Annotated in this window: 102 protein-coding genes and 2 pseudogenes (1 of these 104 only partly in view); 51 read left to right on the top strand and 53 right to left on the bottom strand. The window is 72.5% G+C overall.

What is annotated here, in order from left to right:
- The 4 genes from ACGFSH_RS30490 to ACGFSH_RS30475 form a co-directional block, all read left to right on the top strand.
- Positions 1-149 carry the 3' end of a hypothetical protein gene (locus tag ACGFSH_RS30490; protein ID WP_393354107.1) on the top strand. Its footprint begins 271 nt before the window's first position, so the window shows 149 of its 420 coding nt (coding positions 272-420); the start codon falls outside the window, past its left edge; the stop codon is at positions 147-149.
- Positions 150-346: 197 nt separating this feature from the next.
- Positions 347-1,621, top strand: coding sequence for a lycopene cyclase family protein (locus ACGFSH_RS30485; protein ID WP_393354105.1), 1,275 nt, complete (start codon positions 347-349; stop codon positions 1,619-1,621).
- Positions 1,618-2,349 carry a class I SAM-dependent methyltransferase gene (locus ACGFSH_RS30480; protein ID WP_393354102.1) on the top strand — a complete coding sequence of 244 codons (732 nt, stop codon included), beginning with the start codon at positions 1,618-1,620 and terminating at the stop codon, positions 2,347-2,349. Before ACGFSH_RS30485 ends, ACGFSH_RS30480 begins: the two co-directional genes overlap by 4 nt.
- Positions 2,346-3,899 carry an FAD-dependent oxidoreductase gene (locus ACGFSH_RS30475; protein WP_393354100.1) on the top strand — a complete coding sequence of 518 codons (1,554 nt, stop codon included), beginning with the start codon at positions 2,346-2,348 and terminating at the stop codon, positions 3,897-3,899. Before ACGFSH_RS30480 ends, ACGFSH_RS30475 begins: the two co-directional genes overlap by 4 nt.
- Positions 3,900-4,013: 114 nt before the next feature.
- On the opposite strand, the gene ACGFSH_RS30470 is transcribed toward ACGFSH_RS30475, so the two are convergent.
- The 4 genes from ACGFSH_RS30470 to ACGFSH_RS30455 form a co-directional block, all read right to left on the bottom strand.
- Positions 4,014-4,784, bottom strand: a complete 771-nt coding sequence (locus tag ACGFSH_RS30470) for a phosphatase PAP2 family protein (RefSeq protein ID WP_393354098.1) — start codon at positions 4,782-4,784, stop codon at positions 4,014-4,016.
- Position 4,785: 1 nt separating this feature from the next.
- Positions 4,786-5,739, bottom strand: a complete 954-nt coding sequence (locus tag ACGFSH_RS30465; RefSeq protein WP_393354096.1) for a YihY/virulence factor BrkB family protein — start codon at positions 5,737-5,739, stop codon at positions 4,786-4,788.
- Position 5,740: 1 nt separating this feature from the next.
- Complete coding sequence (locus ACGFSH_RS30460) at positions 5,741-7,507, bottom strand: diacylglycerol kinase family protein (protein WP_393354094.1); 1,767 nt, start codon at positions 7,505-7,507, stop codon at positions 5,741-5,743.
- A 165-nt stretch (positions 7,508-7,672) separates the two neighbouring features.
- Positions 7,673-7,987: an N-acetyltransferase gene (locus ACGFSH_RS30455; RefSeq protein WP_393354092.1), complete on the bottom strand. Its 315-nt coding sequence runs from the start codon at positions 7,985-7,987 to the stop codon at positions 7,673-7,675.
- Positions 7,988-8,398: 411 nt separating this feature from the next.
- Here ACGFSH_RS30455 and ACGFSH_RS30450 point away from each other — a divergent pair, with 411 nt between their 5' ends.
- Positions 8,399-8,677, top strand: a complete 279-nt coding sequence (locus tag ACGFSH_RS30450) for a DUF5302 domain-containing protein (protein ID WP_393354090.1) — start codon at positions 8,399-8,401, stop codon at positions 8,675-8,677.
- A 121-nt stretch (positions 8,678-8,798) separates the two neighbouring features.
- On the opposite strand, the gene ACGFSH_RS30445 is transcribed toward ACGFSH_RS30450, so the two are convergent.
- Complete coding sequence (locus ACGFSH_RS30445) at positions 8,799-9,431, bottom strand: sugar O-acetyltransferase (RefSeq protein ID WP_393354088.1); 633 nt, start codon at positions 9,429-9,431, stop codon at positions 8,799-8,801.
- A 187-nt stretch (positions 9,432-9,618) separates the two neighbouring features.
- Positions 9,619-10,965, bottom strand: coding sequence for a helix-turn-helix domain-containing protein (locus ACGFSH_RS30440; protein WP_393354086.1), 1,347 nt, complete (start codon positions 10,963-10,965; stop codon positions 9,619-9,621).
- 344 nt (positions 10,966-11,309) lie between these two features.
- Between ACGFSH_RS30440 and ACGFSH_RS30435 the strand changes: the two genes are divergently transcribed.
- Both ACGFSH_RS30435 and ACGFSH_RS30430 read left to right on the top strand, forming a co-directional pair.
- Positions 11,310-11,687, top strand: a complete 378-nt coding sequence (locus ACGFSH_RS30435; RefSeq protein WP_393354084.1) for a hypothetical protein — start codon at positions 11,310-11,312, stop codon at positions 11,685-11,687.
- A gap of 185 nt (positions 11,688-11,872) precedes the next feature.
- Positions 11,873-13,084 (top strand): serine hydrolase domain-containing protein, encoded by a 1,212-nt coding sequence (locus ACGFSH_RS30430; protein WP_393354082.1) that lies wholly within the window; start codon positions 11,873-11,875, stop codon positions 13,082-13,084.
- A 78-nt stretch (positions 13,085-13,162) separates the two neighbouring features.
- Here the strand turns inward: ACGFSH_RS30430 and ACGFSH_RS30425 are convergent, their stop codons facing one another.
- Entirely contained in the window at positions 13,163-13,549 is a 387-nt protein-coding gene (locus ACGFSH_RS30425; RefSeq protein WP_393354080.1) for a VOC family protein, read from the bottom strand.
- Positions 13,550-13,612: 63 nt separating this feature from the next.
- On the opposite strand from ACGFSH_RS30425, the gene ACGFSH_RS30420 reads away from it, so the two are divergent.
- From ACGFSH_RS30420 to ACGFSH_RS30410, 3 genes are all read left to right on the top strand, one after another.
- Complete coding sequence (locus ACGFSH_RS30420; RefSeq protein WP_393354078.1) at positions 13,613-14,584, top strand: helix-turn-helix transcriptional regulator; 972 nt, start codon at positions 13,613-13,615, stop codon at positions 14,582-14,584.
- 286 nt (positions 14,585-14,870) lie between these two features.
- Positions 14,871-15,824, top strand: a complete 954-nt coding sequence (locus ACGFSH_RS30415; protein WP_393354076.1) for an aldo/keto reductase — start codon at positions 14,871-14,873, stop codon at positions 15,822-15,824.
- Between the two features lie 51 nt (positions 15,825-15,875).
- Complete coding sequence (locus ACGFSH_RS30410) at positions 15,876-16,703, top strand: MarR family transcriptional regulator (protein ID WP_393354074.1); 828 nt, start codon at positions 15,876-15,878, stop codon at positions 16,701-16,703.
- 75 nt (positions 16,704-16,778) lie between these two features.
- Here ACGFSH_RS30410 and ACGFSH_RS30405 read toward each other — a convergent pair whose 3' ends face one another.
- Positions 16,779-17,168: a VOC family protein gene (locus tag ACGFSH_RS30405; protein ID WP_393354072.1), complete on the bottom strand. Its 390-nt coding sequence runs from the start codon at positions 17,166-17,168 to the stop codon at positions 16,779-16,781.
- A gap of 361 nt (positions 17,169-17,529) precedes the next feature.
- Here ACGFSH_RS30405 and ACGFSH_RS30400 point away from each other — a divergent pair, with 361 nt between their 5' ends.
- Positions 17,530-17,721, top strand: coding sequence for a hypothetical protein (locus ACGFSH_RS30400; protein ID WP_393354070.1), 192 nt, complete (start codon positions 17,530-17,532; stop codon positions 17,719-17,721).
- A 63-nt stretch (positions 17,722-17,784) separates the two neighbouring features.
- Entirely contained in the window at positions 17,785-18,078 is a 294-nt protein-coding gene (locus ACGFSH_RS30395) for a hypothetical protein (protein WP_393354068.1), read from the top strand.
- A gap of 63 nt (positions 18,079-18,141) precedes the next feature.
- On the opposite strand, the gene ACGFSH_RS30390 is transcribed toward ACGFSH_RS30395, so the two are convergent.
- Together ACGFSH_RS30390 and ACGFSH_RS30385 are read right to left on the bottom strand one after the other, a co-directional pair.
- Positions 18,142-18,990: a hypothetical protein gene (locus ACGFSH_RS30390; protein ID WP_393354066.1), complete on the bottom strand. Its 849-nt coding sequence runs from the start codon at positions 18,988-18,990 to the stop codon at positions 18,142-18,144.
- Positions 18,987-20,648, bottom strand: a complete 1,662-nt coding sequence (locus ACGFSH_RS30385) for a serine/threonine-protein kinase (RefSeq protein WP_393354064.1) — start codon at positions 20,646-20,648, stop codon at positions 18,987-18,989. The genes ACGFSH_RS30390 and ACGFSH_RS30385 overlap by 4 nt, the downstream gene beginning before the upstream one ends.
- A 176-nt stretch (positions 20,649-20,824) precedes the next feature.
- On the opposite strand from ACGFSH_RS30385, the gene ACGFSH_RS30380 reads away from it, so the two are divergent.
- Positions 20,825-21,223, top strand: a complete 399-nt coding sequence (locus ACGFSH_RS30380) for a YybH family protein (RefSeq protein ID WP_393354062.1) — start codon at positions 20,825-20,827, stop codon at positions 21,221-21,223.
- Between the two features lie 259 nt (positions 21,224-21,482).
- Positions 21,483-22,220, top strand: coding sequence for a flavodoxin family protein (locus tag ACGFSH_RS30375; RefSeq protein ID WP_393354060.1), 738 nt, complete (start codon positions 21,483-21,485; stop codon positions 22,218-22,220).
- A gap of 16 nt (positions 22,221-22,236) precedes the next feature.
- Here ACGFSH_RS30375 and ACGFSH_RS30370 read toward each other — a convergent pair whose 3' ends face one another.
- The 4 genes from ACGFSH_RS30370 to ACGFSH_RS30355 form a co-directional block, all read right to left on the bottom strand.
- Positions 22,237-23,376, bottom strand: coding sequence for a S8 family peptidase (locus ACGFSH_RS30370; RefSeq protein ID WP_393354058.1), 1,140 nt, complete (start codon positions 23,374-23,376; stop codon positions 22,237-22,239).
- Between the two features lie 177 nt (positions 23,377-23,553).
- Positions 23,554-24,363 (bottom strand): IclR family transcriptional regulator C-terminal domain-containing protein, encoded by an 810-nt coding sequence (locus ACGFSH_RS30365; RefSeq protein WP_393354056.1) that lies wholly within the window; start codon positions 24,361-24,363, stop codon positions 23,554-23,556.
- A 111-nt stretch (positions 24,364-24,474) separates the two neighbouring features.
- The gene (locus tag ACGFSH_RS30360) at positions 24,475-25,266 is read right to left on the bottom strand and encodes a cyclase family protein (RefSeq protein WP_393354054.1); all 792 of its coding nucleotides are present in this window, start codon (positions 25,264-25,266) and stop codon (positions 24,475-24,477) included.
- 113 nt (positions 25,267-25,379) lie between these two features.
- Positions 25,380-25,853 carry a hypothetical protein gene (locus ACGFSH_RS30355; RefSeq protein WP_393354052.1) on the bottom strand — a complete coding sequence of 158 codons (474 nt, stop codon included), beginning with the start codon at positions 25,851-25,853 and terminating at the stop codon, positions 25,380-25,382.
- 453 nt (positions 25,854-26,306) lie between these two features.
- Between ACGFSH_RS30355 and ACGFSH_RS30350 the strand changes: the two genes are divergently transcribed.
- On the top strand, positions 26,307-27,071 hold the full coding sequence (locus ACGFSH_RS30350; protein ID WP_393354050.1) for an IclR family transcriptional regulator: 765 nt from the start codon (positions 26,307-26,309) through the stop codon (positions 27,069-27,071).
- Between the two features lie 363 nt (positions 27,072-27,434).
- A complete protein-coding gene (locus ACGFSH_RS30345; protein ID WP_393354048.1) occupies positions 27,435-28,760 on the top strand; it encodes a glycoside hydrolase family 30 beta sandwich domain-containing protein in 1,326 nt (441 codons plus the stop codon).
- A 73-nt stretch (positions 28,761-28,833) separates the two neighbouring features.
- On the opposite strand, the gene ACGFSH_RS30340 is transcribed toward ACGFSH_RS30345, so the two are convergent.
- From ACGFSH_RS30340 to ACGFSH_RS30330, 3 genes are all read right to left on the bottom strand, one after another.
- Positions 28,834-29,508 (bottom strand): hypothetical protein, encoded by a 675-nt coding sequence (locus ACGFSH_RS30340; protein ID WP_393354046.1) that lies wholly within the window; start codon positions 29,506-29,508, stop codon positions 28,834-28,836.
- Between the two features lie 682 nt (positions 29,509-30,190).
- A complete protein-coding gene (locus tag ACGFSH_RS30335; protein WP_393354044.1) occupies positions 30,191-30,571 on the bottom strand; it encodes a nuclear transport factor 2 family protein in 381 nt (126 codons plus the stop codon).
- 259 nt (positions 30,572-30,830) lie between these two features.
- A complete protein-coding gene (locus ACGFSH_RS30330; protein ID WP_393354288.1) occupies positions 30,831-31,598 on the bottom strand; it encodes a class I SAM-dependent methyltransferase in 768 nt (255 codons plus the stop codon).
- Between the two features lie 156 nt (positions 31,599-31,754).
- On the opposite strand from ACGFSH_RS30330, the gene ACGFSH_RS30325 reads away from it, so the two are divergent.
- On the top strand, positions 31,755-32,027 hold the full coding sequence (locus ACGFSH_RS30325; protein WP_393354042.1) for a DUF3253 domain-containing protein: 273 nt from the start codon (positions 31,755-31,757) through the stop codon (positions 32,025-32,027).
- 63 nt (positions 32,028-32,090) lie between these two features.
- Here the strand turns inward: ACGFSH_RS30325 and ACGFSH_RS30320 are convergent, their stop codons facing one another.
- The 5 genes from ACGFSH_RS30320 to ACGFSH_RS30300 form a co-directional block, all read right to left on the bottom strand.
- Positions 32,091-32,807, bottom strand: a complete 717-nt coding sequence (locus ACGFSH_RS30320) for a hypothetical protein (RefSeq protein WP_393354040.1) — start codon at positions 32,805-32,807, stop codon at positions 32,091-32,093.
- 317 nt (positions 32,808-33,124) lie between these two features.
- Entirely contained in the window at positions 33,125-34,246 is a 1,122-nt protein-coding gene (locus ACGFSH_RS30315) for an XdhC family protein (RefSeq protein WP_393354038.1), read from the bottom strand.
- Complete coding sequence (locus ACGFSH_RS30310) at positions 34,239-36,362, bottom strand: xanthine dehydrogenase family protein molybdopterin-binding subunit (protein WP_393354036.1); 2,124 nt, start codon at positions 36,360-36,362, stop codon at positions 34,239-34,241. Before ACGFSH_RS30310 ends, ACGFSH_RS30315 begins: the two co-directional genes overlap by 8 nt.
- Positions 36,359-37,351, bottom strand: a complete 993-nt coding sequence (locus tag ACGFSH_RS30305; RefSeq protein ID WP_393354034.1) for an FAD binding domain-containing protein — start codon at positions 37,349-37,351, stop codon at positions 36,359-36,361. The genes ACGFSH_RS30310 and ACGFSH_RS30305 overlap by 4 nt, the downstream gene beginning before the upstream one ends.
- Complete coding sequence (locus tag ACGFSH_RS30300) at positions 37,348-37,926, bottom strand: 2Fe-2S iron-sulfur cluster-binding protein (protein WP_393354032.1); 579 nt, start codon at positions 37,924-37,926, stop codon at positions 37,348-37,350. The genes ACGFSH_RS30305 and ACGFSH_RS30300 overlap by 4 nt, the downstream gene beginning before the upstream one ends.
- A gap of 248 nt (positions 37,927-38,174) precedes the next feature.
- Between ACGFSH_RS30300 and ACGFSH_RS30295 the strand changes: the two genes are divergently transcribed.
- Positions 38,175-38,768, top strand: a complete 594-nt coding sequence (locus ACGFSH_RS30295) for a TetR/AcrR family transcriptional regulator (protein ID WP_393354030.1) — start codon at positions 38,175-38,177, stop codon at positions 38,766-38,768.
- 47 nt (positions 38,769-38,815) lie between these two features.
- Here the strand turns inward: ACGFSH_RS30295 and ACGFSH_RS30290 are convergent, their stop codons facing one another.
- The 6 genes from ACGFSH_RS30290 to ACGFSH_RS30265 all read right to left on the bottom strand — a co-directional run bounded on the left by ACGFSH_RS30290 (position 38,816) and on the right by ACGFSH_RS30265 (position 44,788).
- Positions 38,816-39,658, bottom strand: a complete 843-nt coding sequence (locus tag ACGFSH_RS30290) for a hypothetical protein (protein ID WP_393354028.1) — start codon at positions 39,656-39,658, stop codon at positions 38,816-38,818.
- Between the two features lie 240 nt (positions 39,659-39,898).
- Positions 39,899-41,095, bottom strand: a complete 1,197-nt coding sequence (locus tag ACGFSH_RS30285) for an SPFH domain-containing protein (RefSeq protein WP_393354026.1) — start codon at positions 41,093-41,095, stop codon at positions 39,899-39,901.
- 11 nt (positions 41,096-41,106) lie between these two features.
- Complete coding sequence (locus ACGFSH_RS30280; protein WP_393354024.1) at positions 41,107-41,358, bottom strand: hypothetical protein; 252 nt, start codon at positions 41,356-41,358, stop codon at positions 41,107-41,109.
- An 84-nt stretch (positions 41,359-41,442) separates the two neighbouring features.
- A complete protein-coding gene (locus ACGFSH_RS30275; protein WP_393354022.1) occupies positions 41,443-42,897 on the bottom strand; it encodes a nitrilase-related carbon-nitrogen hydrolase in 1,455 nt (484 codons plus the stop codon).
- A gap of 122 nt (positions 42,898-43,019) precedes the next feature.
- Positions 43,020-43,682, bottom strand: coding sequence for a response regulator (locus ACGFSH_RS30270; RefSeq protein WP_393354020.1), 663 nt, complete (start codon positions 43,680-43,682; stop codon positions 43,020-43,022).
- The gene (locus tag ACGFSH_RS30265; RefSeq protein WP_393354018.1) at positions 43,676-44,788 is read right to left on the bottom strand and encodes a sensor histidine kinase; all 1,113 of its coding nucleotides are present in this window, start codon (positions 44,786-44,788) and stop codon (positions 43,676-43,678) included. Before ACGFSH_RS30265 ends, ACGFSH_RS30270 begins: the two co-directional genes overlap by 7 nt.
- A 386-nt stretch (positions 44,789-45,174) precedes the next feature.
- Between ACGFSH_RS30265 and ACGFSH_RS30260 the strand changes: the two genes are divergently transcribed.
- Both ACGFSH_RS30260 and leuE read left to right on the top strand, forming a co-directional pair.
- Positions 45,175-46,263: a hypothetical protein gene (locus ACGFSH_RS30260; protein WP_393354016.1), complete on the top strand. Its 1,089-nt coding sequence runs from the start codon at positions 45,175-45,177 to the stop codon at positions 46,261-46,263.
- Between the two features lie 190 nt (positions 46,264-46,453).
- Entirely contained in the window at positions 46,454-47,107 is a 654-nt protein-coding gene (leuE, locus tag ACGFSH_RS30255) for a leucine efflux protein LeuE (protein ID WP_393354014.1), read from the top strand.
- Positions 47,108-47,260: 153 nt separating this feature from the next.
- Here the strand turns inward: leuE and ACGFSH_RS30250 are convergent, their stop codons facing one another.
- The 3 genes from ACGFSH_RS30250 to ACGFSH_RS30240 all read right to left on the bottom strand — a co-directional run bounded on the left by ACGFSH_RS30250 (position 47,261) and on the right by ACGFSH_RS30240 (position 51,686).
- Positions 47,261-48,985, bottom strand: coding sequence for an acyl-CoA dehydrogenase family protein (locus tag ACGFSH_RS30250; RefSeq protein WP_393354012.1), 1,725 nt, complete (start codon positions 48,983-48,985; stop codon positions 47,261-47,263).
- Between the two features lie 116 nt (positions 48,986-49,101).
- Complete coding sequence (locus ACGFSH_RS30245; protein ID WP_393354010.1) at positions 49,102-49,662, bottom strand: PadR family transcriptional regulator; 561 nt, start codon at positions 49,660-49,662, stop codon at positions 49,102-49,104.
- Positions 49,663-49,820: 158 nt separating this feature from the next.
- On the bottom strand, positions 49,821-51,686 hold the full coding sequence (locus ACGFSH_RS30240) for a ricin-type beta-trefoil lectin domain protein (protein ID WP_393354008.1): 1,866 nt from the start codon (positions 51,684-51,686) through the stop codon (positions 49,821-49,823).
- A gap of 116 nt (positions 51,687-51,802) precedes the next feature.
- Here ACGFSH_RS30240 and ACGFSH_RS30235 point away from each other — a divergent pair, with 116 nt between their 5' ends.
- The gene (locus tag ACGFSH_RS30235) at positions 51,803-54,811 is read left to right on the top strand and encodes a glycoside hydrolase family 3 N-terminal domain-containing protein (RefSeq protein ID WP_393354006.1); all 3,009 of its coding nucleotides are present in this window, start codon (positions 51,803-51,805) and stop codon (positions 54,809-54,811) included.
- A 25-nt stretch (positions 54,812-54,836) separates the two neighbouring features.
- Here the strand turns inward: ACGFSH_RS30235 and ACGFSH_RS30230 are convergent, their stop codons facing one another.
- Both ACGFSH_RS30230 and ACGFSH_RS30225 read right to left on the bottom strand, forming a co-directional pair.
- Positions 54,837-55,673 carry an SGNH/GDSL hydrolase family protein gene (locus ACGFSH_RS30230; RefSeq protein WP_393354004.1) on the bottom strand — a complete coding sequence of 279 codons (837 nt, stop codon included), beginning with the start codon at positions 55,671-55,673 and terminating at the stop codon, positions 54,837-54,839.
- Between the two features lie 150 nt (positions 55,674-55,823).
- On the bottom strand, positions 55,824-56,246 hold the full coding sequence (locus ACGFSH_RS30225) for a hypothetical protein (RefSeq protein WP_393354002.1): 423 nt from the start codon (positions 56,244-56,246) through the stop codon (positions 55,824-55,826).
- A gap of 185 nt (positions 56,247-56,431) precedes the next feature.
- On the opposite strand from ACGFSH_RS30225, the gene ACGFSH_RS30220 reads away from it, so the two are divergent.
- The 3 genes from ACGFSH_RS30220 to ACGFSH_RS30210 all read left to right on the top strand — a co-directional run bounded on the left by ACGFSH_RS30220 (position 56,432) and on the right by ACGFSH_RS30210 (position 59,346).
- Positions 56,432-57,082 carry a hypothetical protein gene (locus ACGFSH_RS30220; RefSeq protein ID WP_393354000.1) on the top strand — a complete coding sequence of 217 codons (651 nt, stop codon included), beginning with the start codon at positions 56,432-56,434 and terminating at the stop codon, positions 57,080-57,082.
- A gap of 133 nt (positions 57,083-57,215) precedes the next feature.
- Positions 57,216-58,808 carry a DUF4157 domain-containing protein gene (locus ACGFSH_RS30215; protein WP_393353999.1) on the top strand — a complete coding sequence of 531 codons (1,593 nt, stop codon included), beginning with the start codon at positions 57,216-57,218 and terminating at the stop codon, positions 58,806-58,808.
- Positions 58,809-58,863: 55 nt separating this feature from the next.
- A complete protein-coding gene (locus ACGFSH_RS30210) occupies positions 58,864-59,346 on the top strand; it encodes a hypothetical protein (protein WP_393353997.1) in 483 nt (160 codons plus the stop codon).
- A gap of 282 nt (positions 59,347-59,628) precedes the next feature.
- Here the strand turns inward: ACGFSH_RS30210 and ACGFSH_RS30205 are convergent, their stop codons facing one another.
- The gene (locus tag ACGFSH_RS30205; RefSeq protein WP_393353995.1) at positions 59,629-60,447 is read right to left on the bottom strand and encodes an SAM-dependent methyltransferase; all 819 of its coding nucleotides are present in this window, start codon (positions 60,445-60,447) and stop codon (positions 59,629-59,631) included.
- Between the two features lie 392 nt (positions 60,448-60,839).
- On the opposite strand from ACGFSH_RS30205, the gene ACGFSH_RS30200 reads away from it, so the two are divergent.
- The 5 genes from ACGFSH_RS30200 to ACGFSH_RS30180 all read left to right on the top strand — a co-directional run bounded on the left by ACGFSH_RS30200 (position 60,840) and on the right by ACGFSH_RS30180 (position 63,889).
- Positions 60,840-61,250 (top strand): hypothetical protein, encoded by a 411-nt coding sequence (locus ACGFSH_RS30200; RefSeq protein ID WP_393353993.1) that lies wholly within the window; start codon positions 60,840-60,842, stop codon positions 61,248-61,250.
- Between the two features lie 19 nt (positions 61,251-61,269).
- Positions 61,270-61,434, top strand: a complete 165-nt coding sequence (locus ACGFSH_RS30195) for a hypothetical protein (protein ID WP_393353991.1) — start codon at positions 61,270-61,272, stop codon at positions 61,432-61,434.
- 174 nt (positions 61,435-61,608) lie between these two features.
- Positions 61,609-62,046, top strand: coding sequence for a VOC family protein (locus ACGFSH_RS30190; RefSeq protein ID WP_393353989.1), 438 nt, complete (start codon positions 61,609-61,611; stop codon positions 62,044-62,046).
- 211 nt (positions 62,047-62,257) lie between these two features.
- Entirely contained in the window at positions 62,258-62,569 is a 312-nt protein-coding gene (locus ACGFSH_RS30185) for a putative quinol monooxygenase (RefSeq protein ID WP_393353987.1), read from the top strand.
- Between the two features lie 66 nt (positions 62,570-62,635).
- Positions 62,636-63,889 (top strand): HEAT repeat domain-containing protein, encoded by a 1,254-nt coding sequence (locus tag ACGFSH_RS30180; protein WP_393353985.1) that lies wholly within the window; start codon positions 62,636-62,638, stop codon positions 63,887-63,889.
- Between the two features lie 114 nt (positions 63,890-64,003).
- On the opposite strand, the gene ACGFSH_RS30175 is transcribed toward ACGFSH_RS30180, so the two are convergent.
- The 3 genes from ACGFSH_RS30175 to ACGFSH_RS30165 form a co-directional block, all read right to left on the bottom strand.
- Complete coding sequence (locus tag ACGFSH_RS30175; protein WP_393353983.1) at positions 64,004-64,564, bottom strand: hypothetical protein; 561 nt, start codon at positions 64,562-64,564, stop codon at positions 64,004-64,006.
- Between the two features lie 157 nt (positions 64,565-64,721).
- Positions 64,722-64,943: a hypothetical protein gene (locus ACGFSH_RS30170; RefSeq protein ID WP_393353981.1), complete on the bottom strand. Its 222-nt coding sequence runs from the start codon at positions 64,941-64,943 to the stop codon at positions 64,722-64,724.
- A gap of 127 nt (positions 64,944-65,070) precedes the next feature.
- Positions 65,071-66,579, bottom strand: coding sequence for a DUF4246 domain-containing protein (locus ACGFSH_RS30165; protein ID WP_393353978.1), 1,509 nt, complete (start codon positions 66,577-66,579; stop codon positions 65,071-65,073).
- A 257-nt stretch (positions 66,580-66,836) separates the two neighbouring features.
- On the opposite strand from ACGFSH_RS30165, the gene ACGFSH_RS30160 reads away from it, so the two are divergent.
- Positions 66,837-67,301, top strand: coding sequence for a hypothetical protein (locus ACGFSH_RS30160; protein WP_393353975.1), 465 nt, complete (start codon positions 66,837-66,839; stop codon positions 67,299-67,301).
- Positions 67,302-67,573: 272 nt separating this feature from the next.
- Here ACGFSH_RS30160 and ACGFSH_RS30155 read toward each other — a convergent pair whose 3' ends face one another.
- Positions 67,574-67,699 (bottom strand): hypothetical protein, encoded by a 126-nt coding sequence (locus tag ACGFSH_RS30155; RefSeq protein ID WP_393353972.1) that lies wholly within the window; start codon positions 67,697-67,699, stop codon positions 67,574-67,576.
- 296 nt (positions 67,700-67,995) lie between these two features.
- Complete coding sequence (locus ACGFSH_RS30150; protein WP_393353970.1) at positions 67,996-68,724, bottom strand: hypothetical protein; 729 nt, start codon at positions 68,722-68,724, stop codon at positions 67,996-67,998.
- Positions 68,725-68,803: 79 nt separating this feature from the next.
- On the opposite strand from ACGFSH_RS30150, the gene ACGFSH_RS30145 reads away from it, so the two are divergent.
- Complete coding sequence (locus tag ACGFSH_RS30145) at positions 68,804-69,691, top strand: LysR substrate-binding domain-containing protein (RefSeq protein ID WP_393353968.1); 888 nt, start codon at positions 68,804-68,806, stop codon at positions 69,689-69,691.
- Between the two features lie 139 nt (positions 69,692-69,830).
- The gene (locus tag ACGFSH_RS30140) at positions 69,831-70,394 is read left to right on the top strand and encodes a dihydrofolate reductase family protein (RefSeq protein ID WP_393353967.1); all 564 of its coding nucleotides are present in this window, start codon (positions 69,831-69,833) and stop codon (positions 70,392-70,394) included.
- A gap of 33 nt (positions 70,395-70,427) precedes the next feature.
- On the opposite strand, the gene ACGFSH_RS30135 is transcribed toward ACGFSH_RS30140, so the two are convergent.
- The gene (locus ACGFSH_RS30135) at positions 70,428-70,754 is read right to left on the bottom strand and encodes an NIPSNAP family protein (RefSeq protein ID WP_393353964.1); all 327 of its coding nucleotides are present in this window, start codon (positions 70,752-70,754) and stop codon (positions 70,428-70,430) included.
- A gap of 279 nt (positions 70,755-71,033) precedes the next feature.
- Here ACGFSH_RS30135 and ACGFSH_RS30130 point away from each other — a divergent pair, with 279 nt between their 5' ends.
- Positions 71,034-72,236, top strand: coding sequence for an alpha/beta hydrolase family protein (locus tag ACGFSH_RS30130; RefSeq protein WP_393353961.1), 1,203 nt, complete (start codon positions 71,034-71,036; stop codon positions 72,234-72,236).
- A gap of 185 nt (positions 72,237-72,421) precedes the next feature.
- Positions 72,422-73,066, top strand: a complete 645-nt coding sequence (locus tag ACGFSH_RS30125) for a hypothetical protein (RefSeq protein WP_393353959.1) — start codon at positions 72,422-72,424, stop codon at positions 73,064-73,066.
- Positions 73,067-73,118: 52 nt separating this feature from the next.
- On the opposite strand, the gene ACGFSH_RS30120 is transcribed toward ACGFSH_RS30125, so the two are convergent.
- Genes ACGFSH_RS30120 through ACGFSH_RS30110 form a run of 3 tightly spaced genes read right to left on the bottom strand, consistent with a single transcriptional unit; the run spans position 73,119 to position 77,946 of the window.
- Entirely contained in the window at positions 73,119-74,573 is a 1,455-nt protein-coding gene (locus ACGFSH_RS30120) for an MFS transporter (protein WP_393353957.1), read from the bottom strand.
- On the bottom strand, positions 74,570-76,576 hold the full coding sequence (locus tag ACGFSH_RS30115) for a PEP/pyruvate-binding domain-containing protein (protein WP_393353955.1): 2,007 nt from the start codon (positions 76,574-76,576) through the stop codon (positions 74,570-74,572). Before ACGFSH_RS30115 ends, ACGFSH_RS30120 begins: the two co-directional genes overlap by 4 nt.
- Positions 76,573-77,946 carry an acetyl-CoA carboxylase biotin carboxylase subunit family protein gene (locus ACGFSH_RS30110; RefSeq protein WP_393353953.1) on the bottom strand — a complete coding sequence of 458 codons (1,374 nt, stop codon included), beginning with the start codon at positions 77,944-77,946 and terminating at the stop codon, positions 76,573-76,575. The genes ACGFSH_RS30115 and ACGFSH_RS30110 overlap by 4 nt, the downstream gene beginning before the upstream one ends.
- Before the next feature lie 360 nt (positions 77,947-78,306).
- Between ACGFSH_RS30110 and ACGFSH_RS30105 the strand changes: the two genes are divergently transcribed.
- Positions 78,307-79,512: a PAS domain-containing protein gene (locus tag ACGFSH_RS30105; protein WP_393353951.1), complete on the top strand. Its 1,206-nt coding sequence runs from the start codon at positions 78,307-78,309 to the stop codon at positions 79,510-79,512.
- A 39-nt stretch (positions 79,513-79,551) separates the two neighbouring features.
- On the opposite strand, the gene ACGFSH_RS30100 is transcribed toward ACGFSH_RS30105, so the two are convergent.
- The 4 genes from ACGFSH_RS30100 to ACGFSH_RS30085 all read right to left on the bottom strand — a co-directional run bounded on the left by ACGFSH_RS30100 (position 79,552) and on the right by ACGFSH_RS30085 (position 85,810).
- On the bottom strand, positions 79,552-83,943 hold the full coding sequence (locus tag ACGFSH_RS30100) for a trypsin-like peptidase domain-containing protein (protein ID WP_393353949.1): 4,392 nt from the start codon (positions 83,941-83,943) through the stop codon (positions 79,552-79,554).
- Positions 83,944-83,977: 34 nt separating this feature from the next.
- Positions 83,978-84,325 carry a CU044_2847 family protein gene (locus ACGFSH_RS30095; protein WP_393353947.1) on the bottom strand — a complete coding sequence of 116 codons (348 nt, stop codon included), beginning with the start codon at positions 84,323-84,325 and terminating at the stop codon, positions 83,978-83,980.
- 86 nt (positions 84,326-84,411) lie between these two features.
- Positions 84,412-85,035, bottom strand: a complete 624-nt coding sequence (locus tag ACGFSH_RS30090) for a hypothetical protein (protein WP_393353945.1) — start codon at positions 85,033-85,035, stop codon at positions 84,412-84,414.
- 175 nt (positions 85,036-85,210) lie between these two features.
- The gene (locus ACGFSH_RS30085) at positions 85,211-85,810 is read right to left on the bottom strand and encodes a TetR/AcrR family transcriptional regulator (protein WP_393353943.1); all 600 of its coding nucleotides are present in this window, start codon (positions 85,808-85,810) and stop codon (positions 85,211-85,213) included.
- 167 nt (positions 85,811-85,977) lie between these two features.
- Between ACGFSH_RS30085 and ACGFSH_RS30080 the strand changes: the two genes are divergently transcribed.
- The 3 genes and pseudogenes from ACGFSH_RS30080 (at position 85,978) to ACGFSH_RS30070 (ending at position 89,699) form a co-directional block, all read left to right on the top strand.
- Entirely contained in the window at positions 85,978-87,522 is a 1,545-nt protein-coding gene (locus ACGFSH_RS30080; protein WP_393353941.1) for an MFS transporter, read from the top strand.
- A 333-nt stretch (positions 87,523-87,855) separates the two neighbouring features.
- Positions 87,856-88,992, top strand: coding sequence for an FAD-dependent oxidoreductase (locus ACGFSH_RS30075; protein ID WP_393353939.1), 1,137 nt, complete (start codon positions 87,856-87,858; stop codon positions 88,990-88,992).
- A gap of 83 nt (positions 88,993-89,075) precedes the next feature.
- Positions 89,076-89,699: pseudogene (locus ACGFSH_RS30070) on the top strand (helix-turn-helix domain-containing protein).
- Here ACGFSH_RS30070 and ACGFSH_RS30065 read toward each other — a convergent pair.
- Positions 89,652-90,428 (bottom strand): hypothetical protein, encoded by a 777-nt coding sequence (locus ACGFSH_RS30065; protein WP_393353937.1) that lies wholly within the window; start codon positions 90,426-90,428, stop codon positions 89,652-89,654. The pseudogene ACGFSH_RS30070 and the gene ACGFSH_RS30065 overlap by 48 nt on opposite strands.
- A gap of 262 nt (positions 90,429-90,690) precedes the next feature.
- On the opposite strand from ACGFSH_RS30065, the gene ACGFSH_RS30060 reads away from it, so the two are divergent.
- Positions 90,691-91,161: a hypothetical protein gene (locus ACGFSH_RS30060; protein ID WP_393353935.1), complete on the top strand. Its 471-nt coding sequence runs from the start codon at positions 90,691-90,693 to the stop codon at positions 91,159-91,161.
- 7 nt (positions 91,162-91,168) lie between these two features.
- On the opposite strand, the gene ACGFSH_RS30055 is transcribed toward ACGFSH_RS30060, so the two are convergent.
- The 3 genes from ACGFSH_RS30055 to ACGFSH_RS30045 form a co-directional block, all read right to left on the bottom strand.
- Complete coding sequence (locus ACGFSH_RS30055; RefSeq protein WP_393353934.1) at positions 91,169-92,143, bottom strand: C45 family autoproteolytic acyltransferase/hydolase; 975 nt, start codon at positions 92,141-92,143, stop codon at positions 91,169-91,171.
- Positions 92,144-92,212: 69 nt separating this feature from the next.
- The gene (locus ACGFSH_RS30050; RefSeq protein ID WP_393353933.1) at positions 92,213-92,905 is read right to left on the bottom strand and encodes a M23 family metallopeptidase; all 693 of its coding nucleotides are present in this window, start codon (positions 92,903-92,905) and stop codon (positions 92,213-92,215) included.
- A 9-nt stretch (positions 92,906-92,914) separates the two neighbouring features.
- Positions 92,915-93,604, bottom strand: coding sequence for a peptidoglycan-binding protein (locus tag ACGFSH_RS30045; RefSeq protein WP_393353932.1), 690 nt, complete (start codon positions 93,602-93,604; stop codon positions 92,915-92,917).
- A gap of 350 nt (positions 93,605-93,954) precedes the next feature.
- Here ACGFSH_RS30045 and ACGFSH_RS30040 point away from each other — a divergent pair, with 350 nt between their 5' ends.
- Positions 93,955-94,461 (top strand): DinB family protein, encoded by a 507-nt coding sequence (locus ACGFSH_RS30040; protein ID WP_393353931.1) that lies wholly within the window; start codon positions 93,955-93,957, stop codon positions 94,459-94,461.
- 105 nt (positions 94,462-94,566) lie between these two features.
- Here ACGFSH_RS30040 and purU read toward each other — a convergent pair whose 3' ends face one another.
- A complete protein-coding gene (purU, locus tag ACGFSH_RS30035) occupies positions 94,567-95,439 on the bottom strand; it encodes a formyltetrahydrofolate deformylase (RefSeq protein WP_393353929.1) in 873 nt (290 codons plus the stop codon).
- A gap of 218 nt (positions 95,440-95,657) precedes the next feature.
- On the opposite strand from purU, the gene ACGFSH_RS30030 reads away from it, so the two are divergent.
- The 9 genes from ACGFSH_RS30030 (at position 95,658) to ACGFSH_RS29990 (ending at position 109,410) form a co-directional block, all read left to right on the top strand.
- On the top strand, positions 95,658-97,127 hold the full coding sequence (locus ACGFSH_RS30030) for an aldehyde dehydrogenase family protein (protein ID WP_393353927.1): 1,470 nt from the start codon (positions 95,658-95,660) through the stop codon (positions 97,125-97,127).
- 20 nt (positions 97,128-97,147) lie between these two features.
- The gene (locus ACGFSH_RS30025) at positions 97,148-98,236 is read left to right on the top strand and encodes a glycine betaine/L-proline ABC transporter ATP-binding protein (RefSeq protein WP_393353925.1); all 1,089 of its coding nucleotides are present in this window, start codon (positions 97,148-97,150) and stop codon (positions 98,234-98,236) included.
- Positions 98,233-100,251: an ABC transporter permease gene (locus tag ACGFSH_RS30020; RefSeq protein ID WP_393353924.1), complete on the top strand. Its 2,019-nt coding sequence runs from the start codon at positions 98,233-98,235 to the stop codon at positions 100,249-100,251. Before ACGFSH_RS30025 ends, ACGFSH_RS30020 begins: the two co-directional genes overlap by 4 nt.
- 13 nt (positions 100,252-100,264) lie before the next feature.
- Positions 100,265-101,245 carry an ABC transporter substrate-binding protein gene (locus ACGFSH_RS30015; RefSeq protein WP_393353922.1) on the top strand — a complete coding sequence of 327 codons (981 nt, stop codon included), beginning with the start codon at positions 100,265-100,267 and terminating at the stop codon, positions 101,243-101,245.
- A 271-nt stretch (positions 101,246-101,516) separates the two neighbouring features.
- Positions 101,517-103,955 (top strand): FAD-dependent oxidoreductase, encoded by a 2,439-nt coding sequence (locus tag ACGFSH_RS30010; RefSeq protein WP_393353920.1) that lies wholly within the window; start codon positions 101,517-101,519, stop codon positions 103,953-103,955.
- Between the two features lie 36 nt (positions 103,956-103,991).
- Positions 103,992-104,249 (top strand): tetrahydrofolate dehydrogenase/cyclohydrolase catalytic domain-containing protein, encoded by a 258-nt coding sequence (locus ACGFSH_RS30005; RefSeq protein ID WP_393353918.1) that lies wholly within the window; start codon positions 103,992-103,994, stop codon positions 104,247-104,249.
- Positions 104,250-104,337: 88 nt separating this feature from the next.
- Positions 104,338-105,570: a sarcosine oxidase subunit beta family protein gene (locus ACGFSH_RS30000; protein ID WP_393353916.1), complete on the top strand. Its 1,233-nt coding sequence runs from the start codon at positions 104,338-104,340 to the stop codon at positions 105,568-105,570.
- Between the two features lie 11 nt (positions 105,571-105,581).
- Positions 105,582-108,815 (top strand): sarcosine oxidase subunit delta family protein, encoded by a 3,234-nt coding sequence (locus ACGFSH_RS29995; protein ID WP_393353914.1) that lies wholly within the window; start codon positions 105,582-105,584, stop codon positions 108,813-108,815.
- The gene (locus tag ACGFSH_RS29990) at positions 108,808-109,410 is read left to right on the top strand and encodes a sarcosine oxidase subunit gamma (RefSeq protein WP_393353912.1); all 603 of its coding nucleotides are present in this window, start codon (positions 108,808-108,810) and stop codon (positions 109,408-109,410) included. The genes ACGFSH_RS29995 and ACGFSH_RS29990 overlap by 8 nt, the downstream gene beginning before the upstream one ends.
- A 261-nt stretch (positions 109,411-109,671) precedes the next feature.
- Here the strand turns inward: ACGFSH_RS29990 and ACGFSH_RS29985 are convergent, their stop codons facing one another.
- Positions 109,672-110,475 (bottom strand): IclR family transcriptional regulator, encoded by an 804-nt coding sequence (locus tag ACGFSH_RS29985; protein ID WP_393353910.1) that lies wholly within the window; start codon positions 110,473-110,475, stop codon positions 109,672-109,674.
- 396 nt (positions 110,476-110,871) lie between these two features.
- On the opposite strand from ACGFSH_RS29985, the gene ACGFSH_RS29980 reads away from it, so the two are divergent.
- Entirely contained in the window at positions 110,872-111,957 is a 1,086-nt protein-coding gene (locus ACGFSH_RS29980; RefSeq protein ID WP_393353909.1) for an S-(hydroxymethyl)mycothiol dehydrogenase, read from the top strand.
- A pseudogene (locus ACGFSH_RS29975) lies at positions 111,954-112,583 on the top strand (MBL fold metallo-hydrolase); the annotation flags it as partial. The gene ACGFSH_RS29980 and the pseudogene ACGFSH_RS29975, both read left to right, overlap by 4 nt.
- Positions 112,584-112,764 lie beyond the last annotated feature (181 nt).

Raw genomic sequence — 112,764 nt, 5'->3', positions numbered from 1 at the left:
ATCCGGCCGACCACTTCGCCCACCCCGCGCGCAGCCCCGGGGTCCGCGCGCCGCACGGCTGGAGCGAGGCGCTCCGGGCCGTCGTCCGCCGCCTCGCCCGCGTACCGGCCCGCCTGCGGCACGGCCGGCCCCGCCGGACGGACCACTGAAGCCCCCCCCGCCGTCGGTCCTACGCAGTTCCCCGCGCCCTTCCCCCTTCGCGCAGGCTCCCCTTGCGGCCGGTCCCCCGGACGGCCGACCGGACCGGCGGAGCCTGCATCCGCGGAGGGCTTCCAGGGGGAATGCTTCCCACAGGCCACCGGCAGCCCGCACCACCGGTGGGACGCGTACGAGGAGGGAGCGGTCCGTGCTGCACACCGAGGTGGCCGTCCTGGGCGCCGGAGCGGCGGGACTCTCCCTCGTCCACCGGCTCACCCGGGCCGCCCCCGCGTCACGGCCCGTGTCCGTCGTCCTGGTGGACGCACCGCCAGGTCCGCTCCGCCCACCGAGCCGGACCTGGTGCTTCTGGGAGCGGGGCGCGGGCCCGTACGACACCGCGCTGACCGCCGAATGGCGCAGGCTCCGCGTGCACGGCCCCACCGGGCGGCGCACCGAGGACGACATCGACCCGCTGCGCTACAAGATGCTGCGCTCCGACGACTTCGAGCGCTTCGTCGACCGCGACCTGGCCCGGAGCGACGGCGTCACACGGCTGGAGGCGACCGTCGAGACGGTGGACGGCGACGCCGGCGGAGCCGACGTCCACGCCCGTGCCGCCGACGGCCGGCCGGTGACGGTGCGCGCCCGCTGGGTCTTCGACTCCCGGCCCCCGGCCCGTCCGCCCGCGGCCCGCACCACCCTGTTGCAGCACTTCCGCGGCTGGTTCGTGCACACCGAGCGGCCGGCCTTCGAGCCCGGCACGGTGGACCTCATGGACTTCAGGGTGCCGCAGCCGGCCCACGGCCTCGCCTTCGGCTACGTCCTGCCCACCGGACCGCACGAGGCGCTCGTCGAGTACACCCGGTTCTCCGGCGCCGTCCTGTCCCGCGAGGCGTACGAGGACGAACTGCGCCGCTACACCCGTGACGTGCTGCGCCTCGGCCCCTTCGAGGTCACCGCGACCGAGACCGGCGTGATCCCCATGACCGACGCCCGGTTCGACACCCGCCCGGCCCCCTCCGTGTTCCGCATCGGCGCCGCGGGAGGCGCCACCCGGCCGTCCACCGGCTACACCTTCTCCGCCGTCCAGCGCCAGACCCGCGCCGTCGCCGACGCCCTCCACGCGAACCGCCACCCCCAGCCCCCGCCCGCCCACTCGGCGCGCTCGCTCGCCATGGACGCGGTCATGCTGCGAGCACTGGACACCGGCCGCGTCGACGGCGCCGCCTTCTTCGAGCGGCTCTTCGCACAGGTGCCGGCGGAACGGCTGCTGCGTTTCCTCGACGGCGGGACCCGCCTGCACGAGGACCTCTCCGTCGGGATGCGCACCCCCGTCCTGCCGATGCTGCGCAGCGCGGCGGAACTGCCCTGGCTCGCCCGCGACCGCCCGACCGCGCGGCGGAGTCCTCCGCCGCGCCCGCCCCGCCCCGGCAGCCCGGCCGCACCCCCGGCGGCCGCACGCCCACCCGAGGAGACCGTATGACCCTGCTGCGCGACGAGGACCTGGCCGCCGCGTTCGACCACGCTTCTCGCAGCTACGACACCCTGGTCGCCGTCAACCCCGGCTACCACGGCCAGCTCCGCCGCTCCGCGCGCCGCCTCGGCCTGCCCGACGGCGGCGCCGGACTGCGGGTGCTGGACCTCGGATGCGGCACGGGCGCCTCGACGGCCGCCCTCGCGGCGGTCCTGCCCCACGCCGAGATCACCGCCGTCGACGCCTCCGCCGGCATGCTGGAGCGCGCCGCGCGCAAACCGTGGCGGGACGGCGTGACCTTCGTCCGGGCCCCCGCCGAAGGGCTGGAAGAGGCGGGCGTGCGTGGCCCGTTCGACGCGGTCTTCGCCGCCTACCTCTTCCGCAACGTCACCGATCCCGACGCCGTGCTCCGTGCGGTGCGCGACGTCCTCGCCCCGCACGGACGGCTCGCGGTGCACGAGTACACCCTCAGCGGCCGGGGCGTCCACCGCGCCGTGTGGACGGGGGTGTGCCGCGGACTCGTCCTGCCCGTCGCCACCCTCCTCGGCGACGGCGGCCTGTACCGCCATCTGTGGCGCAGCGTCGTCGACTTCGACACGGCCGACCGCTTCGCCGCACGGCTGACGGCCGCCGGCTTCCGGGACGTCAGGGCGCTGCCCCTGCCCGGATGGCAGACGGGCATCACCCACACTCTCGTCGCCCGCCGCCCCGGCGTGAGCGCTCAGGACGGCCGATGACCCGCACCCGGCGGCCGGACGCCGCCCGCCGAGGCCGCGACCGGCGCGCCCGCACCCTCCTGCCCGCCCCGGGCGCACCGCGCGCCGACGCGGACCGCCCCCCGACGGCGGCGGTCGTGGGCGGCGGCATCGCCGGGCTCGCCGCCGCCACGGGCCTGGCCGAGAGGGGCGTGCGGGTCACGCTCTACGAACGCGAACCCGCCCTGGGCGGACGCCTGTCCGGCCGGCCGACCGTCCTCGCCGACGGCAGCCCCGTCACCATGAGCCGCGGCTTCCACGCCTTCTTCCGCCAGTACTACAACCTGCGCGGACTGCTGCGGCGCACCGATCCGGGGCTCGACCGCCTCCGTGCGCTCCCCGACTACCCGCTGCGGCACGGCAGCGGCCTGCACGACGGTTTCCGGCACGTCCCGCGCACCCCGCCCTGGAGCGCCCTCGGCTTCGTGGCCCTGAGCCCCACCTTCACCCCGCGCGACCTGCTGCGCATGAACCCGGTCGCCGCCCTGCCCCTGCTGGACGTCCGCGTCCCCGAGGTCTACGAGCGGCTCGACGACGTCAGCGCACACGACTTCCTGCACGCGATCCGCTTCCCGCAGGCCGCGCACCATCTCGCGTTCGAAGTGTTCTCCCGGAGCTTCTTCGCCGACCCGCGCCGGCTGTCCGCGGCCGAGATGGTGCTGATGTTCCACATCTACTTCCTCGGCTCCGCGGAGGGCCTGCTCTTCGACGTGCCCGACGAGCCCTTCCCGACCGCCCTGTGGAACCCCCTCGCCGACTACCTGGGGGGCCACGGGGCCGAGCTGCGCACCGGCGTCCGCGTCGAGACCGTCGAGCCCACCGCGGACGGCGGCTTCATCGTCGCCACCGACACGGCCGAGCAGCGCCACGACACCGTCGTCCTCGCCCTCGACACGAACGGCCTCGGCTCCCTCGTCGCACGCTCCCCGCGCCTGGCGGACCCCGCCTGGCGGGAGCGGATCTCCCGGCTGCGCACCGCTCCGCCGTTCCTCGTCTCCCGCCTGTGGCTGGACCGCCCGGTCGCCGCCGACCGGCCCGGCTTCCTGGGCACCAGCGGCTACGGCACCCTCGACAACGTCAGCGTGCTGGAGCGCTGGGAGGGCGAGTCGGCACGCTGGGCCGCGCGCACCGGAGGATCCGTCGTCGAACTGCACGCCTACGCGCTGCCCGAGGACGCGGTTCACGACGTCGAGCAGAAACGCCTGATGGAGCAATTGCACCGGGTGTACCCCGAGACGAGGGCGGCGACGGTGGTGGACGAACGGCACGAATGGCGGGCCGACTGCCCGCTGTTCCCGGTCGGGGGCTACCGCGACCGGCCGACCGTGCGCACGTCCCACCCCGGACTGGTGGTGGCCGGCGACCTGGTGCGCACGGAGCTGCCCGTGGCCCTCATGGAACGCGCGGCCACGAGCGGCTTCCTCGCGGGCAACGCGCTCCTGGAGCGCTGGGGCGTCAGGGGCCAGACCCTGTGGACCGTCCCCGACCGCGGCCGCAGCCCGGCCCTGCGCGGCCTCGCCCGACTCGGCTGACCGTCGACCGGCGACCCGCCGGTGACGGTTCGGGGCGGGCGTCCGTCACGGTCCGGGGCGGGCGTCGGTCAGGGTCCGGGGCGGGCGTCGGTCAGGGTCCGGGGCGGGCGTCGGTCAGGGTTCGGGGTGGGCGTCGACGAGTTCGGGCTCCAGACCCTCGCTCACCTCGGCGCGGCCCCGGCCGGCCTCGGCGCGCCACGCCTCGAAGGCCCACGCGGTGAGGGTGACGACGGCCAGGCCGAGCAGCCAGCCGCCCACCACGTCGCTGAACCAGTGCACGCCGAGCGCGACCCGCGTGAAGCCGACCCCGAGCACCGACACCACCGCGACGCCCCAGCACGCGGGCCGCCAGGCGCGGGGCGCCAACGGCAGCAGCACCAGCAGCAGAATCGCGAACGACGTCGTCGCCGTCATCGCGTGACCCGAGGGGAAGGAGAAGCCCGGCGCATGCGCCACCGGGTCCTCCAGGGACGGACGGGCCCGCTCGACCACCGTCTTGACCAGAAGCCCGATCAGCCCGCCCGCGACCGCCGTCACCGCCGACCAGGCGGCCAGCCGCCACGCCCGGCGGTACAGCAGCCAGAGCGTCAGCAGCGCCACGACCGTACGCAGGACGGCCGGGTCCCAGACCCAGTCCGAGAGGAAGCGCAAGGCGCGGGTCCACGCCGGGTGGGTCACGGCCGTGTGGTGCAGTCGCTCGGCCGCGCCCGCGTCCAGCCGGCGCAGCGGCCGCCACCGGCCCTCGACGAGGACGAGCAGCAGCCCGAAGGGCACGGCGGCGACGGCGGCCACCACGGCCGCGCCCAGCAGCCGGGCGCCGAACCTGCGGTCGGCCGTCCGGCGACGATGGTCTCGAAGACGCCGCACCGCGGCTCGCACAACCATGTCAGACTCCAGGATCGGGTTCGATCGGCTCGGACCGCTGGGCCCGCGCGGCCTCCAGCTGCGCGGCGAAGGCCAGCCCGAGGAAGAGGGCGATGGAGGTCAGATAGGCCCACAGCAGCAACGACATGAAGGCGCTGAGCGGCCCGTAGACCGTGTCGAAGGAGCCGCTGATCCCCAGGTAGAGACTCAGCAGCCACGTCAGCGCCGTCCACAGCACGAGATACACGGCGGCGCCGAAGGCCAGCCACGTGTAGCCGGGCTGCTTGCGGCGCGGCGAGCGGCGGAAGATCACGCTGGCGGAGATGAGCGCGAGCAGCAGCCCGGAGGGCCAGCGCAGTATCTCCCAGGCCGTGCGGGCCCCGTCGCCGAGCTGATAGACGCTCACCGCCGCGGAGGCCAGGTCGCCGCCGGCCACCATGACGATGAACCCGAGTCCCAGCGGAAGTCCCGCGCTCACGGACATCACCAGGCCGCGCAGGTACTTCTGCCCGAAGGGGCGGTCGCGTTCGTTGCCGTAGATCCGGTTGGCGCCGCGCTCCACCTGGCACATCGCCGTGGTGGTGTTGACCAGGGAGAAGAGCAGACCGAACCAGAGGGCGACCTGCGCGCCGTCGCCCGCCGAGCGCCGGCTGCGGTCGAGGGCGTCGTCGACCACGTCGGCGCTGGGCCCCTCGGCCATCCGGTGGATCGTCAGTTCGGCGATCCGTCCGATGTTCTCGGTGTGCAGTGTGGTGGACAGTCCGACGAACGCGATGGCCAGCGGTATCACCGACAGCACCGTCTGGAGGGCGAGCGCCCGGGAGTGGGTGAAGCCGTCGGCGTACCGGAAACGGACGAAGGAGTCGCGCAGCAGCGCCCAGCTGCCGTACCGGCGCAGCGACACCAGCGCCTCGTCGGCGGACAGCTCGTCGCCCGTCATGTCCCGCGTCTCCGGGACCTTGGTCGCGGTACCCATGTCACGCACCCCCGGACGGCAGCAGCACGGTCAGCGCGCCCGGCCTGACCTCGGCCGTCAGCAGGCGGCCGGGCGTCACCGGATCGCCGTCGAGCTCGCGGGACTGCGGGTCGTCGCCGAAGGCCAGTTCGGCCCGCCGGAACGTGAAGAACTCCACGGGCACGCCCACCCCGTCACCGGCGCCGTCACCATCCGGCGCCGTCACCGTGTCCACCGCCGACGGCCGGGGTGGCTTCGCGCCGCCGCGCAGCAGCGTCGCCAGCGCACGCATCCAGCCGCCGACGCCGCGCGGATCGAGGATCAGCAGGTCGAGCAGACCGTCGTCGGGGCGGGCGGCGGGCAGCAGCGTCGTCCCGCCCTGCACGGTGCCGACGTTGCCGATGAGCACCATGCGGGCGGTGCGGTGCAGGGCGGGCGCGTCGTCGAGCCGGACGGTCAGCCGCATCCTCGGTGTGCGCAGGGCGCCCACGCCGGCCAGCACATAGGCGGGCCAGCCCAGGACGGACTTGGCGCGGTCGTCGGTGCGCTCCATGATCGCGGCGTCCAGTCCGGCGCCGGACATGGCGGCGAAGTGGGTGGCGGCGAGACCGTCGCCCGAGATGCGGCCGAGGTCGATACGGCGCGGGGCCCCGCGCAGGGCAGCGTCGAGCGCGGCCGTGGGGGAGAGGGGCAGACCGAGGTTGCGGGCCAGCAGGTTGCCGGTGCCGCAGGGCACCAGGGCCAGCGGCACATCGCTGCCGGCCAGCGCGTCGGCGGCCGCCCGCAGCGTGCCGTCGCCACCGCAGACCACGACCAGCCGGGCGCCGTCGCGCACCGCGGCCGCCGTCTGACCCGTGCCCGGGTCCTCCGCCGTGGTCTCGATGAACTCCGGAGCGCGGTGGCCGTGGCGTTCCAGGACCTCCCGCAGCGCCTCACGGTCGGCCTCACCGGTCACCGTGGGGTTGAAGACCACCGCGGTGCGGCCCCGCTCCGGCACGCCCGCGGCCGCCCCCGCGCGGTCGGCGGACGGCGCGTCCGCCTCGACCGGAGCGGTCACGGTGCCGTCGGCGAACAGCGCACGGCCCACGATCAGCAGGGACAGACTGCCGTTGGCCAGTCCGCCCATGACGTCCGTGGGATGGTGCATGCCCCGGTAGAGGCGGGAGACGGCCACCATCAGCGGCACGAGCAGCAGCAGCCCGCCCACGATCCGCCGCCACGGCCCGCGCAGCCGCGTCAGCGCGAGCACCGCGAGCCCGCCGTAGAGCGCGGTGGCCGCCCCGGTGTGACCGGACGTGTAGCTGGAGGTGGGCGGAGAGGCGTCGAGGCGGTCCACGTCGGGGCGATGACGGTCCACCGCCTCGGTGATGACCAGGAACACCAGCGACTGGAGCGACACGGCGACGGCGAGGAAGGACGCCTGACGCCACATCGGCAGACGGGGGACCAGGATCAGGCCCGCGCACACCAGAACGGTGACGGTGATCACCGTGAGCGTGTCACCGAACTCCGACCCGACGTACGACAGGCTCGTGAGAGTGCCGGTCCGCGCCCGCTCGAAGCCCACGTTGACGTCGTCCTCGACCGTCATCGGCCACCACCCGCGGGCGGGTCCGGTGATCAGCAGTCCGAGGCCCACCATCAGCGCGCCCTGGCAGACCGTCAGCGCCCCGATGCGGGCGGCGGTCCGGCCCACGCCCCTCGGCAGCGCGAACGAACGGCTCGTACGGGCGGATCCCGGTCTCTCGCCGGGCAGTTCGGCCCGTCTCTCCGGTGCGGCGGTCGGCATCATGTCTCCCACGGGTCGGCGCCGGTACGGCGGTGTGGGCCGCGGACGTTGCGGCCGATCCACCGTCTGCCCCTGATGTCCCCGTGCAGACCTGCCGCTTCGGGACGCCGAGCAGCGCACCGCACCCGAACGCACCGCACCTCGTCCGAGCGACGCGCCCTCCCCTCAGGAGGGGGCGGAGGTTCGGGAGTCGGACGGAGCAGCGGCACGGGCGGACGAGGCGGGCGGGACGGTTCGCAGGTGCGAGCAGGCGCCCTCCGCCGCCGCACCGGGGCTGTGCGGGACGCGCGGGATGCGCATGCGGCGCAGCAGACCGCGGGTGAGCCGGGATTCCATCGTGGTCCGCCAGGTGACACCGGGATGCCGGGACCGCAGATGCGACAGCGCGCGGGTGCCGAGCCCACAGTCGCGGAACGGCTCGTCGAGGACGACGTCCGTGATCACGCCCTGCGCGCACTCGTCGCAGGCTCGGTAGGTCACCTGCCCGACCACCTTGCGGATGTGAACCAGCAGCAGGCACTCCTCACCGGCCCCCACCGGAGCCGACGAGGGCAGCAGCTCGACCTCCCGGTAGGCCAGAACCCTCCGATGCCACCGGCCCCCCCGTCGTCCGGTGCGCCGGTGCCTTCCCTCGGGCCGTTCTGGTGCGGAGCCTTCGCCTACAGGCCGACCGTGTGCGGTGCTCGTGGCATACGTCTGGTTTCCCTGCATCCTTCGCGGCTGCCCCCGAATCGCGTACGTCATTCGTGGCATGCTCCGCCCGCAGGCCTCGCGCGCCGGCCGCCACACGCGCGTGCCGCCTCCGCCCGCCGGTGACGGCGGACGTCGGCGCTCGCGCGGCGCCCGGCATGACAAGCTGTGCTCTCCACTGCCCAGTGCCAGGAGGTCACCATGGCCGCAGAGTCTGCATCACCCGAAGGCACGGAGCCGGTCGACGGCGAGAGCGGTCCCCTCTCGTCCGACGTCGACGGCCAGAACGATCAGAGCGACACGAACGACCCGGGCGACCCGAACGACATGAAGCGCAAGTTCCGCGAGGCTCTGGCGCGCAAGCGCGGCGCCCAGGCGGAGGCGGGCGACGCCGCCGCCAACGCCTCCACGTCGAAGATCCACGGAGCGCACGGTCCGGCGGCGAGCCAGCGGTCGTTCCGTCGCAAGAGCGGCGGCTGAGCCCCGAAGGCCCCGCCGTCCCCGTCCGGGCTGCCTCCCGCCACCGGGCGGCCCGGTGAGGGGGGCCGGGGGGCGGGAAGTGTCCCGCGCCCGCCCCGTGTACGAGGTCACGGGTCACGGGTCACGGGTCACGACGAATCCTTGAGGAACCGGGCGTGCGCGTCGTGAGGTCCTCGTCCGTGATCGCGCGGATCACCCGGCACGGTGCACCGAGGGCGACGCTCATCGGGGGAATGCTCCGGCTGACGACGCTGCCCGCGCCGATGACCGACCCGTAGCCGATCCGGACGCCGGGCAGGACCACCGCGTTGCTGCCGATCCACACCTTGTCCTCGATCACGATCGGTTCCGAGAACCGTCCGAAGTCCTCGCGGCGCGAGGGGTGGACGGGGTGCCCCGTGGTGGTGAGCGTGACGCTGGGGGCGATCATGACGCCGTCGCCTATGCGGATGTCCACGTCGTCGACGAACGTCAGGTTCACGTTGCCGAAGAAGTCGTCGCCGATGTGGACGTTGCTGCCGAACCCGGCGTGGAACGGCGGCAGCAGCACCGTGCGTTCACCGACCGAGCCCAGGATCGCGACGAGCAGCGCACGGCGCTTGTCCGCGTCGCCCGGCGGGGTCCGGTTGTACGCGAAGATCTCGTCCGCGCGGCGGCGAGGAGCCTGGAAGGCGGCTTCCGACTCGGTGTAGACGAGCCCCGCGGCGATCCGGGCCAGGACTTCTTCCTCGTGCGCGCCGTACGCGTCCGTCACAGCCGCATGCTCCCTCGGTCGGATGTCCCGGGCGCCGGCCCGGCGCGCCCCGGTCCGGCCGCGCGCCGAAAGCCTACGTGCACATCCCACCCGGACCGGATCACGGGACGGAAGGGGTGGATGAGGGGACGAACGAAACGAGGTGCAGGGGAGAGGGGCGCGGGGTGCGGGGCGCGCGGCGGAGAGGCTAGTCGTCCAAGGGCACCCACGCTCGCGCGCCGGCGTCGTCCGTGCCGAACCAGTAGTGCGGCAGCCCCTTGATGCTGCTGGTGCGGAACGGGCGGCCGTGGTCGTCGATGCGGATCGTGCCGGTGCGGCCCTGCGACGACCAGTCGAGTTCGAGGTACCAGCGGGCGTCGTAGGTCTGCGTCGTCGCGTCCACGAGCAGCACCTCCGGGTCCTCGGCCGAGACGCGGTAGGGGAAGTGGACGGCGGGGATGCTCTCTCCCTTGTCCGAGCCGTCCCGCGGACGGGTGATGGGACGGTCGGCGTCCAGATTCACGGTGAAGTTGCGGGGCGTGAGGTCGCCGCCGCAGCCCTGCCCCATGGAGTAGGCGATCCCCGTCGACGGACTGTCCCGGCTCACGATGCGGACGTGCAGGGCCTCCAGGACCACGGCGGTCGACGAGCGCCCCTGCACCGAGATCCGCACCCTCGTCTCCCGCCCGTGCACCGCGCCCTGCGACACCGCCCAGGCCCCGGCGTCCTGCTCCACCGGCGGCGGGGGCACTTGCGCGGTCGGCTTGTCGACTACGTAGTCCTGGCCGCAGCCCATGTCCCAGATCAGGGAGGTGCTCCAGGCCAGGGGGAGCCCGGAGGCCGGTCGCGCGGACGGGCCGCCGCCCACCGCCTTCGCGACGGGATCCGTGTGCCGGGGACCGGGTGACGTGGGGCCGCGGGAAGAGGTCGGGGAGGCGCTCGCCGACGGCTTCACCGACTGGTGGGGTGCGCTGGAGGCGGCCGCGCGGGGCCCCCCGGACCGTGCGGCACTCGCCTGCGGGGAACGGCCGTCCGGCGGATCGGTCGTGCCGCGCAGAGTGGCGAGCACCGCGCAGACCACGGCGGTCGCCGCCCAGATCCGGCGTCGCCGGTACCAGGGCCGGGGGCGAGGGGGAGGGGGAGGGGAGCCGGCCGGCAGCGCCCCCGATGCCGAGGAGTCAGGCGACGCAGGAGGAGGAGCCGACGCCGAGGGCGACGACGGCTGCGCGGGTGAGGACGGGGGCAGCTGCGAGAGTGATGCGGGAGCCGCCGCCGGTTCGCTGGACGAGGGGCTGCGGACCCGCTGCCGGGCCGCCACCGCCGCCAGCCACAGCCGATGCAGTTCCAACCGCTCCTGCGGTGTCGCCTCGCAGAAGGCCGCGAGCCGCTCCACCGGCGCGAAGTCCTGCGGCACCGCCTCGCCCGCGCAGTAGCGGTGCAGCGTGGAGGTGTTCATGTTGACCCGGCGGGCCAGGGAGCCGTAGCTCCGGTCCGTGCGGTCCTTCAGCCGGCGCAACAGTGCGGCGAACTCCTCCACTTCGTCCCGACCCGACACCGTTCCTCCGTCGTCCGCCTGTGATCCCGCATCCCAGGCACCCATGTAAGTGCACGTCAGATGGGCTGGGATGGTTCCATTGTCCCAAGAGCACGACCGGAGTTGCCCCGAACAGCGGTGCCCGCCGATGCTTTTGGCGTCGCGCCGGCCTTGCCGGGCGGCTGCACCGTGACCGCGACCGCAACCGCATCCGCGACCGCGAGAGCAACCGGCCGCACCGAGCAGCCGTCATACGGGCCGACCCACTCCCTTGCCCACGTGCCCACGTGCTCACGCCGTGCGCGCCGTGAGCGTGACGCGTGGCGTAGGCACACCGTACCGATCCCTTACTTCCTGGAGGTCCGATGAAGTCCCTCGTCCGAAAGGCGGCCGCTCTCGCGGGCGCGAGCATGGCCGTCGCCACCCTGTCCGTGGCCAACGCCTCGGCAGCCCACGCGGAAGGTTCCACCAACGGCTGTCCGTATCCCTACGTCTGCTTCTACGTGGACGAGCACGCCTGGAACGCGGGCACGCCGATCACCAAGTACCGCGACGTCACCAGTTCTTACCAGACGGTCAGGTCCCGCCCGCACTACCACGTCCTCAACACCCGCAACGACGACGTGGCGTATCTGCGGCTCCAGGACGGAAGCTCCATCTGTCTCGCGCCGAACACCGAGACCGTGTTCTCGAACGCCTACAGCGTCACCGGCATAAGGATCTCCAGCAGTTCCACCTGCTGAACGCTGAACGGCTGAACGCCTGAAGATGTGAACGTCTGAGCGGCAAGATCAAGCGCAGCCGGAGGTCTCGGCGCGGGCGGCACGCGGGGGCGACTGGGCTGTTTGCAGCAACGGGAAGCGCGCCGGTCTTCACGGCCGGTGACGCTTGAGCTGCAACTGCCCGTCGTCCATCCTCAGGAGCCTGAATGCCCCAGTGCCTCGCGCGCTCACTCCGTGGCGTGCTGCGATCACGTCTCGGGTCCGTGCTCGTCCTCGCGGTCGCCTCGTCGGCGGTCCTGGCGCCGGCGACCGCGGGCGCCGCCACCGGGCCGGCGCAGGACCGCACGCTTCAGGAACAGATCGACCGGTTCGTGAGCGAGCCGGGCGGTCCGCCCGGAGTCATCGCACTGCTGCGCGACGGCCGCAGGACCCGCGTGTTCCGGGCCGGCGTCGCGGACCTCGCGACGGGCCGGCGGCCGCAGCCGACGGACCACATGCGGATCGCGAGCACGGCCAAGGCCTTCAGCGGGGCGGTGGCCCTGTCCCTCGTCGACCGCGGCGCACTGGGCCTCGACGACACCTTGCGGCAGCGCCTCCCGCAGCTTCCCGCAGCCTGGGGCCAGGTGACGCTGCGGCAACTGCTCCAGCACACCAGCGGTCTGCCGGACTATTCGCAGGACCTCGAGTTCGCCGCGACGGTCAGTGCCGACCCGCGCCACCACTTCGACTCCCGTCACCTCCTCGACTACGTGGCCGACGAGCCGTTGCGGTTCCGTCCGGGCAGCCGTTACGCGTACTCCAACTCCGACAACATCGCCGTCGCCCTGATGGCCGAAGCGGTCACCGGCACCCCCTACGAACAACTGCTGCGGCGACTGGTCTACCGGCCGCTGCGTCTGCGCGACACCAGCCTCCCGCAGGGCTACCGCCTGCCCGAGCCCTATCTGCACGGGTACGACGTGAGCGACCCCGCGTCACCGCAGGACGTCAGCGAACTCCTCAGCGCCTCCGGCGCATGGGCCTCCGGCGGGATCGTCTCCACCCCGGCCGACCTGACCCGCTTCATCCGCGGATACGCCTCCGGCGCGCTCTACGGCCAGGACGTCGTGCGGGAGCAGCGCCGCTGGATCCCGGGCGCGTCCGAGCCCGCCGGACCGGGCCGCAACAGCGCCGGCCTGGCCATCTACCGCTACGAGACCCGGTGCGGCGTCGTGCTGGGCCACACCGGCAACTTCCCCGGATACACCCAGCTGATGGCCGCCACCCCCGACGGGCGGCGTTCGCTGACGTTCTCGATCACGACCCAGATCAGCGCCACCAGCGACCCCACCCTGCTGAACCAGCTGCGCACCATCGAGGAGAACTTCGTCTGCGCCCTGCTCCGCGACGGACGCACGGACGGCCCGCACGCGCTGTAGGCAGGGCGCCCCGGCTCCCCTCCCGGTCGCTGACGGGGGGAGCCGGGGCGCGCTGCCGTGCTCTCTCGCCCGGCCCCCTCAGACCAGGGTGGAGATGCAGAACGGATGACCGGCCGGGTCCAGCAGCACCCGCCAGCGGTCCGGCTGCGGCTGGGAAGCGGGTTCGACCGCGCCCAGGGCCAGCAGCCGGGCCTGGGCGGCGTCGAGGTCGTCGACGCCGAGATCGAGGTGGGCCCGCTTCTCCTGGGACGGGTCCGGCCAGGTGGGCCGCCGGTAGCCGGCCAGCCGGCTGAAGCCCAGCCCGGCCGAGCCCTCCTGCCCGAGCATGATGAAGTCGTCGCTGGAATAGACGACCGGCAGGCCGAGGGCCTCGCCGTAGAAGCGGGCCAGCTCTGCCGGATCCGGGCAGTCGAACGTGACGGCCGCGTAGCGGATCGTGGACGGGGATGCGGTCGGGGTGCTCATGGGGGAGACGCTATGCCGTGACCCGGACAGTTCCGGTCCTGGTCGTGAGGCAGACTTCGGGACGTGATCAGCACATCCGCCCGCCTGCTGCGCCTGGTCTCGCTGCTGTCCGCCCGGCCGTCCTGGACCTGCGGCGAGCTGGCCGACCGGATGGACGTCACCGACCGCACCGTCCGCCGGGACATCGCCAGGCTTCGCGAACTCGGCTACGGCGTCGAGTCCGATCCCGGCCCCTGGGGCGGCTACCGGCTCCGGGGCGGCAGCCAGGCGCCACCGCTCATCCTCGACGAGGAGGAGGCGCTCGCCGTGGCCGTCGCCCTGCGCGAGGCCGCGCTGAGCGGTGTCCTCGGCAGCGACCAGGCCGCCCTGTCGGCGCTGCTGAAACTCCGGCAGTCCCTTCCGTCCCGGGTCGCGGACCGGCTCGCCGGCATGGACGCCGCGTTCGTCCACACCCCGAGGTCCGACGCGCCGCAGATACCGTCCGGCATGCTGCTGGACCTGGCCACCGCCTGCCGCCTGGGAGAACGCGCCCGCCTTTCGTACCGCGACCGCGAAGGCAAGGCCACCGTCAGGGAGGTCGACCCGCATCGCCTCGTGCACACCGGGCGACGCTGGTATTTCGTGGCCCGGGACGTGGCGCGCGACGAGTGGCGGACGTTCCGCGCCGACCGGGTCACGCAGGTCCGGTCGACCGGACGTCCCGCGGAACTCCACGACCCGCCCGACCCGGCGCTCCTCGTCTCACGGGGCATCGCGACCGGCGCGTACCCGCTGTACGTGACGGCCCGTCTCCTCGTCCCCATGAGCCGGGCGCTGAAGCTCGTACCGCCCACCGTCGGCACCCACCGCCCGGACGGCCCGGACGCCACCGTCGTGGAGGTCGGCGGCCCCGACGCGGACGGCCTCGCCGCCTACCTGCTCAGCCTGGCCACGCCCCTCCAGGTGCTGTCCCCCGACGAGGTGAGACACGCCCTGCTACGCCGCACCCGCCACCTGCTCGAATCCAACGAGGACGGCCGACCCGCGCCGGAGTGACACCGCACCGCCCGGCCGAGCCACCCCTGCCCTGCCCTGCCCTGCCCTGCCCTGCCCTGCCCTGCCCTGCCCTGCCCTGCCCTGCCCTGCCCTGCCCTGCTAGAATCCTGGCTGTCACGTGAGCCTTCTCGGGGCGGGTTGCGATCCGCTCGGGGAGGCTTTTTTCATGCCGGGGACTGCGTCGCCCGGTGCTCGGCGGCCCGTTTCGGGGTCCTCGACCCGTTGCGTCACCCGACGGCGGCGCGACCTCGTCGCTCTCGCGTTCCCAGCCATCCGGAGGAGATCCATGTCCTTGCGCCCACCTGCCAGCACCGCCGCCGCAGCCGGTACTTGGCGACTCGGCGATCTGACCGTCAACCGCGTCGGACTCGGCGCCATGCGTCTGACAGGAACCGAGGCGTTCAGCGGTGGCGTGCCGCGTGACCGCGAGCAGGCGATCGCCCTGCTCCGCCGCGCGGTCGAACTCGGCGTCGACCACATCGACACCGCCGCCTACTACTTCTCCTCGACCCGCTCCGCCAACGAGCTGATCAACCGGGCTCTGGCCCCGTATCCGGATGACCTCGTCATCGCCACCAAGGTCTGGCCGAGCCGCGACCCGTCGGGCGCGTGGTGGTGGGCGACGCCGGAGCAGTTGCGCGGCCAGGTCGAGGAGAACCTCCGCCAACTCGGACGCGATCACCTGGACGTGGTGAACCTGCGCGTCCCCCCGAACCGGCGGTCGGGTTCGATCGCCGAGCACTTCGGCGCGCTGGCCGAGCTGCGCGACGCCGGACTGATCCGCCACCTCGGCGTCTCCAACGTGACGTCGGAGCAGCTGACCGAGGCCCTGACCATCGCCCCCGTCGTCTGCGTGCAGAACCCCTACGGGATCGGCGCACCGAGCGAGGACCAGGCGCTCCTGCGACGCTGCGGCGAACTGGACATCGCCTTCGTCCCGTTCTTCGCGATCGCCGGTCCCGGTCGCGAGGCGGGTCCGGCCGCCGCCGAGGACGGCGATGCGGTGCGCGACATCGCCCGCGCGCACGGCGTCTCCGTCGCGCAGGTCCGGCTGGCATGGACCCTGCGGCAGGGACCGCACGTACTGGCGATCCCCGGAACCGGCGATCCAGTCCATCTCGAGCAGAACATCGCCGCCGGCGCGATACGCCTCTCGCCGGAGGAGTCGGCACTCCTCACCTCGTCGGGCGGAGAAGACCGAGGGTCCGTCGCCAACTCCGAAAAGAAAACAAAGAACTGACGGCACGTTTCGTCCGACGGGTAGGAGGTGGTCGCGAGCATGATGTGGGCCATGACGCACACCGCACGCCGCATGTTCGAGCTCCTGGAGCCGATCTGCCTGGTCACCTTCTTCGCCGACGAGTGCAACGACGCGCTGGCCGCCCTCGGCCACCGCACTTATTGGGACGGCTACTTCGCCAGTCGTGCCGCCCCGCTGGGGCGCGTGCCGGCACAGGTCGTGCACGCGGCCTTCTACAACTTCGCCGACGGGGAGGCCGCCCGGCACATCCCGAGCGCGTGGGAGACGATCCCGCCGCAAGAGTCCCTCGCCGCGCGGGAACGGGGCAGTGCGGCCTCCCTGCGGCGGATCCTCGGCGGCGAACTGGCCGGCTCCCCGGGCCTCGTGCGCGCGGCCGACCTGACGACCAAGGCCGCGACCGGCGCACCCACGGAGGGCAGGGTGATGTACGCCGGGATGCGCACCGTGCCCGTGCCGAGTGATCCGGTCGCCCGGCTGTGGCATTCGGCGACGATGCTGCGCGAGCACCGCGGCGACGGGCACATCGCCGCCCTCGTCGGCGCCGGCATCGGCGGCACGGAGGCGCATATCCTTTCCGCGCTGGAGCTCGGCATCCATCCCCCGGAGTCGTTCGGACGGGTCCACCACCTGCCGAAGGAGCGGCTGGCCGCGGTCATGGACGGTCTGCGCGAGCGCGGACTCGTCGACGCGGAGGGCAGGTTCACCGACGCCGGCCGGGAGACGAAGGAGCGCGTCGAAGCTCTGACCGACGAGCTGGCCGCCCCACCGTACGAGGCCCTGTCACCCGCCGAGCTGGACGAACTGGTCGCCGAACTGGAGCCCGTCACGGCGAAAGTGGTGGCCGCCGGGTCACAGTGACGGCCGCCGGTGAGTGACGTGGGCGGGGAGTCCGCCTGCGGCGGGGCGAACTCCCGGCCCGGCAAGCCGCGTTCCTCAAGCCTCCTGCGGATACCAGCGCAGTTCCACGGTGTTGCCGTCCGGGTCCTCCACGTAGAGGGAGACCGCGGTGCCCCGCGCGCCGAAGCGCTCGCCGGGGCCGTCCAGCACCGTGAACTCCCCGGAGTCGACGACCTGTTGCCAGTCGAGCGGCTCGACCACCAGGCAGATGTGGTCGACATTGGAGTGCCGCGGTCGCTCGGCGGGACCCTGCACGAGGTCGATGATGGTGGTCGCGCTCACCCGCACGGACGGGAAGGGCGCCTTGCCCGCCCGCCATTCCTCGACCCGCACCGGTTGCAGGCCCAGCGGGCCGGTGTAGAAGGCCAGCGACCGCTCGATGTCGGCGACGCTGAGGACGAGATGGTCGAAGTCGATCACGCGCATGGTGTCTCCTCGGGGTCGGGGCGCCCGGGGGCGCCGGTGGCGGTGCGAGGGGGCGGGCGACAGCGCCTGCGGGCGTCACCCGCACAATGGCCGATCGGCAGCCGGTCGGCCGTCGGTCTGCGGACTGCGGAGTCGTGCCCCCGTCGTGATCATCGCCGAGCGGGTGTCGGCGTGACAACGGCGTTCTTTCGGGCGACTCGGTCTTCCCGGGGGGCGTGCCGGAACGCGGCGGCACCCGCGAACGGCCCCGGAGCATCAACACATGCGCCACGGGTACTCCGACCGCGCATCGATACCGTCCATCACCATCCATCACCGCCACCCACCACCGTCCATCCCATTCAACGCGCCGGAGAGAGCCATGACGACACGACCGAGTGAGACCGACCAGGGCAACCGCTTCTGCAAGGCGTGCGGCACGCCGGCCGAGGACGGAAGGCTGTGCAGCCACTGCGGCGCAGTCCTCGAACTCCCCGAAGAAGCGGGTCTCGTCGAGGACGAGGGGGCAGCAATACGGCGCGACTTGGAAGGCCGTACGGATCAGCGGCGGTAGAGGTGCGCGAACGCCGGACGGAACTCCCCGGCTTAACCGCGTGCGCGGGGGTACACGGTCGCCATGGCACCGAAGACTGATCACCCGGTTTCCCTGCGGGCCGTGCGGCAGCTGCGCCGGATCCGCGCCTTCTACGCCGCCGGCGTCCTGTTGTGGACGGTCGCGGCGGTCTGGACGAGCCGGACTCATCCCGCCAGCCGGCAGATGTGGGTCTCCGTCCTCCTCGTCGCGGTCTTCGCGGGTCTGCTGGCGACGGCCTCCCTGTGGCTGCAACGTCTCCGGGCCGCCGTGGCGGACAGGCCGGCGCACCGCGGCACGCGGCGGCACGCGGTCGCCCCGCGCCACGCCAACGCCTGAGCCCCGCCCCGAGTCCGAGCCCCGTCCCGAGCCCGATGGGCGGGGCGCGGGCTCGGCTGTCCGTCAGGGGCAGTCGTAGGTAACGCCGGTGACCACCGTGCGGTCGACGGGGGACAGCAGGTGCAGTTCGGCCCGGGCCGCGTAACGGCCCTTCCCCTGGAAGGTCCACAGCAGGTGCAGGCGCGCCTGCTTCCGGCCGCGGACCAGCACTTCCCGCAGGACGCCCGAGGCCGTGCCGTCGCTGCGGGTCCAGCGGTACGACAGCGTGCCCGGACGGCCGTTCGTCGTGACGAGTCCGACGATGTCCGCGGTGCCGTCGCATCGCAGAACCGCGGGACCGGCGGTGACCCGTATCGTGCCCACGGTGAGCGGCGGTCCGAGTCGCTGCCAGGCGAGCAGCGCGATGACGCAGATCAGGACGACGGCGGGCAGGGTGTGTCTGCGCAGACGCCGCGTCCGACGCGGGGGCGCGGGCGTCGGCGGCGGCGCGTGCAGGGTCCGGTCGGTCCGCCGGGCGACGGCCGCGGTCACGCCCGGGCCGAACCGCAGGAGGGTGCCGTCGGCCCGATCGGGTGCGTCGGCCGGCGCGGCGGTCGTGGCGTCCGTCGGACGCGTGCTCGCCGGCGTCCAAGACGGTGCCTTTTCCAGTTCCCGCGTCTGTGTCTGTGTCGGTGTCGAGGTCTGTGCAGGTGTCGTCGGTCCCGGGGGCTGCGTGGCGGGCGGTTCCACGAGGGTGGCGTCCGGTTCGCATGGCCGCTGGATCCAGTGACTGGCGAGCACGGTGGCGCTGTACTCGGCGTCGTCGGGGCCGGGTTCGGCGTGTCGGGCCGTCTGCACGTCGGCCGGATCGGACGGGCGGGTGGGCTGGTGGTTCCCGGCCGGGGCGGGGAAGCGGTCGTCGGGCGCGCTCATCGGATCTCACACCGTCTGGTCAGAAGCTGCTGCGAGGCGCCGCCGTCGGCGGAGGCGGGGCTGGTGGCGGCGCCGACCGTCCAGTAGCAGCCCGTGCCCCGGAAGGTGTGGTCGACGGTGAGGGTGTACTGGGTGGCGCCGCTCCGCCGGAAGGTCCGGGACGCACCGTCCGGGGCGCCGGACCCCCTGCCGGTGTCGCCGGTGAACCACGAGAGGGTGAGGGAGATCGGGCCGGTGCCGTCCGCCGTGACGGTGACGGTCGTCGTGGCGGTCGTCGATCCGGTCTGCCGGAAGTCGGTGATCGCGACGTCCTTGACGGCGGGCGCGGACGGCGGGCTCGGGTCGGCCGTCGTCGGCGTCGGCTCGACGGTCGTCCCGCCGGAGGCCGTCGTTTCCGGGGAGGGGGACGCGGTGGCGGACGCGGAGGGCCCGTCCGCTCCGGCGGACGCCGTGCCGGAGGCGGACGTGCCGGGGGACGCGGTCGACGACGGGGACGCTGACGCGGTGGACGTCGGGGACGCGGAGGGAAGGGCCGACGCGGTGGGGGCGGAGGGGGCACCCGGCCCGGCGATGGGCTGGGCACGCGTGGTGGCCAGGGCCTGGGCCGCCTGCTGCGGGTCGGCCTGCGGAGCGTGCCGCAGGCTGTAGGACAACAGCACGCCCAGGAGCACGGCGACGCCGGACACGAGCATGCCTGTCCGGCCCGGCAGCCACGATCGCGCCGGGCCGCGGGCCGGCGCCTGGCGCAGCACCGTTCGCGCGGTGTCCGTGGCGGTCCGCGGGGCGCCGCGGCCCGACGGCAGCAGCAGCGGCGCCAGCGCCACCAGCGCGGCGAGCCGGCCGCGGCCGCGTTCCTCCCAGTCGGACCCGTACGCGGCGCCGGCGACGGCCTCCAGTTCCGCGACGAAGGCCTCGGCGTGCGCGGGCCGTCGCGCCGGGTCCTTGGCGAGGCCGCGCAGCACGAGGTCCCGCACGGGTTCGGGGGCCCGGTCGGCGGGGATCGGCGCGTCGACGTGCTGGAGGGCGAGTTCGGCGAGGTTGTCGCCCGAGTAGGGCCGGTGGCTGGTCAGACACTCGAAGAAGGTGGCCGTCGCCGCGTACACGTCGGCGGTGGGAGAGGCGGGCGCGCCGGTCCACTGCTCCGGCGCCATGTAGGACGGGGTTCCCGCCGCGCCGCCGCCCGCGCCGGCGTCCACCGCGATCCCGAAGTCGACGAGCCTGGACGATCCGTCCGGCTCGACGAGGACGTTCTCCGGCTTGTAGTCCCGGTGGACGACGCCCACGCGGTGCGCGTCGGCGAGCCCGAGGAGCGATCCCTTGAGGACGACGAGGGCGGCCTCGGGATCGAGCGGAGCCGACCTGGTCAGCAGGGTGCGCAGTGAGACGCCTTCCACCAGCTCCATCACGATGGCGGCGCCGTCCGGGCTCTCGACGTACTCGTACAGTGCGGCGACGTGCGCGCTCTCCAGCCCGCCGAGCAGCCGCGCCTCCGCCCGGAACCCGCGCACGAAGCCCGGCCGAGTGCGCAGGGACTCGCTGAGGTACTTGACCGCGACCGGGACGCCGGTGTCCCGGTGCACGGCCATGACGACCCGCCCGCTCGCCCCGGCCCCGAGTTCCACCGACTCGGTGTAGCCGGGCACTGCCCATGTGTTCATCGTGTCCCCCCAAGGCGGCCCGGCGGCCCGGTTTCTCCCTCCGGGCATCGGGTCACGCGAGCAGAGACACGTTTTCGGCCACCGCGGTTGCGATCCGGGCGCCCCGGCCTCGCCGCCCCCGCGGCGACCGGCGGCGCGTGCGGGCCTGGCGCGGCCGCGACGTGCATGATGAAGGCATGACCGACCGCGACGACTTCCTGGCGTGGATCCGGACCGACCTGCACGAGGCGGAGCTGGCGCTGCACAACGGCGACGCGGGCCCGCGCCGGGCACTCTGGTCGCGCGAGGAGCCGGTGAGCGTCCTGGGCGCGTGGCGCAGCGCCCGGGGCCGCCGGGAACTCGACGCCCTCTTCACCGGTCTTGCGCAGGGCTTCTCCGACTGTTCGTCGTTCGTCTTCGAAGTGCAGGCCTGCGACGTCCGCGGAGACCTGGCCTACACCGCCGGCCTGGAGCACACCTCCGTCCTCGTCGACGGAGCACCGCGCACGTACACCTTGCGGGTCACCCAGGTGTACCGCCGTGAGGACGGCGCATGGCGGGTGGCCCACCGCCATGCCGACACCGTGACCGAGTGAGGCCGCGGCCGCCCGCGTCCCGGGTGCTTGCGCGCGCCGGGCGCGGTCCCCGAGGCGGCGAGGGCGAGGGCGTCGGGGATGTGGCCGCGGACGTTGTCACGAGCGGGGGCGGGCAGCGTGCCCGGTGCGGCGACCGTCAGCCCGCCCGGCGCCCGTTCGGAGTCGTTGTGATGGCGGCCGCGGGAAACGGACCGCAGGCTGGTGCCCGGACATGCTCGCGCCGCCGAGTCCGGGGCGGCCGCCGATTTCGGAGGATCGTGTGACCGCATCGTCGCCCTCGAACGACAAGCCCCCCGCGCGGTACGACGACCTGCGGGCCCTGGTGATCAACTGCACGCTGAAGCGCTCGCCCGAGACGAGCAACACCCAGGGACTGATCGACCGCAGCGCCGCCGTCATGGGCGGTGAAGGGGTGCGCGTGGACGTGGTGCGGGCGGTCGACCACGACATCGCGACCGGTGTGTGGCCCGACATGAGGGAGCACGGCTGGGAGACGGACGCCTGGCCGGACCTGTACCGGCAGGTCATGGCGGCCGACATCCTCGTACTGGCCGGCCCGATCTGGCTGGGCGACAACAGTTCCGTGATGAAGCGGGTGATCGAACGCCTCTACGCCTGCTCCAGCCTGCTCAACGACGCCGGCCAGTACGCCTACTACGGCCGTGTCGGCGGCTGTCTGATCACCGGCAACGAGGACGGCGTCAAGCATTGCGCCATGAACGTCCTCTACAGCCTTCAGCACCTGGGGTACACCATCCCTCCCCAGGCGGACGCCGGCTGGATCGGCGAGGCGGGGCCCGGCCCCTCCTACCTCGACCCCGGTTCGGGCGGCCCGGAGAACGAGTTCACCAACCGCAACACCACGTTCATGACCTGGAACCTGCTGCACATGGCGCGGGCGCTGAAGGACATGGGCGGCATTCCGGCGTACGGCAACCAGCGCACCGCCTGGGACGCGGGCTGCCGCCACGATCACGCCAACCCCGAGCACCGGTAGCCCGTCGGCGGCCGGGTCAGATCCCGCCCGTGTCGAGCAGCCGGTTCGGGGTGTCGGCGCGCACGCCGTGCAGGACGCCACGGGTGGCCGTGTGGTCCAGCCAGACGTGCACCTGCTGCGCCGTGGCGTGCGGGTGGGCCGACAGGTACAGCGCGACCACGCCGGTCGCGTGCGGCGCGGCCCAGGACGTCGCGCCGCCGTCCTCCGTGGCGGTGCCCCCGCCGGCGAGAGCGGCGGTCACCTTCTGGCCGGGGGCGTACAGGTCCACGCACCGCCCGTATCCCGACCCGTAGGAGCCGCTGTCGTTCCACGGGCGGTCGTTCGGCGTGGAGGCCGCCACGACGATCGTGCCGGGGACCCCGGCGGGGGAGTGCTTGCAGGCGTCGTCGTGGAAGTTGCCCGCCGAGACCACCGTAGTGATCCCCGCGTCGACCATCTTCTTCACGGCGGACTCCAGGGCCGTCGACCGGCGGTCCAGGTTGAGCGACATGTTCACCACCGCCGGCTTCTGCGCGTGCGCCGTGACCCACTTGACCGACTTCACCAGGGCGGCCTCGGCCGCGGCGGGGGTGCCGCCGCCGTCGCTCTCGCACAGGACGCCCTGGACGCGGACGAGTTCGGCCTTGGGCGCGACCCCGTACTTGGCCCCGCCGATGACGCCCGCGACGAACGTGCCGTGGCCGATGCCGTCCTCGCTGAAGCAGTCGCCGGAGTCCTTCGCGCCCACGAAATCGGCGCCGAGCCGTGCGCGTCCGCCGAACTCCTTGTGGCCGACGTCCATGCCGGTGTCGATCACGTAGACGTGCACACCCTTGCCCGTGGCGGTGGTGGTGAGCTTCCCGTTCAGCGGCCGCGACCGCTGATCCAGGATGTCCAGGTTCCACGGCACGTGCCGGGTGAGGGGGAGGGCGGCGATCCGCGTCACCCCGGACGGCCGCCCCACGACGGTGGAGGAGCCGGGCGCGGTGTCGGACGACAGCCCGTCCCCGGCGGGCGTCGCGGACGACCCCTCGCCGTGCACGGCCGGCTTCTTCCCGTGCGCGGACGGAGCCCCGCCGTCTCCGGCCGCCGGGCCGGCCTTCCCGTCGCAGGCCGAGGCCCCGAGCACCGTCATCACGGTCATCACCATGAGACCGGCCTTCGTCGCGTTACGCATCGCTATGTCCCCCATGTCCCTGCTTCGCACACAGTCAGCGCACAAGACGACCACGGCGGACGAACGGTTCCGGCCACTGTGCGCCGTGGCTCCGGCGCGGAATCCACGCCGCTCGGCAGAGCCGGGGAGGGGCGCCGTCCGTCGGCCCGGCCGTCGGGCCCGGCCCGTGCGGGACGACTACCGCTGTGCGACGTGGCCGGCGAACGCCCCGGCCAGCGCGGCGGCGGACGCCGTGAGATCGGCGCGGACCGTCTCCTCGTGCACCGGCAGGTCCCGCTCCCTGCCGACGACCGACAGCGCGGCCCTGATACGCCCGTCGCCGTCGCGAACCGGCACGGCGTACTCGGTGACACCGTGCTCGAACTCCGCGTGCGCCACGACGACGCCGCCCGGGCGGTCGCGGTCGTTGGCGGCGACGAGTTCCTCCACGCTGCGGGCCGCGTCGGGCCCGCCGACGCCGATCAGCTCGTAGCCGTCGAGGAGGACGGCGATCTCCCCGGCGGTGTGGTCGAGAAGCAGGGCGCGTCCGGCGCCCGTGCACCAGCACGGCGTGACGAGACCGGCCCGCCCCTGCCACTCCTGGCCGAGACCGGCGGCACACTCGGCGCGCAGAAGCCGGACCTGGACGCCGTCGCGTACGGAGAGCCGGGCCCCCGCGCCGTACGCGACGGCCATGCGGCGCAGGAGCGGGCGGCTGCCGCGCAGCAGGCCGGGGTGCAGGGAAGCGGCCGTGGCGAAGAACGCGCCGCCGGCGCGCAGCGTGGAGTCGTCGCCGCGTTCGAGGAACCCTCTGTCGCACAGGTCCTGCGTGGTGCGGGACGCCTTGCTGCGTTCGACGCCGACCTCGTCTGCGAGCCGGCTGACGTTGAAGCCGGTGCGGCCGGAGACCTCCCGGTCCAGTACGGCGTCGACCATGCGCAGGGCCATGCGCAGCGAGGACGCCGTTCCCCGGGGCGCCGGTCCGGAAGAGGGGTTGTCCGTCGTCACGTCCGCACTATAGGCGAGCCGCTGATCACCGGCCCGGCACGGCTTCGACAGCACGCCGGCACTGACGGCATCCGCGACGCCGCACTGCCCGTGCCGGGTGGCCGGCTTCGTTCAGCCGCCGGGGTGCAGGGCGAAGACGCGGGCGGGAAATCCCGAACCACCCTGCGGCTTGGGCCAGGTGGCGACGATCAGCGCACCCGCCTCCGGCACCTTGTCGAGGTTGGCCATCAGCTCGATCTGCCAGCGGTCCCGCCGCAGCACATAGTCCTCCAGGCCGAAGTCGCCCGCGGAGGTGGCCGATCCGGGATCGGTGTCGGTCTGCTCATGACCGATGGCGGTGACGCCGGCCTCCTCGAAGAGGTACCGCAGGACCTCGGCCGACCAGCCCGGACAGTGGCTCACGCCCGCCTCGTCCCTGTTCGCCATGGCGGCCGGATCCGGCCAGCGCCGGCTCCAGCCGGTGCGCAGCGCGACGAACGCCCCCGACGGGATCCGGCCGTTACGGTCCTCCCAGGCCGCCACGTCCTCCAGGGCGGGCGCGGCGTCCGGGTCCACGGCGACGCGCTCGGCGATGTCGAGGACGACGAGTGGAAGGATCATCTCGTCGACGGGTATCTCGTCCAGCGTGCGGGCGCCGGCGACGAAGTGGACGGGCGGATCGACATGCGTCCCCCACTGGCCGACGATCGTGTGGCGGTGCACGGTGAACCCGTCGCCGCGGGCCATGTCGAAGGGCGTCTCTCGCTGCTCGTCGGGAAAGGCGGGAAAGTGCGGCTGCCCGGGATGGAAGGCATGGGTGAGATCGGTGCGTACCGTGCGACCCATCAGCTCCCGGTGCAGGGCCCACAGCGGCGGCTCGGCGGTGACGGTGGCGGAGACGGTGGAGGCGGTGTTGGGCGTCATGCGCGCTCGTCCTCTTCGTGGGTGGGGTTCACATTCGTAGGCTCGTCGGGTTCATCGGGGTCGTCGGATGCGCCGGTGCGGCGCTTTGTGGCGCGACGGCCGCGGGGAGCTGATCAGGCCCGGGAGACGAGTTCCAGCGGTGCGGAGAGTTCGATGACCGGAATCTCCCATGGATGCGCGTCGGCGAGGCGGGCGAGGACCTGCGTGAGGGCGTCGTCGTCCACCGCGGCGTCGACGTACGTGGTGACGGCGAGCGTCGGGGAGAGGACACGACCGCCCACCGAGCCGAGCGAAGGCCGGGCGCCCGGCCGGACGGTGAACCCCTCCGCGCCGAGGGACACCTCGAAGACGTCGTCGTAGAGACCGAAGTCGCCCAGTCCCGGCGAGGTCTCGAGGACCCGCAGGAGCGCCGCGAAGGACGGGTCCGCGCGCAGCGCGTCGAGGTCGCCGCCCGCACAGGAGGTGAGGGTCGTCTGCGCGACCGGCCAGTACACCTTGATCGTCCGGACGGCCCGGCGCCGGACGACCGCTCCGGCGGGCTCGCGGCCCTCACCGGCTTCCGTCGGTTTGAACGTCGTCGTGGCCATGCGCGGTCATCCCTCGGTGGTCGGTGGTCGGTGGTCGGTGGTCGGTGGTCGGTGGGCGGGCGCCTGGTCTGTCCCAGCATGCTAGGCGTGCATCAAATGCACGGCAAGATGCAAATATCGCACGGCTGGCCTGGCGTGGCTGCGGAGCGACGGCCGAGAGCCGGCCCGAGGCAGGGGGCGCCGGTGGGGGTTACGATGCTGGGCGGCTTGCCGCGCGGGTCGGCGGGCCCGGCGGGAGCGGGCGCCGCGATGGTGATCGAAAACCGGCCAACGGCCGACATGGCGGCGACCGGAACCGGCCGCCGAAAGGACGGGGAGCCCCGAGGGGCGGGCCCCCGGGTCGAACTCAGCCCGAACCCGAAGCCGAACCCGACTCTGAACCAGGTCTTGAACCCGGTCCCGACCTCGAACCCGACCTCGACCCCGACCCACCCCGGCAAGGCGGAGCAGCGCATGGACTCAAGCGTGACGAAGGGACTGGACGCCCTCTCGGCGCTCGCTCACGGCACGGCCGGCGGCCGGCCGGGGCCCACCGCCGCGTCCGTCGCGGAACTTGCCCGTCGGCTCGGCCGGGACCGCAGTCAGCTGTCCCGCACGCTCAAAGCCATGGCGGAAGAGGAATTCGTCGCTCGTGACGACGTCTCCGGCGACGTCGCCCCGCACTGGCGGCTGTACGCGGCCGCGCGCGACCTCACCGGTCACAGGCTCCGCACGGACGGGCTCACCGCCCTGGAGGGCATGGTGGCCGAGACCGGCGAGAGCTGCTACCTCGGAGTCCTGGCCGGCGACACCACCGTGACGATCGCCGAACGCCTGCCCTCCGGCAGCCGGCAGCTGGGCTCGTGGATCGGCCGTCCGTACCCGGCCTACTGCAGCGACTGCGGCCAGGCCCTGCTCAGCGACGCCGACGACGACGAGGTGGCCGCCGTGTTCGCGCGCACGGAGTTCCGGCGGCACGGCCCCAACACGCCGACCGACGTGGCCGACTTCCTGCGCCGCCTGGAGGCGACCCGCGGGCGCGGCTACTCGATCGTCGACGAAGAGGCCGAGCCCGGCCTCTACTCCGTGGCCGTGCCGGTCCGGGACTTCACCGGTGAGGTCGTGGCGGCGGTCCAGGTCGTCGGACCGAGGCGCCGCCTGAAACCCCGGACGGCGGAGTGTGCGGCGGCCGCCCTCCGCTGGGGCTCGCGCCTGGAAGCGGCCCTCCGCGGTGCCTGAACCACCCCCTGCGGAACCGAAGTTGCCGGGAGCGTCGAAGCCTCCGCCGGCTTTCAGGGGTTGACTCCGGAGGTGTCCGAGGTGTCGGAGATGCCGGAGGTGTCGGCGACGTCCAGTGGCGTCGAGAGGGTTGACGGTGCCGAGGGCCGTCATTAACTTTCGTGATATCCGCAATCTTGGACACTGTTCAGCATGTCGAACGGCCGACGGCGCTCTCCGGCCCGTCGGCGCACACCGCGCGCGACATCGGCGGCTCCTCCTGAAGTCATTCCGGCACGTGTGGAGCGCTCTGCTCTGATGGGAGCGCTCCCAGGCCGTCCGGAGGGGTCGCATGGCGATCAACAGCCCTGAGGAGGACGGATCATGACGCACCGTCGGAACGAGACCGCGAACGAGGATCAGCGACCCCCGAGCCGCAGAACCGTCCTGGCGACGATGGGGGCCCTGCCGGTCCTCACGGCGGCGACATCCTTGGCCGGGACGCCGACCGCCTCCGCGACGACGGCCGGCCCGGCGGCGGCCGCCGCCACCGTGGTCGTCGACGCGGCGGCACGGCGGCAGACGATCAGGGGCTTCGGCGGCATGAGTCACTCGGCCTGGATCGGCGATCTCACAGCGGCCCAGCGGGACACGGCGTTCGGCGTGGGTGACGGCCGTCTCGGGTTGTCGCTGCTGAGGATCCCCGTCCCCGAGGACCGGTCCGCCTGGAGCCGGGACGTCGCGACGGCGAAACGCGCCGTCGAACTCGGCGCGACGGTCATCGCGTCACCGTGGAACCCGCCCTCCTCGATGATCGAGACGTTCGTGCGCGGCAGCCAGACCAACGCGCGCCGGCTGCGGTACTCGATGTACGGCGCCTACGCCCAGCACCTCAACGACTTCACCGCGTTCCTGCGCGGCAACGGTGTGAATCTGTACGGCATCTCGGTGCAGAACGAGCCCGACTACGCACAGGACTGGACGTGGTGGACCCCCACGGAGATGGTCCGGTTCCTGCGTGAGAACGCCGGCTCGATCAGCACCAGGGTCATCGCGCCCGAGTCCTTCCAGTACCTGAAGAACATGTCGGACCCGATCCTCAACGACCCGGCGGCCCTCGCCAACGTGGACGTCATCGGCGCCCACCTCTACGGCACCCCGTTCGGGAACTTCCCCTACCCGCTCTTCAAGCAGAAGGGCGCGGGCAAGGAACTCTGGATGACCGAGGTGTACTACCCCAACAGCACGGATTCGGCCGACCTGTGGCCGCAGGCGCTCGACGTGGGGGAGCACATGCACCGCGCGATGGTGGACGCCGAGTTCCAGGCCTACATCTGGTGGTACATCCGGCGCAGCTACGGTCCGCTGCGCGAGGACGGCCGCATCAGCAAGCGGGGCGCGTGCATGGCGCACTTCGCCCGGTTCGTCCGACCCGGATCCGTCCGTGTCGAGGCGACGGCGAAGCCGGCGTCGGACGTCTACGTGTCGGCGTACCGCAACGGCAACTCGACGGTCGTGGTCGCCGTCAACAAGGGCGCCTCCGCGCTGAGTCAGCCGTTCACCCTGACGAACGCCGGGGCCTCCAGCGTGTCCTCGTGGCTCACCGACGCGAGCAGGAGCGTCGCCTCGCAGGGCGCCAGAAGCGTCGCGAACAACGCGTTCACCGCAACCCTCCCCGCGCGCAGCATGACGACGTTCGTGACCAACTGACCCGGGACCCGACCCCCTACCGGCTCCCGCGCACCGGCGCGGGCGCCGTCGGGGCGCCGGTGGAGGAGGAGCGTCACAGGAGGAAGGGCAGATTCACGATCAGCGCGATGTACGCGATGCATCCGAGGACGATGAGGAGGGTGGACACGGCGAGGTGGACGTGACGCCACGGCAGGGCTATTCCGGGGAACCGCTTCCTCAGCAGGGGCCAGGTGAGGAAGCCGTGGTCCTGGAAGGAGAGTCCCAGGCCCTGCCACAGCCGGTGGAGCCCGTCCGCGTCCCAGAGCCGGGGATCGACGAGCACAGGCCGGTGGGACCGCGACGTGATGACGATCCGGCTGTTGTGCGAACCGTCGAAGGGCGCCTTGACCGTGTGCACCCCCGTCACCGAGGACACCGGCGCATGCAGCACCCTGCGGTTCCACCGGTCCCTCACCATGAGGACCCCGTCCTCCAGGCGGATCCCTGCGTTGGCCCAGCGCAGACCGCTCAGCAACACCACCCAGAGCAGCGGGAACAGGACCGCCAGGAGCCCGATCACCAGCCCCTTCGGCCCCGATCCCGCCGACGTGCCGCGCCCCCTGGCCATCATCAGACCGATCCGCAGCGCGCCGATGGCGATGAGGGGCGACCCCTTGATCAGCAGCGACCGGCTGGGCCCGTTGTCGGGCCTGACCGACACCCAGGGGAGGTCCTCCTCGTCCGCCGGTTCGGTGGACGAGGGTTCGCCCGACGGCCGCATGGTCATCCGTGTCTCCTTCACTGCCGAGGCCCGCGCACGCTCGTCCCCCGTGCGGAGCGGCCGGGAGGCGCGAGCGAAGACGCACGGCCACGGTCCCGCGACCGGGGACCGTCGGACATCGGGGAAACTACGTAATCCGCGGGCCACCCCTTCCGTTGGGCGTGCGGCGCCACTGTGTACCCGTCAACTGGGCTTCGACGGGCACGGGTTCGGCCGCGGTGCTCGGGACCGTTGCACGGACTTCCCGTCGGGACCGGCGGCGAGCCACGAGCCGTCGCCCAACGGCACCAGCTCGTAAGGACCGCACGCGCCGACGGCCGCTTCGCCGCAGACCGTGCCCGTACGCACGTCGACCAGGTGGTGACGGGACCACTCCCTCCTCGTCCTCGCGCTCACCGCCCAGGGGCACGACGGCCGTGTCCAGGGTCAGGTACCCACCGCTCCATTCCAGGGAGGTGTCCTCCGGTTCATGGCCGAACGCCTCGACCGACAGGGTGAGGAGCCGCGTAGGCGTGGATCAGCCCCGCGTGATCACCTCACTCGCGGAGGGCGCATGGCAGTCGTCCGCCGAGGTCAGCGGCCCGTTCAGGACGGCCGTCGTCGCGGTGGCGGCCTGATGCTGAGGTCGGGGAGGGGCGACGAGGTGCGGGGCGGCGCGGTGGGGTGGGCCGAGGGCGCTCGCCGGGGGTCAGAACATGGTGTTGTCGTTGTGGCTCGTGGGTGGGATGACCTGGAGGACGTCCCAGTGTTCGACGATCCTGCCGTTCGCATCGAACCGGAAGATGTCGATCCCGGCGTACTCCTCGGCGGGCCACGTCTGGTGGCAGTGCAGGATCACATGGTCGCCGTCGGCGAAGGCGCGCTTGACCTCCACCCGCTTGCCCGGGTACTCGGCGGCCATGCGCTCGAAGTAGTCGACGAACGCCTGCTTGCCGTCGCCGACATGGGGGTTGTGCTGGATGTAGGTGTTGCCGGCGTACCGTTCGATGGCCTCGGCGGGACGGCACTGGTTGAACATCAGGTCGTAGAACGCCTTGGCCGTGCTCTTGTTGGTCTCGGGGTCGCTCATGGTGCCACCGGGGGATCGGGCGCCGGCTGCGGCGCGGTGAACGGGTCGGGGCGCGGGGCCGGCGCCGACGCGGCCCTGCGGCGGACCGGCCCTCACCTCCCCAGACCAGGTGTGTTGACCGGAGTGAACCGGGGATGCCTTGCGGACTGATGACGGTCAGAATCCGACAGGAAGCCGGTCGCGGTCGCCTGGACGTCTCAACCCCGTGATCACGGTCGCGCTCCGCGAACAGGGGCGCCCGTCGGCGACGAGGACCAGATCACGCCCGGGGGTGTGCCGTGTAGACGGTCGCGGTCATCGCCGCCGTCACGGCGCCGGGGCCCAGGCTCTGCGTCATGCTCCGGACGACGGCAGACGTGACGGCCGGTGCGTCCGGGTGCGCCTCCAGGGCGGCGCTGACCGGTGTGCCGGTGAGGAACCCGGTGGCGACGGAGGCGGCCGACTCCCCGAGGCCGTCGAGGGTGACGTCCTCGACGGCGGCCAGGTCCAGCCCCGCGGCCGCGATATCGGAGGCGACCTGTGCCCGGTCCGTGTACCCGTGCGGCACTTCCCTGAGGAACGCCGGCGCGGCACCCGGCATGGCCTGCTCCAGGGCGTCCTGGAAGGCGGCTCCGAACCCGTGCGCGGCCAGTGGGCCCCAGCTGTTGAACAGGAAGCGTCCCTGCGGGGCCAGAACCCTGCGCACTTCGCCGTAGGCGGCGGGCCGGTCGGGGAAGAACATCACCCCGAACTGGCACACCACGAGATCGAAGCTTCCATCCTCGAAGGGAAGTCTCTGCGCGTCCGCCTGCCGCCACGTGGCGCGCGGCTCGCGCGCCGAGCCGGCGGCGACCATCGCTTCGTTCAGGTCACTGGCGACGACGGATGCCGTCGGCACCGCGGTGAGCAGGGCGGAGGTCAGCGCTCCCGTTCCCGCGGCGAGCTCCAGGACCGTTGCGGGCCGCAGGGCCGCCGCCCTGGCGGCCAGGTCGGCGGCGAAGGGGCGGAAGAGAGCCGGCACGAGGTGGCGCTCGTACGCCTCGGGCATGGACCGGGTCCACCGTCGGCTCGCGTCGTCTGCGTTCACGCTTCGGACACTAGCCCTGGGGGAGCCTCGACGGCGGACGGGGACGGCAGACGGGGGACGGCAGACCGCAGACTGCTCACCCTCGCCCCGCCGCCGGGCCGGCGCGATACTGGCGTCGTGGGCGAAAGCGAACGGGAGACCGGCCGGCGTCTGGAGCGAGCGATCCTGGAACTGCTCGAACGTCGCGGTCCCGCCAAGACGATCTGTCCCTCCGACGCGGCGCGGGCGGTGTACGAGGGGGACGACGACGGCTGGCGCGACCTGATGGAACCCGTCCGCCTCGCGGCTCGCCGACTGGTCACGGCGGGCGAGGTCGAGATCACTCAGGCCGGGCGCCCGGTCGAGCCCGACACGGCCCGCGGGCCGATCAGGATCCGTCGCGCCCGCTGAGGCCGCCGCCGCGGGTCCACGGAGCCCCGGAGACCGCCGAAGTGCGCCGACTCCGTGCGGCGGTCAGTGCAGGACGCTGACGGCCCGGGCGATGACGAGCAGCGAGGTCATGAGGGCCGCGACGCTCTGGACGCTCATGAGCAGCTTCGCGCGGCTCGACAGCGGCATGGTGTCGGTGGGGCTGAACGCCGTCGAGTTGGTCACCGAGACGTAGAGGTAGTCGACGAGCGTCGGCACCCAGTCGGACTTCTTGCTCGCGCCGTCGGCGACCTCCTCGACGGCGTCGTCGTTCTCGTCCTGGGAGAAGCGGAAGTCGGCCAGCGGGAGTTCCTCGCGGGGTGACTGGGTGCGGGCCACCGGGCCGCCCCGGTCCAGCTCCCAGTAGGCCAGCCCGAAGGCGATGATGTTGGTCAGCCACACCTGGAGCGCGGCCACCAGGAGGGCGTGGCCGTCCTTGACGCCGGAGTACAGCAGCTCGTGGATGAGGATGCCGAGCGCGGTGAGGTTGCTGGCCGCGATGATCAGCACGAGGGCCAGCGACAGGACCCGGAAGACGGTGGTCTGACGGGTGAGCCTGCGCGGGTTGATCGCCACCAGGGGCACCAGCAGGAGCAGTTCCAGAGCCGGGAGGACGAAACGCGGGGCGATGAGCAGCCGCTGAGGCAGCGCGACGTACAGGAACACGGCGACGAGGGTGGCGATCACTCCCGGCAGCCGGGCCTCCCCGCGGCGTTCGTGACGGGGGTGCCGCTCGACGGCGGCGCCACGACTCCTGGCCATGGGGCCCCCTTCCTGCCGGTCGCGCGGCGTGCGACGCGACCCTGGTTCCGCCCGGATGCACGGTGTGCCGAGGCGCGGTGGACCGAGACACGGTGTGCCGGAGCCGTGAAGTGATCACCACGTCCGCAGGGCCCGTCTACCCCGCCACGGCCGATGAACGCGCGGGGGCGGCTCGGCACAGGTCAGGAGGCTTTCCCTGCGTCGTCGTGTCGGATCACACCGCCCGGTCGCGGACGCTCGCCCGCGCCCCTGGCCGCCACGGTCCTCCCGCGTATGCCGCGACCGCGGCTGCGCGGGAGGACCGGGCCGCCGGTGGCTCAGGCGGAGTGGCGGTGGTGGATCGGCTTGTCCGAGCCGGTCAGCGGCAGGCCGGTGCCGCCCCGGCGGGCGGCGACGATCTCCGCCGTGATCGACAGCGCGGTCTCCTCCGGGGTGCGACCGCCGAGGTCCAGCCCGATGGGCGACCTCAGCCGCGCCAGCTCGTGCTCCCGCAGCCCGATGTCGCGCAGCCGCCGCTGCCGGTCGGCGTGGGTGCGCCGGGAGCCCATGGCGCCGACGAACGCCACCGGCAGCCGCAGCGCGACCTCCAGCAGCGGGACGTCGAACTTGGCGTCGTGGGTGAGCACGCACACCACTGTGCGCGGGTCCGTGCGGGTGCTCCGCAGATAGCGGTGCGGCCAGTCGACGACGACCTCGTCGGCCTCGGGGAAACGCTCCGGGGTGGTGAAGACGGGCCGGGCGTCGCACACGGTGACGTGATACCCGAGGAACTTTCCGGCGCGGACCAGGGCGGCCGCGAAGTCGACGGCCCCGAACACGATCATCCGGGGCGGCGGCACGCTCGGCTCGACGAGCAGGGTGAGGCCGCCGGGGCAGTGCGAACCGTCCGGCGACAGCTCGACCGTGCCGGTGCGGCCCGTGTCCAGCGCGGCCAGGCCGTGCGCGGCGGCGGCGCGGTCGAGGTCCTGGTGTCCGCCGAGCGCGCCCTCGCGGACGCCGTCGGCGTGCACGAGCAGTGCGGCGCCGAGCAGGGCCGCGGGACCGCGGACGACCCTGACGAGCGCCACCGGTTCGCCCCGGGCCGCGCTCTCCAGGGCGGACCGCAGCAGCGTGCCGACCCGACCGTCCGACGTGACCGGGGTGACCAGGACGTCGAGGACCCCGCCGCAGGTGAGCCCCACGGCGAAGGCGTCCTCGTCGCTGTAGCCGAAGCGTTCGAGCACGCTGTCGCCGGTCTCCAGCGCCTGCGCGCACAGCTCGTAGACGGCGGCCTCGACGCAGCCGCCGGACACCGACCCGATGACGGTTCCCCGCTCGTCGACGGCGAGGGCGGCGCCGGGGCCGCGGGGCGCGCTGCCGCCGACCGACACGACGGTCGCGACGGCGGCCCCCCGGCCCTCGGCCAGCCAGTCGCCCAGCTGGGGCGCGAGGTCAAGCATCCGGACCGCCCGCCAGGATCCGGTCGGGGCGGATGGGCAGAGTGCGGTGGCGGACACCGGTCGCGTGCCACACGGCGTTCGCGACGGCGGCCGCCGCGCCCACGATGCCGATCTCGCCGATCCCCTTGATGCCGACGGGGTCCTCCGGATCGTCGTCCGCCACCCAGTGCGCCTCGACGCGCGGAACGTCGGCGTGCGTGGCCACGTGGTAGCCCGCGAGGTCCGCTCCGACGGGCCCGCCGGAGGCCGCGTCGCGGCCGGCCTCCTCGTGCAGGGCCATGGAGATGCCCCAGATCATCCCGCCGGTCAACTGGCCGCGTGCTGTCAGCGGGTTGACGATGCGCCCCGCCGCGAACACGCCGAGCATGCGCCGCACCCGAACCTCGCCGGTGGCGGTGTCGACGGCGACCTCGGCGAACTGCGCGCCGAAGGAGTGCCGTTCCTTCTGGGCGAGCGCGGCGATCGCCGCCGTGGTGTCGGAGCGTGCGGTGACGCCCTCGGCCGGGATCACGGCGCCCGGCACGAGCCGGTCACGCAGTTCGCGCGCGGCGGCCATGACGGCCCATGCCCAGGAACGGGTGCCCATGGAGCCGCCCGCGATCATCGCGGGCCCGAACGCGCTGTCTCCCAGGCGCACTTGCACGCGTTCCACCGGGACGTCCAGGGCATCCGCGGCCACCAGCGTGAGGGCGGTCCGCGCCCCGGTGCCGATGTCGGCCGCCGAGATCCGCACGGTGAAGCGGCCGTCCGGCTCGGCGGTGATCGCGGCGGTGGACGGCGCGGCGCCCGCGCCGAAGGAGGCCGCCGCGGTGCCGGTGCCGAGGAGCAGGCGTCCCTCGCGCCGTACCCCGGGCCGCGGGTCGCGCCGGTCCCAGCCGAAGCGGCGGGCGCCCTCCTCGAAGCAGGCGCGCAGATTGCGTCCGGCGAAGGGCAGACCGGAGACCGGACCCAGCTCCGGATCGTTGCGCAGCCGCAGCTCGACCGGGTCGACGCCGCACGCGTGGGCGAGTTCGTCGAGTGCGGCCTCCAGCGCGAACGAGCCCGGCGCCTCGCCCGGCGCGCGCATCCAGGTGGGGGTCGGCACGTCGAGAGGCACGACCCGGTTCTCCGTGCGGTGCGCGGCGGCGTCGTACATCACCCGGGCCACGCCGGCGCTCGGCTCGACGAACTCGAACACGGTGGAGGTGCGGCTGAGCGAGCGGTGGTCCAGGGCGCGCAGCCGTCCGTCGGCGTCCGCGCCGAGCCTGACCCGCTGGATGGTGGGGCTGCGGTGCCCGGCCAGCGTGAACATCTGACGGCGCGTCATGACCACGCGGACCGGTCGCCCCATGACCTTGGACGCCATCACGGCGGCCACCTGGTGGGCGCGCACGCCCTTGCTGCCGAAACCGCCCCCGACGTGCTCCGAACGCACCCGCACCGACGCGGGGTCGAGCCCGAAGAGGTTCGAGAGTTCCGAGACGACCCAGGTGGCGCCCTGGTTGGAGTCGACCACCTCCAGCCGGTCGCCCTCCCAGCGGGCGGTGGCCGCATGGGGCTCCATGGGGTGGTGGTGTTCCTCCGGAGTGGTGTAGGTGGCGTCCACGACGACGGCGGACGCGGCGAGTTCGGCCGCGAGGTCGCCCTTGTCCGTCACTGCCGGCATATGGCCGTCCGACGGGTGGGCGCCGGGGTGCTCCTCGGTGAAGGCGACGTCGTGCGGGTCCTCTTCGTAGTGGACGACCAGCGACTCGGCGGCCTCGCGGGCCTGTTCGGACGTCTCGGCGACCACCAGCGCCACCGGCCAGCCGAAATGGGGCACCCGGTCGTTCTGGAAGACCGCGCACGTCGGGTCCGGGCCGGTGCCCAGCATGCCCACGTAGTCGGTCTTCAGCGGCGGGGCGTTGCGATGGTCCAGCACGCACAGGACGCCGGGCATCGCGAGGACGGCGTCCGCCTCGATGTCACGGATCCGGCCGCGCGCCACGGTGGACGACACCAGCCAGCCGTGGACCAGTCCGTCGAAGGGCACCTCGCCCGCGTAGCGGGCCGCGCCGGTGACCTTGTCCCGGCCCTCGACGCGGACATGACCGGTGCCGACGGCGCGGGCGGGGGCGAGGGGGGCCTCGGCCGTCATCGGGCGGCCTCCTCGGCGAGTTCGCTCAGCACGGCCACGGTCAGGTTGCGCATCAGGGTCACCTTGAATCCGTTCTGCGACAGCGGGCGGGCCGCCGCCAGTTCGGCGTCCGCGGCGGCCGCGAACGACTCCGCGTCCGCGGACGCCCCGGTGAGGATCCGCTCGGCCGCGCGGGCCCGCCAGGGCCGCGACGCCACCGCGCCGAAGGCCAGGCGCACGTCCCGGACGACGCCGTCGTGGACGTCGAGCGCGGCGGCGACCGAGCCGACGGCGAAGGCGTAGGAGGCGCGCTCGCGCACCTTCCGGTAGCGGGAACGGGCGGCCACGGGGGCCGGCGGCAGGGTGACGCCGGTGATCAGCGCGCCCGCCGGCAGCGCCGTCTCGCGGTGCGGGGTGTCGGAGACCGGGAGGTAGAACCAGCCGAGGGGCAGTTCGCCCGGGCCCTGGGCGCTCTCGTAGTGCACCACGCCGTCGAGGGCCGCCAGCGCGACGGCCATGTCCGACGGGTGGACGGCCACGCAGTGCGCGGAAGCGCCGAGAACGGCGTGATTGCGGTTCTCGCCTCTGACGGCGGGACAGCCGCTGCCGGGGGCCCGCTTGTTGCAGGGGGAGGTGACGTCGGTGAAGTACGCGCAGCGGGTGCGCTGGAGCAGGTTGCCGCCGACGGTGGCCATGTTGCGCAGTTGGCCGGAGGCGCCGGCGAGCACCGCCTGTGCCAGAGCGGGGTAGCGGGTGCGGATCAGGGGATGGGCGGCGAGGTCGCTGTTGGTGACGGTCGCGCCGATGCGCACTGCGCCGTCCGCCGTCGCCTCCACGCGGTCCAGCGGCAGGTCGCGTACGTCGACCAGTCGTCCGGGCCGTTCGACGCCGTTCTTCATCAGGTCGACGAGGTTGGTGCCGCCGCCGAGGTAGCGGGCGTCCGGGTCGGAGTCGAGCAGGGCGACGGCGCCCGCGACGTCGGGAGCCTTCCGGTAGCCGAACTCCTTCATGCGGCGGGCTCCTTCTTCTGCGGGCCGGCGTCCGTGCCCGCCGGGGGACCGGCTTGCGCGGCGCCGGCGACGGCCTCGACGATCGAGGTGTAGGCGGCGCAGCGGCACAGGTTGCCGCTCATGCGTTCGCGGATCTCGTCGGCGGTCAGCGGCGGCGGCCCGGCCTCGGGCCGTACGTCCGCCGTGACGGCGCTCGGCCAGCCGGCGGCGTGCTCGGCGAGCACGCCGATCGCCGAACAGATCTGTCCGGGCGTGCAGTAGCCGCACTGGTAGCCGTCGAATTCGAGGAACGCCTGCTGCACCGGGTGCAGCCGGTCGCCGTCCGCGACGCCCTCGATGGTGGTGATCTCGCGCCCTTCGGCCGCGACGGCGAATTGCAGACAGGCCACGGTTCTGTGGCCGTCGACGAGCACCGTGCAGGCTCCGCACTGCCCCTGGTCGCAGCCCTTCTTCGTGCCGGTCAGGTCGAGTCGTTCGCGCAGGGCGTCGAGCAGGGTGGTGCGGTGGTCGACGGGCAGCGTGTGCTGCTCGCCGTTGATGCGCAGGGTGATGACGCTGGACGTCGGTAAGGCCATGAGAGCTTCTTTCGCGCTTTCGGGAAGCCGGGCGGCGCCCGCCGGCGTCCGGCGGACGCCGACTGCGCCGAGGAGTGAGTGACGGGGTGGACGCGCGGGACGGCACGGAGGTCGCGCGGACTGCCGCTCGGGGTCCGGCCGGGGCTATCGTTGTCCTCGAACCGGACAGTCGTCCGCTGCCGACAAACGTAACGGACAGCTGTCCGCTTATCAAGGGTGAAAATCCCGCACGTCCCGAGGAGAACCGAGTGCAGCACGAGGACAACGCGAAGCTGCGCTCGGACGCACAACGCAACCGCGAGCGCATCCTCGAAGTCGCCCTGGCCGAGCTGACGCTGTGCCCCGACGCGCCGCTCAGCGCGATCGCCAGGAAGGCGGGCGTGGGACAGGGGACCTTCTACCGCAACTTTCCCCACCGCGAGGCCCTCGTCCTGGAGATCTACCGCCACGAGATGCGGCAGGTCGCCGACAGCGCGGCCCAGCTGCTCGACGAGCTGCCGCCGGACCGGGCCCTGCGCGCCTGGATGGACCGGCTGGCGGAGTTCGCCATGGCTAAGGCCGGGCTCGCCGACGCGATGCGCCTCGCCGCCGGCAAGCGCGGCGGCCTCGCGAAACCGGCGCACACCCCCGTCACCGACGCGGCCGATCTCCTCCTGCGCGCCAACGACGCCGTCGGCTCCATCCGGCCGGGCATGACCGCCGACGACCTGATCCTCGCCATCGGCGGCCTGTGGCAGCTGGGCCCCGCGGACGACTGGCGGCCGCGGGCCGCCCGGCTCCTCGACCTCGTCATGGACGGGCTGCGCGCCGGAGCGCCAGGACCCGGCGGCCCGGCCGCCTGAGAGGCCGCTTCCCGGCGGCCGGCCGCGAGGGCCGCCCGCCGTCCGTTCTACGAGTGCTCGCCGAGCTGGAGGACGCCCCCGAGGGAGAAGCACAGCGCGCCGGTGAGGGTGCCCCAGTCGGCGATGTCGGCGTTGACGAGGCTCCCGGTGGCGGGACGGGTGTAGGCGGCGAGCGCCGAGACCATGAACAGCACGGACCCGAGTTGGTTGACGGCCACGATCCACTCCCCGAGACCGTGGATCCGCAGGCGCAGCCGGCCGTGCAGGATCTCGGCGACGGCCAGATGACCGGAGATCAGGAAGAGGACGCAGCCGATCACATCGGGCGCCCAGACGAGCCGGTTGACCTGCTGCACCGTCAGGCCCTGAAGAAAGGAGTCCAGCAGGTCGACGGCGAAGACGAGCGTGCCCGAGAAGAGCACGAAGGCGCTCAGCCAGTCCACCCGCACCGGCTCGTAACTCCACCACCGCCAGCGCGGGGTGACCAGCCGTCCCGCTCCACCGGCCACGTGCCGGGGCGCGTTGACCGCCTGGAGCAGCGAGACGTACCCGCCGAGAGTGAAGAACAGGCCGCCCACGAAGTAGATCGAGGCGCACTCCGTGGCGTCGCCCGAACCGAACTGGGCGACGGCGGCGCCGGCCGCGAAGAGAGCCCCGCCGACGACGAAGGCGACCCCGGCGACGGCGTTGAGCCGCCGCAGCCGGGCCAGGGAAACGGCGTCCGCCCGGACGTGGTGAGCGGGCCCCGTCCCGGAAGGGCGCACGGAGAGCACCCCGCGCCGGCGCGCGAGGCGCGACTCCCACACGGCGGTGCCGCCGTCGGGAAGGCGCCAGGTGAGCCGGGTGACGAACGGTCCCGCGCCCTCGGCGCGCTGCTCAGGTTGCCCCACGGCCCGAGCCTAGAACCCCCGCAGGACCGGAACCGGGACGAAACGCCGCCACCGACCACCGCCGCGTCCGCGCCGAACCCCCACGGCGACCGTTCCCCGACATCCGTCGAGACGTCACCGGCGACCGGCGACGGCCGACCGGCGACGGACGCAGGGCCCGCGGCCGGTGAACGACGGACGCCGGTGCCCGACCGGCGGCCGGTGCGGACGCCCGTGGCGTTCAGCGCGCGACGACGGACGTCAGTCGACGTCCACGGGGCCGTCGTCCGACTTCTTCTGCTTGCCGGTGGGCAGCTGGAGCGGCCCGTCGCCCTTGTTCTCGGACCGGGCGCCGGAGGAGCGGGCGCCGTCGGACTCCTGGCCGCCCAGGTTCTGGCGCACCGAGTCGAGGATCGTCAGACCCTGGGAGACGAGACCGGCGGCGATCTCCCCTAGACCGTCCGCGCCGTTCAGGACGTTGACGTTGGCCCCGGCGAGCCCGCCGGCGGCCTCCTTGACGATCTGCGGGAGCTGGTCGATCAGCATCCGGTCGAGCGCGACCCGGTCGTACGAGGCGGCCGCCTCCGCCTGGATCTTCATGCGCTGCGCCTCGGCGGCAGCGAGGATCCTGACCCGCTCCGCCTCGGCCTCGGCGGGCTTCACGACCTCGGCCACCAGCTGCTGCTGGCGCAGCTTGGCCTGGCGCAGGGCGAGTTCCGTCTGCGCCGCGAGCACCTCCTGCTGCGCGTGAGCCTGGGCCAGCGGCCCCGCCTGCGCGGCCTGCGCCTGGGCGCGGTCGACCTCGGCCGAGTACGCGGCCTGGACCACGGCGGTCTGCCGCGCGTACTCCGCCTGCTTACGGGCCGCCTCCTGCTGCGCCTCGGCCGCGGTCTGGGTGGCCTGCGCCTGCGCGATCTGCGCCTGCCGCTGGATGGCCGCCTTGTGCGGCGCGGACATCGCGTCGATGTAGCCGGTGTCGCCGTCGTCGATCGACTGGATCTGCAGCGAGTCGACGATGAGGCCGATCTTCGCCATCTCCGTCTTCGAGGTGTCCAGGACCTCGGCGGCGAGCTTCTGCCGTTCGGTGACGATCTCCTCGACGGTCATCGAGCCGATGATGGCCCGCAGATGACCGGCGAAGATGCGGCCGGTGAGCACGGACATCTGCTCCTGGTCGGAGAGGAAGCGCTGGCCCGCGTTGATGATGCTCTCGTGGTCGTTGCCGACCTTGAAGGCGATGACCGCGCGCACGTGCAGCGCGATGCCCTGCCGGGTCACACAGGTCTCGGTGACCTCGGACTCGCACATGGACAGGGTGAGGAACCGGACCTTGCGGAAGACCGGGAGCACGAACTTGCCGTGCCCGGTCACCACACGGAACGGCGCGCCGCCCAGTCCGCGCCTGCCTCCCGAGATCAGCATCGCCTCGTCGGGGGCGGGGACGCGGTATCCGAACATGCCTGTACTCCTCAGCCTGCGCCGGCGGTGTCCTCGCCGAGCGCGTCCAGTGGATCCACCCATTCGATGACGCCGACCTCGCGGCATCCACGCGATTCGATCACAAGCACCGTCGAGCCGATCGGCAGGGGCTCCTCCGACCATGCGAGGAAGGTCTCCGTGCCGCCCCTGACCCGCACCAGGACCTCGCCCGGACCCGCGGATCCGCGGGTGGCGACGAGCAGGTCTCCCGTGCGGCCGATCACGGCCTCGTCCTGCGGCATCACGGCCGTCCTCCTCGCCCTGGCTCCCGTGTCCGACGATAGTCCCCGTGCACCGGGGACCCAAAGGGCGGGAGCACCCCTGTTTCACCGGCGCACGCGTGCCCGCCGCCACGGACGGGCCGGGCGTCGGCCTGTGCGGCGGTGGGAGCGGCGCGCGCCGACGGCCGCGAAGGCGAGCGGCGGCAGGCAGAGCCAGGCGAACCAGTCGCCGAACCGGGTGTAGACGGTGGGGCCGGCGGGTGCGGGAAGCCCGGCCGTGACCGTGGTGAAGCCGTCGTCGCCCGTGACCCGTTCGGCGATCACCCGGCCGTAGGGGTCGCTCACGGTCAGCCGTCCGGCACGGGACGCGCGTGCCACGCCCAGGCCGTTCTCCACGCCCCGGGCGACGGCCATCCGGCTGTGCAGCCTGCCGTCCTCGGTGAAGTCCCAGGCGGGCGCGAGGAGGACGGTGGCGCCGTGGCGGCGGTAGTCGCGGACCAGGGCCGGGAAGTCGAGGTCCTTGCAGATGATGAGGCCGTGGCCGGGGGAGACGAACGTCAGCCCGCCGCCGGGCCGCAGATCCCCCTCGGCGCCCGGGACGAGGTGGTGCTTGAGGTAGACGACAGGCTCACCGCCCCGCGCGCGGAACCCGAGAGCGGCGTTGCGGGCCGTCCCGTCCCGGTCGAGCACCAGCCCGACGACGATGTCCTGGCGGTGCTCGACGGCGAGCCGCCGAAGAGGGCCGGTCAGCAGGGGCAGCGTCCGCTCGTCGGCGGCGAAGGTCTTCTCCGGGAGGACGACCGTGCCGGTCGCGGGCGGCAGCGCGCGGATGTGCGCGACATAGCGGGCGAGCAAGCGCCGCCCGACGGGGGTGGCGAGGTCGGCGGTGTCGTCCGGGCGGTCGGTGTCCAGCAGGGCGACCCGGGCCGTGGTCACGGGATGCGGCTGCGCCAGCCTCCACGCGCCGTGGGCGAGCGGCAGTGCCAGGAGGACGGCGGCCGCCGCCAGAACCCGGCCCCTGCCCCGTACCCGCGGCGCCGTCGCCGCGGCGGCCGCCGCGGGCAGGCCGAGCACCAGGAAGGTGATTCCCCAGGGGCCGGTCAGGGAGGCCGTCTGGAGCACGGGCAGCACGTCGGTCTGCGTGTAGGCCAGGCTCAGCCACGCGCCGTGCGGCAGGGCCAGGGAGACGGCGTACTCCAGGGCGACCCATCCCGCGGGGACGACGACGGCGGCGGTGAGCGGACGCCCGTCCAGCAGCAGCCGCCGGTACGCCCGCGTCAGCAGGGCGAACACCAGTGCCTGGCCGAATATGACGGCGCCCGCGGCCGGGAGCGGCATCTCCAGGGTGCCGACGAAGTAGGGCCACATCCTGCTCTGTCCGAGGAGCCAGGCGAGCCCCGCCGCGCAGCCGGCGGCGCGGGCGCCCACGCGCGGGGCGAGGAGGAGCACCGGCAGGGGCGCGAGCCAGGTGAGCCAGGGCAGCGGGTGCAGGCCCGTGCCGGACAGCAGCATCAGGGAACTGGAGATGACGGCGGCGGTGACGGAGGCGATGACGGTCATGGGGCGATCGTGGGCCGGGCGGCCGCTCCGGCGCGTCGCTCGCGCGTGGGCTTTCGCCTCTCACTCCCGAGAGCCAGGGCGCGTGCCGGGCGTCGCCCGGCAGACGGGGCTCGAAACACGCCCTATGAGCCTCCCGGTACGACGAGACCGGACTCGTAGGCGAACACGACCGCCTGCGCGCGGTCGCGCAGGCCGAGTTTGGTGAGGACGTGGCTCACATGCGTTTTGACGGTGTGTTCGGTGACGTGCAGGGCCCGCGCCGTCTCGGCGTTGGACAGGCCGCGGGCGACGAGCCGCAGCGTCTCGGCCTCGCGGGCGGTGAGCTGCCGCAGCCGGGCCGCGAGGGCGGGCGCGACACCGTGGCCCGGCCGCCTGACCAGGTCCTCCACCAGCCGGCGGGTGACCGCGGGGGCGAGCAGCGAGTCGCCCTCCGCCACCACCCGTACGGCTCGGGCGAGTTCGTCCCGCCGGATGTCCTTCAGCAGGAAACCGGAGGCGCCCGCGCGCAACGCGTCGTAGACGTACTCGTCGAGATCGAACATGGTGAGCACCAGCACCCGGGAGGGCAGCGCCGAGCAGATCCTTCGGGTGGCCTCGATGCCGTTCATGGTGGGCATGCGCACGTCCATCACCACGACGTCGGGCCGTAGTCCGTGTGCCGCCCGGACCGCGGCCGCGCCGTCGCCCGCCTCGCCGACCACGGTCATGTCGTCCTGAGCGTCCAGGATCGCGGCGAACGCCGCCCGGAAGAGGTCCTGGTCGTCGGCGACGAGCACGCTCAGCACGCCGCTGTGTCCACGGGGAGGCGCGCGAGGACGGTGAACCCACCGGGTCCCGGCCCGGTGCGCACGCTGCCGCCGCACGTCGTCGCGCGCTCCCGCATCCCGACGAGGCCCAGACCACCCGGCCGCGGTGGGCCGCCCCGCCCGTCGTCGGCGATCTCGATCTCCAGGTCGCCGCCCCAGCGCACCCGCACGGACACGCTGCTCGCGCCGGCGTGCTTGCGGACGTTCGTCAGCGCCTCCTGGACGATCCGGTACGCGGCGACGCCGACCTCGGCCGGCACCTCGCGCGGCGCGCCTTCCACGGTCAGCCGCACGGGAAGTCCGCAGGCGCCTACCAGGTCCGCCAGCGCGGCAAGACCGGGCTGGACCGCGGCGGGCGGCACACCCGCCGCCAGGTCGGCCCGATCGTCCCTCAGCACGCCGAGCAGCGCCCGCAGTTGGGACAGGGTGGCCCGTCCCGTGTCGGCGATGCGGTCGAAGGCCTCGGTCCGCGCGTCCTCGCGGTCCGCCGCGTCCGCGCCCCGCCGCCCCGCGAAGGGGCCGGCCTCCGCCTGGACGACCATCAGACCGACCGAGTGCGTCACGATGTCGTGCATGTCGCGGGCGATGCGGGCGCGTTCCCGCAGCACCGCCGAAGCCCGCTCCTGTTCCAGGCGCCGGGCGCGCTCGGAGTGCTCCGCGGCCTGCGCACGCCGGGCGTGTTCGGCGGCGCCCAGCGCGAACGCGGCGAGGAAAGCCGTCCCCATGAGCGGATAGACGTCGGCGTTCTCCCGCGGCAGCACCAACGAGAGCCAGACGGCGGCCACCGTGACCGGCAGCGACACCAGCCGGACCAGAGGGCGGCTCAGCGCGGCCACCGTGTAGACGCCCACCAGCGGCCCCCACGGCAGCAGCAACGGTTTCTGCCACAGCACCAGCACGGACATCGCCGCCCCGACGACCAGGGTCACCGCCACCGGCGCCCGCCGCCGCCACAGCACGGGAACGGAGGCGGACAGCGCCAGCAGCACCAGCCACCAGGGCCCCGGCGACAGCAGCACGGGGACGGCCGTGGCCGCCACCACGGCGGAGGCCACCAGCGCGTCGACGGTCCGGGGGCTTCGCATGCCGTCCAGTGTCCTGGCCGGCGAGCCCGCCCGCCTCACTCGCGAGAGTGAGAAGCGTCCTCCGTCAGTACGGCAGGAGTCGCCCCGACGGCGTCCTGCGGTCGATGTCGTCCTTCGAGGGCGCGGAGGGCCGACGTGTCACACGGACATGAATCCTGGACTGACGATTCATGGCGTCCTCCTGATGTCGTACGTCGGCTACGGAGTACATGCCCCGCAGTCGCCCCCTCCACCCCCCGACCGCGCACCCGGCGCGTGTCGAGCCCTCCTCGTGAACGGGTGGCACATCCGGTGAACAGGTGGCATTCCCGCCATTCACGCCGCCGGCGGTGACCAGCGGGGCCGTTCCGCCCTCTTCAGTAGGGGACCGACCTACGGGGGGAACGATGAACTGGTCCAGGACCGTGGCCGTCGCGGCGGCCGGGCTCGTGCTGTGCGGGTGCGCCACGACGGCGGGCAAGGGAGGGGCGAGGCCGAGCACCGGCGCCTCCGCGCACTCCGCGTCCGTCACGTCGGACAGGCCGGGCACGGCCGACACCAAGCCCTATCTCATCCTCAACGGGCAGACCGACGCCCGTCCCGGGGAACTCGTCCACATGATGCTCTACAACGTCAGCCGGGCGCAGGGCGGCGACGCGGTGAGCGCCCGGTCGCCCGCGTTGACCGCGCCCGTGCGGCTGCGCTGGGAGGACGGCCACTACTGGGCCGTGGGCACCCGCAGGACGACGGTCGGACCCGGCTGGTATCCGCTCACGGTCACCGTCCACGGCCGCACCGTGTCCAGCGACCGCATCCAGGTCGTCCCCTCCCGGCGGCCCTCCTTCACCCTGCCCGCGTCGCGCAACGACGTGACCCGTCCCGGCGAACCGGTGTGGCTGGAGTTCGACGACCTGTACCCCGGTGAGCGGGGAGCCGGCTTCACCGTGCGCTCCGCCGCCCTGCCCGCCCCCGTGCGCCTGGTCCACGACGAGTACCGCGACTTCTACAACCCCCGGCTCTTCTCCGCACGGCCGGGACTCAAGCCCGGACTCGCGGACGGCACGTACACCTTCGTGCTGTACGGACCGCACGGCCGCCGCATCGCCGCGCAGCGCCTGAAGGTCCGGGCGTCCAAGCCCGGCGACGGCGACTACCGGGGGAAGGCGCACGACCTCGGCTTCTACGACCCGGGCCGGGGCTATTCGGCGGCCGGGCACACGTTCCGGGCCGGCGTCGGGCGCCGGGTCGCCGTCATGTGGCACGACCGGTACCCGGACCCGGGTGAGGAGACGAGGCTGACCGCCACCTCACCGGCGTTCACCGGGGTGCTCCGCCTGGGCCGCGACGACAGCAAGGGCGCCGACGGCGACGACCCGCGCTTCTTCGGCACGGCCACCGTGCGCTCCGACCTCATGCCCGGCCGCTACCCCGTGACGGTCGTCGCCCACCACGGCCGCGTGAAGAAGACCGCGTACCTGACGGTGACGGCGCGGTAGGGCCGCGCCGCCGCACGAGAGCGGAGAGACGCACGGCAGGGGAGAGGGGGAGGAGGAAGGAAGGAGGAAGGAGGAGTAGCGGGGAGGAAAGGGGCGATCAGAGGGCTCGCCGCTTGGCTCGACGGGACGGCCGGGCCTCGGCGGGATGCCCGGGGACGCGGCGCCTCGCCCTCGTGCGACACTCGCTGCCATGTTTGGCGTCATCGACCTCCCCACGTATCTCGCAGGCCTCGTCCTGATCGTCCTGCTGCCCGGTCCGAACTCGCTCTATGTGCTGTCCGTCGCCGCCCGGCGGGGCGTCCGTACCGGTTACGCGGCCGCGGCCGGCGTGTGGTGCGGGGACGCGGTGCTGATGACGCTTTCGGCCGCCGGAGTGGCGTCCCTTCTCCAGGCGAACGCCGTGCTCTTCGGGATCGTGAAGTACGCCGGCGCCGGATATCTGACCTGGCTGGCCGTCGGGATGCTCAGGGCCGCGCACGCGATGTGGCGGTCCCGGCGCGAGCCGGCCGCGCGCGCCGCCGAGCCCGAGGCGGCGGTGGCCGGGGAGCGGCCGTTCCGGCGCGCCCTGGTGATCAGCCTGTTCAACCCGAAGGCGATCCTGTTCTTCGTCGCGTTCTTCGTGCAGTTCGTCGACCCCGGGTACGCCTACCCGGCCGTCTCCTTCGTGGTGCTGGGCACGTTCGCCCAGCTCGCGAGCTTCCTCTATCTGACGGCGCTGATCTTCAGCGGGACCCGGCTCGCGGCGGCCTTCCGCCGCCGCAAGCGCCTCAGCGCGGGCGCCACGACCGCCGCCGGCGCCCTCTTCCTCGGCTTCGCCGTCAAGCTCACGCTCGCGAGCGCCTGAGCGGGCCGGGCGCCGGCCCCCGGCGGCAGCCCCTGCGCACGCACAGGGGCTGCCGGCCACCGGGACGGTGAGGTCGTCGGGACGGTGCGGTCGTCGCGGAGGCGGCGACAGCGAGGGAGGCCGTGCGGACGGTCCCGCCCCACTCCTGCCGGGTCAGGGCATCATCTCGTAAGCCCCGGAGAGGGCCTCGACGCGCTGCCAGACGCGCTCCGAGCGGGCCGCGTCGACGACGGGACGCCGTACCGCGCCGAGCGCCCACCGCTGCTGCTCCGCGGTGGCGGAGTCCTTGCCGTGCAGCTCGACGGCGTGGGCGGAGAAGTCGCGCACGAGGACGGCGAACAGTTCGTCGAGCACGTCCTCGTCGAGGCCGGCGAGGGCTGCCTGCTCCAGGACCAGCTGCGCGTGGACGACGAGCGCGAAGAGCTGCCCGACGGCGAGGAGCAGGTCGAGGTCCTGGGACTGCTCCTTGTCGGGAGCGGCGGTGAGCACGAACTCGCAGAGCGCGTCGGCCTGCTCCCGGAACCGGGCCACGTTGGCCAGGCGCGCGTACGCGTCGAACGCGGGCCGCCAGTCGTGGAAGCGGACCGAGCCGAGGCCGCGGGCCGGGCCCTGGCGGAAGAGGAAGGCGTCGTCGGCCGCTTCGAGACGGGTCGGCACGGGCTCGTAGGCGGCCGGGTCGAGGAGGTGGTTGCGCAGGAACTTGAGGATCAGGGCCAGGTTGACGTGGACGGTGCCCTCCAGCTTCGGCAGGCCGCGGATCTCGACGGCGGCCTGGGCGAAGTAGTTGTCCTTCTCGAATCCCTTGGCGGCGACGACGTCCCACATCAGGTCGACGACCTTCTCGCCCTCGGTGGTCACCTTCATCTTCGTCATGGGGTTGAAGAGGAGGTAGCGGCGGTCGTCGGGGCCCGCGGTGCGGAAGTAGTCGACGGCGCGGTCGCTGAACAGCTTCATGCCGACGAGCCGCACGTAGGCGTCGGTCAGCTCCCGCCGCACATGTGGGAAGGCGGTGACGGGCCGGCCGTAGAGGATGCGGTTCTGGGCGTGGGTGACGGCCTCGTACATCGCGTGCTCGCAGATGCCGATCGAGGCGGTGCACAGGTTGAACTTGCCCACGTTGACCGTGTTGAGCGCGGCGTCGAACGCGGCGCGGCCGGTGTGCAGGACGTCCTCCGGCGTCACCGGGTAGTCCTCCAGGCGGAACTCGCTGACGTACTTCGACGAGTCCACGACGTTCTTGACCAGGTGGTACTCGGGGCGGCGGCTGTCGGCGGCGAAGAAGACGTAGCCGTCGGGACCCTCGACGTCGGTGCGGCGGCCGAAGACCGACACGAGCCCGGCGGCGTTGCCGTTGCCGATGTAGTACTTGGAACCGGTGGCCCGGAAGCCGCCCGCGCCGTCGGGCTCCAGGAGCATGTCGGTGGAGTAGATGTCCGCGCCGTGGGCCTTCTCGGACAGTCCGAAGGCGAACACCTCGCCCTGGGCGAGCAGTTCCGCGGCGCGGGCACGGGCGGCCGCGTTGTCGCTCTGCCAGACGGGACCGAGGCCGAGGATGGTGACCTGCCAGGCGTACCAGTAGTCCAGGCCGTAGAAGCCGAGTATCTCGTTGAGGGCGGCTATGCGCGCGGTGTCCCACCGCTTGTCGCCCTCGCCCTCGCCGGCTGCGGACGAGGGAGTGAGGAACGTCGCGAAAAGGCCTTCCTTGGCGGCGAAGGCGAGGAAGTCGCCGAGCCAGGCGCGGGACCGGTAGTCCTCGATCAGTTGCCGCTTGCCCCGCTCCTCGAACCAGTCGACGGTGGCGCGCAACAGCCTGCGGGTCTCCGGGTCGAAGTGCGCGGGGTCGTACGTCCGCGGGTTGAAGAGCAGCGAGTCGGCCATGAGTGCCGCCTTTCGGCTGAGGGAGGGGTGAGGGTCGGGGTGTCGGCGCGGAGCGGCCACGGCTGCCGCGGAGCCACGGGTGGGGGTGCGGGTGCGGGCACGGGGACTTCGGCCGGTCAGCGCTCGGCTTCGAAGCCGGAGAGCGTGGCGCGGACGTCGTCGAGCCAGGCGATCATCATCCGCTCGTAGGCGATGCCGCCCCGCAGCACGACGTGCTGGAGCTCCCGCTCGGCGTCGAGCCGGCCGTCGCCGGACGCGGGCTCCCCGAAATCGCGGTTCTCGCCCGCGAGGTAGTGGGCCAGGCGGTCGGCGTGGGCCTGCCGGTGCCGCTCGACCTCGCCGATCAGGGCGGCCGGATCGTCGAAGGCGGCGCCGCGCACCTTCACCGCCAGGTCGTGCCGCACGCTCTCGGGCTCGGTCGCTTCCCGGAGCCAGGCGGAGAGGGCGTCCCGCCCCGGCCCGGCGACGGAGTACTCCTTCTTGTCGGGGCGCCCGTACTGCGGGACGTCCCGGACGTCGACCCAGCCGTCGCTCTCCATGCGTTTGAGCACGCGGTAGATCTGCTGGTGGGTCGCGGTCCAGAAATACCCGATGGACCGCTCGAAGCGCCGGGCCAGCTCGTAGCCGGAGCCCGGCTTCTCCAGCAGGGAGACGAGGATCGCGTGCTCGAGCGCCATGCCCACGATTTTGCTATGCACCTCGTTGCATAGCAACGCCGACGTCATGAGACACGGCTCACCCGGTGACCGTGACCCGGTTCATCACCGGACGCGCGCCCGCCCGCTCGCATGCGGGCGGGCACGCGCCCTCACAGGCGGGGGCACGCCCCGCACCGCTACCCCAGCCGCCACTTCTGGTTGGCGGCGCCGGTGCACGACCAGATCTGCGCCCGTGCCCCGTTCGCCGAGGAGTTGTCGGTGACGTCCAGGCACTTGTTCGCGGCCGGGTTCACGACGTCGCCGGTCGAGGCGTTGTACGCCCACTGCTGGGCGCCCGTGCCGTTGCAGTCGTACAGCTGGGTCTTCGTGCCGTCCGCGGTCGCGCCCGAGGTCACGTCGAGGCACTTGCCGAGCGCGCGGACCGTGCCGTCGGAGGCGGCCGTCCACTGCTGGGCCGGGGACCCGTTGCAGTCGTAGAGCTGGACCGCCGTGCCGTTCGCGCTCGAACCGCCCGCCACGTCGAGGCACTTGCCCGCGAGCCCGACGAAGGCTCCCGAGGCCGCGCCGCCGCCGGACTGCGTGCCCGACCAGGTGAACGTGGCCGACGTGCGGCCCGGCAGGGAGTACGTCGCGTGCTGCCCGCCCCAGCCGATCGTCACCGTCCTCGCCGTCGCGGCGTCGTTGTAGGCGATCAGCGCCTTCGATCCGTCGGGGTTGCGCCACGCCACGTTGGGCACGGCGGACGAGGCCGTCGACGCGATGCGCTGCGCGCCCGGCCGGACGAACTTGGTGAGGTGGCCCATCGTGTAGTACTCGACGGTGTAGTCCACGCCCGCGCCCGCCCCGTCGCCGTTGTGCACGGTGATCAGGCCGGTGCAGGTGCCGCACCCTCCGTTGTGCGGGCCCATGTTCTGGTCGACCGCCAGCGACCACTTGGTCACCGACTTCGCCCAGTTGCGGGTGTAGTCGACTATGTCGTGCATGTCCTGGCGCTGCTGGTCGGCGATCCACGTGCCGCCGGAGTGCTCGGTGCCGAACGCGTCCAGGCCGGGGTACCGGTCGTGCACCGAGGTCTGCTTGCCGACGTCGCCGCCGTACCCGTGCCAGGCGATGCCGCCGAAGTTGGGGTGGTCGCGGATCGCCGGGTCGTCGACGCTCTGCGCCGCGTAGGAGTCGTAGACGTCCCAGTTCCAGTCGTGCGCGAGGACCTTGGCCGACAGGCCGGCCGCCCGGAGCTTGGGCAGCAGTTCGCTCTTCAGGAAGTACGCAAGCCCGCTCGCGTTCCAGCTCATCGAGGGGTATCCCGAGCAGCACGTCGGTTCGTTCTGCGCGGTCACGTAGGAGACGTCGACGCCCTGACTCCGGTACGCCTGGAGGTACTTCACGAAGTACGAGGCGTAGGCGCCGTAGTCCTCCGCCTTCAGCCAGCCGCCGTTGAGCGAGCCGCTGTCCTTCATCCAGGCCGGGGCCGTCCACGGCGAGGCCATGACCGTCAGGGACGGGTTGAGCTGACGGGCCTGTTTCGTCAGCGGCACCACGTCCGCCAGGTCGTGTGCGATCGAGAAGCGGTCGAGGTTCGGATCGCTCTGTCCGGCGGGGACGTCGTCGTAGGTGTAGCCGTAGCGGGCCAGGTCGGAGGCGCCCATCGGGTTGCGCAGGAACGACAGCCCGATCCCGTCCGTCGGCGAGAACAGCTTGCGCATCGTCGCGTCGCGGGTCGCCGCCGAGAGGGCGCCGCTGCTGTTCATCAGCCAGGCCGCGGTGTCCGTGAAGGACGCGCCGCCGCCGGTGAAGGTCTGGTACCGGGTGTTCTCGTCGACGGTGATGTTCTCGCCGGCGCCTCCGGCACCGGACTGGAACGCGAACGGCGCCTGCTGTTGAAGGCCGCGGACCACATGGCGTCCGGCGGAGTCGTCGGTGGTGGTGAGCCAGGCGGTGACCTGCTCGCCGGCCGCGTGCGCGGACGGCGCGGCGGCGGTCAGGCCGGCCGTGGCGAGGAGTCCGGCCAGCAGGAGCCGGACCGTGCGGGGGGTTCTCCTCATGTGATGTCGCCCTTCCCGAGATGTCTGACGTGACGTCTTGACGGGTGTGCGGGCCGTTAGTTAACTCACGGCGTGATCTAAGTGTTGAGTGAACCATGAGAGCCCAGGGAAGGTCCATGCCGAGAACCGCTCTGCTCCTCTCCGCCGTCCTGCTCCTCGCCGTGGTGTCGCCGACGGCCTCCCGCGCCGCCGACGACCCCCTCCCGGTGCCCGTCGACCGCTTCGAGGGCGAGGTGCCCTTCGCCTCCCAGCCGGCCGAGGGCATCTTCACCTGGGGCGGCGACAGCGACGATCCGCCCACTCTGCGACTCACCGCCCGCGCCGACGCCCCGGAGGGCGAGAAGGTGCTCACCGGCGCCTACGACATCAGCGGCTACGGCGGCTTCACCCACGACTTCGCCGCCGGCCTGCCCGCCCACGACTGGTCCGCCCACCGGGGCGTCCGCTTCTGGTGGGAGGGCCGGGGCACCGGCAAGAAGGTGCCCTTCGAGATCAAGGACGGCGGCGCGAACGGCGAGGCCTCCGAACTGTGGACCACAACCTTCACCGACGACTTCACCGGCTGGAAACAGATCGAACTCCCCTTCGCCGACTTCGTCTACCGCACGGACTACCAGCCCGTCGGCGGCATCGACCACATCCTCGGGCTCACCGACATGTGGGGGTACGCCGTCACGCTCCCCGCCGGCGACGCGGGCACCTTCGCCATGGACGACGTCGAGCTGTACGGCCGGGCCGACCAGGCGCTGCGCGCGAGCGTCACGACCGATGCCGCCGTCTACCCGGTACGGGAGGGCGGCACGGCCACCGTCTCGGTCACCGTCGCCACCACCGCCTCCGCCCCCCTCGACGAACCGGTCACCGTCGCCTACGCGACCACCGGCGGCACCGCCCGGCCGGGCGGGGACTACACACCGGTCAGCGGCACGTTCACCTTCCCGGCCGGCACGCCCTCGGGCACGACGCGGACCGTCGAGGTCCGCACCCTGCGCGACAAGTCCGCCGAACCCGCCGAGACGGTTCCGCTCGCCCTCACGGTCACCGGCGCCAGGGCCCCGGCGGAGACGCCCGAGATCGTCGTCGACGCCCACGGACTGCCGTACCTGAACGCCGCGTTGCCCGTGCGCAAGCGGGTGGCGGACCTGCTCTCCCGCATGTCCCTGAGGGAGAAGGCCGGGCAGATGACCCAGGCCGAGCGCGCCGCGGTGGGGGAGGGGGCCGACGTCACCGCCCAGGGGCTGGGCTCCCTGCTCTCCGGCGGCGGCTCGACGCCCACGCCCAACACCCCCGAGGCCTGGGCGCGGATGATCGACCGCTTCCAACTGCGCACGCGGGCAACGAGGTTGCAGATCCCGCTGATCTACGGCGTCGACGCCGTGCACGGCCACAACAACCTGGTCGGCGCCACGATCATGCCCCACAACATCGGCATCGGGGCCACCCGCGACCCGCAACTCGCGCAGCAGACAGGGGCTGTGACGGCCAGTGAGGTCCGTGCCACCGGCGTTCCCTGGGACTTCGCCCCCTGCCTGTGCGTCTCCGGCGACGAACGCTGGGGACGCGCCTACGAGTCCTTCGGAGAGGACCCGGCCCTCGTCCAGTCCATGGAAACCGTCGTGCAGGGCCTCCAGGGCCGCGCCGACGGACGGGACCTCAAGAACGACGACAAGGTCCTCGCCACGGCCAAGCACTTCGTCGGCGACGGCGGCACCGCCTACGGCTCGTCCACGACCGGCTCCTACACCATCGACCAGGGCGTCACCCAGGTCACCCGCCGGCAGCTGGAAGCCGTCCACCTGGCGCCGTTCCGGACCGCCGTCGACCGCGGCGTCGGCACCGTCATGCCGTCCTACTCCTCGCTCGACGTCCTCGGCGACGGCCAGGGCCCGGTGAAGATGCACGCCCGCGCCGACATGATCAACGGCGTGCTCAAGGGGCGCATGGGCTTCGGCGGGTTCGTCATCAGCGACTGGAACGCCATCGACCAACTCCCCGGCGACTACCCCGCCCGCGTCCGCGCGGCGGTCGTCGCGGGCGTCGACATGATGATGACGCCGTACGGCTACAAGGACTTCACCGCCACCCTGATCGACGAGGTGAACGCCGGCCGGATCAGCACGGGACGCGTCGACGACGCCGTGTCGCGGATCCTCACCCAGAAGTTCCGACTGGGCCTGTTCGAGCACCCGTACGCGCAGACCCGCAACGCATCGAAGATCGGCGGCGCCGCCCACCGCGCCGTCGCCCGGCAGGCGGCCGCCGCCTCGCAGGTGCTGCTGAAGAACAGCGGCGGCCTGCTCCCGCTGAGGAAGTCGCAGAAGGTCTACGTCGCGGGATCCGACGCCGACGACCTCGGCAACCAGACGGGCGGCTGGACCGTCACCTGGCAGGGTGCGTCCGGCACGCACACCCGGGGCACGACCATCCTCGACGCGATGCGCAAGGACGGCGACGTCACGTACTCCAAAGACGCCTCCGCGCCCACGGCGGGCTATGACGTCGGCGTGGTCGTCGTCGGCGAGACCCCGTACGCGGAAGGCGTCGGGGACGTCGGCAACGGCCACTCCCTCCAGTTGTCGGCCGCCGACCGGGCGGCCGTCGACACGGTCTGCGCGGCCATGAAGTGCGCGGTGCTGATCGTCTCCGGACGTCCGCAGCTGATCGGCGACCGCCTCGGCGCGATCGACGCCCTGGTGGCGTCATGGCTGCCGGGCACCGAGGGCGACGGCGTCGCCGACGTGCTCTACGGGAAGCGGCCCTTCACCGGCCGGCTCCCCGTCACCTGGCCCAGGTCCGAGGCCCAGCTGCCGATCAACGTGGGGGACGCGGCGTACGACCCGCAGTTCCCCTACGGCTGGGGCCTGACGACGCCGGCCAAGTCGCCCGGCGGCGGCGCGGCCACCCTCCGCGCGCTGGCGGTCGCGGCCGCGGCGGCCGAACGGGCCGGGGCCGACGGGGCGGGCCGCGCGCTCGTGGACAGGGCCCGGCTGATCGTCCAGCACAAGGTGGGCGCGCATCTCACGGCGGCGGTCTCGAAGCCGTTCGCCGACGCCGACCACCTCTCGCTCACCGGACGGTACGGGGCGGCCCTGCGCAAACTCGGCGAGGCCTACCGGGCGGCCTGACGAGCCGTCGGCCGGACGGCTGCGGTCACGGGGCGATGGGGGAGGCATCGCCCGCCGCGGGCCGTTCGGCCGCCTCGCCGGACAACGCCGGGAACACCGGCAGCAGTTGAGGACGCTTCGCGGTCCGGCCGTCACCGGACGACCGTCCGCGCACTCGCCTCGCCAGCCACGGACCGAGGAAGGTGGCCGCCCAGCGCAGTTCCTCCACGGCCGCGCGCGGGCCCGACAGGGCGGCCTCGGCGGCCGGTTCCAGCGGACCGGACCAGGAGTCGTCGCTGCCCGGAAGCGCGAGAGCGTAGGCGACGGCGGCGGCGATCCGCTCGTGACCGAGGGGGCTGGCATGGAGCCGGTCCGGACTCCACAGGCGGGGGTCGGTGATGACCGCGTGGCCCGCGCACTCGGCGACGGCCACGCCGTGCCGCCCCGCGGCCTCGCGTACGCGCTGGTTGAGGGCGACCAGGCGGGAGCCCAGGGGGCGGCCGAGCGCCGGCAGCCGGGTGGGGAAGGTGAGCGTCGCGACGCGGGCCCCCTGCGCCGTGAGCGCGGCGAACATGGCCTCGAGATGAGCGGCCACCTCGTCCGCGTCGAACCGCGGCCGCAGCACGTCGTTGACCCCCGCGACGACGGTGGCCACGTCCGGCCGCAGGGAGAGCGCCGGCGTGAGCTGATCGTCCCGCACCTGGGCGGCACGCTTGCCGCGCACCGCCAGGTTCGCGTACCGCAGGCCGGGACTGTGCGCCGCCAAATGCTCGGCGAGGCGGTCCGCCCATCCTCGTAGACCCACGACGTCGTCACCGTCGCCCAGGCCCTCGGTCTGACTGTCTCCGAGGGCGACGAACCGCAGATAGGGGCCACCGTCCACGACACACCCCTCCCTTCCCATGGGTAACACTTCCGGCAGCCATTGTGCTGGCTTCTGGCAACAGAAGCCAGCCCGTCGAGGCCGAAGTGGCCGCGAACACCCGCGCCGCCCCCGACCACCCCCTGTCCCGCCGCGCCTCCATCGCGCTGATCACCCGCTTCCGGGCGAGCAGCCGGGCCCGCTTGAGTCGCGCGTCGGCCAGCAGCAGTGGCACGCCAGAAGCCGGAGCCGGGCCCGCCACGGGCCGGCCAGCAGCTCCAGCGCGGCCGTCACCTCGGCCGCCCGCAGGTCCTCCGGATGCGCGGGCGCGTGGCCGCCCCGCTCCAGCGCTTCGGCTACGTCGGCGCTGTGGGACGCCACCAACGCCCGCTCGGCCAGCGCCGAAGCCGTGCTCTCCTGGAGGCCCTGCCAGTACCCTCGCCCGGCCCGGCCGGCCGCGGTCTCCACCCGGGCCGCCTCGGGCGACCCCGCCGGAGCCGGCGCGGCGATCCGCTCCTTGAGCCGGGCCGCCCGCGCGCTGGGCCCGGGGTACGTCCATTCGTCGGCCCGCAGGCACAGTTCCAGACAGGACACGAGGAGTCCGAGATCGTCGGGGGGCGGCGTATCTCTCGCGCGTCATTCGTCCCGCCCCGCCGATCGTGGAGCCACGCTCCGAGCCACTCGAACCCCCTGGTCAAGGCGTGGCCGCGACCGGTCCGGGCGCCGAGGGGGGATTGCGGCCTCACGGATTGTCAGTGCCGTCGGACACAATGACGATCATGAGTCACAACATTGCCTACTCCACCGCGGACAAGGCGGACGTCCTGGCGTTCCTCGGCTGCAACGGCGAGTTGAGCGCGGACCGGACGAGCCGCCTGGAGTCGATGCGCCGGGCCGCGCGGGCAGCCCAGGACGACCTCGAACACCAGGGCGTCGACTGGGGACTGCCCGTTCCGGACGCCCTCGAGCACCTCGTCGCCGGGCACACCGACTCCGACGCGCCGTGCGCGGGCAACGCCTACCACTGCGCCGCACAGCTGATCATCGACCACAACGCGTCCGACCCGATGCACCTGGGCACGTACTCGAAGCCCTCGACGTTCTTCGGCCTGGTCGACGACGAGATGCGGCGCCTCGGCGTCCCCGCCGACCTGCTGCCCCACGGCTTCCTCTACGGCGGACTGCCCGCCGGCTTCCCGTACCTACCGCACCCGACCGACGGGTATCCCGCCATCGGCCACCTGCCCCTCGCCAAGGCCAAGCCCGCCGCCGAGGCCTATCGCGCCGTCCTGGACCGCATGGACGAAGGCCTTCGGTACGACGTGGAGGAGCTGATCGAAAAGCTCGAGGACGAGCACAAGGAATGGGAGTACGCCACGGAGAACGTCGGCTGGTACACCCAGGACACGCTGTTCTTCGCGCTCACCTGACCGCCGGCCCCGCGGGCGGGCGCGATCCCGTCACGCGGTGCCCTCAAGTCTGCCCGCACGGCCCTGGTACGCGTGGCGCGGGGACGGAAGCGTGGTGGGGACTGTGCACGGCCGAGGTTGAGGGAGAGCAGCGATGCGGGCGCGGGAGCAGGACACGCAGGCCCAGGGTCCGCAGCAGGGGCGGGACCGGCGTCCGGCGACGGCCCGCCCGGCCCTCGCCCACACCGCCGCGGCGCTGGGCCGCATCGCAGGCATGTCACCCGCCGCCCTCACCGTCCTCCAGCGCACGGTCGGCAACGAGGCGCTGGCCCAGCTCGTCGCCGACGAACGGCATGAACACGGGCCGGGCTGCGCTCACCCGGGCGCCACGGCGGTCCAGCGCGCCCCCGAGGTCGACTCGGTGCTGCGCAGCGGGGGCCGTCCGATGGACGCGCCCCTGCGGCAGGAGATGGAGGCCCGCCTCGGGGCCGACTTCGGCGACGTCCGTCTGCACGACGACAGCGCCGCCCGCCGCTCGGCCGCCCAGCTCGGAGCCCGGGCCTACACCTCCGGCAGTCACGTGGTCATCGGCGCGGGCGGCGCCGACAAGCACACCCTGGCCCATGAGCTGACGCACGTCATCCAGCAGCGCAGCGGCCCGGTGGCGGGCACCGATACCGGTGACGGCCTGCGGGTGAGCGACCCCGCAGACGCCTTCGAACGGGCCGCCGAGGCCAACGCCGCCCGGGTGATGTCGGGACCCGTCCCCGTGCAGCGCAGTGCCGGCGCCGAGGGCACGACGGCGTCCGCGCCCGAACAGGCGCGCGGAGGCGAGGGTGCGGGTCGGCGACGGCAGGTCCAGCGCGTCGTCCACAACACGAACACCGTTCCCCAGGGCCCGTTCATCCACCCCGTCGTGGACGCGGCGGGCCGGACGACGTCCATCGAGATGATCAGCGACGGTTCCCTGGTCGGTTCGCCCCCGGCCGCCGACCCCACCGGATACCCCTACATCCGCCAGCTCGGTCTGACGAACTTCTGGATCCGTTTCCACCTCATCAACATGCAGGCCGGGGGCCCCGGAACGGCGAACAACCTGGTGCCCGCGTCCAAACGCGACAACAGCCGTTACGAGGCCGGCGTCGAGAGTGTGCTGAAGAGGGAGCTGAACGCCGTGGCGGCCGCGAACGCCGTTCTGGCGGCGAACGCTCCACGCCACTACGTCTACTTCGGTGTCGACGTGGACTATGCGACGGCCAACGCGCAGACCCATACGTATCAGCAGGGCTTCGCGCCCTACTTCGTCCGCTCGCTCACGATCAACTTCAAGCGGTACGACCCCACGACCGGGGCCTGGCAGATCCTGGCCGCAGGCACCCCCTTCGCCTTCACGGACCCTCAGCCCACCTACGTCGGCACGGCGACGGCCGCCGCGAGCATGACCCTCCCGCTACTCGTCCAGGTCACCGCGAACCGCAACTGGGACACGGAAGACGTCGCCTTCCTCCAGTCGATCGGCGCGGGTGGCGCCCGCAGCGGGGAGTACCAGCAACTGGTGGACCAGGCCGGCGCCCTGGGAGCCACGGAGTCCGTGATCCACACGTTCTCGCAGATGCCGTTCCGGCCGGCCCGGCAGGGCGGACGCGGCCAGCAGCGTGGCGCCGTCACCTTCGCCGAGCGCATCGACAACGACACGCAGCTGGCCACGCTGGCCAATCTGATCGCCACCGGCAGAATCACCACCTGACGGGCCGCCGCCCGCACACCGGGGGCGGCGGCAATCACGAGGAACGGAGCCTTCGTTGGCGAGTCTGTGGCGGGTGCGCGTCACGCACCTGAGCGACGACACCGTCGAGCTGACCCTGTCGGCCATCCATCCGGACGCCGGGGAGCCCTCCGCGTCCGCCGCCTTCGCGATGCGGCTGCTCGCCGACACCGACCCCGAACGGCTGGACCGCGAGGCCGGGCCCGGATCCTACTGGGACCCGGTCGCCCTCGCCGCGTACGCGGACCGGGTGATCGCGGAGGTCTCCGTGACGTCCCGGCACCGGATGCCCTTCGACGAGAACGCGGCCCGAGAGGCCATCGAGGCCGAACTGCGCGCCGGCGGCCTCGATCCCGCCGACACCGACGCCTGGCAGACCGCCTTCATGGCGGCCTGGGGCGCACTGTGGCAGGACCCCGACCGGGTCCCCTCAGCAGTGCTGGAGATCCGCCTGACCGACCGGACCTGGTTGTCGGACCTCACCCTCGAGCAGGAGTGGGACACGGCGGCGTACGGCTGAAAAGCCCGGAAATCGCGGCGTCACGCACATCCGTTCGCCGGCCGAGGGCGCTGTCGCTGCGCTGAGCGGGAGCGGGATCGGCCACTCCCGTAGGTTGCGGCGCGGTGGCAGAGCGGCCCATTGCGTCGCCGTGGGCGAGGTTCTCCCACGGGGCTTGGCGCAGACGGAGCGGACCTGCTCCCACCCGCCCGCGGGCCCGAATGCCGCCGGCACCCGGCAACCGTCCGGCGACGATCACCACCGGGCGATCGCCACCGGTCGATCACCGCCCCGGCGTCGCTTCTAGGCCTTCCTGGCCAGGCCGGCGGCGATGAGGTGTTCCCAGACCGTCAGCTCCCGCTTCTCTCCGCTGTTCCACGGGTTGTCGGTCTCGTCGGGACGCCACAGGGACGCGGGGACGATCCCGGGGTCGAGGATCTCCAGGCCGTCCAGCAGCGAGGCGATCTCCTCGTCGGTGCGCCACCGGCCACGCCCGAACGTCTGCTGGAGGACCTTCTCGGCCTCCGCGGTCTCCGGGTTGTTGCCCGAGCGGAAGTGGCTGACGAAGAAGTAGCTCCCGGAGGGGACCTGGCCGCGCCAGTAGCGGACGATGCCCGCCGGGTCCTCGTCGTCGTTGACGTGGTGGAGGATGGCGCTGAGGATGACGGCGACGGGCTGGTCGAAGTCTATGAGCTCCTGCGTGTCCGGGTGGGTGCGGACGCCCTCGGGGTCGCGCACGTCGACGGCGACGACGCGTGTCCGGTCGTTGTTCTCCAGCAGCGCGCGTCCGTGGACCAGTACCTGGAGGTCGGTGTCGACATAGACGACCTTGGACTCGGGAGCATGCCGCTGCGCGACCTGGTGGACGTTGTCCGCGGTCGGGAGGCCGCTGCCGAGGTCGATGAACTGTCGGACGCCCGTGGTCTTCGCGATGTCCCGGACCGCCCGGGTCAGGGCCGCGCGGTTGGCGAAGGCGATGGCCACCGAGCCGGGCAGGTCGCGCTTGAACACGTCACCGATCTCACGGTCCACGGCATAGTTGTCCTTGCCGCCGAGCAGATAGTCGTAGACGCGGGCGATGCTGGGCTTGGTCGGGTCGATGGAGGAGCCTTCGTACGTCATGCTGGCCATTCTTCCCGCAACGCCGCCCGCGCACCCTCGTTTTGCGGTCCTTCAGCACCCGCCAGGGCGGCGACCCACCGGTGTCCGGAGAGATCCGCATGTCTCGGGGAGCCCCCGCCCGCTGCACCGCCGTTCGTGTCGGGCCCAAGCAGGGCGGCGAAGGCAGCGCTTGAGTGAGTGTCAGGTCCATCATGCCTGTTCGGAGGCCGTTTCGGTAGGACACAGCGCACGTCCGTCGGCCCTTGTGACGACTGGTGGCGCGCGTCAGACTCGTCGTCATCCACTCCCCGGCCACCGTGCCGACAGCCGTTCCCGCGGCTGCCGGCACGTTCGCCGTGCTGTCTCGCCGTGTGACGTGCACGGCCCGGGGGTGGTCCGACGAAGGGGGACCGATGGATCAGGACATGGTCGTGCCGGCGAGAGTGAAGCTGCTGAGCGCCGACCGGCGGGTGGTGCGCGGTGCCGAGGGACTGTGGATCTACCGTCTTCTCACACAGGTCGAGCCGGAGACGTACGGATCGAAGCTGGTGTACGTCCTGGTGGAGACAAGCGCGTCACCCCTGCTCCGCGAGTTGCCCGAGCAGCGGGCGGCACTGCTGGACGAGGCCCTGGAGGTGGCGAGATCCCTCGACACGTCGAACCCCTACCGGGCGAAGATGCTGGCGAGGGCTTTGGCGGCCAGGAGTCGGCAGACCACGGAGGACCACTCGCCGCAGCCGCAGCCGGCCGAGGAGCGCAGGCAGCAGGCGGCCCTCGTGGAGGAGCCCGACGAACGAGGGGTGCGGGACGTGGTGAGTGGCTGACCGAGATGAGGACCGGAACATGAGCGAAAGTGTGCGCAAGGCCGGCGGACTCGTCCCGGTCCAGCAGCACCGGTTCGGCATGAGCGACGAAGGAGGGCCGACCGGACCGGGTCCGGAAGCCGAGCACAACGGTGTGCTGAGCGGAACAGACGCGTACGGCGCGGCGGTACGCAGCGGTCACTGACTCGGAAGCCCGCCCGTCTGCACGCAGGCCTCCGACGGCCGGCGGGCAGACGGGCGCCAGGGGAATTCTTTCGGAGTTCGTCGGTCCGCGGATGTCGAGACCGCGCCACCGGCTCCGTCCCAGGGGCACCAGCGGCCCTCACCGGCCGGAACGAGGAAGAAGGAGTGACCGGTCATGGCCATTCAGCGGATGGACAACGTCGGCATCGTCGTCGAGGAGATGGAGGACGCCATCGCGTTCTTCGTGGAACTCGGCATGGAAGTGGAGGGCAGGGGCGAGGTCGAGGGCCGCTTCGCAGACCAGTGCACCGGACTCGACGGCGTCCACTGCGACATCGCGATGCTTCGGACCCCCGACGGCCACAGCCGACTCGAACTCGCGAAGTACCGCAGCCCCGCCGCGAGCGCCGGCCCCCGCGATCAACCTCACAACATCGTGGGCACGCACCGTGTGATGTTCGCCGTCGACGACATCGAGGACACCGTCGCCCGGCTGCGTCCCCACGGCGCCGAACTCCTGGGCGAGATCGCCCGGTTCGAGGACATCTTCCTTCTCTGCTACGTCCGGGGCCCGGAGGGGATCATCGTCGGGCTGGCCGAGCAACTGCGCTAGTCCGGCGGCCGGATAACCGGCCTCCCGGACGACCGCCGGCGCGGGCCGGTTTCCGTGCGCGTGTACTGGTGTCCGCGAGCCGGCGGACCCCTTCACCCCGCACTGCCGGGGCGGATCATGAAGTGGGGTGGCCGAATCCAGCCGCCCCTGCTCCTCCGCGCCCTTGCGAGGACCACCCCACAATGACCCATCAGCTGGACAGGAGACACACATGGGCAAGATCGGCCACTACGTGAAGTTCCGCACGAGGGAAGGACAGCGTGACGCGTTGGTCGAGATCCTCCTGCACGCCGCGGAACTCGCCCATGACGCGGCAGGCTGCGAGCTGTACATCGTCAACACCACCCCTGACGCCGAGGACGTCGTGTGGGTCACCGAGATCTGGTCCGACGCGGCCGCCCACGCGGCCTCCCTGTCCGCGCCCGGAACCAAGGAACTCATCGGCCAGGCCCTGCCCCTGCTGGCAGGACCACCCGAGCGGATCGACCTCCACCCCGCCGGAGGAATCGGCCCGCGCACCTGAATACCCGGGCAAGGACGCACGACGGCACGCGAACACCCGTCCCTGGGGAGGCCTTAGGCTGCGCCCATGGCGATCAGCGAGGACGGGGCACATGAGGCCGTCGTTCGACTGGCTGCCGGAGCCGTCCCGGACCAGGTGTTCGACGTGACGGATCCGGTCGCCTGGACCGACCTGGATGTCCGGGTGCGTGAACTGGCCTGGCGGCGGCCAGAGCTGTTCCACTCGAACGCTTCGCCGTCCGGGCGGCGGATGAGCTGGGGGCCGGATGCGTCGGCGCCCGCGGTCACCTGGCGGGGACTGCCCGGTGACGCCGAACTCGTGCTCGCCCTCTGCCACCCCGACGGCCGGGTCCGCGAGGCCGCGCTGGACCGGTCCCGGGGACGCTCCGCTCTGTTCGCGCCGGTCGTCATCCGCTGTGCGGACTGGGCGGGCCCCGTGCGTGACCGGGCTCGCGCGATCCTGGCCGAGGCGCCCCGACCCCTGCTGATCACGCACGCAGCACTGGTGTTGCGGGTCGCGCGACGGCCCCGGGGCGGCTTCGCCGAGCACCTGCTGACCCTGACGCTGCGCGAGGGCCCGGCGGCGCTGGCCGAGGCGCTGCTCGACAGCGCCGACCGGGACACGGCCCGTCTGGCGTACCGCACAGCCGTCGAACGGCGGCTGCTCCCCGTCGCGCGGCTCGCCCGGACGGCCGTACGCCACCACGACGTCGCCGTGCAGGGCATGTGCGCCGACGCGGCCGTGGCCGCTCTCCGTGAGGGCGAGTGCGACGCGTTCTCCGACGTCGTGGGGCCCCTGCTCGCGTCCCGGCAGCCCCGGATCAGGGCGGCGGGGGTGACCGCCCTGCGCCGGATCGGGCGGCATGCCGACGCCGAGCCGTACCTCGCCGACCGTTCCGCCCTCGTACGGGCCTGCGCCCGATGGGTGTTGCGCCAGGCGGGAGCCGACCCGGCACCCGTGTACCGGGCCCTCTGCGCCGACCCCGCAGCGCGGCCCGCTGCCGTGGTGGGCCTGGGGGAGTGCGGAGTTCGCGAGGACGCGGATCTGGTCCGGTCGCTTCTCGTGCATCCCGTCGCCGGGGTCCGCGCCTGTGCCGTGGCAGGGCTACGCGCGCTGGAGCAGGTGCGCGTCGACGACGTCCAACCGCTCCTGGACGATGCGTCGGCGGCCGTTGTCCGGGGCGCGACCGCGGCTCTGCTGCCGTCGGCCGATCGCCTGCCGCGAGAACTGCTGCGCGGGCTTCTGGCCGAGGGCCGCCCCCGCCATCAGCGGGTCGCCGGGATCCGGCTGCTGCGCGCGGCCGGGGTGCGCGTGGCGTGACCGTCCGACGGCCGGGGCGTACCGAGTGCGAGAGCCCGCTCACCGTGTGGTGGGCGGGCCCTCGTGCGGCACCGGCTGTTGAAACGGGCGTCCGGTGACGCGGTGCTCGCGTGGTTACGCGGCGGCCTTCTTGGCGCCCGAGAACGCGGCGAACGCGCCGATGGCGAGGAACAGGAAGGTCATCGGGTCGGCGGTCTCGTTCCAGCCCTCGGTCAGCACGTCGAAGTGCTCGGTGAACAACGAGGTGGCCGAGACGTTGAGTTCGTCGGCGCCGATCATCGCGATGCCGATGAGCTGGCCGAGGTAGACCGCGCCCAGCGACAGCACGGCGCTGAGCACGGGCAGGGCCGGGTTGGCGCCGCCGATCCTTCCTGCGGCGAAACCGATGAGGAAGCCCACGCCGACGGCCGCGTAGCCGATCTCGTACTCGGTCGCACCGACGATCGCGCCGTAGACGCCCGCCATGACCAGCGCGACCGCGACGGCGACGAGCAGGCCCAGGGCGACGTTGCCGCGGGCCGGCGGGGCCGCAGGCATGAACGGGGCCGCGGGGGCGGGTGCGACAGCACCGGCCTGCTGGGCGTAGGGGTTGCCGTCGGCGGACGGCGGCGTGTCGGCGACGGGCGCCTGGGCGAACGGGTTGCCTTCGGACGGCGGCTGAGTTGGCTGGGTCATGACAGAGTCCCCCCACGGGCTGCTGATGCGACGAGCGGTGTGATGTGTGCGCACGAATGTGCGACAAGACGCCGAAGAGTAGCAGCAGGGGCGACCCTCTTCACCAGCAATTACAGGGGTCGGCCGAGTGCGGGTCGGGGTACGGGCCGGCGCCGGGTCAGAACAGCTCGTCCTGCACGGCGGGGACGGGGCGGTGCCTGGCCCGCCGGGCCGATGGCCGGGCGGGCGGCTCCTGGCCGAAGAGGGGGAGCGTGCCGTACTCGTCGGGTTCGGCGGGCACCGGAGTGGGACCCGTCCCCACGTTCAGACGCAGCGGAACGTCACGATCGAAGTCCGCCGGCGTCATCGCCGGCCACTCGCGATCCTGGCGTCCGCTCATCGGTGTTTCCTCCTCCCCTGCATCATCCCCTACCCCTGCCCCCCGGCCGGCACGCCCGGGCGAAGATCGAGGGCCCGCCTGCGTGTGTGTATTTCGGCGCCCGCGATCCGCCCTATGACGGGCGCGGTCAGTGCTCGCAGAGCGAGAACTCCCGTTCATAGAGCTGCTCGTTGTGTTCGCCGACGAAGAACTTGCGCTCCTGCATGAGTTCTTCGCGGTAGGCCTTGGCCTGGTCGAGCGTCATGGTCGACGTGGGGGACCAGGGTTGTTGGGGCGGCACGTCGGACGTGGAGACGATTGTCTCCGACGGGTCGACCAGGAAGAAGGCCAGGATCTTTCGGTGCCCGGGGCGGGTGGGGTCGGCGAGGCGGAATGAGCCGACGCGGTGCTGCAAGGCGTTCGGGAAGGCAAGGCAGCGGCCCGCTGGTGTGGGTGTCGAGCCCAGAACCTGATTCAGCGCGTCTTCGTTCTCGAGGCCGTAGACCTCGCGCAGACCGTTGTCGTCGTTCTGGGCATATTCCGGATCGTCGAGCGCCGTCCGGAAACTCAGCCGGCTTTCCGTGATGTTCTCGCTGTCCCAGTAATAGATGCCCGTAGAGACGATCCGCTCGTTCAGCATCCCCTCGACATGCCAGGAACCGCCGGAGTACTCGGGCTTTTCCGGAGTGAGGTGAATGGTGGCGAGTTTGACGATGACCTGGAGGCCGCGGCCGCGCAGGTCTGTGCGGGAGGAGTCGTCGGGAACCGCCGGCGGGGTGAAGAGCGGGGCGTCGGGGACGACCGGACGTCGGTTCTCCCACCAGTCGTCATGGGCCGTTTCCCATGCGCTGAGGGCTTCCGCATAGGCCTCGGCGTCACTGTAGGAGGCCTTGTGCGGATACTCCGGCTCCGAGTCGTACCACCCGTAGGGGTCGGCCTGGATCCGCAGGGGCCGCGGATGGCGCAGATCGGTCAGCACGTTCTCGAAGAGCGGGAGCAATCGCGCGAACAATTGCGGCAGCACCGATGCCAGTTCACCATGAGTCTCGGGGTGAACGTTGTTGACGTAGGAGCGGAAGGCGACTTCACCGTCCGCGTCGACGTCCACGTCCGTGGGCAGCCACTGGAACTTCTCCGAGAACTCGTATTTCGAGTACTGGTTCGTGGGGTTCTGCCAAGCCCGCTCGGGCGCCTTGCTCACTTCTCTCACCAGGCAGAACAGTGAGGGATGGACCAGGTCCAGCACCTGGCCGTCCGACCCGGGGTGCCAGTCCTGCTCCGATGCGGGGACCTGCTCCAGAATCTCGACCGCCTTACGGAGCCGGGACCTGAGCTCGTCGTCGACGAGGGTGTCCGAATGCCACACCCCGTCGACGGCGGAGACCTCGATGCCGGTTCGCTCGTCCCGCAGGGAGGCGTAATGCCGGAGTTCGTCCACCACGTAACGCACTTGCGCTTCGGTAAGGCCCTGGGAGACCGCTTCTCGAGTCCATCTGGCCACGATGTCGGCGTCGTTCATTTTTGTGAACCAATCCGGCTTCGACCGAATCAGTGAGCTGCACTGCATCATCTGGAGTTCCCGAAGCGTTCGGGGCGCGGCGAACGCTGTGCAACGAGAAGATTGAAAGGGCAGCGGGAATGGAGACAGGCCGGTCAATTCTCTTCGTCCTCCCAGACGGTGTGCAGTGGCGGGAAGGATACTTCAGCGGACTGACATCGCGGCCACGGCCAATACCACCGTCACGTCACCGGCCCTCCAACCGCACGCGGGAGTCCAGCCGTCGGCCGGTGCACGGCCGGCTTCGTGCGCTGCGCCGACCGTCCGCAGGGCGGTGTTCGGCCCGACGTCGCCATGATCTACGGTTTCCTACCGCACACCAGCAACGATCACTTTCGGCAACGGGGATCACGTACATGTTCAAGACGGCGAAGCTCACCATCGGCCTGCTCGCAGCGGCAGTGCTGCTCACCGGATGCGGTGGCGAGGAGAAGGACGCGGGCGCCGCGGCGAAGACCGGCGAGGAGTCACCGAGCGCCTCGGCGAGCGGCGGGGCCGAAGGTTCGTCCTCGGGAAAGAAGGGCGTCACGCACCAGGTTGTCTTCGAAGTGGGCGGCGAGGGCGCGACCCAGGTCATGTGGGTGGGGAACACCAATCACTTCGAGCAGGTGACGCTGCCCTGGACGAAGACGGAGTCGGTGCGACTGGAGGGCGCCGAGCTGAAGCTCGGCCTCCTGGTGTCGGTGGCACCGGGTTCCGTCAAGGGGCCGGACGGGATGCTCAAGCTCGCCCCGTGCACGATCAAGGTCGATGGCAAGCAGGTCGCCGACAATCAGAACGGCAAGTCGGCAGGTCCCTGCGAGTTCAAGCTCAAGGGCTGACGACCGTCGCCCCCACGCGCCTGCGCCGAAGTCCGGCAGAGCATGTGCGCGTGCTCGACCCACCGTCGAGCACGCGCCCCGCGGCGGCCGGCGCGCTGGGCCGCCGTCATGCCCGGCGCGCAACCGCGGTCCACGAGCCGGGAGTTCCTACGGCGTAACCGCGGACGATGACGGTGCGCCCGAAGTCGAAAAACGCGGCAGCCTCTCCTCGGCCACGCGCACCAGCCGTCGCAACGCAGCGCGGGGCGGGCGGTCGTCGGCGGGCGGTCGTATCAGTCCAGGGCTGTCGCCCATGTGGTCAGAGCGGTGAAGTCGTCGTCGGCGAGGCCGAGTCGAGGGTCGACGCGGCGCAGGAAGCCGGGGGCGGGGCCGATCTCTACGACGACTCTTTGCGACAACGCGCATCGGCAGCTCGCCGCGACGGGCCGGCCACTCCCGCTCCGACGTCGGCGGCGCCGGCCCCGGTACCGTCTGGCCTCCGGTCTATGGCCTCCGGCCTCCGGTCCGCGGCGCGAACATGCGCGGCATCGCCGACGGCGGACTCCTGCTCGACTTCCTGGACGCGGCGCATCCTGATGTGAGGGGAGTCCGTCCGGCCGATCATGGGGTACGGGCGCTGCGCTCTGGAGATGCGCAATCCGGCACGGCGTCGAAGAAGCCGTCCTGCGGTCGTCAAGAGGCCATCAGAAGGTCTTCAGGAAGCGGTCAACTCGGTGACGAGACGGGCGAATTCGGCGCGTTGCCGGCCGGTCAGCGAGGCGTAGAGCGGGGCCTGCAATTCGTCGGTGAGGTGCTCAGCTCGTTTCCGGCGGGGGACCAGCGGTGCGGCGACGGGACGCGGGTCCGGCCAGCCGTAGCGGCCCGCCTGCTCGGCGCCGAGGTTGATGATCATGGCGTCACGGGCGCTCAGTCCGCTCAGGCGCACTGCCGCCAGATGGCAGGAACCACGGTGTTCCCGCAGGACGTGTACGCGCTGCATGGCCGCACCGACCGGGTCGTCGGCGGGGCAGGGCTGCGCGCTCCAGCCCGCGAACAGCGGCAGCGCGTCGGCGTCGGCGGCGTCGATCAGCTGCTGCGCCAGGCGGTTGAAGTGCTCCACGTCGGCGTCGGAGGGAATGTGGGCGCGCCCCCACTCGCGGACGGCTTCCGCATAGCAGGCGGCGGCCTCCTCCGCCGGCATCACGGACCGTCCCGCCAGCCAGCCCGCGGTGATCAGGTCGGGGCCGAGGAAGCCCTGCACGGCCTGGACCACCGGGATCGGCGCCTCGCCGAGCACCCCGAACCGGCCGCGGCAGTAGAACCCGCGGCCGGGCGGGAAGCCGGCCCGCAGGCCCACGGCCGCGGTCGTCTCGTCGGACATGAACTCGTCGCCGAAGTCGTGCAGGGGCCGGGCAACGGCGGCGATGCAGTCGAGGATCTCCATGAGCCGAAGATCGCCCACGCCGAATCAGCAGGTCAAGGGGATGTTTTCTGAGGGAACCCGTTAGGTAATCTATCGAGTCATGTTGGATGTCCGCCGCCTGCACATGCTCAGGACCGTCGCCGCACGAGGCTCCATCGCCGCGGCCGCCCAGTCGCTGGCGCTGTCCGCCGGCGCCGTGTCCCAGCAATTGGCCGCGCTGCGCCGGGAGGTGGGAGTGGACCTGCTGCGCCCCGACGGGCGAACCGTGGCCCTGACCGAAGCCGGCCAGACCCTCCTCCTGCACGCCGACCGGATCCTCGCCGCCGTACAGGAGGCCGAGAGCGCCGTCGCGGCGGTCAAGGGAACGGTCGGCGCCACTGCCACCCTCGCCGCGCTGCCGTCCACCGTGGCCCGGATCGTGGCCCCCGCACTGACCGCGCTGAGAGCGGACCATCCGCAGCTCACCGTGACCTGCCTCGTCACCGACCAGGCGCAACTGCGCGAACTCACGCTCGGCGCCGTCGACGTGGTGCTGGGCCAGCGCTACCACCACCTGCTCGATGCCACACCCCAGGGCATCGAGCTGTGCCCGCTGCTCGACGATCCGCTGCTCGTCGTCACGGCCGCCGACCGGGCGGACGGGCGGCCCGTCCCCCTGAGGGAACTGGCGACACACAGCCTCGCCCTTCCGCCCCCGTCCACGGAGTGCGGCCAGGCCGTCCGACAAGCGTGCCGACAGGCCGGTTTCACTCCCGCGGCCCGCTACGTCACCGCCGACATCGCCGCCCAGCTCACCCTCGCCCGGACCGGCCTGGCCACCGCGCTCGTGCCCCGGACCGCCATCGACCCGGACACGTCCGGAATCCGCACCGCGCCCATCGCGGACCACCCCATCCTGCGCCTGCTGTACGCCGCGACGCGGCGCACCGAGACCACGGACCCGACGACCGCGGCCGTCGTCGCGGCACTGCGGGCAGCGACAGGGTGAGACCGCGCCCCGCCGTCCGCCGGTCCAGAAGCGCTCCGGCGTTCCGACGGAATCTCCTGCGGCAGTGTGGCCTGACCGATGAATCCTCCGCACTGTGCTGGTCTGTAGGCCGGATACCGACTCACGGGAGGCTGACATCATGCGGAAACTGGCCTTTGCCATGAACACGAGCCTGGACGGCTACGTCGCGGCGCCGGGCGACGACCTCGGCTGGAGCGTGCTGAGCGACGAACTGTTCCAGTGGTGGTCGGACCGGGTGGCCGCGACGGGCCTGGCGCTCTACGGGCGCAAGCTGTGGGAGACGATGAGCTCCCACTGGCCGGTCGCCGACAAGGAGCCGGGCGCCACGCCGGCGGCGATCGAGTACGCCGGTCGCTGGCGGGACATGCCGAAGGTGGTGTTCTCCTCCACGACCGGCGCGGTCGACTGGAACACCCGTCTGGTCACCGGCGACGCGGTCACCGAGATCACCAGGCTCAAGGCCGGCGACGGCGGTCCCATGGACATCGGCGGTGCCACACTCGCCGCGGCGGCCATGCGGGCCGGGTTGATCGACGAGTACGCGGTCGTCACCCATCCGGTCCTGGTGGGCGGCGGCACGCCGTTCTTCACGGCCCTGGACGACTGGGTGAACCTGACCCTGGTGGAGACCCGGACGTTCCCCGGCGGCGTGACCCTGACCAGGTACGAGACGGAGCGTTGAGCACTCGAGGCCGGATCGGCGCCCAGGACTCGCTCACGCCGGTGACACCCCCGCACCGTCGTCGAGCGGTCGCAGGAAGCGGCGCTCGTACCGTCTGATGCAGCGGGTTTCACGGGCGAGTTCGTACGCTTCCTGGCACTCCGGGTCGGACATGCTGTCCGTGCGGTAGCGCTCGTAGGCGGCCAGGCCGGGAAAGGAGAACAGGGCGTAGGCGATGTCGCTGTCGCCCTCGCTCGGCAGGAAGTAGCCGTGGTGCGTCCCGCCGAAGCGGTTGACTAGCCGGACCCAGCGGCGGCCGTACTCCTCGAAGTCCTCGAGCTTGTCGGGGTCGATCTCATACTTCAGATGGACAGTGATCACGCCTGAATCATGCCTGAATCGGGCCCGCGTCACGCCTGCGTCCTGCCGAGTGACAGATGTCAGCGGAATCCATGAGGAATCACAGCAGTCCGCGGGGCGCGCGCTCCCTAGCCTTTTCGCAGGTGGCCGTGTGTACGGGCACCGCGCATCCAGCCTGCGAAGGAGATTTCCATGCCCCGCCCCGCCGCACCCTCGTCGAGCAGCACCCGTGACATCGAGGGGAGCGGAGAGGAGAACAGGCGAGGCGGAGGGAGCAGCGGAATCAGCAGGAGAAGCGCGGTGACCACGGGCGCCGCGCTCGCCGCGGGTCTCGCTCTGGCCGTCCTCCCCGGCGCCCCCACCCCCGCCCGCGCCGCGTCGCCCCGCCGCGCCGCAGGCGATGGCCGGCCGCCGGTGCGGCTCGTCCTTCCGCCGCCGAGCGGCCCCCATGCCCTGGGCACCGTGTCCCTGCATCTCGGCGACCGCAGCCGTCGCGATCCCTGGGTCGCCGCACGGCCGGTACGGGAGCTGATGGTTCAGCTCTGGTACCCCGCGCGTCGGGCCGCCGGGCGGCCCAGGGCGCCGTGGATGACGGGCCGGGCCGCGGAGGTCTTCCAGCAGACGGGATATCTGCTCCCCGAGTACGCCACGCTGCCGCACACGCACGCCCGTGCCGGTGCGCCGGCGGACATGAGCAGGGGCCGGCGTCCGGTGATCCTCTACTCCCACGGACACGGCCAGCACCGGAACTCCGGCACGGCACTGGTCGAGGAACTCGTCAGCCACGGATACGTCGTGGTGACCGTCGACCACACCTACGACGCCGGGCAGGTCGAGTTCCCCGGCGGCCGGGTCGAGAGGTACGCGATGCCGCCTTTCACCGCGGAGGACGACGACCCGGTGATCCTCAAGGCCGTCGACGTACGGGTGGCCGACATCCGGTTCGTCCTGGAGGAGCTGTCACGGCGCGTACGAGGCCGCCGCGACCCGCGCCCGCACGGCCTCGGCGGCATCCTGGACCTGTCCAGGACGGCCATGTTCGGGCACTCCCTGGGCGGCGCGACCGCGGCCTCGGCGATGGCGGCCGGGGCGCCGGTCGCGGCGGGAGCGAATCTCGACGGCAGTCTCTTCGGTCCGGTGGTGGCCACGGGGCTGCGCAAGCCGTTCCTGCTGATGGGCGAGGACGCGGACAACAAACCGAGCTGGCCCGAGATCTGGCCCCGGCTGAGCGGCTGGCGCCGTCATCTCCGGCTGACCGGCACCCGGCACTTCTCGTACACGGACTACGAGACGTTCATGCCCCAGGTCGCCGCGCGGCTCGGAGCGACGGACGAACAACTGGCCGATTTCATAGGGCCGCTGGACGCGACACGCGCCGTCCACGTCCAACGGCGTCTCCTTCTCGCCTACTTCGACCTTCATCTGCGCGGCCGCCGCGCCCCTGTTCTCGAAGGGCCGTCGGCCCGGTATCCGGAGGTGCGCTTCATCGGCGGTGCCGGTTGACGGACCGGTGGATCCGTCCGGGGCCACGGATCCACCCCGGACACTCCGGAGGTGTGCCGACCCGAGGTATGCCGGCCATGGTCGGATTCAGGCCAGTCGTGGGCTCGGGCCGCCGAGCGGGCACAGGAGCGTTACCGTGTCATGCCTATGACATTGAAGAGGTGACGATGATGACGGTGGTGCGCATGAACGGATTCGCATCCAACGGCTCGACCCGTACCGGCCTCGCGATGAGCGCCGCCCTCGTGTCGGCGCTGCTCTGCACGCCGGCGGCCGTGGCCGCCCCGGTGAAGGCCGGCGTGGGCCCGGGGACGGCCGTCACCGCGCCCGCCCCCACCCACGGTGAACGGGCTTGCCCTGTCGTGTACTTCGACCTGGGGGAGACCCTCGTGCACACCGCCGACGACGGGAGCACCGCCTATCTGTCCGGGGCGGCCTCGTATCTGCGGACCCTGCGCGCGCGCCACATCAGGGTCGGTCTCATCACCAACGTCCCGCCTTCCTGGGGCGCGACCGACGCCGAGCGCGCCGCCCGGCTGCGGACGGAGGTCGACGCGACGTGGCGGGGCCCGGCGGCCTTCGCCTGGGCGGACTTCGGTGACCGGATCCTCACGCCGCGCACCGAGGCCGAACGCAAACCGTCCCCGGCCCTGTGGCAGCGTGCCAAGCAGGCCTCGGCCGGCTGCCGGGTCGTCTACCAGGCGGAGACGGCCCAGGAGGTGTCCGTGGCCTCCTCGCTGGGCTTCGTCTCGTACCAGGTCGGCCGGCCCCACCGGCCCGTGTTCCTGCCGGCGGGGCTGGTGGGACTCCTCGGCCGCCGCTTCGGCTGACCGCGGCAGCGGAACCGCGACCGCGACACGCACGGGCCCCACGGTTCCGGGGTCAGGTGCGCGGCCGCCGCGAGCCCCCGTCCGGTTCGAGGCTCTCCTTGGGGCGGACGTCACCCGGGTCCGTGAGGCCGGGCGCACCGTCCTGCGTCGTCGGCGACGTGGTGCCGCCGGCTCCCGCGCCGCCGGCCGGAGACGACGGCGGCGCCGCACCGGCGCCGTCCCGGTCCTCGCGGGTGACCGCCCCGCTGCGCAGCAGCAGTTGGAACACCCCGAGCAGCACCGCCGTGGCCAGGGCGCTGTGCCACAGCAGGGCGTCCAGGCGTCCGGCGGACAGATAGGCGCCCGCGGCGATCGCGGCCAAGGCGCACACGCCGCGGTCCACGATGCTCTCCACCGACAGGAGGGTGGCCCGCGGCGCGTGCGCGGGGATCGCGTCGTTGACCAGTTTGCGCTGGATCGGGAACGCGAACCCGGTGGCGGCGGCGAACAGGCAGAGCAGCGCGACGACGACCCACGGGCCGCCCAGGGTCATGGCCGCCAAGGTGCCCGCCAGGGCGAGACTGAGGATGGACACCCAGGCGACCGGCGGCAGCCTGCGGCTGAGCCATTGGGGCCGCGCGGACGCCACCGCCTCCGCCACGGTCATCGCGGCCAGCACTCCGCCGTGCGAGGCCTCGCCGATGCCGTGGTCCAGCAGGATCGGCTGGAACAGGTTGACCTGGCAGATGCGCGACAGCGTGAAGACCGCCACGCCCTGCACCATCACCAGGGCCAGCCACGGCGAGGACGCGACGCAGCGCAGCGCGGTCCCCGCGTCCCGCAGGAAGGCGCCGCCGCGGCGGCCCCCGCCGGACCGGCCGGCCGTCCCGTGCGCGGATTTTGCGCCGGGCTCCGTTCCGGCGAGCCGGGGCAGCAGCACGGCGCAGACGAGGGAGCCTGCCGCACTCGCGGCGCTGAGCACGTACGGCGCCGGGTGCGCGAGGGCCATCAACGGACCGACCAGCGGCCAGCACACCACCTTCGCGGCCAGCCCCAGCGCCCGCGCGGTGCCCTCCGCGCGCAGGTAGTGGTCGTCGCACCGTTGCGCCCGCAGCCCGTCGTACAGGTAGGCGCTCGCCGCGCCCGAGGTGAGCGACCGGCCGGCGGCGATGGCCAGGAAGTGGAGGAGGAACCCCGTGTAGGAGGCGCTGAACACGGGGGCCAGGTTCGCGGCCGTCATCACCACGGCGCCGGCCCGCAGGCAGTTGCGGGTGCCGATCCGGTCGGCGATCAGTCCGGTCGGGATCTCCAGCAGGCAGAAGGCCACGTAGTAGATGCTCTGGATGCCGAAGATCTGCCCGTCGGAGAGGCCGGCCTCCTTCTGGTAGGCGTAGAACACCGGCATCCACCACAGCAGGTTGAACAGCAGCTGGAAGCCGTAGTTGAGCCGGATGATCCGGCGGGCGGTGTCGGTCAGGCCGGTGGCCCCTACGGCGCCCGGGCGCCGTAGGCCGGGACGCGCCCTCACAGCGCGTAGGGGCGGATCTGGACCAGCCGGAAGTCGCCCTGTCCGGTCATCAGCCACTCGATGTCGAGGGGCTGGTCGACGTCGTCCGCGCTGAAGTGGGACTGAAGGAGCCGTCCGGTCAGCGACAGGTCGGCGAGCCGCGCGCGGACGGCGGCGGACAGCCCTTCGCCCCACGAGCCCAGCGCGACGGTGCGCCCGCCGCCCTCCACGGTGTTGTACAGGTACTGCTGCGGCAGCACCGTCCCGTCGACCACCTGCTCGGGCGAGCCCGGGGAGCAGTTGAGGTAGACGTTGCGGAAGTCCTCCCGGCGGGTCGGGTCGCAGGTCACGAGGACGCCTCCCAGGGAGGCCGGCACGTACTCCTGGATGATCACGCCCATGTAGGTGTCGTCGAGGGAGATGCCGACCTGGTGGCGCAGCCGCACGCTGCGCGGCGAAACGAGGGAGGCCCACACCTGGCGTACGGCGTCCAGGAGCTCGGCCGTGCCGTGGACGGTGGTGACGGAGTCGTAGACGCCCGCCGCGGAGAAACCGGGGAGGTCCTCGGCGTTGGAGGAGGAGCGCACCACGAGCCGTCCGCGCGGGGTCGTCGAGGCGGGGAAGGCCTGCTCGATCCGGCGGGTGACCGACTCGGGGACGGGGGCGTGCCGGATCAGGTGCTGAAGGTGCAGGCACAGCGAGTCCAGGACGTCGCCGGCGTCGAGTTCGAGCGCCATCTTCAGCTTGCCGATGCCCTGCTGGATCGCGGGGGAGGAGGCGAGGAACCGCTGCTGGAGCGCGAAGGGGAGGGCGACGCCTTCCGGGGCGCCGACGGACTCGGCGACGAACTCTGCGGCCCTGGAGCGCAGTTGTGCGGGGATGGGGTCGCTGAGGCCGAGGCGGGCGGCGAGGTGGCCGTAGAGGTTGTCGCGCGGCGGGCGGGGCCGGCCGTAGTAGGAGGTCAGGTCCACCGTGCGGCTGTCGAGGACGTGGTGCAGCTCGCCGAGGTTGGCCGCCTTCGTGCCGTAGCGGTCGCGGTCGGCGGCGCGCAGCCGGTGCAGGGACAGCACGGGGGCGTCTTCGAGCAGCGGGGGCTCGAGGCGTATGCGCTGCTGGTGCCAGGCCGGCGCCCGCAGGTCGGGCTCGTGGTCGAGGCGCTCCAGGGATATGTCGTCCTCGCCGACCCGGTAGCGCACCCACGCGCCGTCGAGGCCGTCCTTGTCGACGAGCTGCTCCAGATCGCGGACGATCGCGTTGGGGATGCCCCAGCCGGAGGCGAGGACGTTGGTGTGCGAAAGCGGGGTGATCGGCGCGGTGTTGACGAATCCCGCGACGCGCGGGACGTCGTCGGGCAGGCAGGGCATGGCGACGATGTCCGCCCAGCCGAGACCGGTCTCCGCCGCCCTGTACTCGTCGGCCGTCCGGAAGAACCGCAGCCGCCCGGTGGCCTCGCCGGGGTTCAGCGGTGTGCGCTCCCGGGAACCGAACAGTTCGTGGCTCAGGATGCGCGGCACGCGCTGTTCGCTGATCGCCGACAGTTCCTCCTCCTGCCCGTGGTTGGCGGGCTTGAGCAGCAGCGGCAGCCCGCTGTCGACCCTGGAGCGCACGAACTCGTAGAAGAAGGTGAGCAGTTCGCCGTCCATCGTGTCGGCCTCGGTCGTCTCCAGGACGAGGAAGGGCCGCTCCCTGCCCGTGTCCCGCTCGGTGTGCAGGGACAGCACGCCGAGCAGGAACCGGCGCCCGGGGTCGGTGTAGACGGAGGCGTTGAACGCGTCCAGCTCCGCGTCCAGCGCGGCCAGGTCCATGCCCAGTACCCGGGTGGCGACGTAGTTGACGTGGAAGGGGTGCACGTCGGTGTCGAGCAGGTGCCAGGTGTTCTCCGCGCGGTCGACGACGACCTTGAGGTAGGGGTGACCCGCCAGCACTCCCGACAGCGTCCGGAAGAGCGGCAGGGAGAGGTTCTCGCCGACGACCGTGCGGTCCGTGGCGGGCGCGGCGGCGCCGGTGTCCAGATGGGCGGTCATGCGGAGACCTCCTCGGGCCGCGCGGCGGGCAGGACCCGGGGCAGGGCGTCCACCAGGGTCTCGAAGTCGCGCAGCACGGTGCGCGGGTCGGCGGCGGAGAGCAGGCACAGGGCCGCCATGGTGTTGGCGCCGGCGGCGGGGTCGTAGACCGGTACGACGCTGCCGTCGGGCAGGGAGCTCTCCGCCACCACCGACAGCTCGCCGCCCGGGCTGAGCGGGACGCCCGACGCGACCGCGGGGAAGTCCCAGATCCTGCGGTCCTGCCAGGCCTCGCCGCGGCCGTCGACCGCGAGGACGACGAGGGAGCCCGCGGCGCCCCGCGCCCGCTGCGGTGCCAGTGCCTGCTCCGGCCAGTCGACCGGGCGTCCCAGCAGGTGGTCGACGAGCATGCCCACGAGGTCCAGTGCGAAGACCTCCTCGATCTGCGGCACCGTCATCGCGCCGCCGAACCGGGCGGCGGTCTCGATGAGCCACATGCCGCCGTCCGGGCCGAGTTTGATCTCCGTGTGCGTCCCGCAGTCGCGCAGTCCCAGCGCGTCGACGGCACGACGCGCGAGTTCCACGACGCGGTCCTGCGCGTCCGGGGAGAGCGGGGCGGGGGTGATGCCGGCGCGCTCGGTGAAGGGCTCGACGGTGGGCATCCGGCCGCTGAGGCATACGGGGTGGAAGACGCCGTCCGCCACGACGCCCTCGACGCTGAGGTAGTCGCCCCAGCCGGGCTCGTCGAACCAGTCCGACGCCGTGCCGGTGACGATCTCCTCGACCACGAAGTCGGCGTCCGCCTCGGCGACATGCAGCTCCGCGTATCCCAACCGGGCCGAATCCGCCATGACCTGGCGCGAGCGGGCCCAGGCGGCGGACGCCTCGCCGGGGGAGGAGATGATCTGGTGGGCGGTGGATCCCGCGCTCCAGGCCGCCTTGAGCAACAGCGGACAGGACAGGGAGCCCACGGCCGCACGCAGGTCGGCCTCCGTGACGACGGGGCGGAACGCCGGCTGCGGCAGGCCCGCCCGCTCCCATGTGCCGCGCATCAGCCGCTTGTCGCGCGCGAGAGCGGCGGCGGGTCCCGCGCCCCGCAGCCCGAGCTTCTCGCAGGCCTCGGCGACCGCGACGACCGCGTACTCGGAGAAGGTGAGCACGGCGTCCGCGCCCACTTCCTGGGCGTACGAGACGATCAGGGCGACCAGATCGCGGCGGCTCGCGTCGTCCGGCGTCGTGACCGAGGCGCACAGTCTTTGCGCGGGGCCCGCGACGGAGGGGGGAAGAGCGCTGAGCGCCAGCAGGTGCACGTCCGCCCTCGCAGCCGTCCGGGACAGGACATGGCCGAGCGGCGGACCACCCTTGGCATGCACCAACAGCACCGTGCTCACAGAAATTCGTCTCCATTCACCTGGTCGGCGGGGCCCTCACCGGCACCGGCGGTGCGGGGCGGGCCCGGGGATGGTGTGCGGGCGACGGCGTCCGGCGCGTCCGCCCGCACACTCCAGGGGACCAGGCTGTAACCGTCCATACCGGCGCAGAGGACGCCCGCGACTCAGGCAAATGCCTGAGTCGCGGCGGCGATTCACAGGTTTTCCGTCGCCGGAAACGGGATGTGAGCGGGCGAGCGGCGCTCCGGGCCGCGTCCCACCCCCGGCAACTCGGCCGGGAATGGGGCTTGTGCACCGACGGCCGGGATATCCAGGGCAGATGACTGAGCGTCAGCCAGTCGTGTACGGACGGAGACCGTTGTGGGCGATCCAAGCGTCAGGACACTGCTCGAGGACATTCCCGTGTTCCCGAGGGCCGTAGGGGAACCGTGGCGGACGGGGGCGGACGACGGCACCGCCGGGCTCTGGCGGACGGGCGGGCCGGACGACGCCGGCGCTCTCGCCCGCCCGGGCCGCTCGCAGCGCGCCCCGGACCGGCGGGAGCGCGGAGCGGGCCTCGCGGCGCCGCCGGGCCACGCCGTCTTCGCGGACCTCGTGGACCTCGCTCCGGCCGCCGCCTTCATCCGGGACCGCGACGGGCGCTATCTGTGGGCCAACCACGCCTACGCGCACCTTTACGGCACCGTGCCGCAGGAACTGGTCGGCAGATACATCGAGGACTTCGACACCCCGGCCGAGGCCGACCGCTTCCGAGCCTTGGACCAGCAGATACTCACCCGCGGCACGCCCGTCCGGCACACCCTGCACTATCTGCGCCGGGACGGCACCACGGGCCGCGCGGTCGGCCACCGCTTCCCGGTGCGGGAACAGTCCCGTACCTGCGTCGCCGGCATCTACGTGGACATCACCGACCACCTGCGGGCCACGGCGCAGCGCCAGGCGGCCGAGGAGAACCTCAGCGCCCTGCGGGACCACAGCGGGCTGCCCTGCGCCCTGCTGTCGGCGAACGGGCGGGTCGTCGAGGCGAGCGTGGCGGCCGCCGAACTCTTCCATCTCGGCCTGACCGACCTGGTGGGCCGCCGCGCCCACACGCTGCTGGCGCCCGAACCGCGGCCCGAGCTGGACCGGTTGCACCACCGCTGGAACAGTCTCATCTCCCGCCGCACCCGACGCGTCGAGACGACCGCGGTGCTGGTCGACAGCCTCGGCCTGCACCGGCGGGCGGAGCTGCACCTGACGACTATCGGCCATTGTGCGGGCCGGGCCCGGCACGTCTGGGCGGTGATCACCCACCAGAGCCTCGCCCACGAGGCGCACCCGCCGCTGACCGCCGCGCAGATCCGCATCCTGTCGCTGCTGGCGCAGGGCAGCAGCAACAGCGACATAGCCGCCTCCCTGAACCTGTCGCGCCAGACGCTCGACTACCACCTCGGCCGCCTGCGGCGCCTGCTGGGCGCCGCGACCCGTCCCGCTCTGGTGGCCCGCGCCTACGTCCTCGGCATCCTCGCCCCCCACGCCTGGCCCCCGCGCTCGGCCACCGCGGCCCATCCCCTCAGCACCGCGTGACCCCCGGCCGCGACGCGCCTTCGACCCGCGGCGGTGCGGTCACCGCTCGGCGGCGGGGCAGGCGGACGGGCGCGGCTGGTCCGGGGCGTACCGGCGCCACTCGTCGTCGGTCGGCCCGCCGAAGCGGGCGCACAGCTCCGCCGCCGCCACGCGCGGCACGGGCACGAACCACAAGCGTGAGACGCCCTCGACGTCGGAGACCGTGACGAGACTCCCGTCGCCGCTGAACGACATCACGGCGGACAGCGCGGTCGTGCCTCCTGACGGCTCGCCGAGCGGTTTGCCGGACTCCGGGTCCCAGAACCGCACGGCGCCGCCGCGTTCGGTGACGGCGAGCACGTCGCCGGCGCCGTCGAAGCCCAGCGCCGTCGCCTCGTCGGACCCGTCGGCGAAGAGCGACGTCGGCCCCTTCAGGGTGGGCACGTCCCAGACCTCCACGGTCTCGTCGTTGCCGCCGCCCAGGGCGAGCCGGGCGCCGTCGGGGCTGAACGCCAGGGCGTCCACGCTGTACCGGCCCTGTGAGGGAATCTCCCCGCGCGGCCGGCCCGACGCCGTGTCCCACAGCCGGACGGCTCCGTCGGCGCCGCCGGTGGCGAAGCTGTGGCCGTCGGGGGCGAAGGCCACCGCGTGCACGAACGCGCCGTGTCCGGTGGGGACGGCGCGCATCAGCCGGCCGGTCACGGTGTCCCAGACCCGGACGGTCGCGTCGGAGCCGGCGCTCACCAGGCGGGTGCCGTCGCGGTCGATCGCCAGGGCGCTCACGTAGTCCCCGTTGCCGGTGAGCGGGGGCGTGACCTCCTGGCCCGTGTACGGGTTCCACAGCCGCACCGTGCCGCCGTTCCCGGCGGTGGCGATGATCCGCGCCTTCGGGTCGGCCGCCACCGCGAACACGGCCCGTGTGGTGCTCCCGCCCAGGGGGACCCCCAGCGCACGGCCGCTCACGGGATCGCGCAGCCGCACCGGCCCGTCGGCGTCGCGGGTCGCCACCAGCGTCGACACCGGGGTCATCGCCACCGACATCAGCGCCTCGCCCCGGCGGGGCGTCGCCACGGTGGCGGGCAGACCGGTCGACGGCTGCCACAGCCGTACGGCGCCGTCACCGCCCGCGCCGGCCAGCACTTGGCCGTCGGGGCTGAACGCGGCGGACCACACGGCGGTCCCGGACCCGGTCATCGGGGACCCCGCCGGCCGCTCCGTGCGTGCGTCCCACACGCGCACGGTGCCGTCCAGCCCCGTCGAGGCGAGCGCCCTGCCGTTGGGGCCGAAGGTCACCGACAGCACCGGGCCGGTGTGCCCGGCGAGGGGCCCGCCGACGGTACGGCCCGTCACCGGATCCCACAGCCGGATCGTCCCGTCGCGGTGCACGTCTTCGCCGTACGCGGCCGCGAGCAGCCCGCCGTCGCGGCGGAACGCCACGCTCCGCACCGAGCCGCTGAGGCCCTCCTTGAGCGGGGCGCCCTTCTGGCGGTGGGCGGCCACGTCCCACAGCCGCACGGTTCCGTCCCGGCCGCCCGACGCCAGCAGCGTGCCCTCGGGGCTGAACGCCACGCTGTCGACCTGTTCGGTGTGCCCGGTCAGTGGCGCCCCCACGGGCGTTCCGGTCGCCGCATCCCACAGCCGGACGGTGCGGTCCGAGCTCGCGGACGCCAGAAGTCTGCCGTCGGGGCTGAACGACAGAGCGCCGACGCGGTCGGTGTGGCCGGTCAGCGGCGTGCCGAGCGGCTCCCCGGTGCGCACGTCCCAGAGCCGGACGGCGCCGTCCTCGTCGGAGGATGCGAGCACCCGCCCGTCCGGGCGGAAGGCGACGGCGACGCCCTTCGCCGGGCGGGCGGCGGCCCGTCGGATGTGCTCGGGCCGGCCGGTGGCCGCGTCCCACAGGCGTACGGTCCCGTCGTCGCCCGTGGTGGCGATGCGGGCGCCGTCGGGACTGAACGCGACGGATGTGACCGCCCCCGCATGACCGACGAGGACGGACTGCTGCTGGGTCAGGAGCCTGGTCATGGCGTCGCCCGCTTCGCCGGTGGGCGAGGTGGCCCAGGCCGCGACGGCCAGACGGCGTGCCGTCACCGGACGCTGGGCCGCCATGGCCTGGGCCTGGGCGGCGAGCTGGCGGGACAGGCTGACGGCGCGCTGGTGCCTGGCCTCGGCCGCGGAGTCGAGGGCGGCCCCCGCCAGGGCCACCGCCGCCAGCGTCAGCACGACCAGGCCGAGGGTGAAGGCTCGGCGGACCAGGACCGCGCGCCGCGCGGCACGCCTGCTCGCGTGCAGGAAGTCGGCGGTGGCGTGCGGGAGCCGGTATCCCGCGGACAGCGCGAGTCCCTCGTCCAGGTCGGTGCCGCGCAGCAGGTCCGCCTTGTCGTGCCGCCTCTCCCAGCGCCGTCGCTGGTCCGCGGCGCGGTCGAGCCACGCGGAGAAGCGGCGGTCGCGCTCCACCCAGTCGCGCAGGACGCCCCAGTCCCGTACCAGCGCGTCGTGGACCAGCTCGGCGACGGGTTCGTCGTGCGCGGCGACGTTGCGGGTGACGATCAGCCGGCGCCGGACGAGGACGGCGAGCACCTGGTCCACGACCTGGGCGGTGGGGGCGGCGGCCGCGTCGCGCCGGGCGGGAGGGCTGTCCGGGCCGCGATCGTCGAAGGGTACGTCGACGAGTCCTTCCTCGGGCTTGGCGAGGAGGGCGCGGGCGGCGGACAGGACGGCCGGCCGTCTGCCGGGCGGGCCGGTCGGGGCGCCGCCGGAGGCGGCCAGTTCGCGCAGCACGGACAGCGGCAGCCGCCGGCGCAGGGCGGGGATGTGCAGGGTGGGATCGGGCGGCCTGACCAGGGAGGTGAGGACCCGTCGGGCGGTGGCGCGTCCGGCGTCCGCGTCGCGCAGGGAGCGCATGGCGCCCTCGTACCAGGAGGTGATGCTGCCGGTGATCCCGCCGATCGCCTCGTACGCGGCGTGGGTCAGCACGCCGTCCGGCGCGCGCTCCCAGAGTTCGCTCATCGCGACCTCGACGAGGGGCAGCACGGTCGTCGGGATCTGCTGTCGGGAGCCGCCCAGGTGGTCGATGCGCTGGACGTCGGCGATGATCCGTTCGGGCAGTCCGGCCTGGCAGTGGGCGCCCACGTCCTCGGCCGGGCGGACGATGATGTCGTGCAGGTCCCGGACGTCGAGTGTGGCGGGGAGGTTGACGATTCCGGTTGTCAACGCCCGCAGCAGTTCGGGGGCTTCGGCCGCGAACCGGGGGTAGAAGTCGTCGCGCATGACGAGCAGGACGGTGAGTCCGGGGGTGCCGACGACGGAGGTGAGCCGGTCGATGCCCTCCCGCAGGACGGAGCCGGCGGGGGAGGGGGCGCCGGGTTCGTCCTCGGCCGGCGTGCTCGTTGCGGCCGGATCGGTCGCCGTGCTGTCGTGCGCCTCCTCGGGGCGGGTGGGTTCCTCGGGCTGGAGGATCTCCTCGAACTGGTCCACGACGAGCACGCGGCGCGGCGCACCGGACCCGCCCGCCCCGCCGAGGGCATCCGGGCCGCCGAGTCCGTCCCGGCCGGCGTCGTGCACGAACGGGTCGAGGTCGTCGAGGGCGTCCAGCAGGGCTTGGCCGGGGCGGACGGTGACGACCTTCCAGCGGTCGCTGCCGGGCAGCGGGCAGTCGGCGAACGCCGGTATCAGACCTGCCTGGACCAGGGACGACTTGCCGGCTCCGGACGGACCGAGCAGCACGAGCGCGTCCGGGACGGCGGCCAGGCGATCGATGATCGTCCGCACCGCTCCGGCCCGTCCGTGGAACCAGCCGGCGTGCTCGGTGTCGAACGCCTGGAGTCCGCGGTAGGGCCGCACCGGGGGGACGGCCAGGTCGGGCCGGAGCTGCCGCAGCCGCCCCGCGGGCGTGGCGTAGGCGATGCCGGTTCCGCGCAGCAGCGGGTCGGGGCGGGTGACGCGGGTGATCATGCCGATCACCGCTTCGACGGTGTCGTCCCACACCGGGCCGCCGCTGAATCCCTGGGTGAGGTCGTTGGCGCAGGCCACCTGAAGCAGGGCGTCGGTCGCGGAGTGGGGGGAGAGGATCTCGCCGGCGTGGCCTTCGCCGAAGTGGCCGCCGGAGACCGCGTGTCCGGGGAAGCCGAAGGAGCGCACCCGGTGGCCGCGGCATCCCTCGGCGCGGGCCAGCGGCAGCGGGGAGGTTCCCGGCGGCGGGGCGTCGAGGCGGACGACGGCGACGTCGTCGGCCGCCGGTTCGCTGCGTCCGTGGTGGACGACGGTTCCGCGGGCCTCGGGCGCGCCGTGCGCCTGGGGGAAGTCCAGGCGCAGCACGGCCCGTTCGCCCCCTCCGGCGGCCGTGACCACGTGCGCGCAGGTCACCAGGAGGTCGTCGGCCACGAGGAAGCCGGCTCCCGCCACCGCGCCGTTCGGGCCGAGAACCCGGGCGACGGAAGTGGCCCAGGTCACCATCTTCGGTCGCTTGGGGCCGCGTTGTGGTGGACGGTCATTCCACTGCGGCCGGCGGGGTGTCCGGCGTGCCGCCCTCGGGCCGCGTCCACGTCATCCGCACCGTCACATGGCTGCCCACCGTGCTCTTGGTGATCACCGCACCGGCTTCGGCGGCGAGATCGAGCCCGAACTCCATCTCGAACTCCGAGGGGCCCGCGGCGCTCAGCCGCTCGATGAGGATCCGGGCGGTCCGGGTGACCGGTTCGATGATCTCGCCCAGCTTTCTGGGCAGGTCCTGAACGGCGTCGCCGACCCGGCCCGCCATGACCGGGCCCTGCCCGTCCGCATGCGGACTCTCCACGAGGATGACGCCCCCGCCGTCGAGCGGTATACGAGCCAGCACAGAATGACACTCCTCGCTGTGGAACCGGTCGTGATGAGGGCAGGCGAACCCGGCCTGCCGGGACTTTCGTCCCTGATCCCTCGAAACTATTTCCCCAGCACGTACCACGGCTTGGGAAAGAAAGCCCAATGCCCGGTCACGTACACCAGTCCGTTGTAGGCAAGACCGCGCTCGGCTCCGGGCTTGGTGTAATCCCAAACGTACACCGTGAGCCCGGCCTTGAACTGGTCTTTCACTTTTTCGTATCCGGCGGGGAAATTGGACCGCGCGGTGGGAGTCCATGCCCGGATGTCGTCGGTGGTCGCCTTCGCCATCCGCAGTTCGGTCTCCCCGCGTTTCGCCCAGGGCCTCGCCGGCTGGGGTGAGGCGCCCCAGAGGGTGCCCTCGTAGAACGTCTCGGCCCGGTCGGCGAAGTCCGCCTGGAACAGCGCCTCGTAGTCGTCGGAGGTCGGCCGCAGCGAGCGCACCAGGGCGGTTCCGCCACCGTCCTCTCCCAGTTTCCGCACCAGGGCCCGTGCACCCTTGTCGTCACCCGGATAGGAATCCTGCGCACCGGACGAGGAAAGGGCGGCGGAGGGGCCGGCTTTCCCTGACGGGTCGTCCCCACCGTGTTTGCCGGGGGCGGAGCAGGATGTCAGGAGCGCGATCCCCAGTAACAATGCACCGGTGCGGCGCCGGCGCTGACGTGTCGTGCGAGTTCGGACGCGCACACCTCTTGCACTACTGCCCCGTGCAGCCATTTCACGCCACCCCCGAAAGCACCGGAACGACCACCAAGGGTGCCACAAAAGGGGCGGCTCGACGCCCGGTTCGGGAAACTCCGTTTCCGGCGGGATTGCCGTCGATATCGCCGGCCCGGCGCGGGCGGGCGGGCTTCCGCAGCTGTCAGTCGCCGGATGTCCGGGGGGCGAGGATGCTCTGGACGGCGGGCGCGTAGGCGGTGACGATCTCCTCCGGGGTCAGCCGGGTGACGGCCGGGATGCGCAGCAGGTAGCGGGTCAGGGCGAGGCCGAGGAGCTGGGAGGAGACCAGTCCCATCCTGTCCCGGTCGACGGAGCCGAGGGCGGGGGCGACCTGGTTGCTGAAGATCTCCCGCATGCGTCGTGCGGCCTGCTCGTTGGTCACGGCGGAGCGCAGGAGCAGCAGCAGCGCGTCGTCGGCGCCGTCGTGTTCCCAGCGGTGCAGGAAGTGCCGTACGAGAGCCGCGGGCCGCTCGTGCGCCGGGGTGGCGGTGAGGTCGGGCAGGTGCAGGTCGATGTCGAGTGCCGCGTCGAAGAGCTGAGCCTTGCTGCCGTAGTAGCGCATGACCATCGAGGGGTCGATGTCCGCGTCGGCGGCCACGGCCCGGATCGTCGTGCGTTCGAAGCCGTGGGCCGCGAAGCGCCGGCGGGCGGCGTCCAGGATCGCGGCCCGGGTGCGGTCGGAGCGCCGGGGGCCCGGACCGGAGTCGGAGCCGGGGTCGGGGCCAGGGCTGCTCGTCATCATGCCAACAACTGTAGGCCATCACGTGTTGACTCTCAATTCCCCGGCGTGCACTCTGGTCAACAGGTGATGGCCAACGCTCGTTGGCAACCTATTGGCGACACGGCGGTCCGGGCCACAGGCCCCCACCGCATCAGCGCACCCCTTGTCCGCGGGAAAGGACGCATGTCATGAATCGAGGCCTCACAGCACCAGGCGAGGCGGTGCGCCACGGCGCGGTGCTGGCCGTCACCTGCCTCGCCCTGGCCACCGTCGTATCGGCCATGGCCTCCCTGAACGTGGCCTTGCCCGGCATCGCCCGCGAGACCCACGCGACGCAGACCCAGCTGTCGTGGATCATCGACGCCTACAGCCTGGTCTTCGCCGCCCTCCTGCTGCTCGCGGCGACCCTGGGCGACCGCTTCGGCCGGCGCAGGGCCCTCCTGGGCGGCCTCGCGCTGTTCGCGGGAGCCTCGACGGCGGCCGCCTTCTCGGACGAACCCACGGCCCTGATCACCCTGCGGGCGGTCCTCGGCGTGGCGGCCGCCCTCGTGATGCCCGCGACGCTCTCCACCATCACCAGCACCTTCCCCCGGGAACAGCGCGCCCGGGCCGTCGGCGTCTGGGCGGCGGTCGCCGGAGCCGGCGCCGTACTGGGCCTGCTCGCCTCGGGCGCCGTGCTCGAAGTGTGGTCGTGGCGTTCGGTGTTCTGGCTGAACGTCGTCCTGGCGGCCGTGGCCTTCGTCGGCACGCACGTCTTCGTGCCGGAGTCGGCCGAGCCCGCCGAGCAGCGCGTCGACACGGTCGGCGCGGCGCTCACCGTCGTCGGCCTGGGCATCCTGGCCTACTCGGTCATCCAGGCGCCCGAACACGGCTGGGCGAGCGTGCGCACGTCGGCCGGCATCGCCGTCGGCCTGGTCGTGCTGGCAGGGTTCATCGCCTGGGAACTGCGCCACCCCCACCCGCTGCTCGACCCCCGGCTCTTCCGCAACAGGCCCTTCGCCGCGGGAACGCTCTCCATCACGCTCCAGTTCTTCGCCTTCTTCGGCTTCATCTTCGTCGTCATGCAGTACCTGCAACTGGTGCGCGGTGACAGCGCGCTGACGGCCGCCGTGAGCGTGCTGCCCATGTCAGCGGCCATGATCCCCAGCGCCCGGCTGGCGCCGAAGCTCGCCGCGCGCGTCGGCGCCCGCCGCCCGTGGATCGCCGGCCTGATCGCGGTCGCCGCCGGCCTGGCCGTGCTCGCCGGACTGAACACCACGAGCTCCTACTGGCTCATCCTGACCGGCCTCGTTCCCCTGGGCGCCGGCATGGGGCTGGCCATGACGCCCGCCACCGCGGCCATCACCGACGCACTGCCCTCCCGGCTGCAGAACGTGGGCTCCGCGGTGAACGACCTGGCCCGCGAACTGGGCGGCGCTCTCGGCATCGCCGTGCTCGGCAGCGCCCTGAACGCGGGATACCGCGACACCCTCGACGCCGGGTCGCTGCCTGCTCCGACGGCGGAGGCGGCCCGGTCCTCACTCGCCGCGGCCAACGCCGTCGGCGCCAGGACCGGCGACACGGCGCTGATCGACCGGGCTCGCGACGCCTTCGCCTCAGGACTGCACCTCGCGCTCCTCACCGGAGCCGGAGCGGCCGTCCTCGGCGCGGTGTGCGTCGCCCTGCTCCTGCGCCGCCCGCGCCCGGCGGCCGATCACCCCGCCGAGGAGCACACGCTGACCACGGTCGGCTGACCAGGGTCGACGAGGCGGACGTCGGACGCCGACCGCACGGCCACACCCCCGATACCACCCACGACCGCCTAAGTCGTGGCGGGGCCGCTCGACACCGAGCGGCCCCGCCACGGCGTCGCCCGCGCCCATGCCACGTGGGCCGCTGCGTCGCCGGGCGTGGGGCGTTTCCAGCGGACCGGCCCTTCCGTCGCCTCGCCGGTGTCCGGTCAACGCCAATGCCTACAACTGTGGGCCAACGCTTGTTGACTTCCGGCGGTGTCGTGGGCATGCTGTGAGCAGACGCTCGCCAACGCACGTTGGCAAACCCGTCAGCCCGAGCCCCGGAGGTCCACCTTGACCAGCTCCGCGCACCCCCTGCCCGAGCGCACCGACGTGGCGATCGTGGGCGCAGGCCCCACCGGCCTGGCGCTGGCGGTGACCCTGGCGCTCGCCGGCACCGACTTCGTCCTGCTCGACCAGCAGGAAGAGGGAGCCAACACCTCCCGCGCCGCGGTCGTGCACGCTCGCACCCTCGAAGTGCTCGACGAACTCGGCTCGTCCGAGGACCTGATCGGCAGGGGTCTGAAGCTCACCCGCTTCGCGGTCCGTGACGGCGCCCGGCGCCTGCTCACCGTGCCCTTCGAGCAACTCCCCACCCCGCACCCCTACACGCTCATGGTCCCGCAGTACGAGACCGAGGCCGTCCTGCTGGCCCGGCTGCGGGCGCTGGGCGGCGACGTCCACCGGCCTCACCGCGTCGCTTCCGTGGTCCAGGACCAGGACGGGGCCACCCTCACCACCAGCACCGGGCAGACGCTGCGCGCGTCCTACGTGGTCGGCGCGGACGGCATGCACAGCACGGTGCGGGAGGCCTCCGGCATCGGGTTCTCCGGCAACTCCTACGCCGAGTCGTTCGTCCTCGCGGACGTCGTGATGGACTGGGCCCCGGGCCCGGCCGAGGTGTCCCTGACCTTCGGATCCGCCGGCCTCGTCGTCGTCGCCCCGCTGCCGGGCGGCCACTACCGCATCGTCGCCACCACGGACCGGGCGCCCGAGCACCCCGGCCTCGCCTTCATGCAGGAACTCCTGGACCAGCGCATGCCCGGCCAGGCCGCCGTCACCGACCTCGCCTGGTCCTCGCGCTTCCGCGTCCACCACCGCGTCGCCGACCACTACCGCGCCGGGCGGCTCTTCCTCGCCGGGGACGCGGCCCACGTGCACAGCCCCGCCGGCGGACAGGGCATGAACACCGGCATCCAGGACGGCTACGCCCTCGGCTCGGCCTTCACCGCGGGCGGCCTCGACGAGTACGAGGCCCGCCGCCGCCCGGTCGCCGAGCGCGTCATCGGCTTCACCGACCGGATGACCCGCATCGCCACCACACGCAACCCGGCCGCACGCACGTTGCGCAACACCGGGATGCGCCTCCTGGAGCACACGCCGTTCCCCGCCAAGCTCGCCACCGAACTGTCCGAGCTCAACTACCGCTAGTGCTCTGACCGCATAGGTTCACCAGGGTGCCGGTGGTGGCGGCTGGATTCGGAGTGTCGTCGGATCCGACCGCTGGAGGCGCGATGGCCGAGCCTGTCCGTGTGCGCAGACTGACCGACCAGGAAGGGCAGTGTCTGCAGCAGATCGTGCGCCGGGGCAGCACGAGCTCGGTTCGCTACCGGCACGCGAGGATGCTGCCGGCCTCGGCCGGCGCGAAACCGCGTGCCGGTTGTCGCGCAGCTGGGGCAGGCCGACGAGGACACCGTCCGGGACGTGATCCACCAGCTCCACGAGATCGGCCTGGCCTGCCTGGCCCCTCGATGGGCCGGAGGCCGTCCCCGCCGACTCGGCGCACCGATCTACGTGATCATGGACAATCTGTCCGCCCACGAGGGTGCCGACATCCACCGCTGGGCGAAAAGACACAGGGTCGAGTTGTGCTTCACGGCGACCTTCGCCTCGTAGGGAACCCGATCGGGGCCCACTTCGGACCACTGCGTCAGTTCACCATCGCCAACTCCGACCACCCCAACCACACCGTGCAGACCCGAGCCCTGCACGCCTGCCTGCGCCGGCGCAACGCCGACGCCCGCCACCGCGATGTCCCGGCCGCCGAACGCAAGGAACGCGCCCGCATCCGTGCTGAACGTGCTGGGAGCTCAACTGTGCTGTGCTGCGCCAAGGGCGTCGGCCAGGCGTTTCAGTAGCTTCTGGTCCAGCTTCGGGAGGAAAGCACGCTTCTTCGCGTCAGAGAGTTGGCTACCGACACTGCTCTCCGATACGCCAGTGACGGTCGCTTCTCCTGAGCGGACAGTTGTGACCAGGAAATACGTCTCTGACTTGAACCCGTCGATATCCACAGTCCAGTGCATTCGAAAGCTCACCGAGTCGTGCCCCACCGATACCTCGTCCTTGACTCGTTCCACGTCCGTACTCACGCGGTCGCCGTATCGGCTTCGCAAGGACAGCGACGGACATGCGTCGAGCGCCGCGTTCAGGGAAGCAAGGTGCGCGCCGGCGGCTCCGAAGCGATAACTGGTAAAGGTGAGAGTCTCATCCGGCGGGGCGAACTCCGCAGCGGATATGTGGACCCAGGCACTGGCCACTGAGTCGGCGAAGACGCCAGACCTGGCGTCCTCGAGAGGTTGGCACGCCTTAGGCCGTACGCTCGCATCGGAGGTGTCGCCGCCCGCTTTCGTCTCGGGCGCGCTGTTGACGGAGTAGCCCGGCAGAGCGCCTTGTTCAGGAAGTGCTGCCGCCAACTCTTCTGCGCTGAGGGGCCGCACAGTCGTCGACGGCCTCGGCGACAGGACGGAAGAGGGCGATGCGGACTCGGCAGCCGTTTCGCCCCCTCCTGAAGCGCAGCCGCCGACAAGGGTGAGCACAGCACCGGCGACAGTGGCAGAGAGAGAACGACTGGCCCAGTTGGACGACATGGCACTCCCCGTATTCGAACAGCGAATCGCGCGGAGTGTAGTCGGTGATCGTCTCGGCCTGTGCCCGGCGAACCTTCACGGTCACAGCACCAGCCGCCCCGTAATCCGCACGCACCCCGAGGTGCGGCCTCGGCCGAACACAAAGTTGAACGTGTTCAAACGAACTGGCAGAGTACCCCCACGACCCACTCGGTAGGCCGAGTCGGGCATCAGGAGGGGCGGGGCCGTGACCGGTGGCATTGGGGTGCGCGGGTGGGGTTCCATGCTCGGCGGACTGGTGTTGGCGTCGTCCGTCCTGACGGCCTGCGGGCCGTACCAGTACTACGACGGCACAGGGCTTCATGACGCCACACCGGCCGAAGTCGCCGGGGTCTGGGAGAACATCGAGGGTACGCGCGTGGTGTTCCGCGAAGACGGAACAGCTCTTCTCGAAAAGCTCGACGGCCAGGAGTTCGACTTCGACGACGGCTGGCGCCTCTCGGGTGCGGGGACCTGGAAACTGACCGATGCCTACGGGGGGCAGCGGGTCAGGCTGGCGCTGACGGCCCGGACCCGGGTCGAGAGGCGCGTTCCCTCGCCTGCCGACGAGGACCCGGCTCCCGAGGCACCGTCGACGTACACGTGGCGCTTCTTCGTGGACCGCGACCGGCACGACGAGGTGGCGCTGTTCTTCTTCTACGGCGATCCCGACTCGGGGAACGCCTATGCGATGAAGCACAGCACGGCGTCATAGGGGGAGTTCACCGGCGTGCGCCGAGCGCCACGGTACGGGAGCCCGGCGTGAAGGCGGCGAAGGACTGTTCCCAGGACTCGTCGGGCCAGTAGTAGGTCACCCGGCCCTCCGAGGGCCGGTAGTGGGCGGTGTACATGGTGCCCAGCCACTCGTCGTAGGCGTACTGGTACAGCGGGGGCTTCAGCATCGCGGCCACGTCCGGGCCGGCCGCGCGCACGGCGTCCAGTCGTTCCCGGGTCCGGGAGACCTGCTCCTGCTCGTCGGGCACCGGCAGGTGCTGATGGTTGGCGGCGCAGGCGTCCGGTGCCTCGGTGAGGGGGATGTCCGGTCCCACGAAGACCGTCCGTGCCTGCTCGGAATCGACGAGCGTCACGTTCTGCGGGACGGCGATCGGCAAGGACCTGAGCTTGCCGACCGCCTGGTCGACGGTGTCACACGTCTCCAGCAGGTAGCGCAGGACGATGAGAACGGCGAAGCCCGGGCCGTGCACGAAACGTCCGCCGAAGGTGAGCGACACCGCCAGCCCGGCGTCGTTCATCCCGTCCAGCAGACCCCACGCGGCGTCCTGCATCCCGATCACCGGTCGCAGGAAGTGTGAGGAGACGATGGTGCCCTCGCACGCGTCGGGGTTGAAGTCGTAGTTGCGCAGCAGCGTGCCGCCGGCACCGGTCTGGGTGCAGCCCGAGAAGAACGGCCGCAGGCCGGCGAGCGTGAGGAAGGCCGCCCCTTCGTCCCGGTCGAGCTGACCGGCGAGGCGATCCAGAACGGGGACCAGCTCCGGCATGTGCTCCTCGAACAGCCTCCGGGCGCGGGCAGCGCCCTGCGCGGTCCGGCTCTCCTCGCTCATCCATGTCTCGGCGAGCGGCCACCGAGCCTGGGTATGGGCGGCCCATCGCCCGTCGCTTCCGTCGCCGAACTCGACGGCACGGAAGGTCTTCTGCTGCCGGCGCATGGCTGTCGCTCCCTCGCGGATGTCGGTCACACGCCGGGAACCTAGCCAATTCGAGGGCGGCTCAACAGACTTGACCCGGACGGGGTGCACTCCAGGGCTTCACCAACTCGGCTTGGCGACATTGCCGTACGACCAGGCGGAGCCCTTGGACATCTCGAAGTGCAGGTGCGGCCCGGTGGCGTTGCCCGTGCTGCCGACGGCGCCGAGCCGCTGCCCGGCGGCGACGTGCTGACCGGCCTTGACCTGACGCTTCGAGAGGTGGCAGTAGGTGTAGACGTGACCGTTGTCCGCGGCCAGCCCGATCCACTGGCCGTAGGCCCCGCCGCCGCCGTTCGACCAGGTGATGGTGCCGGCCCGCACGGCGACCACGGGAACTCCGGTGTCGGCGGCGAAGTCCTGCCCGGTGTGGCGGCCGTGGCCGTCGGGCTTCCAGGCGTAGTCGCCGCGCTCGAAGAACTCGAACGTGACCTTGTGCCCGGGGACGGGCGAGCCCGCCCGGCCGGTGTGCGGCGTGGCGGGAGCGGCGCCGCCCGCCACGTGGAAGAGGCCTGAGAGGCGGCCGAGCGCGGTCAGGGAGGTACGGCCCGGGACGCCGTCGGCGTCGGCTCCCTTGAAGCCCTGGGCGAGCTGTTCGGCCCGGTAGGCGGCCTTGGTCTGGTCGCCGAACAGGCCGGTGGCGCCGTCGGGGATCTTGCGGCCGCGCTTGATCAGGGCTTTCTGGACGATGCGCACGCCTTCGTTGCGCTGGCCGAACCGGACGTCGGACACGGTGACCGTCGGTGTGGCGACCATGGGGAACTCCTAGTACCAGTGGGGAGAGCGCCGTGGATCCGCCTGCTGGACACGGGCGGCGAAGTTCGAACCGGACTCGTTCACGTGGTAGCGGTGGCGGACGTAGTTGACCGTCGCGCACATGCAGGCGACCACGTCGTACGGCGTGGTCGCCGTGCCCGCCTGGTGGTACGTGGCGAACGTGCCCGGAATGCACTGCGTCGCTCCCCGGGAGCAGTTCTGCGGGTGGCCGTCGGCGACACGGGGGCCGTTCGCGTTCCTGTCGGTCGTGTTGATCCGGAACCTCGGGCTGTTGCTGGCGGACTCGCGCTTGGCGATGGTGGCGAGCGCCGGCACACCGAACCGCGGGTCCATGTGGGTCAGTTGGCACGCCTTGCGGGCGTAGCGCCGCATGGCCTCCTCGCCCGATTCGTCGCCGGGATCGCGGAAGGTGACCTGGCCCAGGGTGAGCTTTCCGTTTCCGGCCGAGGGCGCCCCCGCACCGTCCAGCCGGAACATGCCGGTGAGTCTGCCGAGGGTGGCCAGCGAGGTCGGGCCCGGGATGCCGTCGGCGTCGGCTCCCTCGAAGCCCTGGGCGAGCTGTTCGGCCCGGTAGGCGGCCTTGGTCTGGTCGCCGAACAGGCCGGTGGCGCCGTCGGGGATCTTGCGGCCGCGCTTGATCAGGGCTTTCTGGACGATACGCACGTCCTCGTTCCGCATGCCGAACTGAACGTGGGACACAGCGACCATGACGAAGCCTTCCGGTCGATGACGGAGTCTTCGGGGGCTGCCGGGCTCGGGGTCGGCGGCCCGGAGTCTCGGAGTGCCGGGGCCGGGGCCGCCGCATCCTGCGCGCTCGCCGCTCCCGCGCCAGGCCCGACGTTACGGACGCGGCGTCAGCATGCCGTCATCCCGCCGTCACCGAGGGGCGCCCGACCCGGTTGCAGGGGAGGAGGGGAGGAACGGGCATCCGAAGACGAGGATGAGGACGGGGCGCGCGTCGCCTGATCGGTCGGAGTTCCGCGTAAACGCCTCGACATCGGTCGCGGTGATCGGGGACGCTTCGCGCGATGACACGAATCGACGACACACCGCCCGCGTGGGACGAGCGCACGCAGCTCACCACGTTCCTCGACTACGCGCGGGACACGGCCCGCGTCAAGTGCGAAGGCGTCTCCGCGGAGAACGCCCGCAAGGCGCTTCTGCCGGGTTCACCGCTGATGACGATGAGCGCAGTGGTCAACCATCTCCGCTGGGTCGAGTACTACTGGTTCCAGGTGGTCTTCCTCGGCGAGGAGGACCACGCCCCCATGACGGATGAGGATCCGGACCGCGAGATGCGCATCGCCGTCGAGTTCCCGCTCCCGCAGCTGCTCGGCGAATACGCCGCACAGAGCGCCCGCTACCGCGAGCTCGTCGCCGGACACGACCTGGGCGAGCGGGCCCGGCGAACCATCCGCAACGGGGTCCACGTCGACCTGCGATGGATCCTCCTCCACCTCATCGAGGAGACGGCCCGCCACAACGGCCACCTGGACATCCTGCGCGAGATGCTCGACGGCACGACCGGCGACTAGGTGTATGGAGCCGCAGCGTCGTACACATGGCTGACGGATGCCGGCTGACGGGCGGCCCGCCGGGTCGGCCGGTCGGGCGGCGGGTGTGCGCGGGCGGCGTCCCGTTCAGCGGAAGACGACCGTGCGGTTGCCCTCGACCATCACCCGGTTCTCGCTGTGCCACTTCACCGCGTGCGCGAGCACCTGGGCCTCCACGTCCCGGCCGACGGTGACCAGCTCGCCGGGGTCCAGCGAGTGGTCGACCCGGACCACGTCCTGTTCGATGATCTGGCCCTCGTCCAGGTCCGACGTCACATAGTGCGCGGTCGCGCCGACGAGCTTCACACCGCGGTCGTAGGCCTGGTCGTAGGGGCGTGCGCCCTTGAAGCTGGGCAGGAAGGAGTGGTGGATGTTGATGGCGCGGCCGTCCAGCTCCTTGCACAGGTCGTCGGAGAGGATCTGCATGTAGCGGGCCAGCACCACCAGGTCGATGTCCAGGTCGCGGACGAGCTCGAGGAGCCGGGCCTCGGCCTCCGGCTTGGTGTCGCGGGTCACCGGGATGTGGTGGAAGGGGACGTCGTACGTCTGCGCGAGCTTCTCGAAGTCCCGGTGGTTGGAGACGATCGCGGGGATGTCGATGTTGAGCGCGCCCGCACGCCGGCGGAAGAGCAGGTCGTTCAGGCAGTGCCCGAACCGGGACACCATGATCAGGGTCCGGGTCGGCGTGGCGGCGTCGCTGAGGGACCACGAGATGGCGTAGGCCTGGGCGACGGGGCCGAAGCGGTACCGCAGGGCCTCCAGGCCGACGTCGGGGTCGGAGACGTCGAAGTGGACGCGCATGAAGAACCGGCCCTGGAGCCGGTCGTCGAACTGCTGGCTCTCCAGGATGTTGCCGGAGTTCCTGACGAGGAAGCCGCTCACGGCATGGACCAGCCCTGCGCTGTCGGGACAGGAAAGCGTCAGGACGAACTCACGACCAGGTTGCGGGCGAGGGGACATGTGCGGCCTCCGTCGGTGCGTATTGCACAACAAGGTGAGCGATACGCAACATCGTCGGCTCGGTGTCGTCTGCGGTCAAGGGTGGACGGGGAAGTGGCCGCATGGCCAAATCGTCATCCCGCAACATCTTGACGTCCGTCTGGCCAGCCGACAGGGTGTTCCATCACAAGCAATCGGGTGCACGATGCGCAACGAATTTCGGTCGGAAGGCTCGGCGCGTGGCAGACCTGTATGTGAATGGCGAATGGCGGGCCCCCGTGGCCGGCGGCAGCCGGGAGATCCGATGTCCCGCCGACGGCACGCTCGCCGCGACCGTCTCCGAAGGAACGCGCCCCGACGCCGAGGCGGCGATCGCCGCGGCCCGCCGGGCCTTCGACGAGGGCCCCTGGCCACGGACCCCCGAGCGGGAGCGCGGCGCCCTCCTGCTGCGCACCGCCGACGTCATCGAGCGCGACGCCGAGACCTTCGCCCGCGCGGAATCGCTGGACACCGGCAAGCGCATGGTGGAGAGCGAGTACGACATCGCCGACGTCGTCTCCTGCTTCCGCTACTACGGCGGGATCGGCGGCGTCGACGCCGGCCGGGTCGTCGACACCGGCCGCGACGACGCGGTCAGCCGGGTCGTCTACGAGCCCGTCGGGGTGTGCGGACTGATCACCCCCTGGAACTACCCTTTGCTGCAAGCCAGTTGGAAGGTCGCCCCGGCTCTCCTGGCCGGCAACACGGTCGTGCTGAAGCCCAGTGAACTCACCCCCTCCACCTCCGTCCTGCTGATGCGGGCGCTGGAGGAGGCCGGATTGCCGGCCGGCGCGGCCAACCTCGTCCTGGGCGCGGGCCCCGAGACCGGCGCACCGCTCTGCGAGCACCCGGACGTCGACATGGTCTCCTTCACCGGCGGCCTGGCCACCGGCAAACGCGTCATGGCGGCCGCCGCCGCGACCGTGAAGAAGGTGGCGCTCGAACTCGGCGGGAAGAACCCCAACGTGGTCTTCGCCGACGCCGACCTCGACACCGCCGTCGACTTCGCCCTCACGGCCGTCTTCCTGCACTCGGGGCAGGTGTGCTCGGCCGGCGCCCGTCTGATCGTCGAGGACTCCCTGCACGACAGGCTCGTCGACGAGATCGTGCGCCGCGCCCGCCGGATCCGCCTCGGCGGCCCCTTCGACCCCGACGCCGAGACCGGGCCGCTGATCTCCGCACGGCACCGCGACAAGGTGGAGGCGTACGTCGCCGCCGGCGTCGCCGAGGGCGCCGTGCTGCGCTGCGGCGGCGAACGCCCCGATGATCCGGCCCTGGCGGGCGGCCACTACTACCCGCCGACCGTGCTCGACGAATGCCGGCAGGACATGCGCGTGGTGCACGAGGAGTCGTTCGGCCCGGTGCTCACCGTGGAGCGCTTCACCGACGAGGACGACGCCGTGCGCATCGCCAACGACACCGCGTACGGACTCGCCGGGGCGGTGTGGACACAGGACGCCGGCCGGGCCCAGCGGGTCGCCCGGCGGCTGCGCCACGGCACGGTGTGGATCAACGACTACCACCCCTATGTGCCGCAGGCGGAATGGGGCGGTTTCGGCCATTCGGGTGTGGGGCGGGAGCTGGGACCGTCCGGTCTGAACGAGTACCGAGAGCCCAAGCACATCTGGCAGAACATCCAACCCCGGCCGCAGCGCTGGTTCCGCGGCTGAACGCCGAAAGAAGGTCGATCATGACCACCCAGACCGAGGTGCCGCGGCGGCGCGGCGCCCCCCAGGACCCGGGTCCCACCCCGGTCATCTCCGTGCGCAGTCTGTGGAAGGTGTTCGGGCCGAAGGCGGACCGGGTGCCGGGGTCCGAGGAGCTGTGCGGTCTCACCCGCCGCGAGCTGATGGACCGCACCGGCTGCACCGCCGCCGTGCGCGACGTGCACTTCGACGTCTCGCCCGGCGAGGTCTTCGTCGTCATGGGCCTGTCCGGATCCGGCAAGTCCACCCTGGTGCGCTGTCTGACCCGGCTGATCGAGCCCACCGCGGGCGAGATCGTCTTCGAGGGCGAGGACATCCGCAAGGCCGACGACAGACGCCTGCGCGACCTGCGCCGCCGCAAGTTCTCCATGGTCTTCCAGCACTTCGGGCTGCTGCCGCACCGCCGCGTCGTCGACAACGTGGCCTTCGGTCTGGAGATCCGCGGCATGAGCCGGGCCGACCGCGCCAGGCGGGCCCTGGAGGTCGTCGAGCTCGTCGGCCTCGCCGGCTACGAGAACTCCTACCCCGACCAGCTCTCCGGCGGCATGCAGCAGCGCGTCGGCCTGGCCCGCGCGCTGGCCGGCGACCCCGACGTGCTCTTCTTCGACGAACCCTTCTCGGCGCTGGACCCGCTGATCCGCCGCGACATGCAGCACGAGGTCATCCGCCTGCACCACGAGGTCGGCAAGACCATGGTGTTCATCACCCACGACCTGTCCGAGGCGCTCAAACTGGGCGACCGCATCCTGATCATGCGCGACGGCAAGATGGTCCAGTGCGGCACCGGCGACGAACTCGTCGGCGCCCCGGCCGACGACTACGTGCGCGAGTTCGTCAAGGACGTGCCGCGCGGCGACGTCCTCACCCTGCGCTGGATCATGCGCCCGCCCGCGGACGGCGACGCCCTGGACGGCCCCGAGCTGGGTCCCGACGTCGTGGTGCGCGAGGCGACCCGGGCGGTGCTGGCGGCCGACAAGCCCGTCAAGGTCGTCGAGAACGGCAAACTGCTCGGCATCGTCGGCGACGAGGAGATCCTCGCCGTGGTCGCCGGACAGGAAGGCGGCGTCCGGTGACCGTCGCCGTGGAGAAGACCGAGCCCCCGGGCCGGCCGGAGAGGATCCGGCCCGCCGAGGAACCGGCCGCGGCCGCGGCGCCCCGCAGGATCAGCCGCTCCCTGGTGACCGGCGCGATCCTGCTCGTCTGGCTGCTGCTGTTCGCCCTCCTGCGCGGCAGAGAGACCCTCGCGCTCGGGGCGGCGGACCTGACCGACCTGCACCGGTGGTTCAACGACGTCAACGACTCGATCGGCGCGAACCGCAACTCCAACCCGCTGTTCCTGTACTTCTTCAACGAGATCCGCCTCGTCATCGACACCCTGGTGACCTTCGTCCAGGACCTGATCTCCCAGCCCTCCGCGGGCCGCCCCCTTCCGCAGATCGGCTGGCTCGGCGTCGTCGCCGTCGCGGGCTACGCCTCCTGGGCCTTCGGCAACTGGCGGGTCGCCCTGCTGGCGGTGGCCGGCTTCGCCTTCCTGGGGTTGCAGGGCCTGTGGCAGGAGAGCATGGACACCCTGGCGCTCACCGTCTCCGCGGTCCTGGTGGCGCTGCTGTTCGCGATCCCGCTCGGGGTCTGGGCGGGACTCTCCGACCGGTTCCACCGGATCATGACGCCGTTCCTCGACTTCATGCAGACGATGCCGACCTTCGTCTACCTCGCACCGCTGACCCTGTTCTTCCTGATCGGCGGGGCCTCCGCCACCATCGCCACCGTGATCTACGCGGCGCCGCCGGCGATCCGCATCACCGCGCACGCCATCCGGACCGTGCCGGAGACGACGGTGGAGGCGGCCGACTCGCTCGGCGCGACCCGCCGGCAGAGTCTGCTGAAGGTCCTGCTGCCGATGTCCAAGCGGACCGTGGTGATGGGCGTCAACCAGACCATCATGGCCGCCCTGGCCATGGTGACCATCGCGGCCCTCATCGACGCGCCCGGCCTCGGCAAGACCGTCGTGCAGGCGCTCCAGTCGCTCGACGTGGGAACGGCCTTCAACGCGGGCCTGTCCATCGTCGTCATGGCGATCGTCCTCGACCGGGTGACGACCGCCGCCAGCACCCGCGAGGAGGAGGCCCGGCGTTCGAAGAACCGGTTCCTCGCCTGGCGGCGTCCGCTGCTCGGCGCGGGCGCGCTCTGCACGGCCGTCCTGGTCTTCCTCTCCCACACCTACGTGTGGGCGGCCGAGTTCCCCGGCGACGGCAGCGTCGGCAGCTCCGTCGCGAGCGCCGCCGACACCACGACGACCTGGGTGCAGGACAACCTCTCGGGCGTCACCAACACCGTCCGCGATCTCCTCACCGACGGACTGCTCAACCCGTTCCAGTCGCTGCTCACGGACTCGCCGTGGTGGCTCGTCGGAGCCGTGCTGGTCGCGCTCGGAACCGTCCTGGGCGGTCGCCGGGCCGGACTCACCACGGCCGTGTGCGTGGGACTCCTGGTCGCCACCGGCATGTGGTCGGACAGCATGACGACACTGGCCTCGACCGTGGTCGCCACGATCCTCGTGATGCTGCTCGGCATCGTCTTCGGCGTGTGGATGGGCCGCAGCCGCCTGGTGGACCGGGTGCTGCGGCCGAGCCTGGACGCGGCCCAGGTCATGCCGCCGTTCGTCTACCTGGTGCCGTTCCTCGCGCTGTTCGGCGCGACCCGCTTCACGGCGATCGTCGCCGCGATCGTCTACGCGGCGCCCGTCGCCATGAAGATCATCGCCGACGGTGTGCGGGCCGTGCCCGAGACCACCGTGGAGGCGGCCACCGCCGCCGGGTGCAACACCTGGCAGATCATCACCAAGGTCCAGCTGCCGATGGCGCGCGGGGCCCTGACTCTCGCCACGAACCAGGGTCTGATCTATGTGCTGTCGATGGTTGTGGTGGGCGGCCTGGTAGGTGCGGGCGCCCTCGGCTACGACGTGGTGGCCGGCTTCTCGCAGGGCCAACTGTTCGGGAAGGGGCTGGCGGCGGGGCTGGCCATCGTCCTTCTCGGAGTCATGTTCGACCGCATCACTCAGGCAGCGGCGCGGCGTACCAGCGCGTAAGGAGCGACTGACGATGGCAAGGCAAGCAAGACGATGGAGAGCGGGCGCGGCCGGCATGGCGGTCCTCGGCCTCACCCTCACCGCGTGCGGCGGTGCGAAGGTCGGCGACAGTTCCTCCGGATCCGGCGGCGGCGCGGACGCCTCGGGCAAGTGCGGGGCCTTCAACCTCGCCGTCAACCCGTGGGTGGGCTACGAGGCGGACGCCGCGGTCGTGGCGTACGTCGCGCAGAACGACCTCGGCTGCAAGGTCACCAAGAAGGACCTCAAGGAGGAGATCGCCTGGCAGGGGTTCGGGACGGGCGAGGTGGACGCCGTCCTGGAGAACTGGGGGCACGACGACCTTCGGAAGAAGTACATCGACGGGCAGAAGACGGCCGTGCCGGCCGGCTCGACCGGCAACAAGGGCATCATCGGCTGGTACGTGCCGCCGTGGCTGGCGAAGGCCCACCCGGACATCACCGACTGGAAGAGCTTGAACAAGTACGCGGCGAACTTCAAGACCTCCGAGTCGGGCGGCAAGGGCCAGCTCCTGGACGGCGACCCGTCGTACGTCACCAACGACGAGGCGCTGGTGAAGAACCTCAAGCTCGACTTCAAGGTGGTGTACGCGGGCAGCGAGACGGCGCTCATCCAGGCCTACCGCAAGGCCGAGAAGAACAAGGAATGGGTGATCGGCTACTTCTACGAGCCGCAGTGGTTCCTGTCCGAGGTGCCGCTGGTGAAGGTGAACCTGCCCGCGTACAAGGCTGGGTGCGACGCCGACGCGGAGAAGATCGCCTGCGACTACCCCGTCTACGACCTGGACAAGATCGTCAGCGCGAAGTTCGCCAAATCCGGCAGCCCGGCCTACGCCCTGGTGAAGAACTTCAACTGGACGAACGACGACCAGAACGTGGTGGCCAAGTACATCGCGGTCGACAAGATGACCCCCGAGGCGGCGGCGAAGAAGTGGGTGGACGCCAACCGCGCCAAGGTGGACGCCTGGCTCAAGTAGCGACGGGGACCGGGTCCGGGGACCCGGTCGGATCATGCCCGGTGGGCGGTGCGTGCGGGATGCGCGCCGCCCACCGGGCATCGCCGTTTCCGGGCCCGCCCGCCGGTCGCCGGGCGCGCCGCGGCCGCCCTGTTCCACCCCCTGTCCTGCGAGGTCCCGGGCCCCTTGACACCCACCAGCACGGCAGGCACATTGAGTTGCGCAACCTGAACCGCGTTGCGTAAACAGCAACTCGATCGGCTCGGCTGATCAACAGACCGGAGGTGCGGCGATGGCGGGACCCCGAGTGGTCATCATCGGAGCGGGCGTCGTGGGATCGGCCCTCGCCGACGAGCTCTCCGCACGAGGCTGGACCGAGGTGACCGTCGTCGACCAGGGCCCGCTGCCCGCCACCGGGGGATCCTCGTCGCACGCGCCCGGCCTCGTCTTCCAGACGAACTCCTCCAAGACGATGACCGAGCTGGCCCGCTACACCGTCGAGAAGTTCTGCTCCCTCGACGTCGACGGCGAGCCCTGCTTCCTCCAGGTCGGCGGCCTCGAAGTGGCCACCACCCCCGAGCGCCTCACCGAACTGCGCCGCCGCCACGGCTGGATCACCGCCTGGGGCGTCGAGGCCCGCCTGCTCACCGCGGACGAATGCCTCGAACAGCACCCGCTCGTCAACCCCGACAAGGTCCTCGGCGGCCTCCTCGTGCCCACCGACGGCCTCGCCAAGGCCGTCCTCGCCGTCGAGGCCCAGATCCGCCGGGCCACCGGACGCGGCGTGACCTTCCTGCCGCGCCACGAGGTCCTCGACGTCCTCAAGGCCGACGGCGAGGTCACCGGCGTCCTCACCGACCAGGGCGAGATCCCCGCGGACATCGTCGTGTGCTGCGCCGGCATCTGGGGCCCCAGGATCGCCCGCATGGCCGGCATGAACCTCCCGCTGACCCCGCTCGCCCACCAGCTCGCCTGGACCGGCCCGGTCCCCGCCCTCGCCGGCCAGACCGAGGAGGCGGTCCGCCCGATCCTGCGCCACCAGGACGCCGACCTCTACTACCGCGACCGCTTCGACGGCATCGGCATCGGCTCCTACGGCCACCGCCCGATGCCCCTCACCGCCGACGACATCCTCTCCGTCGACGAGGCCGACGGCATGCCGTCGGTCCTGAAGTTCACCGAGGACGACTTCGCCGACGCCTGGACCGAGACCCAGGCGCTCCTCCCCGCCACCAAGGACGCGAAGATCGAGGAGGGCATCAACGGCCTGTTCTCCTTCACCACCGACAATTTCCCGCTGCTCGGCGAGTCACGGGACGTCAAGGGCTTCTGGGTCGCCGAGGCCGTCTGGGTCACCCACTCCGCCGGAGTCGGCCGGGCCATGGCCGAATGGCTGGTCGACGGCTACTGCTCCTCCTTCGACCTGCACGAATGCGACGTCAACCGCTTCGAGCCGCACCAGCTCGCCCCGGAGTACGTGCTGGCCCGCGACTGCCAGAACTTCGTCGAGGTCTACGACATCCTCCACCCGCTCCAGCCCTCCGGGCACCCGCGCCCCCTCCGCACCAGCCCCTTCCACACCCGCCAGCAGGAGCACGGCGCCTTCTTCCTGGAGGCCAACGGCTGGGAACGCCCCCAGTGGTACGAGGCCAACGCCGGCCTCGTCGAGGGCCGCCCCATCCCCACCCCGGGCGACTGGGCCGCGCGCTACTGGTCGCCCATCGTCGGCGCCGAGGCCCAGGCCACCCGCGAGACCGTCGCGATGTACGACATGACGGCCCTCAAACGCCTGGAGGTCACCGGTCCCGGCGCCGCCGCCCTCCTCGAGCGCCTGTGCACCGGCAAGGTCGCCAAATCCACCGGCTCGGTCACCTACACCCTCTTCCTCGACCACGACGGCGGCATCCGCAGCGACGTCACCGTCGCCCGGCTCGCCCGCGACACCTTCCAGATCGGCGCCAACGGCAACCTCGACCTGGACTGGATCACCCGCCACCTCCCCGCCGACGGCACCGTCCAGGTCCGCGACATCACCCCCGGCACCTGCTGCGTCGGCCTGTGGGGCCCGCTCGCCCGCAAGGTCCTCCAGCCCCTCACCGACGCCGACTTCTCCAACGACGGACTGAAGTACTTCCGCGCCCAACAGGCCTACATCGGCTCGGTGCCCGTCACCGCCATGCGCCTGAGCTACGTCGGCGAACTCGGCTGGGAGATCTACACCACCGCCGACCAGGGCCAGAAGCTCTGGGACACCCTCTGGGATGCCGCCCGGCCCCTCGGCGGCGTCATCGCGGGACGCGGCGCCTTCAACAGCCTGCGCCTGGAGAAGGGCTACCGCTCCTTCGGCACCGACATGACCTACGAGCACGACCCCTACGAGGCCGGCGTCGGCTTCGCCGTCAAACTCGACAAGGACGACTTCATCGGCAAGGAAGCGCTGCTGCGGCGCAAGGAGAACGTCCGGCGCAAGCTGTCCTGCCTCGTCATCGACGACCCCCGGTCGGCCGTCCTCGGCAAGGAACCCGTCTTCGACGGCGACCGGCCCGTCGGCTACGTCACCAGCGCCGCCTACGGCTACACCATCGGCAAGGGCATCGCCTACGCCTGGCTCCCGACCGGACTCACGACCCCCGGAACGGTGCTGCACATCGGCTACTTCGACCAGCGCGTGGAGGCCGTCGTCACCGAGGAGCCCCTCTTCGACCCCACCATGTCCCGCCTCCGTGGCTGACCCCGGCCACGACCGCAGAGGGAAGGAGCACCGCCGGTGAACGCAACGCTGCTCGACGGCCGGGCGACCGCCGCCGCCGTCCGCCGCGAACTCACGGAGCGCGTGGCCAAGTCGACCGCCCTCGCCGGCCGCCCACCGGGCCTCGGCACCGTCCTGGTCGGCGACGACCCCGGCAGCCACGCCTACGTCGCCGGCTGGATCGCGCCGATGCCCGGCGGGGTCGGCCCCATGACCCGCGCGATGCTGCCAGCCAACGTCGTCGAGGCCGCCGAGAGGAACGCCACCGCCGTATGAACGCGCACGCCCCCGAGCACCCGCAGCACCCGCACTCCCAGCCCCCCTACCCGCAGCATCCGTGCCTTTCGGAAGACGGAGACGTCCGATGAGCCCCCGCACCCCCGGCGCAGACCTCCCCGAGCACCCCGACTGGCTGTGGCGCGACCCCGAGCCACGGAAGTCGTACGACGTGGTGATCGTCGGCGGCGGCGGACACGGCCTGGCCACCGCCCACTATCTGGCGAAGAACCACGGCATCACCGACGTCGCGGTACTGGAGAAGGGCTGGCTCGGCGGCGGCAACATGGCCCGCAACACCACGATCATCCGCTCCAACTACCTGTGGGACGAGAGCGCCGGCATCTACGAGCACGCCCTCAAGCTCTGGGAGGGCCTGGAGGAGGAACTCGACTACCCGATCCTCTTCTCCCAGCGCGGCGTGCTGAACCTCGCGCACAGCCTCCAGGACGTCCGCGACAGCGTGCGCCGCGTGGAGGCCAACCGCCTCAACGGCGTGGACGCGCAGTGGCTCGACGCCGACGGCGTCAAGGAAGTCTGCCCGATCGTCAACGTCTCGCAGGACGTGCGCTATCCGGTGCTGGGCGCCACCTACCAGCCGCGCGCCGGCATCGCCAAGCACGACCACGTGGCCTGGGGCCTGGCCCGCTCCGCCGACGCGGCCGGCATCGACATCATCCAGAACTGCGAGGTCACCGGCCTCGACGTGGTCGACAACCGGGTCGTCGGCGTACGGACGACCCGCGGCCGCATCGGGGCCGGCAAGGTCGCGCTGTGCTCGGCGGGCCACACCTCGGTCCTCGCCGCCATGGCCGGCGTCCGACTCCCGCTTCAATCACATCCGTTGCAGGCCCTGGTCTCCGAACTGCTGGAGCCCGTGCACCCCACGGTGGTGATGTCCAACGCCGTCCACGTGTACGTCAGCCAGGCGCACAAGGGCGAGCTGGTGATGGGCGCGGGCATCGACGCGTACAACTCCTACACCCAGCGCGGCGCGTTCCACATCATCGAGGAGCAGATGGCCGCGGCCCTGGAGCTGTTCCCGGTGTTCGCCCGCGCGCACGTCCTGCGCACCTGGGGCGGCATCGTCGACGTCAGCCCCGACGCCTCGCCGATCGTCGGGCTCAGCCCCGTCGACAACCTGTACCTCAACTGCGGCTGGGGGACAGGCGGGTTCAAGGCCACACCGGGTGTCGGCTGGGTCTACGCCCACACCATCGCCCACGACGCCCCGCACGCCCTCAACGCCCCCTTCTCGCTCGACCGTTTCACCACCGGCGCGCTCGTCGACGAGCACGGCGCGGCCGCGGTGGCCCACTAGGGAGCCCAACCATGCTGCTCATCCCCTGCCCGTGGTGCGGGCCCCGCGACGAGGCCGAGTTCCACTACGGCGGCCAGGCCCACGTGGCCTACCCCGAGACCCCTTCGGACCTCACCGACGAGGAGTGGGCCCGCTACCTCTTCTTCCGCGACAACACCAAGGGGCCGTTCGCCGAACGCTGGAGCCACGCGGCGGGCTGCCGCCGCTGGTTCAACGCGGTCCGCGACACGTCGACGAACGAGATCCTGACGGTGTATCGCACGGGCGAGGACCGCCCGGCAACCCCGGACCCGAGCCCGGCCCACTCAGCCCGTCCGGTGGTCCCCCCTCTGCCGGAGTTCGAGAACGAGGCTGTCGAGGCCGAATGGGGGTCCGGGGGCACCGCCCGCGGGAACAGGCCGGGAAGCGGCGGCGGGGGTGAGGCAACCCAGCCGTTCCGCCACCCCACCCGAGGCCGCATCGACCGGGACGAGACCCTCACCTTCACCTTCGACGGCACCGAGTACCAGGGCCACCGCGGCGACACCCTCGCCTCCGCGCTCCTCGCCAACGGCGTCATCCGGACGGGGACCAGCATCAAGCTCGGCCGCCCCCGAGGCATCTTCTCCGCCGGCGTCGAAGAACCCAACGCCGTCATCCAGATCGAGGAGCCGTTCCCCGAACCGATGCTCCCCGCGACCACCGTCGAGCTGTACGACGGGCTGGTCGCCACCAGCCTCCCCGGCCAGGGCCGCCTCGCCACCGCACCCGACCCGGCCCGCTACGACGCCGTCCACGCCCACTGCGACCTGCTGGTCGTGGGCGCGGGCCCGGCCGGCCTGGCGGCCGCCGCCGCGGCGGCGAACAGCGGCGCCCGCGTCATCCTCGCCGACGACCAGCCGGAGCCCGGCGGCAGCCTGCTCGGCACGGCCGAACACCTCGACTGGGTGGCCGGGACCGCCGCCCTGCTCGACGCCGCCTCCGAGGTCCGCGTCCTGCGCCGCACCACCGTCTTCGGCTACTACGACGACAACCACCTCCTCGCCGTCGAACGCCGCACCAACCACCTCGGCGCCGCTGCCCCCGGCAACGTCTCCCGGGAACGCGTCTGGCGCATCCGCGCCCGCCGGGTCGTCCTCGCGACCGGCGCCCACGAACGCTCGCTCGCCTTCGCCGACAACGACCGCCCCGGCGTGATGCTGGCGTCCTCGGCCCGCACCCACGTCAACCGTCACGGCGCCCTGCCCGGTCGCCACGCCGTCGTCTTCACCACCAACGACAGCGCCTACGCGGCCGCCCTGGACCTCGCCTCGGCGGGCCTGGCCGTCACCGCGATCGTCGACACCCGCCCCGAGCCGGGGGAGTGGGCCGAGCGCGCCCGGGCCGCCGGCATCGAGGTCCTGGCCGGACACGCCGTCACCGGCACGCGGGGCGGGGCCCGCCTCACCGCCGTGACCGTCGCCCCGTACGGCGAATCCGCCGGGCAGCGGGAGTTCGCCGCCGACCTGCTGCTCGTCTCCGGCGGATGGAACCCGGTGGCCCACCTGTTCAGCCAGTGCGGCGGCAGGCTGCGCCACGACGAGACCCTGGGCTCCTTCGTGCCCGACACCGCCCGCCAGGCCGTAGAGGTCGTGGGCAGCGCGAGCGGTCTCCTCGACCCGGCCGCCGTCCTCGCCCAGGGCGCCGCCGCCGGAGCCCGCGCGATCGAGGCCGAGGGGTACACCGCCGAGGCGCCCCGCCTCCCGGCCCCGGCCCCGCAGCCCGCCCCGACCCCGCCGATGCACGTGTACGTCGTCCCCGGCGAGTCCGACTCTCCCCGGTTCGTGGACCTCCAGCGCGACGTCACGGTCGCCGACCTGGCCCGCGCCACCGGCGCCGGCCTGCGCTCGGTCGAGCACACCAAGCGCTACACCACAGCGGGCACCGCCAACGACCAGGGCAAGACCTCGGGCGTGCTGGCGAGCGGAGTGGTCGCCGAACTGCTCGGCGTGGACGTCTCGGCCCTCGGCACCACCACCTTCCGCCCGCCGTACACACCGGTCTCCTTCGCCGCCCTCGCGGGCCGCGACCGGGGCGTGCTCAGCGACCCGGTCCGCACGACGGCCCTGCACGAATGGCACGCCGGGCACGGCGCGCTGTTCGAGAACGTCGGCCAGTGGAAGCGCCCCTGGTACTACCCGCGGGCCGGAGAGGACATGGCCGCCGCCGTGCTGCGCGAATGCGCGGCGGTCCGCGAGGGCGTGGGCTTCATGGACGCCTCCACCCTCGGCAAGATCGACGTCCAGGGCCCGGACGCCGGCGCCTTCCTCGACCTGCTCTACACCAACATGATGAGCACCCTGAAGGTCGGCATGATCCGCTACGGCGTCATGTGCCGCCCGGACGGCATGGTCTTCGACGACGGCACCGTCATCCGGGTCGACCGGGACCGCTACCTGGTCACCACCACGACCGGCAACGCCGCCGCCGTCCTGGACTGGATGGAGGAATGGCTCCAGACCGAGTGGCCCGAACTCCGGGTGCGCTGCACGTCCGTGACCGAGCAATGGGCCACGGTCGCCCTGGCCGGCCCCAGCTCCCGTGACGTGCTCGGCTCCCTCGCGCCGGGGCTCGCCGTGGCAGGCGACGACTTCCCGTTCATGGCCTGGCGCGAGACGACCGTCGCGGGCATCGCGGCCCGGGTCTGCCGGATCAGCTTCTCCGGCGAACTCGCCTACGAGATCAACGTGTCACCGTGGGAGGCCCTGACACTCTGGGAGGCCCTGTACGAGGCCGGCGCCCCGTACGGCATCACCCCGTACGGCACCGAGACCATGCACGTCCTGCGCGCCGAGAAGGGATACCCGATCATCGGCCAGGACACCGACGGCACGGTCACCCCGCAGGATCTCGGCATGAGCTGGGCGGTCTCCAAGAAGAAGCCCGACTTCATCGGCAAGCGCTCCTTCGCCCGCCCCGACACGGTGCGCCCGGACCGCAAACACCTCGTCGGCCTGCTCCCCGAGGACCCGGCCGACCTCCTCCCCGAGGGCGCCCACCTGATCGCCGACAGCGTGCTCCCGGCCCCGCCCGTCCCGATGCTCGGCCACGTCACCTCCAGCTACCGCAGCGCCGCCCTAGGCCGCACCTTCGCCCTCGCCCTGGTCAAGGGCGGCCGGGACCGCGTCGGCGAGCGGCTGTACGCCCCCGTGGGCGACCGACTGGTCCCCGTGACCGTCACGAGCCCCGTCCTCTACGACCCCGAGGGAGCCCGCCGCGATGGCTGACACCGCCCCGACCTCCCGGCTCCGCAGTCCCCTGGACCGGGCCGCCGACCGGCTGGCCGCCGCCACCCGCGCCTCCGGCGGCGCGATCCGGCTGGCCGAACTCCCCTTCCTCACCCAGCTCGACGTCCGTCTCGACGCCAAGGGCGCGGCGGCCGGCGCCGTAGGCCTCGCACTGGGGCTCCCGCTGCCTCTGGAGCCCGACACCGTCGTCCGCGCGGGGCAGCTGACGGCGCTCCGGCTCGGCCCCGACGAGTGGCTGCTCGTCGGTCCGCCGGGCGGCGGCCGCGAACTGGAGAGCCGGATCCGGGAGGCCGCGGGAGACGAGCCGGTCGCGGTCACCGACGTCTCCGCGCAGCGCACCACGCTCCTCGTCGCCGGTGCGGGCGCCCGCGACCTGCTGGCCCACGGCTGCTCGCTGGACCTGCACCCGAGGGCCTTCGGCCCCGGCCGCTGCGCCCAGACCACCCTGGGCCGGACCCAGGTCGTCCTGGTGGCGCGTGACAAGCCCAGCGCCGGATTCTGGGTGCTGGTCCGTTCCTCGTTCGCCGGGTATCTGGCGGACTGGCTGCTCGACGCGGCGACGGAGTACGTCTGAGCGAGCCGCCCCCGGACGGGACGGCGACGGGCAGGGGACGCGCACGTGTCCTGCCCGCGCGGTCCCACCGGCACGCAGACACCCCGACACGTCCACAGCTCGACACGCCGGTGGTGGGGCGCGCGCCGAAGCACGGGCGCGGCCGCTCCGGCCGAGGCGCGCCGGCGTCGGGGGAGGAGCGGCCCGCCGGGGCGCCGAGAGGCGGTGGCGGCGCGACCGCCGCCCCGCCCGGCGCTCTCCGCGGGCGCCTTCCGCGGGCGGTCAGCCCAGGTGGCCCATTCTGCGGCTGATCTCCTCGGCGCCCCGCGTCAGCACGGGCGCGAGTTCCCGCATGCGGTCCTCGGTGAAGCGGTAGGCCGGCCCGGAGGCGCTGAGCGCGGCGATGACCTCGCCCTCGCGGGAGCGGATCGGGGCCGCCATCGCGTGCAGTCCGATCTCCAGCTCCTCCGTCGTCATCGCGTAACCGCGCTCGCGCGCCACGTCGAGGTCCTTCTCCAGCTCCGTCCTCGCGGTGAGGGTGTGCGGCGTCAGCCTCCGCAGCCCGGACGCCTCCAGCACCTCGGCCCGCCGCCGCTCCGGCAGATGGGCCAGCAGGATCTTTCCGCTGGACGTGGCGTGCACGGGCGTGAGCTGGCCGACCCAGTTGTGGGTGCCGACCGCGCCCGGTCCGCGCACCTGGTGGAGGTTGACCGCGTAATGCTCCTGGAGGACGGCGATGTTGACGGTCTCGCCGATCTCCTCGCTGAGCCGCTCGCAGACCTGCCGGCCCTGCTGGGTGACGTCGAGCCTGCCCGTGACGGCGCCGGCGAGCCGCACGATGCCGAATCCGAGCCGGTACTTGCCCCGCTCGGCGGTCTGCTCGACCAGCCCGCGTGCCTCCAGCGCGCCCAGCAGCCGGAAGGCGGTCGACTTGTGGACGTCGATCTCGGCGGCGACCTCGCTGACACCGGCCTCGCCGCGGCGGGCGAGGATCTCCAGCACGCTGACGGCGCGGTCGACGGACTGCACGCCGCTCACGGGCCCGGCCGTCATGCCCGTTGCGCCCTCTGCCGCGTAGTTGCTCATGACGCAACTATAGGCCGTCGCGCTCAAGGGCCGGGGGGTTCGCGGAGCGGGTCGGCACCGGCCGGAACCGGTCGCCCGCATGCTCGCACGGCCGCTCCGGTCCGGGGAAGGGGGCGGCACCGAAGAGGGAGGGGCGAGTCGGCCTCGGCCGACCTCTTGACAGGGGGTGTCCCCGAGGAGAGAGTTTGGTCAACGTTGCTCATGGCGAAGATGGTTGCGCTATTCAGAACACGGAGGGGCCGCCGGAACGGCAACCGCCCACGGCCCTCGTCCGGTCCCCCCAACGACCCGTCCGCCGGTCCCTCGCCGACAGCCTTGAGGCGACCGGCGTCCGCCCGCCAACCCGCACACCCGGCCGAAGCGCGCAGTCGGCCGCCCCCGACGAGGAGATCGACCGTGACACACGAGGTACGCGCCGTCGTCGCCCGCGAGAAGGGCGCCCCGGTCTCGACGGAGACCGTCCTGGTGCCGGACCCCGGCCCCGGAGAGGCGCTGGTGCGGGTGCAGGCCTGCGGGGTCTGCCACACCGACCTGCACTACCGGGAGGGCGGCATCAACGACGCGTTCCCCTTCCTCCTCGGCCACGAGGCCGCGGGCGTGGTGGAGTCGGTCGGCGAGGACGTCACCGACGTCGCACCCGGCGACTTCGTCATCCTCAACTGGCGTGCCGTCTGCGGCACATGCCGGGCCTGCCGCAGAGGACGGCCCTGGTACTGCTTCGCCACGCACAACGCCGCCCAGCCGATGACCCTGGCCGACGGCACCCCGCTCTCCCCGGCCCTCGGCATCGGCGCCTTCGCCGAGAAGACCCTGGTCGCCGCCGGACAGTGCACCAAGGTGAACGCGACGGCAGCGCCCGCCGCCGCCGGCCTCCTCGGCTGCGGCGTGATGGCCGGCTTCGGCGCCGCGGTCAACACCGGTGCCGTGGGGCGCGGCGACTCCCTCGCGGTGATCGGCTGCGGCGGGGTGGGCATGGCCGCGATCGCGGGCGGCAAGGTCGCCGGCGCCGGCCGCATCATCGCCGTCGACGTCGACGAGCGGAAACTGAAGTGGGCCGAGCGGTTCGGCGCAACCGACACCGTCGACTCCTCCAGGACCGACGCCGTCGAGGCGATCCGCGAACTGACCGGCGGCTTCGGCGCCGACGTCGTCGTGGACGCGGTGGGCCGCCCCGAGACCTTCAAACAGGCCTTCTACGCCCGCGACCTGGCCGGCACGGCCGTCCTGGTGGGCGTCCCCACCCCGGAGCTGACCCTCGACCTCCCGCTGCTCGACGTCTTCGGCCGCGGCGGCGCCCTGAAGTCCTCCTGGTACGGCGACTGTCTGCCCTCGCGCGACTTCCCCGCCCTGATCGACCTCTACCTCCAGGGCCGCTTCGACCTCGGCGGGTTCGTCACCGAGACCATCGGCCTGGACGACGTCGAGGCCGCGTTCGCCAAGATGCACCACGGCGACGTCCTGCGGTCGGTCGTGCTCCTGTGACCGCCCGCATCGAGCACCTCGTCACCTCCGGCACCTTCGAACTGGACGGCGGCGCCTGGGAGGTCGACAACAACGTCTGGCTGATCGGCGACGACGAGGAGGTCCTCGTCGTCGACGCCGCGCACGACGCGGACGCCATCGACGCCGCCGTCGGCGACCGCCGTCTGGTCGCCGTCGTGTGCACGCACGCCCACAACGACCACGTCAACGCCGCCCCGGCCCTGGCAGCCCGCCACCGCGCGCCCGTCCTGCTCCACCCCGACGACACGGTGCTGTGGAAAGCGGCGCACGGCGACGGGGCGGGGGCCCCAGACTTCCGCGAACTGGCCGAGGGCGACGTCCTGACCGTCGCCGGCACCGGCCTGACGGTGCTCCACACCCCCGGCCACTCACCCGGAGCGGTCTGCCTCCACGCCCGCGGACTGAACGCCCTCTTCTCCGGCGACACCCTCTTCCGGGGCGGTCCCGGAGCCACCGGCCGCTCCTTCTCGGACTTCGGCACCATCATCGCCTCCGTCCGGGACCGGCTGCTGACGCTGCCCGCCGCCACGACCGTGCACACCGGCCACGGCGAGACCACGTCGATCGGGGCCGAGGCGCCCCACCTCGACGACTGGATCGCCCGCCACCGCATCACGATGTTCCCCGAAGGTGACCCGATGACCCCCAGGAATCTGCCGCCCAGCCTCATCCCCACGCTGTCCGGCGAGTACTACACGGACCCCGGCGTCTTCGCCCAGGAGCAGGAGCACATCTTCGAGACCATGTGGTTCTGTGTGGTCCGTGCCTCCGAGCTGGCGAAACCGG

Source organism: Streptomyces sp. NPDC048481 (assembly GCF_043200075.1).
Classification (GTDB): domain Bacteria; phylum Actinomycetota; class Actinomycetes; order Streptomycetales; family Streptomycetaceae; genus Streptomyces.
This window is presented reverse-complemented; position numbering and strand designations above follow the sequence as displayed.

Bases quoted from the DNA above. Each gene is read 5' to 3' on its own strand.
- ACGFSH_RS30380 (WP_393354062.1), top strand. From the start codon at position 20,825: ATGACCGACCGCGACGACTTCCTGGCGTGGATCCGGACCGACCTGCAC.
- ACGFSH_RS30320 (WP_393354040.1), bottom strand. From the start codon at position 32,807: ATGGCCAGGAGTCGTGGCGCCGCCGTCGAGCGGCACCCCCGTCACGAA.
- ACGFSH_RS30040 (WP_393353931.1), top strand. From the start codon at position 93,955: ATGACACGAATCGACGACACACCGCCCGCGTGGGACGAGCGCACGCAG.
- ACGFSH_RS30245 (WP_393354010.1), bottom strand. From the start codon at position 49,662: ATGGCGCTCGAGCACGCGATCCTCGTCTCCCTGCTGGAGAAGCCGGGC.
- ACGFSH_RS30205 (WP_393353995.1), bottom strand. From the start codon at position 60,447: ATGACGTACGAAGGCTCCTCCATCGACCCGACCAAGCCCAGCATCGCC.
- ACGFSH_RS30335 (WP_393354044.1), bottom strand. From the start codon at position 30,571: ATGAGCGACCCCGAGACCAACAAGAGCACGGCCAAGGCGTTCTACGAC.
- ACGFSH_RS30025 (WP_393353925.1), top strand. From the start codon at position 97,148: ATGACCACCCAGACCGAGGTGCCGCGGCGGCGCGGCGCCCCCCAGGAC.
- ACGFSH_RS29995 (WP_393353914.1), top strand. From the start codon at position 105,582: ATGCTGCTCATCCCCTGCCCGTGGTGCGGGCCCCGCGACGAGGCCGAG.
- ACGFSH_RS30330 (WP_393354288.1), bottom strand. From the start codon at position 31,598: ATGCCCGAGGCGTACGAGCGCCACCTCGTGCCGGCTCTCTTCCGCCCC.
- ACGFSH_RS30065 (WP_393353937.1), bottom strand. From the start codon at position 90,428: ATGTCGTCCAACTGGGCCAGTCGTTCTCTCTCTGCCACTGTCGCCGGT.
- ACGFSH_RS30405 (WP_393354072.1), bottom strand. From the start codon at position 17,168: ATGCGCGTGATCGACTTCGACCATCTCGTCCTCAGCGTCGCCGACATC.
- ACGFSH_RS30195 (WP_393353991.1), top strand. From the start codon at position 61,270: ATGAGCGAAAGTGTGCGCAAGGCCGGCGGACTCGTCCCGGTCCAGCAG.
- ACGFSH_RS30430 (WP_393354082.1), top strand. From the start codon at position 11,873: ATGCCCCAGTGCCTCGCGCGCTCACTCCGTGGCGTGCTGCGATCACGT.
- ACGFSH_RS30150 (WP_393353970.1), bottom strand. From the start codon at position 68,724: ATGGAGATCCTCGACTGCATCGCCGCCGTTGCCCGGCCCCTGCACGAC.
- ACGFSH_RS30015 (WP_393353922.1), top strand. From the start codon at position 100,265: ATGGCAAGGCAAGCAAGACGATGGAGAGCGGGCGCGGCCGGCATGGCG.
- ACGFSH_RS30385 (WP_393354064.1), bottom strand. From the start codon at position 20,648: ATGAACACATGGGCAGTGCCCGGCTACACCGAGTCGGTGGAACTCGGG.
- ACGFSH_RS30060 (WP_393353935.1), top strand. From the start codon at position 90,691: ATGCTCGGCGGACTGGTGTTGGCGTCGTCCGTCCTGACGGCCTGCGGG.
- ACGFSH_RS30000 (WP_393353916.1), top strand. From the start codon at position 104,338: ATGAGCCCCCGCACCCCCGGCGCAGACCTCCCCGAGCACCCCGACTGG.
- ACGFSH_RS30085 (WP_393353943.1), bottom strand. From the start codon at position 85,810: ATGATGACGAGCAGCCCTGGCCCCGACCCCGGCTCCGACTCCGGTCCG.
- ACGFSH_RS29990 (WP_393353912.1), top strand. From the start codon at position 108,808: ATGGCTGACACCGCCCCGACCTCCCGGCTCCGCAGTCCCCTGGACCGG.
- ACGFSH_RS30340 (WP_393354046.1), bottom strand. From the start codon at position 29,508: ATGACCATGCGGCCGTCGGGCGAACCCTCGTCCACCGAACCGGCGGAC.
- ACGFSH_RS30190 (WP_393353989.1), top strand. From the start codon at position 61,609: ATGGCCATTCAGCGGATGGACAACGTCGGCATCGTCGTCGAGGAGATG.
- ACGFSH_RS30125 (WP_393353959.1), top strand. From the start codon at position 72,422: ATGAACGGATTCGCATCCAACGGCTCGACCCGTACCGGCCTCGCGATG.
- ACGFSH_RS30390 (WP_393354066.1), bottom strand. From the start codon at position 18,990: ATGAGCGCGCCCGACGACCGCTTCCCCGCCCCGGCCGGGAACCACCAG.
- leuE (WP_393354014.1), top strand. From the start codon at position 46,454: ATGTTTGGCGTCATCGACCTCCCCACGTATCTCGCAGGCCTCGTCCTG.
- ACGFSH_RS30235 (WP_393354006.1), top strand. From the start codon at position 51,803: ATGCCGAGAACCGCTCTGCTCCTCTCCGCCGTCCTGCTCCTCGCCGTG.
- ACGFSH_RS30050 (WP_393353933.1), bottom strand. From the start codon at position 92,905: ATGGTCGCCACACCGACGGTCACCGTGTCCGACGTCCGGTTCGGCCAG.
- ACGFSH_RS30275 (WP_393354022.1), bottom strand. From the start codon at position 42,897: ATGACCGTCATCGCCTCCGTCACCGCCGCCGTCATCTCCAGTTCCCTG.
- ACGFSH_RS30140 (WP_393353967.1), top strand. From the start codon at position 69,831: ATGCGGAAACTGGCCTTTGCCATGAACACGAGCCTGGACGGCTACGTC.
- ACGFSH_RS30395 (WP_393354068.1), top strand. From the start codon at position 17,785: ATGGCACCGAAGACTGATCACCCGGTTTCCCTGCGGGCCGTGCGGCAG.
- ACGFSH_RS30265 (WP_393354018.1), bottom strand. From the start codon at position 44,788: ATGCGAAGCCCCCGGACCGTCGACGCGCTGGTGGCCTCCGCCGTGGTG.
- ACGFSH_RS30160 (WP_393353975.1), top strand. From the start codon at position 66,837: ATGTTCAAGACGGCGAAGCTCACCATCGGCCTGCTCGCAGCGGCAGTG.
- ACGFSH_RS30305 (WP_393354034.1), bottom strand. From the start codon at position 37,351: ATGAAGGAGTTCGGCTACCGGAAGGCTCCCGACGTCGCGGGCGCCGTC.
- ACGFSH_RS30145 (WP_393353968.1), top strand. From the start codon at position 68,804: ATGTTGGATGTCCGCCGCCTGCACATGCTCAGGACCGTCGCCGCACGA.
- ACGFSH_RS30310 (WP_393354036.1), bottom strand. From the start codon at position 36,362: ATGACGGCCGAGGCCCCCCTCGCCCCCGCCCGCGCCGTCGGCACCGGT.
- ACGFSH_RS30410 (WP_393354074.1), top strand. From the start codon at position 15,876: ATGACGCACACCGCACGCCGCATGTTCGAGCTCCTGGAGCCGATCTGC.
- ACGFSH_RS30435 (WP_393354084.1), top strand. From the start codon at position 11,310: ATGAAGTCCCTCGTCCGAAAGGCGGCCGCTCTCGCGGGCGCGAGCATG.
- ACGFSH_RS30470 (WP_393354098.1), bottom strand. From the start codon at position 4,784: ATGGTTGTGCGAGCCGCGGTGCGGCGTCTTCGAGACCATCGTCGCCGG.
- ACGFSH_RS30200 (WP_393353993.1), top strand. From the start codon at position 60,840: ATGGATCAGGACATGGTCGTGCCGGCGAGAGTGAAGCTGCTGAGCGCC.
- ACGFSH_RS30080 (WP_393353941.1), top strand. From the start codon at position 85,978: ATGAATCGAGGCCTCACAGCACCAGGCGAGGCGGTGCGCCACGGCGCG.
- ACGFSH_RS30010 (WP_393353920.1), top strand. From the start codon at position 101,517: ATGGCGGGACCCCGAGTGGTCATCATCGGAGCGGGCGTCGTGGGATCG.
- ACGFSH_RS30250 (WP_393354012.1), bottom strand. From the start codon at position 48,985: ATGGCCGACTCGCTGCTCTTCAACCCGCGGACGTACGACCCCGCGCAC.
- ACGFSH_RS29985 (WP_393353910.1), bottom strand. From the start codon at position 110,475: ATGAGCAACTACGCGGCAGAGGGCGCAACGGGCATGACGGCCGGGCCC.
- ACGFSH_RS30185 (WP_393353987.1), top strand. From the start codon at position 62,258: ATGGGCAAGATCGGCCACTACGTGAAGTTCCGCACGAGGGAAGGACAG.
- ACGFSH_RS30400 (WP_393354070.1), top strand. From the start codon at position 17,530: ATGACGACACGACCGAGTGAGACCGACCAGGGCAACCGCTTCTGCAAG.
- ACGFSH_RS30415 (WP_393354076.1), top strand. From the start codon at position 14,871: ATGTCCTTGCGCCCACCTGCCAGCACCGCCGCCGCAGCCGGTACTTGG.
- ACGFSH_RS30180 (WP_393353985.1), top strand. From the start codon at position 62,636: ATGGCGATCAGCGAGGACGGGGCACATGAGGCCGTCGTTCGACTGGCT.
- ACGFSH_RS30215 (WP_393353999.1), top strand. From the start codon at position 57,216: ATGCGGGCGCGGGAGCAGGACACGCAGGCCCAGGGTCCGCAGCAGGGG.
- ACGFSH_RS30240 (WP_393354008.1), bottom strand. From the start codon at position 51,686: ATGAGGAGAACCCCCCGCACGGTCCGGCTCCTGCTGGCCGGACTCCTC.
- ACGFSH_RS30045 (WP_393353932.1), bottom strand. From the start codon at position 93,604: ATGCGGAACGAGGACGTGCGTATCGTCCAGAAAGCCCTGATCAAGCGC.
- ACGFSH_RS30300 (WP_393354032.1), bottom strand. From the start codon at position 37,926: ATGGCCTTACCGACGTCCAGCGTCATCACCCTGCGCATCAACGGCGAG.
- ACGFSH_RS30100 (WP_393353949.1), bottom strand. From the start codon at position 83,943: ATGGTGACCTGGGCCACTTCCGTCGCCCGGGTTCTCGGCCCGAACGGC.
- ACGFSH_RS30170 (WP_393353981.1), bottom strand. From the start codon at position 64,943: ATGAGCGGACGCCAGGATCGCGAGTGGCCGGCGATGACGCCGGCGGAC.
- ACGFSH_RS30370 (WP_393354058.1), bottom strand. From the start codon at position 23,376: ATGCGTAACGCGACGAAGGCCGGTCTCATGGTGATGACCGTGATGACG.
- ACGFSH_RS30315 (WP_393354038.1), bottom strand. From the start codon at position 34,246: ATGCTTGACCTCGCGCCCCAGCTGGGCGACTGGCTGGCCGAGGGCCGG.
- ACGFSH_RS30460 (WP_393354094.1), bottom strand. From the start codon at position 7,507: ATGCCGACCGCCGCACCGGAGAGACGGGCCGAACTGCCCGGCGAGAGA.
- ACGFSH_RS30475 (WP_393354100.1), top strand. From the start codon at position 2,346: ATGACCCGCACCCGGCGGCCGGACGCCGCCCGCCGAGGCCGCGACCGG.
- ACGFSH_RS30480 (WP_393354102.1), top strand. From the start codon at position 1,618: ATGACCCTGCTGCGCGACGAGGACCTGGCCGCCGCGTTCGACCACGCT.
- ACGFSH_RS30175 (WP_393353983.1), bottom strand. From the start codon at position 64,564: ATGACCCAGCCAACTCAGCCGCCGTCCGAAGGCAACCCGTTCGCCCAG.
- ACGFSH_RS30450 (WP_393354090.1), top strand. From the start codon at position 8,399: ATGGCCGCAGAGTCTGCATCACCCGAAGGCACGGAGCCGGTCGACGGC.
- purU (WP_393353929.1), bottom strand. From the start codon at position 95,439: ATGTCCCCTCGCCCGCAACCTGGTCGTGAGTTCGTCCTGACGCTTTCC.
- ACGFSH_RS30350 (WP_393354050.1), top strand. From the start codon at position 26,307: ATGGACTCAAGCGTGACGAAGGGACTGGACGCCCTCTCGGCGCTCGCT.
- ACGFSH_RS30220 (WP_393354000.1), top strand. From the start codon at position 56,432: ATGAGTCACAACATTGCCTACTCCACCGCGGACAAGGCGGACGTCCTG.
- ACGFSH_RS30345 (WP_393354048.1), top strand. From the start codon at position 27,435: ATGACGCACCGTCGGAACGAGACCGCGAACGAGGATCAGCGACCCCCG.
- ACGFSH_RS30115 (WP_393353955.1), bottom strand. From the start codon at position 76,576: ATGACCGCCCATCTGGACACCGGCGCCGCCGCGCCCGCCACGGACCGC.
- ACGFSH_RS30355 (WP_393354052.1), bottom strand. From the start codon at position 25,853: ATGGCCACGACGACGTTCAAACCGACGGAAGCCGGTGAGGGCCGCGAG.
- ACGFSH_RS30360 (WP_393354054.1), bottom strand. From the start codon at position 25,266: ATGACGCCCAACACCGCCTCCACCGTCTCCGCCACCGTCACCGCCGAG.
- ACGFSH_RS30280 (WP_393354024.1), bottom strand. From the start codon at position 41,358: ATGCCGCAGGACGAGGCCGTGATCGGCCGCACGGGAGACCTGCTCGTC.
- ACGFSH_RS30465 (WP_393354096.1), bottom strand. From the start codon at position 5,739: ATGGGTACCGCGACCAAGGTCCCGGAGACGCGGGACATGACGGGCGAC.
- ACGFSH_RS30260 (WP_393354016.1), top strand. From the start codon at position 45,175: ATGAACTGGTCCAGGACCGTGGCCGTCGCGGCGGCCGGGCTCGTGCTG.
- ACGFSH_RS30285 (WP_393354026.1), bottom strand. From the start codon at position 41,095: ATGTTCGGATACCGCGTCCCCGCCCCCGACGAGGCGATGCTGATCTCG.
- ACGFSH_RS30425 (WP_393354080.1), bottom strand. From the start codon at position 13,549: ATGAGCACCCCGACCGCATCCCCGTCCACGATCCGCTACGCGGCCGTC.